Origin of the sequence: Roseovarius sp., assembly GCF_048262375.1 — a bacterium.
In the GTDB taxonomy this organism is placed as follows: Bacteria; Pseudomonadota; Alphaproteobacteria; order Rhodobacterales; family Rhodobacteraceae; genus Roseovarius.
Window position 1 is genome coordinate 115,344 of the sequence record NZ_JBLXFE010000003.1, and the last position, 113,776, is coordinate 229,119.

The 113,776-nt window shown below is 60.4% G+C and carries 110 protein-coding genes and 1 riboswitch (2 of these 111 only partly in view); of the genes, 57 read left to right on the plus strand and 53 right to left on the minus strand.

Annotation, left to right across the window (positions count from 1 at the left end):
• The 8 genes from ACN0SW_RS04765 to ACN0SW_RS04800 form a co-directional block, all read right to left on the minus strand.
• A protein-coding gene (locus ACN0SW_RS04765) for a histone deacetylase family protein (protein WP_417726765.1) crosses the window boundary here: on the minus strand, window positions 1-39 show its 5' end (the start). 984 nt of this gene lie to the left of the window's left edge; the window shows 39 of its 1,023 coding nt (coding positions 1-39); it begins with the start codon at window positions 37-39; its stop codon lies beyond the left edge, outside the window.
• The gene (locus tag ACN0SW_RS04770; RefSeq protein WP_417726766.1) at window positions 36-515 is read right to left on the minus strand and encodes a GNAT family N-acetyltransferase; all 480 of its coding nucleotides are present in this window, start codon (window positions 513-515) and stop codon (window positions 36-38) included. The genes ACN0SW_RS04765 and ACN0SW_RS04770 overlap by 4 nt, the downstream gene beginning before the upstream one ends.
• 3 nt (window positions 516-518) lie before the next feature.
• Window positions 519-1,445 (minus strand): 3-keto-5-aminohexanoate cleavage protein, encoded by a 927-nt coding sequence (locus tag ACN0SW_RS04775; RefSeq protein ID WP_417726767.1) that lies wholly within the window; start codon window positions 1,443-1,445, stop codon window positions 519-521.
• A 5-nt stretch (window positions 1,446-1,450) separates the two neighbouring features.
• Window positions 1,451-2,803 carry an aspartate aminotransferase family protein gene (locus ACN0SW_RS04780; RefSeq protein ID WP_417726768.1) on the minus strand — a complete coding sequence of 451 codons (1,353 nt, stop codon included), beginning with the start codon at window positions 2,801-2,803 and terminating at the stop codon, window positions 1,451-1,453.
• A gap of 4 nt (window positions 2,804-2,807) precedes the next feature.
• Complete coding sequence (locus ACN0SW_RS04785; RefSeq protein ID WP_417726769.1) at window positions 2,808-3,878, minus strand: ABC transporter ATP-binding protein; 1,071 nt, start codon at window positions 3,876-3,878, stop codon at window positions 2,808-2,810.
• Between the two features lie 63 nt (window positions 3,879-3,941).
• Entirely contained in the window at window positions 3,942-5,084 is a 1,143-nt protein-coding gene (locus ACN0SW_RS04790) for an ABC transporter substrate-binding protein (protein ID WP_417726770.1), read from the minus strand.
• Between the two features lie 35 nt (window positions 5,085-5,119).
• Window positions 5,120-5,905: an ABC transporter permease gene (locus ACN0SW_RS04795; RefSeq protein ID WP_417726771.1), complete on the minus strand. Its 786-nt coding sequence runs from the start codon at window positions 5,903-5,905 to the stop codon at window positions 5,120-5,122.
• Entirely contained in the window at window positions 5,905-6,771 is an 867-nt protein-coding gene (locus ACN0SW_RS04800; protein WP_417726772.1) for an ABC transporter permease, read from the minus strand. Before ACN0SW_RS04800 ends, ACN0SW_RS04795 begins: the two co-directional genes overlap by 1 nt.
• Before the next feature lie 109 nt (window positions 6,772-6,880).
• Between ACN0SW_RS04800 and ACN0SW_RS04805 the strand changes: the two genes are divergently transcribed.
• The 7 genes from ACN0SW_RS04805 to ACN0SW_RS04835 all read left to right on the plus strand — a co-directional run bounded on the left by ACN0SW_RS04805 (window position 6,881) and on the right by ACN0SW_RS04835 (window position 12,321).
• Window positions 6,881-7,840, plus strand: a complete 960-nt coding sequence (locus tag ACN0SW_RS04805; protein ID WP_417726773.1) for a LysR family transcriptional regulator — start codon at window positions 6,881-6,883, stop codon at window positions 7,838-7,840.
• Window positions 7,841-8,164: 324 nt separating this feature from the next.
• Window positions 8,165-8,728, plus strand: a complete 564-nt coding sequence (locus tag ACN0SW_RS04810; protein ID WP_417726774.1) for a NifU family protein — start codon at window positions 8,165-8,167, stop codon at window positions 8,726-8,728.
• Window positions 8,718-9,296 (plus strand): tRNA (adenosine(37)-N6)-threonylcarbamoyltransferase complex dimerization subunit type 1 TsaB, encoded by a 579-nt coding sequence (gene tsaB / locus ACN0SW_RS04815; protein WP_417726775.1) that lies wholly within the window; start codon window positions 8,718-8,720, stop codon window positions 9,294-9,296. Before ACN0SW_RS04810 ends, tsaB begins: the two co-directional genes overlap by 11 nt.
• Complete coding sequence (locus ACN0SW_RS04820; RefSeq protein ID WP_417726776.1) at window positions 9,286-9,702, plus strand: GNAT family N-acetyltransferase; 417 nt, start codon at window positions 9,286-9,288, stop codon at window positions 9,700-9,702. The genes tsaB and ACN0SW_RS04820 overlap by 11 nt, the downstream gene beginning before the upstream one ends.
• A 107-nt stretch (window positions 9,703-9,809) precedes the next feature.
• On the plus strand, window positions 9,810-10,724 hold the full coding sequence (locus tag ACN0SW_RS04825; protein WP_417726777.1) for a sulfite exporter TauE/SafE family protein: 915 nt from the start codon (window positions 9,810-9,812) through the stop codon (window positions 10,722-10,724).
• Window positions 10,724-11,482: a TIGR02186 family protein gene (locus ACN0SW_RS04830; RefSeq protein ID WP_417726920.1), complete on the plus strand. Its 759-nt coding sequence runs from the start codon at window positions 10,724-10,726 to the stop codon at window positions 11,480-11,482. The genes ACN0SW_RS04825 and ACN0SW_RS04830 overlap by 1 nt, the downstream gene beginning before the upstream one ends.
• Before the next feature lie 62 nt (window positions 11,483-11,544).
• A complete protein-coding gene (locus ACN0SW_RS04835; RefSeq protein WP_417726778.1) occupies window positions 11,545-12,321 on the plus strand; it encodes a transglutaminase-like domain-containing protein in 777 nt (258 codons plus the stop codon).
• Between the two features lie 70 nt (window positions 12,322-12,391).
• Here ACN0SW_RS04835 and ACN0SW_RS04840 read toward each other — a convergent pair whose 3' ends face one another.
• Window positions 12,392-13,111: an SDR family oxidoreductase gene (locus ACN0SW_RS04840; protein ID WP_417726779.1), complete on the minus strand. Its 720-nt coding sequence runs from the start codon at window positions 13,109-13,111 to the stop codon at window positions 12,392-12,394.
• The gene (locus ACN0SW_RS04845) at window positions 13,108-14,637 is read right to left on the minus strand and encodes an ATP-dependent DNA helicase (RefSeq protein WP_417726780.1); all 1,530 of its coding nucleotides are present in this window, start codon (window positions 14,635-14,637) and stop codon (window positions 13,108-13,110) included. Before ACN0SW_RS04845 ends, ACN0SW_RS04840 begins: the two co-directional genes overlap by 4 nt.
• A gap of 155 nt (window positions 14,638-14,792) precedes the next feature.
• Here ACN0SW_RS04845 and ACN0SW_RS04850 point away from each other — a divergent pair, with 155 nt between their 5' ends.
• Window positions 14,793-15,602 carry a division plane positioning ATPase MipZ gene (locus ACN0SW_RS04850; RefSeq protein WP_417726781.1) on the plus strand — a complete coding sequence of 270 codons (810 nt, stop codon included), beginning with the start codon at window positions 14,793-14,795 and terminating at the stop codon, window positions 15,600-15,602.
• Window positions 15,603-15,617: 15 nt separating this feature from the next.
• Here ACN0SW_RS04850 and ACN0SW_RS04855 read toward each other — a convergent pair whose 3' ends face one another.
• On the minus strand, window positions 15,618-16,517 hold the full coding sequence (locus ACN0SW_RS04855) for a DMT family transporter (protein ID WP_417726782.1): 900 nt from the start codon (window positions 16,515-16,517) through the stop codon (window positions 15,618-15,620).
• A 108-nt stretch (window positions 16,518-16,625) separates the two neighbouring features.
• Between ACN0SW_RS04855 and ACN0SW_RS04860 the strand changes: the two genes are divergently transcribed.
• The 3 genes from ACN0SW_RS04860 (at window position 16,626) to parE (ending at window position 20,376) form a co-directional block, all read left to right on the plus strand.
• A complete protein-coding gene (locus tag ACN0SW_RS04860; protein WP_417726783.1) occupies window positions 16,626-17,396 on the plus strand; it encodes an aldolase/citrate lyase family protein in 771 nt (256 codons plus the stop codon).
• The gene (locus tag ACN0SW_RS04865) at window positions 17,389-18,324 is read left to right on the plus strand and encodes a glucokinase (protein WP_417726784.1); all 936 of its coding nucleotides are present in this window, start codon (window positions 17,389-17,391) and stop codon (window positions 18,322-18,324) included. The genes ACN0SW_RS04860 and ACN0SW_RS04865 overlap by 8 nt, the downstream gene beginning before the upstream one ends.
• 96 nt (window positions 18,325-18,420) lie before the next feature.
• On the plus strand, window positions 18,421-20,376 hold the full coding sequence (gene parE / locus ACN0SW_RS04870) for a DNA topoisomerase IV subunit B (protein ID WP_417726785.1): 1,956 nt from the start codon (window positions 18,421-18,423) through the stop codon (window positions 20,374-20,376).
• Window positions 20,377-20,381: 5 nt separating this feature from the next.
• Here parE and ACN0SW_RS04875 read toward each other — a convergent pair whose 3' ends face one another.
• Window positions 20,382-21,440, minus strand: a complete 1,059-nt coding sequence (locus ACN0SW_RS04875; protein ID WP_417726786.1) for a helix-turn-helix domain-containing protein — start codon at window positions 21,438-21,440, stop codon at window positions 20,382-20,384.
• A gap of 417 nt (window positions 21,441-21,857) precedes the next feature.
• On the opposite strand from ACN0SW_RS04875, the gene ACN0SW_RS04880 reads away from it, so the two are divergent.
• Window positions 21,858-21,989 carry a hypothetical protein gene (locus tag ACN0SW_RS04880; RefSeq protein ID WP_008281428.1) on the plus strand — a complete coding sequence of 44 codons (132 nt, stop codon included), beginning with the start codon at window positions 21,858-21,860 and terminating at the stop codon, window positions 21,987-21,989.
• A gap of 64 nt (window positions 21,990-22,053) precedes the next feature.
• On the opposite strand, the gene ACN0SW_RS04885 is transcribed toward ACN0SW_RS04880, so the two are convergent.
• The 4 genes from ACN0SW_RS04885 to ACN0SW_RS04900 all read right to left on the minus strand — a co-directional run bounded on the left by ACN0SW_RS04885 (window position 22,054) and on the right by ACN0SW_RS04900 (window position 26,436).
• Window positions 22,054-22,299 (minus strand): type II toxin-antitoxin system Phd/YefM family antitoxin, encoded by a 246-nt coding sequence (locus ACN0SW_RS04885; protein ID WP_417726787.1) that lies wholly within the window; start codon window positions 22,297-22,299, stop codon window positions 22,054-22,056.
• A gap of 145 nt (window positions 22,300-22,444) precedes the next feature.
• Complete coding sequence (locus tag ACN0SW_RS04890; RefSeq protein WP_417726788.1) at window positions 22,445-22,891, minus strand: YtoQ family protein; 447 nt, start codon at window positions 22,889-22,891, stop codon at window positions 22,445-22,447.
• A 17-nt stretch (window positions 22,892-22,908) separates the two neighbouring features.
• The gene (pheT, locus tag ACN0SW_RS04895) at window positions 22,909-25,308 is read right to left on the minus strand and encodes a phenylalanine--tRNA ligase subunit beta (protein WP_417726789.1); all 2,400 of its coding nucleotides are present in this window, start codon (window positions 25,306-25,308) and stop codon (window positions 22,909-22,911) included.
• Window positions 25,309-25,419: 111 nt separating this feature from the next.
• Window positions 25,420-26,436, minus strand: a complete 1,017-nt coding sequence (locus ACN0SW_RS04900) for a D-cysteine desulfhydrase (RefSeq protein ID WP_417726790.1) — start codon at window positions 26,434-26,436, stop codon at window positions 25,420-25,422.
• Between the two features lie 96 nt (window positions 26,437-26,532).
• On the opposite strand from ACN0SW_RS04900, the gene ACN0SW_RS04905 reads away from it, so the two are divergent.
• Entirely contained in the window at window positions 26,533-27,405 is an 873-nt protein-coding gene (locus ACN0SW_RS04905) for a LysR family transcriptional regulator (protein ID WP_417726791.1), read from the plus strand.
• A gap of 6 nt (window positions 27,406-27,411) precedes the next feature.
• Here the strand turns inward: ACN0SW_RS04905 and ACN0SW_RS04910 are convergent, their stop codons facing one another.
• Both ACN0SW_RS04910 and ACN0SW_RS04915 read right to left on the minus strand, forming a co-directional pair.
• Window positions 27,412-28,116, minus strand: coding sequence for a winged helix-turn-helix domain-containing protein (locus ACN0SW_RS04910; protein ID WP_417726792.1), 705 nt, complete (start codon window positions 28,114-28,116; stop codon window positions 27,412-27,414).
• Window positions 28,117-28,140: 24 nt separating this feature from the next.
• The gene (locus ACN0SW_RS04915) at window positions 28,141-28,374 is read right to left on the minus strand and encodes a hypothetical protein (protein ID WP_417726793.1); all 234 of its coding nucleotides are present in this window, start codon (window positions 28,372-28,374) and stop codon (window positions 28,141-28,143) included.
• A 187-nt stretch (window positions 28,375-28,561) separates the two neighbouring features.
• Here ACN0SW_RS04915 and ACN0SW_RS04920 point away from each other — a divergent pair, with 187 nt between their 5' ends.
• The 4 genes from ACN0SW_RS04920 to ACN0SW_RS04935 all read left to right on the plus strand — a co-directional run bounded on the left by ACN0SW_RS04920 (window position 28,562) and on the right by ACN0SW_RS04935 (window position 31,458).
• Window positions 28,562-29,032, plus strand: a complete 471-nt coding sequence (locus tag ACN0SW_RS04920; RefSeq protein ID WP_417726794.1) for a hypothetical protein — start codon at window positions 28,562-28,564, stop codon at window positions 29,030-29,032.
• A gap of 27 nt (window positions 29,033-29,059) precedes the next feature.
• Window positions 29,060-29,542 carry a hypothetical protein gene (locus ACN0SW_RS04925; protein ID WP_417726795.1) on the plus strand — a complete coding sequence of 161 codons (483 nt, stop codon included), beginning with the start codon at window positions 29,060-29,062 and terminating at the stop codon, window positions 29,540-29,542.
• Between the two features lie 79 nt (window positions 29,543-29,621).
• Window positions 29,622-30,242, plus strand: a complete 621-nt coding sequence (locus ACN0SW_RS04930; RefSeq protein ID WP_417726796.1) for a ribonuclease HII — start codon at window positions 29,622-29,624, stop codon at window positions 30,240-30,242.
• Window positions 30,243-30,342: 100 nt separating this feature from the next.
• Window positions 30,343-31,458, plus strand: coding sequence for a site-specific DNA-methyltransferase (locus ACN0SW_RS04935; RefSeq protein ID WP_417726797.1), 1,116 nt, complete (start codon window positions 30,343-30,345; stop codon window positions 31,456-31,458).
• Window positions 31,459-31,542: 84 nt separating this feature from the next.
• Here the strand turns inward: ACN0SW_RS04935 and ACN0SW_RS04940 are convergent, their stop codons facing one another.
• Entirely contained in the window at window positions 31,543-32,907 is a 1,365-nt protein-coding gene (locus ACN0SW_RS04940; protein WP_417726798.1) for an MmgE/PrpD family protein, read from the minus strand.
• 130 nt (window positions 32,908-33,037) lie between these two features.
• Window positions 33,038-33,140: riboswitch (TPP riboswitch) on the plus strand.
• Window positions 33,141-33,186: 46 nt separating this feature from the next.
• Here ACN0SW_RS04940 and thiD point away from each other — a divergent pair.
• From thiD to tenA, 8 genes are read left to right on the plus strand one after another with little or no spacing between them, the layout of a single operon-like run.
• Complete coding sequence (thiD, locus tag ACN0SW_RS04945; RefSeq protein ID WP_417726799.1) at window positions 33,187-33,981, plus strand: bifunctional hydroxymethylpyrimidine kinase/phosphomethylpyrimidine kinase; 795 nt, start codon at window positions 33,187-33,189, stop codon at window positions 33,979-33,981.
• Window positions 33,978-34,964, plus strand: a complete 987-nt coding sequence (locus tag ACN0SW_RS04950; RefSeq protein WP_417726800.1) for an FAD-dependent oxidoreductase — start codon at window positions 33,978-33,980, stop codon at window positions 34,962-34,964. The genes thiD and ACN0SW_RS04950 overlap by 4 nt, the downstream gene beginning before the upstream one ends.
• On the plus strand, window positions 34,948-35,145 hold the full coding sequence (gene thiS / locus ACN0SW_RS04955; protein WP_417726801.1) for a sulfur carrier protein ThiS: 198 nt from the start codon (window positions 34,948-34,950) through the stop codon (window positions 35,143-35,145). Before ACN0SW_RS04950 ends, thiS begins: the two co-directional genes overlap by 17 nt.
• 1 nt (window position 35,146) lies before the next feature.
• Window positions 35,147-35,917, plus strand: coding sequence for a thiazole synthase (locus ACN0SW_RS04960; protein ID WP_417726802.1), 771 nt, complete (start codon window positions 35,147-35,149; stop codon window positions 35,915-35,917).
• Window positions 35,917-36,513 carry a thiamine phosphate synthase gene (locus tag ACN0SW_RS04965; RefSeq protein ID WP_417726803.1) on the plus strand — a complete coding sequence of 199 codons (597 nt, stop codon included), beginning with the start codon at window positions 35,917-35,919 and terminating at the stop codon, window positions 36,511-36,513. The genes ACN0SW_RS04960 and ACN0SW_RS04965 overlap by 1 nt, the downstream gene beginning before the upstream one ends.
• Window positions 36,510-37,493: a ThiF family adenylyltransferase gene (locus tag ACN0SW_RS04970; protein WP_417726921.1), complete on the plus strand. Its 984-nt coding sequence runs from the start codon at window positions 36,510-36,512 to the stop codon at window positions 37,491-37,493. Before ACN0SW_RS04965 ends, ACN0SW_RS04970 begins: the two co-directional genes overlap by 4 nt.
• Window positions 37,490-38,422: an ABC transporter substrate-binding protein gene (locus tag ACN0SW_RS04975; protein WP_417726804.1), complete on the plus strand. Its 933-nt coding sequence runs from the start codon at window positions 37,490-37,492 to the stop codon at window positions 38,420-38,422. Before ACN0SW_RS04970 ends, ACN0SW_RS04975 begins: the two co-directional genes overlap by 4 nt.
• On the plus strand, window positions 38,419-39,105 hold the full coding sequence (gene tenA, locus ACN0SW_RS04980; RefSeq protein ID WP_417726805.1) for a thiaminase II: 687 nt from the start codon (window positions 38,419-38,421) through the stop codon (window positions 39,103-39,105). Before ACN0SW_RS04975 ends, tenA begins: the two co-directional genes overlap by 4 nt.
• A gap of 27 nt (window positions 39,106-39,132) precedes the next feature.
• On the opposite strand, the gene ACN0SW_RS04985 is transcribed toward tenA, so the two are convergent.
• The 5 genes from ACN0SW_RS04985 to ACN0SW_RS05005 all read right to left on the minus strand — a co-directional run bounded on the left by ACN0SW_RS04985 (window position 39,133) and on the right by ACN0SW_RS05005 (window position 47,079).
• Window positions 39,133-39,519, minus strand: coding sequence for a DUF3307 domain-containing protein (locus ACN0SW_RS04985; RefSeq protein ID WP_417726806.1), 387 nt, complete (start codon window positions 39,517-39,519; stop codon window positions 39,133-39,135).
• Window positions 39,520-39,644: 125 nt separating this feature from the next.
• Window positions 39,645-41,423, minus strand: a complete 1,779-nt coding sequence (locus ACN0SW_RS04990) for an adenylate/guanylate cyclase domain-containing protein (RefSeq protein ID WP_417726807.1) — start codon at window positions 41,421-41,423, stop codon at window positions 39,645-39,647.
• Between the two features lie 41 nt (window positions 41,424-41,464).
• The gene (locus ACN0SW_RS04995; protein WP_417726808.1) at window positions 41,465-43,018 is read right to left on the minus strand and encodes an NAD(P)-binding protein; all 1,554 of its coding nucleotides are present in this window, start codon (window positions 43,016-43,018) and stop codon (window positions 41,465-41,467) included.
• A 638-nt stretch (window positions 43,019-43,656) separates the two neighbouring features.
• Window positions 43,657-46,053, minus strand: a complete 2,397-nt coding sequence (locus ACN0SW_RS05000; RefSeq protein ID WP_417726809.1) for a 1-deoxy-D-xylulose-5-phosphate synthase N-terminal domain-containing protein — start codon at window positions 46,051-46,053, stop codon at window positions 43,657-43,659.
• Between the two features lie 6 nt (window positions 46,054-46,059).
• Window positions 46,060-47,079, minus strand: coding sequence for a 1-aminocyclopropane-1-carboxylate deaminase (locus tag ACN0SW_RS05005; RefSeq protein ID WP_417726810.1), 1,020 nt, complete (start codon window positions 47,077-47,079; stop codon window positions 46,060-46,062).
• 141 nt (window positions 47,080-47,220) lie between these two features.
• Between ACN0SW_RS05005 and ACN0SW_RS05010 the strand changes: the two genes are divergently transcribed.
• Window positions 47,221-47,697 (plus strand): Lrp/AsnC family transcriptional regulator, encoded by a 477-nt coding sequence (locus ACN0SW_RS05010; protein WP_417726811.1) that lies wholly within the window; start codon window positions 47,221-47,223, stop codon window positions 47,695-47,697.
• Between the two features lie 277 nt (window positions 47,698-47,974).
• Here the strand turns inward: ACN0SW_RS05010 and ACN0SW_RS05015 are convergent, their stop codons facing one another.
• Window positions 47,975-48,760 (minus strand): IclR family transcriptional regulator, encoded by a 786-nt coding sequence (locus ACN0SW_RS05015; RefSeq protein WP_417726812.1) that lies wholly within the window; start codon window positions 48,758-48,760, stop codon window positions 47,975-47,977.
• A 180-nt stretch (window positions 48,761-48,940) separates the two neighbouring features.
• Between ACN0SW_RS05015 and ACN0SW_RS05020 the strand changes: the two genes are divergently transcribed.
• The 7 genes from ACN0SW_RS05020 to ACN0SW_RS05050 all read left to right on the plus strand — a co-directional run bounded on the left by ACN0SW_RS05020 (window position 48,941) and on the right by ACN0SW_RS05050 (window position 57,406).
• The gene (locus ACN0SW_RS05020) at window positions 48,941-50,458 is read left to right on the plus strand and encodes an ABC transporter substrate-binding protein (RefSeq protein WP_417726813.1); all 1,518 of its coding nucleotides are present in this window, start codon (window positions 48,941-48,943) and stop codon (window positions 50,456-50,458) included.
• Between the two features lie 128 nt (window positions 50,459-50,586).
• A complete protein-coding gene (locus ACN0SW_RS05025; protein ID WP_417726814.1) occupies window positions 50,587-51,504 on the plus strand; it encodes an ABC transporter permease in 918 nt (305 codons plus the stop codon).
• Window positions 51,505-51,511: 7 nt separating this feature from the next.
• Window positions 51,512-52,408 carry an ABC transporter permease gene (locus tag ACN0SW_RS05030; protein WP_417726815.1) on the plus strand — a complete coding sequence of 299 codons (897 nt, stop codon included), beginning with the start codon at window positions 51,512-51,514 and terminating at the stop codon, window positions 52,406-52,408.
• 3 nt (window positions 52,409-52,411) lie between these two features.
• Entirely contained in the window at window positions 52,412-53,407 is a 996-nt protein-coding gene (locus tag ACN0SW_RS05035) for an ABC transporter ATP-binding protein (RefSeq protein ID WP_417726816.1), read from the plus strand.
• Window positions 53,404-54,432, plus strand: coding sequence for an ABC transporter ATP-binding protein (locus ACN0SW_RS05040; protein ID WP_417726817.1), 1,029 nt, complete (start codon window positions 53,404-53,406; stop codon window positions 54,430-54,432). Before ACN0SW_RS05035 ends, ACN0SW_RS05040 begins: the two co-directional genes overlap by 4 nt.
• A 2-nt stretch (window positions 54,433-54,434) precedes the next feature.
• Window positions 54,435-56,021, plus strand: coding sequence for a gamma-glutamyltransferase (locus tag ACN0SW_RS05045; RefSeq protein WP_417726818.1), 1,587 nt, complete (start codon window positions 54,435-54,437; stop codon window positions 56,019-56,021).
• Window positions 56,018-57,406 (plus strand): M20 family metallopeptidase, encoded by a 1,389-nt coding sequence (locus tag ACN0SW_RS05050; protein WP_417726819.1) that lies wholly within the window; start codon window positions 56,018-56,020, stop codon window positions 57,404-57,406. Before ACN0SW_RS05045 ends, ACN0SW_RS05050 begins: the two co-directional genes overlap by 4 nt.
• Before the next feature lie 288 nt (window positions 57,407-57,694).
• On the opposite strand, the gene ACN0SW_RS05055 is transcribed toward ACN0SW_RS05050, so the two are convergent.
• From ACN0SW_RS05055 to greA, 3 genes are all read right to left on the minus strand, one after another.
• On the minus strand, window positions 57,695-58,150 hold the full coding sequence (locus ACN0SW_RS05055) for a universal stress protein (protein WP_417726820.1): 456 nt from the start codon (window positions 58,148-58,150) through the stop codon (window positions 57,695-57,697).
• A gap of 173 nt (window positions 58,151-58,323) precedes the next feature.
• Window positions 58,324-59,340: a hypothetical protein gene (locus ACN0SW_RS05060; protein WP_417726821.1), complete on the minus strand. Its 1,017-nt coding sequence runs from the start codon at window positions 59,338-59,340 to the stop codon at window positions 58,324-58,326.
• A 14-nt stretch (window positions 59,341-59,354) separates the two neighbouring features.
• Entirely contained in the window at window positions 59,355-59,825 is a 471-nt protein-coding gene (gene greA, locus ACN0SW_RS05065; protein WP_417726822.1) for a transcription elongation factor GreA, read from the minus strand.
• A gap of 276 nt (window positions 59,826-60,101) precedes the next feature.
• Here greA and ACN0SW_RS05070 point away from each other — a divergent pair, with 276 nt between their 5' ends.
• From ACN0SW_RS05070 to ACN0SW_RS05080, 3 genes are all read left to right on the plus strand, one after another.
• Window positions 60,102-61,751 (plus strand): electron transfer flavoprotein-ubiquinone oxidoreductase, encoded by a 1,650-nt coding sequence (locus ACN0SW_RS05070; RefSeq protein WP_417726823.1) that lies wholly within the window; start codon window positions 60,102-60,104, stop codon window positions 61,749-61,751.
• 124 nt (window positions 61,752-61,875) lie between these two features.
• Window positions 61,876-63,588 (plus strand): tetratricopeptide repeat protein, encoded by a 1,713-nt coding sequence (locus ACN0SW_RS05075; RefSeq protein WP_417726824.1) that lies wholly within the window; start codon window positions 61,876-61,878, stop codon window positions 63,586-63,588.
• Window positions 63,578-64,402, plus strand: coding sequence for a 4-(cytidine 5'-diphospho)-2-C-methyl-D-erythritol kinase (locus ACN0SW_RS05080; RefSeq protein WP_417726825.1), 825 nt, complete (start codon window positions 63,578-63,580; stop codon window positions 64,400-64,402). Before ACN0SW_RS05075 ends, ACN0SW_RS05080 begins: the two co-directional genes overlap by 11 nt.
• On the opposite strand, the gene ACN0SW_RS05085 is transcribed toward ACN0SW_RS05080, so the two are convergent.
• Window positions 64,395-65,396, minus strand: coding sequence for a polyprenyl synthetase family protein (locus ACN0SW_RS05085; protein ID WP_417726826.1), 1,002 nt, complete (start codon window positions 65,394-65,396; stop codon window positions 64,395-64,397). The genes ACN0SW_RS05080 and ACN0SW_RS05085 overlap by 8 nt on opposite strands.
• 56 nt (window positions 65,397-65,452) lie before the next feature.
• On the opposite strand from ACN0SW_RS05085, the gene ACN0SW_RS05090 reads away from it, so the two are divergent.
• From ACN0SW_RS05090 to ACN0SW_RS05100, 3 genes are all read left to right on the plus strand, one after another.
• Entirely contained in the window at window positions 65,453-65,668 is a 216-nt protein-coding gene (locus tag ACN0SW_RS05090) for a DUF2007 domain-containing protein (protein WP_417726827.1), read from the plus strand.
• Window positions 65,658-66,431 (plus strand): tRNA1(Val) (adenine(37)-N6)-methyltransferase, encoded by a 774-nt coding sequence (locus tag ACN0SW_RS05095; protein WP_417726828.1) that lies wholly within the window; start codon window positions 65,658-65,660, stop codon window positions 66,429-66,431. Before ACN0SW_RS05090 ends, ACN0SW_RS05095 begins: the two co-directional genes overlap by 11 nt.
• 122 nt (window positions 66,432-66,553) lie before the next feature.
• Window positions 66,554-66,724: a YdcH family protein gene (locus ACN0SW_RS05100; RefSeq protein WP_417726829.1), complete on the plus strand. Its 171-nt coding sequence runs from the start codon at window positions 66,554-66,556 to the stop codon at window positions 66,722-66,724.
• 116 nt (window positions 66,725-66,840) lie between these two features.
• On the opposite strand, the gene ACN0SW_RS05105 is transcribed toward ACN0SW_RS05100, so the two are convergent.
• Complete coding sequence (locus ACN0SW_RS05105; protein WP_417726830.1) at window positions 66,841-67,449, minus strand: alpha-ketoglutarate-dependent dioxygenase AlkB family protein; 609 nt, start codon at window positions 67,447-67,449, stop codon at window positions 66,841-66,843.
• A gap of 209 nt (window positions 67,450-67,658) precedes the next feature.
• Here ACN0SW_RS05105 and dnaK point away from each other — a divergent pair, with 209 nt between their 5' ends.
• The 3 genes from dnaK to radC all read left to right on the plus strand — a co-directional run bounded on the left by dnaK (window position 67,659) and on the right by radC (window position 71,623).
• Window positions 67,659-69,566, plus strand: coding sequence for a molecular chaperone DnaK (dnaK, locus tag ACN0SW_RS05110; RefSeq protein WP_417726831.1), 1,908 nt, complete (start codon window positions 67,659-67,661; stop codon window positions 69,564-69,566).
• Window positions 69,567-69,644: 78 nt separating this feature from the next.
• The gene (gene dnaJ, locus ACN0SW_RS05115; protein WP_417726832.1) at window positions 69,645-70,802 is read left to right on the plus strand and encodes a molecular chaperone DnaJ; all 1,158 of its coding nucleotides are present in this window, start codon (window positions 69,645-69,647) and stop codon (window positions 70,800-70,802) included.
• A gap of 65 nt (window positions 70,803-70,867) precedes the next feature.
• Window positions 70,868-71,623, plus strand: a complete 756-nt coding sequence (gene radC / locus ACN0SW_RS05120; protein WP_417726833.1) for a RadC family protein — start codon at window positions 70,868-70,870, stop codon at window positions 71,621-71,623.
• A gap of 6 nt (window positions 71,624-71,629) precedes the next feature.
• Here radC and ACN0SW_RS05125 read toward each other — a convergent pair whose 3' ends face one another.
• The 3 genes from ACN0SW_RS05125 to secA form a co-directional block, all read right to left on the minus strand.
• A complete protein-coding gene (locus tag ACN0SW_RS05125) occupies window positions 71,630-73,189 on the minus strand; it encodes a substrate-binding domain-containing protein (protein ID WP_417726922.1) in 1,560 nt (519 codons plus the stop codon).
• A 25-nt stretch (window positions 73,190-73,214) separates the two neighbouring features.
• A complete protein-coding gene (locus ACN0SW_RS05130) occupies window positions 73,215-74,192 on the minus strand; it encodes a hypothetical protein (protein WP_417726834.1) in 978 nt (325 codons plus the stop codon).
• A gap of 95 nt (window positions 74,193-74,287) precedes the next feature.
• Window positions 74,288-76,984 carry a preprotein translocase subunit SecA gene (secA, locus tag ACN0SW_RS05135; RefSeq protein WP_417726835.1) on the minus strand — a complete coding sequence of 899 codons (2,697 nt, stop codon included), beginning with the start codon at window positions 76,982-76,984 and terminating at the stop codon, window positions 74,288-74,290.
• A 190-nt stretch (window positions 76,985-77,174) separates the two neighbouring features.
• Between secA and ACN0SW_RS05140 the strand changes: the two genes are divergently transcribed.
• From ACN0SW_RS05140 to ACN0SW_RS05155, 4 genes are all read left to right on the plus strand, one after another.
• On the plus strand, window positions 77,175-78,026 hold the full coding sequence (locus ACN0SW_RS05140; protein WP_417726836.1) for a foldase protein PrsA: 852 nt from the start codon (window positions 77,175-77,177) through the stop codon (window positions 78,024-78,026).
• Between the two features lie 3 nt (window positions 78,027-78,029).
• Window positions 78,030-79,259: a bifunctional glutamate N-acetyltransferase/amino-acid acetyltransferase ArgJ gene (argJ, locus tag ACN0SW_RS05145; protein WP_417726837.1), complete on the plus strand. Its 1,230-nt coding sequence runs from the start codon at window positions 78,030-78,032 to the stop codon at window positions 79,257-79,259.
• The gene (mutT, locus tag ACN0SW_RS05150; RefSeq protein ID WP_417726838.1) at window positions 79,256-79,654 is read left to right on the plus strand and encodes an 8-oxo-dGTP diphosphatase MutT; all 399 of its coding nucleotides are present in this window, start codon (window positions 79,256-79,258) and stop codon (window positions 79,652-79,654) included. The genes argJ and mutT overlap by 4 nt, the downstream gene beginning before the upstream one ends.
• Window positions 79,655-79,842: 188 nt before the next feature.
• Complete coding sequence (locus tag ACN0SW_RS05155; protein ID WP_417726839.1) at window positions 79,843-79,977, plus strand: hypothetical protein; 135 nt, start codon at window positions 79,843-79,845, stop codon at window positions 79,975-79,977.
• Window positions 79,978-80,064: 87 nt separating this feature from the next.
• Here the strand turns inward: ACN0SW_RS05155 and infB are convergent, their stop codons facing one another.
• The 5 genes from infB to ACN0SW_RS05180 form a co-directional block, all read right to left on the minus strand.
• Entirely contained in the window at window positions 80,065-82,572 is a 2,508-nt protein-coding gene (gene infB, locus ACN0SW_RS05160; RefSeq protein ID WP_417726840.1) for a translation initiation factor IF-2, read from the minus strand.
• 6 nt (window positions 82,573-82,578) lie between these two features.
• Window positions 82,579-83,202: an RNA-binding protein gene (locus ACN0SW_RS05165; RefSeq protein WP_417726841.1), complete on the minus strand. Its 624-nt coding sequence runs from the start codon at window positions 83,200-83,202 to the stop codon at window positions 82,579-82,581.
• 24 nt (window positions 83,203-83,226) lie between these two features.
• Entirely contained in the window at window positions 83,227-84,846 is a 1,620-nt protein-coding gene (gene nusA / locus ACN0SW_RS05170; RefSeq protein ID WP_417726842.1) for a transcription termination factor NusA, read from the minus strand.
• Window positions 84,847-84,850: 4 nt separating this feature from the next.
• Entirely contained in the window at window positions 84,851-85,426 is a 576-nt protein-coding gene (gene rimP, locus ACN0SW_RS05175; protein ID WP_417726843.1) for a ribosome maturation factor RimP, read from the minus strand.
• A gap of 131 nt (window positions 85,427-85,557) precedes the next feature.
• Window positions 85,558-86,550, minus strand: a complete 993-nt coding sequence (locus tag ACN0SW_RS05180; RefSeq protein ID WP_417726844.1) for a P1 family peptidase — start codon at window positions 86,548-86,550, stop codon at window positions 85,558-85,560.
• Between the two features lie 150 nt (window positions 86,551-86,700).
• Between ACN0SW_RS05180 and ACN0SW_RS05185 the strand changes: the two genes are divergently transcribed.
• Window positions 86,701-87,909, plus strand: a complete 1,209-nt coding sequence (locus ACN0SW_RS05185) for an aminopeptidase P family protein (RefSeq protein WP_417726845.1) — start codon at window positions 86,701-86,703, stop codon at window positions 87,907-87,909.
• Window positions 87,910-87,931: 22 nt separating this feature from the next.
• Here ACN0SW_RS05185 and ACN0SW_RS05190 read toward each other — a convergent pair whose 3' ends face one another.
• The 6 genes from ACN0SW_RS05190 to ACN0SW_RS05215 form a co-directional block, all read right to left on the minus strand.
• A complete protein-coding gene (locus ACN0SW_RS05190) occupies window positions 87,932-88,345 on the minus strand; it encodes a BLUF domain-containing protein (protein ID WP_417726846.1) in 414 nt (137 codons plus the stop codon).
• A 548-nt stretch (window positions 88,346-88,893) separates the two neighbouring features.
• On the minus strand, window positions 88,894-89,967 hold the full coding sequence (pheS, locus tag ACN0SW_RS05195) for a phenylalanine--tRNA ligase subunit alpha (RefSeq protein ID WP_417726847.1): 1,074 nt from the start codon (window positions 89,965-89,967) through the stop codon (window positions 88,894-88,896).
• Between the two features lie 69 nt (window positions 89,968-90,036).
• Complete coding sequence (locus tag ACN0SW_RS05200; protein WP_417726848.1) at window positions 90,037-90,501, minus strand: DUF1203 domain-containing protein; 465 nt, start codon at window positions 90,499-90,501, stop codon at window positions 90,037-90,039.
• 81 nt (window positions 90,502-90,582) lie between these two features.
• A complete protein-coding gene (locus ACN0SW_RS05205; RefSeq protein ID WP_417726849.1) occupies window positions 90,583-91,377 on the minus strand; it encodes an ion transporter in 795 nt (264 codons plus the stop codon).
• Between the two features lie 79 nt (window positions 91,378-91,456).
• Window positions 91,457-91,840, minus strand: a complete 384-nt coding sequence (locus tag ACN0SW_RS05210; protein WP_417726850.1) for an HIT domain-containing protein — start codon at window positions 91,838-91,840, stop codon at window positions 91,457-91,459.
• Window positions 91,841-91,849: 9 nt separating this feature from the next.
• Window positions 91,850-93,427: a DUF5928 domain-containing protein gene (locus ACN0SW_RS05215; RefSeq protein ID WP_417726851.1), complete on the minus strand. Its 1,578-nt coding sequence runs from the start codon at window positions 93,425-93,427 to the stop codon at window positions 91,850-91,852.
• 150 nt (window positions 93,428-93,577) lie between these two features.
• On the opposite strand from ACN0SW_RS05215, the gene ACN0SW_RS05220 reads away from it, so the two are divergent.
• The 9 genes from ACN0SW_RS05220 (at window position 93,578) to gyrB (ending at window position 103,184) form a co-directional block, all read left to right on the plus strand.
• Window positions 93,578-94,396: a sulfotransferase family protein gene (locus ACN0SW_RS05220; protein WP_417726923.1), complete on the plus strand. Its 819-nt coding sequence runs from the start codon at window positions 93,578-93,580 to the stop codon at window positions 94,394-94,396.
• A gap of 177 nt (window positions 94,397-94,573) precedes the next feature.
• On the plus strand, window positions 94,574-94,837 hold the full coding sequence (rpsT, locus tag ACN0SW_RS05225) for a 30S ribosomal protein S20 (RefSeq protein ID WP_417726852.1): 264 nt from the start codon (window positions 94,574-94,576) through the stop codon (window positions 94,835-94,837).
• A gap of 488 nt (window positions 94,838-95,325) precedes the next feature.
• A complete protein-coding gene (gene dnaA / locus ACN0SW_RS05230) occupies window positions 95,326-96,672 on the plus strand; it encodes a chromosomal replication initiator protein DnaA (protein ID WP_417726853.1) in 1,347 nt (448 codons plus the stop codon).
• Between the two features lie 126 nt (window positions 96,673-96,798).
• Window positions 96,799-97,917 carry a DNA polymerase III subunit beta gene (gene dnaN, locus ACN0SW_RS05235; RefSeq protein WP_417726854.1) on the plus strand — a complete coding sequence of 373 codons (1,119 nt, stop codon included), beginning with the start codon at window positions 96,799-96,801 and terminating at the stop codon, window positions 97,915-97,917.
• Between the two features lie 9 nt (window positions 97,918-97,926).
• The gene (locus tag ACN0SW_RS05240; RefSeq protein ID WP_417726855.1) at window positions 97,927-98,352 is read left to right on the plus strand and encodes a type II toxin-antitoxin system PemK/MazF family toxin; all 426 of its coding nucleotides are present in this window, start codon (window positions 97,927-97,929) and stop codon (window positions 98,350-98,352) included.
• Window positions 98,353-98,522: 170 nt separating this feature from the next.
• The gene (gene recF / locus ACN0SW_RS05245; protein ID WP_417726856.1) at window positions 98,523-99,626 is read left to right on the plus strand and encodes a DNA replication/repair protein RecF; all 1,104 of its coding nucleotides are present in this window, start codon (window positions 98,523-98,525) and stop codon (window positions 99,624-99,626) included.
• Between the two features lie 2 nt (window positions 99,627-99,628).
• Window positions 99,629-100,060, plus strand: a complete 432-nt coding sequence (locus tag ACN0SW_RS05250) for a VOC family protein (protein ID WP_417726857.1) — start codon at window positions 99,629-99,631, stop codon at window positions 100,058-100,060.
• Window positions 100,057-100,677, plus strand: coding sequence for a LysE family translocator (locus ACN0SW_RS05255; RefSeq protein WP_417726858.1), 621 nt, complete (start codon window positions 100,057-100,059; stop codon window positions 100,675-100,677). The genes ACN0SW_RS05250 and ACN0SW_RS05255 overlap by 4 nt, the downstream gene beginning before the upstream one ends.
• Window positions 100,678-100,766: 89 nt before the next feature.
• Window positions 100,767-103,184, plus strand: coding sequence for a DNA topoisomerase (ATP-hydrolyzing) subunit B (gene gyrB, locus ACN0SW_RS05260; protein WP_417726859.1), 2,418 nt, complete (start codon window positions 100,767-100,769; stop codon window positions 103,182-103,184).
• Between the two features lie 125 nt (window positions 103,185-103,309).
• On the opposite strand, the gene ACN0SW_RS05265 is transcribed toward gyrB, so the two are convergent.
• From ACN0SW_RS05265 to dgcN, 5 genes are all read right to left on the minus strand, one after another.
• Window positions 103,310-104,170 (minus strand): branched-chain amino acid aminotransferase, encoded by an 861-nt coding sequence (locus ACN0SW_RS05265; RefSeq protein ID WP_417726860.1) that lies wholly within the window; start codon window positions 104,168-104,170, stop codon window positions 103,310-103,312.
• 55 nt (window positions 104,171-104,225) lie between these two features.
• Window positions 104,226-104,717 carry a VOC family protein gene (locus ACN0SW_RS05270; RefSeq protein WP_417726861.1) on the minus strand — a complete coding sequence of 164 codons (492 nt, stop codon included), beginning with the start codon at window positions 104,715-104,717 and terminating at the stop codon, window positions 104,226-104,228.
• A 96-nt stretch (window positions 104,718-104,813) separates the two neighbouring features.
• Window positions 104,814-105,674 (minus strand): D-amino-acid transaminase, encoded by an 861-nt coding sequence (locus tag ACN0SW_RS05275; RefSeq protein WP_417726862.1) that lies wholly within the window; start codon window positions 105,672-105,674, stop codon window positions 104,814-104,816.
• A gap of 4 nt (window positions 105,675-105,678) precedes the next feature.
• On the minus strand, window positions 105,679-106,644 hold the full coding sequence (gene dgcA, locus ACN0SW_RS05280) for an N-acetyl-D-Glu racemase DgcA (RefSeq protein ID WP_417726863.1): 966 nt from the start codon (window positions 106,642-106,644) through the stop codon (window positions 105,679-105,681).
• Between the two features lie 30 nt (window positions 106,645-106,674).
• Complete coding sequence (gene dgcN, locus ACN0SW_RS05285) at window positions 106,675-107,676, minus strand: N-acetyltransferase DgcN (protein WP_417726864.1); 1,002 nt, start codon at window positions 107,674-107,676, stop codon at window positions 106,675-106,677.
• A 255-nt stretch (window positions 107,677-107,931) separates the two neighbouring features.
• Here dgcN and ACN0SW_RS05290 point away from each other — a divergent pair, with 255 nt between their 5' ends.
• Entirely contained in the window at window positions 107,932-108,891 is a 960-nt protein-coding gene (locus ACN0SW_RS05290; protein ID WP_417726865.1) for an L-malyl-CoA/beta-methylmalyl-CoA lyase, read from the plus strand.
• Window positions 108,892-108,923: 32 nt separating this feature from the next.
• On the opposite strand, the gene ACN0SW_RS05295 is transcribed toward ACN0SW_RS05290, so the two are convergent.
• The 4 genes from ACN0SW_RS05295 to ald all read right to left on the minus strand — a co-directional run.
• Window positions 108,924-111,011 carry a dipeptide ABC transporter ATP-binding protein gene (locus ACN0SW_RS05295; RefSeq protein ID WP_417726866.1) on the minus strand — a complete coding sequence of 696 codons (2,088 nt, stop codon included), beginning with the start codon at window positions 111,009-111,011 and terminating at the stop codon, window positions 108,924-108,926.
• A 69-nt stretch (window positions 111,012-111,080) separates the two neighbouring features.
• The gene (locus ACN0SW_RS05300; RefSeq protein WP_417726867.1) at window positions 111,081-112,265 is read right to left on the minus strand and encodes an ABC transporter permease; all 1,185 of its coding nucleotides are present in this window, start codon (window positions 112,263-112,265) and stop codon (window positions 111,081-111,083) included.
• Between the two features lie 14 nt (window positions 112,266-112,279).
• Window positions 112,280-113,326, minus strand: a complete 1,047-nt coding sequence (locus ACN0SW_RS05305) for an ABC transporter permease (protein ID WP_417726868.1) — start codon at window positions 113,324-113,326, stop codon at window positions 112,280-112,282.
• 121 nt (window positions 113,327-113,447) lie between these two features.
• Window positions 113,448-113,776, minus strand: partial view of an alanine dehydrogenase gene (gene ald, locus ACN0SW_RS05310; RefSeq protein WP_417726869.1) — the 3' portion only. The gene runs 784 nt beyond the window's last position; the window shows 329 of its 1,113 coding nt (coding positions 785-1,113); its start codon lies off the right edge, out of view; the stop codon is at window positions 113,448-113,450.

The following is a 113,776-nucleotide window of genomic DNA, read 5'->3' on the forward strand; positions in this document are numbered from 1 at the left end:
GTCATGCCGCCATTGCCGGTCATCAAAAATCGCCTTCATCCGTCCTCTCCCCTCAATCGCCGCATCGCCGCCTGTGGCAGGCGCATTTGCGTCGCCTGCTCCTGCGCCTCGAACCCCAACCGTTCGTAGAACCGCCGCGAGGCGGGCGTGTGGGCATAGACCGCCAGCATCATCCATTCCGCGCGCCACAGCGCGCCCGCCCGCTGCGCAACCTCTGCCAATAACGCGCGCCCCAGCCCCTGACCGCGCGCCGTTTCTGCCACCCAGAGGTCCGAAACATAGACACCAGCGGCCCCGCGCACCGTGGAAAACATCGGCCCAAAGAGCGCGGCACCAATCAACCCGTCCTCCAGCGCAAGCAGGCCATGTGCCGCCGGAATCTCCCCTGTCAGACCGGCGCGCAGCGCGTCCGGTCCCGCCACATGCGTGTCACCCAGATCATGGCTGAGCGCGCGCAAGGCCCGGTCCAACAGCAGCAGATCTTCCTCTGTCTCAATCGCGCGAAACTCTGCCATGGTTCAGATCGCCACCCGGTCCGCACCCTTGAGCCCCAGCAGCGCGCGCGCCTCGTCGGCGCTCACCACCACCCGGCCCAGCGCCTCGACAATGCCGCGCACCTTGACGACCTGCTCGGCATTGGAACGCGCCAGCGTGCCGCGCCCGATGGTCAGACTGTCCTCTAACCCCACGCGCACATGCCCACCCATCGCCGCCGCTTGTGCCGCCATCGGCATTTGGTGGCGTCCGGCAGCCAGCACGGAAAACATATAATCACCGCCAAAGAGCTTGTCCGCGATGCGCACCATATGCGTGAGGTTTTCAGGGTCTGCCCCCATGCCACCCAAAACGCCAAAGACGAACTGAATGAAATATGGGGCCTTGATCAGCCCGCGATCCGCGAAATGGCGCAGCATGTAGAGGTGGCTCAGATCATAGCATTCAAACTCGAACCGCGCGCCGCGCTCTTGACCCAGCTCGGTCAGGATACGGGCGATGTCACGCGGCGTGTTCTTGAACACCAGATCGTCAGAGCCTTCGAGAAACGGTTTCTCCCAGTCGTGCCGCCAGTCGGTGATGCGCTCGGCCATCGGGTAGAGCGCAAAGTTCATCGTGCCCATGTTGAGCGAGGCCATTTCGGGGGCAGCCTCTTTGGGCGCGGCCAATCTCTCTTCGAGGGTCATCGTCGCACTGCCCCCGGTCGAGAGGTTGAGCACCGCATCGCAGCCCTGTTGCAACCGGGGCAAAAAGGCACGGAAATGCTCGGGGTTAGCAGAGGGCCGCCCGGTCTGAGGGTCCCGCGCATGCAGATGCAAAATGGCCGCCCCGGCCTCTGCCGCATTGATCCCGGCATGGGTAATTTCATCGGCCGAAACAGGCAGATGCGGCGACATGGACGGCGTGTGGATTGATCCCGTCAGCGCACAGGTGATGATGATTTCACGCATGCCGCTCACACCACCCGGTCGAGCGCTGGGCGGATTTCCTCGGTGAACTCAGCCAATGAGGCATCCAGCATTTCGGTGATCTCATCCAGATGGGTTTCAGTCACGATCATCGGCGGCGCGACGATGATATGATCCCCCTCAACGCCGTCACGGGTGCGCCGCGAATAGACGATCAGCCCCTTGTCATAGGCGATCTGCACAAAGCGGTCGAAGGCGCGCAAGCCCTTGGGCAAAGGTGCCTTGGTGCCGCGATCCGACATGAATTCGAACGCCGTCAACAGACCTTTGCCGCGCACATCGCCGATGATGGCATAGCGCTGCATCAGACCGCGCAGCCGCTCTTGCAGCTTGTCGCCCATCCGCGCGGCATTGCCCACCAGATCCATCCGCTCAATCTCGTCGATCACGGCGAGGCCAGCAGCACACGCAAGCGGATTGCCCGCATAGGTGAAGCCATGCAAGAAGCCGCCGGCATCCAGCACCGGCTCGACCAGACGCTCATGCGCAACCATCGCGCCAAGCGGTATGTACCCTGCAGCAAAGCCCTTGGACATGACGATAATATCCGGGGCAAGGTTCCAATGCTCCGAGGCGAGGAATTTACCGGTGCGCCCCGCCCCGGTCATCACCTCGTCCAGAATGAAGAGCACGCCGTATTTGCGGCAAATCTCCTGCACACGCTCCATATAGCCGCGCGGCGGCACCAGCGCGCCGGTCGAAGCGCCGCCAATAGGCTCTACCACAAACGCCAGCACGCTGTCGGGACCTTCCTCCAGTATCTTCGCCTCCAGCATGTCGGCGTAATGCTGGCCAGTGGCCTCATCCTCGGGGTCCAACCCATCGAGATAGGCGCGCGGCGCGGGGATTTTCGGCATCGCCTGCATCATCGGCGCAAAGGGTTCTGTGAGCGGCGCATAAGAGGTGATGGCAAGCGCACCAAGCGTGCAGCCATGATAGCCGGGCGCGCGGCTGATGATCTTCCAGCGGCTGCCCTCGCCGATTGCCAGCGCATATTGCCGGGCCAGTTTGATCGCGGATTCCACCGCCTCGGACCCGCCCGAGACAAAGAACACCCGGTTCAAACCTTCAGGGCAGAGTGCTGCGGTCTTGGCGGCCAGCTTCTCTGACGCTTCGGTCTCGAAATGCAGGCGATAGCCAAAGGTGGATTTCTCCATCTGGCGGCGCATCGCCTCCAGCACATTCTCATTGGAATGGCCGATATTGCAGACCATCGCACCGCTTGAGCCATCCAGATAGCGCTTGCCATCCACGTCCCACATATAGACGCCGCGCGCCTGATCGAGCACCGGCTTGCGGTCGCGCCCCTGATAGAAAAGGTGAGAGGGTTTCACGTTCATTGTCTTATCCCGGTAACGCCGCGCAATCCTGCGGACGCAAATGCAGATGGACCTCCGCTCCCACCGCGAACGGGTGATCGTCGATCATGTTGATGGCTTGTAGCTGCGCATTACCCGCGCGCACGAAATACCGCACCGCCTGTCCTTGATAATCTACTGTTTCCACCGTGGCGGGAACCGAAATCACCCCCTCAGGTGCGGGCGATTTTGCAAGGAGCAGCTTTTCCGCCCGCACCACCAGCTTGGCCTTGCCAGTGCCGGTCAGGTTGGGGGCCTTGGCCGCAGGCACCAACACCTTGCCAAAGATGGCATCCTCGACCACAACACTCTCGCCGTGTTCAATGCAACGCGCCTCGGTGATGTTCGACGCGCCCAGAAAATTAGCCACAAATTCGCTTGCCGGGGTGTTATAGACCTCTTCTGGCCTGCCCACCTGTTCGACCCGCCCCTCGGACATGACGACGATCAGATCAGACATCGCCAGCGCCTCGGATTGGTCATGGGTGACAAAAACCGTGGTCACGCCAATCCGTTCCTGAATGCGCTTCAACTCTACCCGCATATCCTCGCGCAGGTTGGCATCCAGCGCCGAGAGCGGTTCATCGAGCAACAGCACGTCCGGCTCGATCACGATGGCCCGCGCCAGCGCGATGCGCTGCTGCTGCCCGCCCGATAGGGCCTTGGGGTAGCGATCCCCGACATGGGGCAGTTGCACCAACTCCAGCGCCGCCTGCACCTTGGCCGGGATTTCGGATTTCGACACGTTGCGGTATCTGAGGCCAAAGGCCACGTTCTCTGCCACGGTTTTATGCGGGAATAGCGCGTAGTTCTGGAACACCAGCCCCAGATTACGCTTGTAGATCGGCACGTCATTGACCCGTCTCCCACCGATCAGGATCTCGCCCTCGGTCGGATCAAGCAAGCCCGCGATCATCCGCAGATTGGTTGTCTTGCCACAACCCGACGGGCCCAAGAGCGTGACAAATGCACCCTCGGGGATCTCCAGCGTCGTGCGATGCACGGCGGTGAAATTGCCGAACCGCTTGACGATATTCTTCAGGGTAACGGCGCTCATCGGCGGTCTCCTCTCGGGGGTCATGGACCCCGCCCCGGCACAAGGCCGAGGCGGGGCATGCCATCAATACCCGCGCTGCACGCGGCTAAAGGTTTCTGACCACTCGGCCTCGTTGCCATTCCAATAGGTGGGGTTGGCAAAGGTCAGCGACGACAGCGTGCCGGCCGGATCATAGGCTGGCAGGGTCGGGATTTTGCTTCCCAGATCAACCTTGGTGCCATCCAGAGCAGGCGGATAGTTCTGCCCCTCGGCCACCGCAATCGAGGTCTCAGGCGACAGCATGAAGTTCAGCAGTTCTTCGCAGGCCTCAACCGGGCTGCCCTTGAGCACATGCAGACATTCCTGCCAGGCAAAGCTGCCGGGCGCGTCATAATAGCCAATGTCGTGGCCTTCCTGTTGCAGGGCGGCGATGCGACCCGACCAGCCTTCGGTGACGTAAATCTCTTCCTCGGCCAGCAGGCTCATCAACTCGGCCCCCGACGACCAGTATTTCAGCGCCAGATCGCGGTGGCTGCGGATCGCATCCCAGACCGCTTCCATATCCTGAATGTTGTTCGGATCTTGACCCGTCTGCAAGGCGCCGTACCAGATGCGCGTGCGCCACTCGCCCCAGCCGCCAATCTTTCCCTTATAGGCTTCGTCGATCAGGATGCTGGCGCCTTTCTCCTTCATCTCCTCATCAGAGATATACTTGCGGTTATAGGCAAGGCCCGTTGTGCCATAGTCATAGGGCACAGCCGACAGGTAATCGGGCGTCACGCCCCGGAACGCATTGGTCAGCGCGTCCATCACCAGCGACATATTGGGAATATTGTCGAGATTAAGCTCAACCGTCAGGCCAAAATTTACATACCGGGCATAGTCGAACACACCCGACAGATGCGCGATATTATACTCGCCCTCTTGGCTCGAACGGACCTGCGCCAGATACTCGTCGCTCCCGGCAAATGTGCCATCGACCACGGCAATCCCGGTCTTGGCGGTGTAGGGATCGAACGCATGCTTGCGGAACGCCTCGGACACGACCCCGCCCCAGCCGTCAAAGCGCACCTGCTTGACGTCCTGCGCGCTCGCGAATTTGGCAAAGGGCGTTTGCACACCATACGCCAGACCGGCGGCCCCAATCAGGCCCAGAAAATTGCGCCGGTCCAGATCGCCGTTGCGGTAACGATCCAGAAGTCTTTCATATCTCTTGGTATTATCCATTTCTCAGGTCTCCTTGTTGAGGGTTGTCGCGGTTCTCATGCGCCGCGTTTCATGGCTAATCTTCGGGCCACCGCCGCACCCAGCAGCGGAAGACCCACGGTCATCACGATCATCACCGTACCCAGAGCATTGATTTCCGGGCTGATCGAATTGCGCAGCATTGAGAAAATCTGCGTCGGCACCGTCTCGACCCCACCGGGTTTCCAAAAGAGCGTGCCGGTGATGTCATCGAAACTGATGGTAAAGGCAAAGAGCGCACCCGCCGCCACAGCTGGCAGCATGAGCGGCAAGGTCACGGCAAAAAAGGTTTGCACCGGGCTGGCGCCAAGGCTCAGCGCCGCCTCTTCCACGTCGCGCTTGATACTGACCAGCCGCGCCTGCACCACGAGGATCACAAAGGGCAGGGTGAAAATCACATGACCCGCCAGCAAAAGTGCGAAACTCTTGCCAATGCCCAACCAGTTGAGAAAGAGCAGCAGCGCCACCGCCAGCACCACCTCGGGCACCAGAATGGGCGCAATCAGAAGCGTGGTGATCGCATTACGACCGGGAATGTTGTAGCGCACCAACGCGAGGCTCGCCAAAATCCCCAATGTGGTAGAGATTACCGCCGTCATCAGCCCCAGCACGAGCGAGGTACGAAACGCCCGCATCACCGCGTCATTGTTCCACAATTCCTCAAACCAGCGCAGCGAAACCCCGGTCATCGGAAAACTGCCGAACTGATTGGCGTTGAACGACAACAGCACCACCACCGCCACCGGCAGGAACATGAAACCATAGACCAGAACGGTCCAGATGCGGATGACTTGCCAGCCCATCAACCCAGCCCCTTGGCCAGTTGCGCCATACCGAGATAGCGGTTGTAGATCGCCACCAGCAGGCCCAGCACCGCCAGCAGCAAGAGCGAGAGCGCCGAACCGAGCGGCCAGTTCAATTGCGTGATGATGGCCTCGAACACCAGATTGGCGAACATCGCATCGCGTGGCCCGCCCAAAATGACTGGCGTGATATAGGTCCCGGCCCCGAGAACGAAACAAAGCAGCCCCCCAGCGGCAAGACCGGGCAGCGAGAGCGGCAAAGTCACTTGGGTAAATGCCTGCCAGCGGGTAGCCCCCAGCGACGTGGCGGCATCCTCAAGATTGGTATCGATTCCCTCAAGGCTGACATAGACATTGAGCACCATGAACGGCAGCAGGAAATGCACGAGGCCGAGGATCACGGTGGCCTCATTATAGAGCATCTGGATCGGCTCACCGATGAGTCCGAGGCTGAGCAACAGCGTATTTAGCGCCCCCGAGGTGCCTAGAATATTGATCCAGCTCATCGTGCGGATGATGTAGCTGATCCAGAATGGCAGCATCAGAAGCAGCAGCAAAACCATCTTGTTGCCCCGCGACCGCGCGATGAAATAGGCCGCAGGATAGCCCATCAGCGCACAGATCACCGTCGTGACCGCCGCAATCTTGAGAGTGTTGAGCAGGATGTCACGATAGAACCGATCGCTCAGCGCTTTTTGCCAGTTATCGAGAAAAAATCCCACCTGATCCGCGCCCATCGCCGAGCGGAGCCAGAATGAATAGACCACGATGAACATCAGCGGAACCAGCAAGAGCAGCGTCACCGCCCCCAAGGCGGGCGACAACAGAATCCACGGCTGCCTCGCTTCGCGGGCCTCGACCGACATGCATCTCCCTTTCACGTTCTGCCCTTGATCTGCGGGCTTGCGGTGAACGTGCAAATTGAGCAATCATAAATCAAATAGATAATAGGAATTGTGACAATAGATGCTGCCTATGAATGATCGCAACAGCCCCGAACGTATCATGCGCGAGATGGACTGGAACCTCTTGCGTACCTTCGTGACGCTGGCCCAATCGCACTCTGTCACCGACGCCGCCAATCGCCTGCGCCTGACACAACCCTCCGTCTCTACCGCATTGAAACGGCTGGAAAATCGGGTTGGAAAACGGCTTATTCATCGCTCTCCGGGGCACTTCGCGCTGACCGAGGCAGGCGAAGTGCTCTACCGGGAAGCGCTCGATATTCAAGGCTCCATCCTGCGTCTCTCGACCCTGATGCGCGACATGACGGATGAGGTGACAGGCCATGTGCGCCTGTCTCTGGCCTCGCATGTGGTCTGCCCGGTTTTTGATCAGGTGCTGGCCGAATTCCATGCGGAGAACCCGCGCGCCACCCTGGCGATCGAGGTGCATTCCTCTGCTCAGGCCATTGAAACAGTGTCGGCGCGCTCGGCCTCCTTTGCCATCTGCCTTGTGCATCAGCGCAACCCGAAACTCGAATATATGCGCCTTTATCGCGAATTCTTCGGCTTGTTTTGCGGCCCGCCGCATCCGCTTTTTGGTCAGCGTGACCTGACCCGCGCCGATCTTGCCGGACGCTCCGCGGTCAGCTTTGAAACCGACCGCTTGCAGGATGCGCTTAAACCCGTGACCCTGATGCGGGCGCAGGCAGAATTGGGCGACCAGATCATCGCCACCTCCAGCCATCTCGAAGAGGTGCGCCGCATGATTATCGCAGGTCTCGGTGTCGGGCCCTTGCCGTTACATGTGGTGGCACGCGATGTGCGTGACGGGCTCTTGTGGCAATTGCCGCCCTATGATCAGACAGCGGCGGTCGACGTGCACATGATCTGGAACCCCCGCGCCGTGCTCAATCGGGCCGAACAATGGCTGCTTGACCTGCTTTTGGCCCGGATCGAAGCCACCCCCATCGAGGACCGGACCTATCGCTAGACAGGGGGCTCGCTGCGCCCTCTGCCAGCGATGGCCAAGGGGGGGGGACCGCATCCAATCCGGGTATGAGAATTTGAGGAACATGCCAACGCACATCCCACCACGCCCGTTGCGATGCCCTTGCAGCCTCCGGTCCGGCCAAACCGCCGACATGAGCGCACGAACAAGATGCCCGCCAACCCGTGGTTCAACCCGAATAACTTGGCAATATCGTTTCAGGCTGACCGCTGTTGCGCAGGGCCTCTGACAGCTTAGAATAGTTCTAAACCTTGACAGTGCAGAAGGCCGGGCGCATATCTGAAGCAACCACAAGAGGGCGCTGCCATGTTCATTCAGACCGAATCCACACCGAACCCCGCGACATTGAAATTCCTGCCCGGTCAAACCGTGCTCGATGCAGGCACAGCAGATTTCCCAAGCGCCGAAGGGGCCGAGAAATCCCCGCTGGCCGAGCGGATCTTTCGCGTTCCGGGGGTCTCGGGCGTGTTTTTTGGCAATGATTTCGTAACGGTGACCAAGGCTGAGACGACCGAGTGGGACCATATCAAACCCGCAATTTTGGGCGCGATCATGGAGCATTACCAATCCGGTCAGCCGGTCATGCTGGGCGAAGGCGGCGGCGCGTCCGGCCATGCCGAGCACAGCGGCGAAGATTCGGAAATCGTCAACCAGATCAAGGAATTGCTCGACACCCGCGTGCGCCCTGCCGTGGCTCAGGATGGCGGCGACATCACCTTTCACGGATTTGATCGCGGCGTGGTCTATCTGCACATGCAGGGGGCCTGTGCCGGCTGCCCGTCCTCGACCATCACCCTCAAGATGGGGATCGAGAACCTGCTGCGCCACTACATCCCCGAGGTGACAGAGGTGCGCCCTGTTGGCCTCTGAGCCGCTGACGCTGGGATTTGACACATCGGCCGCGCATTGCGCGGCCGCTTTGCTGCGCGGCGCGCGGGTCATGGCCACACGCGCCGAGGATATGGGCCGCGGACAGGCCGAACGCCTGATGCCACTCTTGCAGGAAATGCTGGACGAGGCCGACGTCACATGGCGCGACCTTGACCGGATCGGTGTCGGCATCGGCCCCGGCAATTTCACCGGCATCCGAATTTCGGTGGCGGCAGCGCGGGGTCTGGCGCTGAGCCTTGGCATTCCCACAATCGGCATCAGCACGCTTGACGTGATCCGCGCGCAGGATCGTGACGGGACCCCTTGTGTGCCCGCCCCGCGCGACATGGCCTATGTCCAAAGCAAAAACAGCGCGCCGGAATTGCTCGGGATGGACGCGGTTTCCGATCCTGCCCTGCCGCCTGCCCCGGCCGTATTGGCCGAATTCATTGCGCGGCTGGCCGCTCAGGCGCCCGAGAATGCCGCGCCTCCGGCCCCGCTCTATGTGCGCCCCGCAGACGCCGCCCCCGCGCGCGATGTGCCTCCGGTGATTCTGGATGACGCCTGAGGCGCTGGCAGCCTGCCACGCCGCCGCCTTCGCGGGCCAGAGCCGCGCGTGGACCGCAGCCGAATTCGCGGCGCTGCTTCAGAGCGCTTTCGTATTCACCGTGGGCGATGCGCGCGCCTTTGCCATGGGCCGGGTGATCGCGGACGAGGCCGAAGTCCTGACCGTGGCCACCGCCCCCGCTCATCGCCGTCAAGGGCTGGCGCAGCAATGCCTTGCAGAGTTTGAGGGCGCGGCACGGGCGCGCGGGGCGGGCATGGTCTTTCTTGAGGTGGCCGAGGATAATCCGGCGGCGCTCACGCTCTACCGCAACGCCGGGTTTGCCGAGGCCGCGCGCCGGACCGGCTATTACCCGCGAAGCGACGGATCGCGGATTGATGCCCTGATCCTGCGCAAGACGCTGGACTGACACCAAACTTGGCCTCATAGGTCCAGATTCAAGAAATTCATCAGGCCTGCGCGGCGGCACGCGTGCCCACTCTTGCAATACGCAGGGACATGGGGCTAGGAATTGCCATGCAGATTTACCTCCCCATAGCCGAGGTGTCGGTCAACGCCTTTCTCCTTTTGGGGCTGGGTGGAATCGTTGGGATTCTGTCGGGCATGTTCGGTGTGGGCGGCGGGTTTATCCTGACGCCGCTGCTGTTTTTTATCGGCATCCCGCCTGCGGTCGCAGTGGCGACCGGCGCCAATCAGATCATGGCCGCGTCCTTTTCCGGTGTCCTCGCGCATTTCCGGCGCAAGACAGTTGATCTTGAGATGGGAACCGTGCTGCTGATCGGCGGCCTCATCGGCGCAGGAATCGGCGTCTTTGTATTCAACTACCTCAAGTCTCTCGGTCAGGTCGATCTGCTGGTCAAGCTGTGCTACGTTGTCTTTCTCGGTGTCATCGGCGGCATGATGTTCATCGAGAGCCTGAACGCCATTCGCAACACCCGGCGTGGCGTCGCGCCCAAACGCAAGAAACATGGCTGGGTGCATGGCCTGCCATTCAAAATGCGCTTTCGCACCAGTGGCCTTTATATCTCGGTCATTCCACCGCTTCTGGTAGGGGTCAGCGTCGGTGTTCTGGCGGCGATCATGGGGGTGGGCGGCGGTTTCATCATGGTGCCCGCGATGATCTATCTCTTGGGCATGCCGACCAAGGTGGTGGTGGGCACCTCTCTGTTTCAGATCATCTTTGTGACCGCCTTTACCACCCTGCTGCATGCCATGACCAATTACACGGTGGATATTGCACTCTCGGTGCTCTTGCTGGTCGGCGGCGTGATCGGCGCTCAGGTCGGCACCACAATCGGCACCAAGATGAAGGCCGAACAGTTGCGCATTCTGCTGGCGATGATGGTCCTCGCGGTATGCATCAAACTGGCGTTCGATCTCTTGCTGATGCCCTCCGAGCTTTATTCGCTCGGTACGGCGGGGGGGCAATGATGCTCTGGCGTCTGGCCCTGTTGTTCAGTCTGGCCGCGCTGCCGCTGCGGGCCGAAGAGGTGGTGCTGGGCCTCAGCAAGGACAAGGTGGCGATCACCGCCACCTTTGAAGGCTCCGAAATCCTGATCTTTGGCGCGGTCAAGCGCGAGACACCGATCCCGGACGTGCCACTGGAGGTGGTGATCACCGTGGCGGGCCCGTCAGAGCCGGTCACCGTGCGACGCAAGGATCGCCGCTTTGGCATCTGGGTGAATACTGAAATGGTCGTGCTCGATGCCGCGCCCAGCTTTTATGCGGTGGCCACAACCGGCCCGCTCGAAAAGGTTCTGTCAGATACCGAGGATTTGCGGCACCGGGTGTCGATCTCCCGCGCGATCCGCTCGGTCGGCGCGGCCAGCATGGCCGAGGATGCCGAGCGCTTTACCGATGCCCTGATCCGCATTCGCCGCGACCAAGGGGCCTATGCCATGCGCGACGGGGCGGTGGCGCTGGATCAGGAAACGCTGTTTCGCGGCGCGATCCAACTCCCGGCCAACCTGACGGAAGGTGCGTATCTCACCCGGATATTCCTCACCCGAGAGGGCCGGGTGGTGTCGCATTTCGAGACTGTGATCGACGTGCAGAAAGTGGGGCTCGAACGCTGGCTCTATACCCTGTCACGACAGGAACCGCTGCTCTATGGCCTGATGTCGCTGGCAATTGCCATCGGGGCGGGCTGGGGGGCTTCGGCGGCATTTCAGGCGGTGCGGCGCGGTTGATGCCGCATCACACGGCGCACGTTTCACCCCTACCATACCCTTTTGACCAGAACTGAGAGCCTATGCGCCTGCACATCGACGTGACCATGGATTATCAATTGACGGGGCATGACACCGTGCTTCTGACGCTTGAGGCGGCCCAGACCGACGGGCAAACCGTGATCGAGAGCACGCTCGATGTCGCGGGCGCGGATCTGCGCTGGATTGACGTCAAAGGGATGCCCGGCCGACGGGTCTGGGCGCATGTGACCAGTGACAGGATGCAGCTTCAATATCGCGCGCTGGTCGAGGTGACGCGGACAACCGCCGTGCTGGAATCGCTTGCCGCGACGCCGATGCGCGACCTGCCCGGCGATGTGGTCAGCTATCTGCGCCCCTCGCGGTTCTGCCAGTCCGATCTTTTGACCGAATTCGCAACGCAGCAGTTTCGCGGCCTCGAGGGCGGCGCGCGGATCGCGGCTATTCTGGACTGGGCCAGATCCGAGATCGCCTATGTGCCCGGCTCATCGACCGCCACCACCTCTGCGGTGGACAGTTTCATCGCCCGCAAGGGCGTGTGCCGCGACTATGCCCATCTGGTGTGCAGTTTGGCCCGCGCGGGCAATATCCCGGCGCGCTACACCTCTGCTTACGGTGCCGAGGTGAACCCGCCGGATTTTCACGCGGTGGCCGAGGTCTGGCTAGAGGGGGCGTGGCACCTTGTCGATGCCACCGGCATGTGCCGCGCCGCTGATCTGGTGGTGATCGGCTCTGGTCGGGATGCCAGCGATGTGGCCTTTATGGAAACCGAAGACTGGGCGCGCCCGCTCTGGCAAAAGGTCGATGTGCGGCGGGTCTAGAGCAATTTCAGCAACAGGTGATAGACTTTTTCAGTCCGAAACTGCGCCAAAGCGCTCTGACCCTCTGCGCTCAGCCGCGCCCGATATAGGGCATTTTCGTCGCCATCAGCGTCATGAACTGCACATTGGCCTCAAGCGGCAGATCCGCCATGTGCAGCACCGATGCGCCCACATGCTCGACGTCCATCGTGGGGGGCGGGGCATCAGGATTGGCGGCAATGATCCCTTCCAGCAATTCGGTCCGGGCATTGCCGATGTCGATCTGACTGCACGCGATGTCATAGGGGCGACCATCAAGGCTCAGCGTCTTGGTCAATCCGGTGATCGCGTGTTTGGTGGCGGTATAGGCCACCGATCCGGGGCGCGGCGCATACGCAGAGATCGAGCCGTTGTTGATGATCCGCCCGCCCATCGGGGATTGATTGCGCATCTGGGCGAATGCCGCGCGGGCGCACAGGAACATGCCATGCAGGTTTACATCGACCACCTGCCGCCATTCCTCATAGCTCAGCTCGTCGATCGTCGTGGCGCGACCAAAACTGCCCGCGTTGTTGAACAGCACATCCAGCCGCCCGGCGCGCGCAATGAAATCCTCGAACACCCGCACCACATCGCCGGGGTCGGTCACATCACCGGGCAGGATCACGGCATTGTCGTGCCCTTTGGCCACCTTCTCCAGCGCCTCGGCCCGCCGCGCCATCAGCCCCACATGCCAGCCCGCCTCTAGAAAGCTCCGCGCACAGGCGGCCCCGATACCGGCACTTGCACCGGTGATAAGTACGCTTCTCATATGCCTTCCTCCTGTTCCAACCGCAGGGGCACGGGCCCGCTGCGCAAATCATCCACAGTCAAGGGCGCGGTAGGCTTGGACAGCCGGTTGCGCACGATCCAGTGCAAACGCTCTTCGGCGCGGGTAATCGCCACATAGGCCAGCCGCTTCCAGAGCGGTTGCCCCGCCTCGGATCGCCCCATCCGGGCGGCGGCATAGATATCCGGGGCAAACACCTGCACATCCCGCCATTGGCTGCCTTGCGCCTTGTGAATGGTGACCGCCGCGCCATGCAGGAACGTCGCGCCCATGGTCGCGGCATAGGGGATGAACGGCTCTTCTTCATCCGGCTTCTCGATCTTGACGATCGAGGCTGCTGAAATCTGCGGGTCCTCCGCCCCGATCACATGCAAACGCGAAAAGCCGGGGCGCTTTCCCGGCCCGAGATACACCACCTGCGCACCCTTGATCAGCCCGCGCGCCTCCAGATCCAGCCGCTTTTTGCGATGCTTGAGCGGCAATTCAATCCCGTCACAGACCAGCGGCTCTCCGGGCAACAGCGCGGTTTCGGGCGCGCCATGCACCGCGCGAAACGCATTGATAAGCCGGATGCGCGTGGCATTGCGCCAGACAAGCACCGGCGAGCGCGCCATCAGATCGACCTCGACCCGTTCGGCCCAGCGCACGCGCGCGTCCCGCCGGGCGGCCTCCTCAATCATCCGCTCGAAATGATGGAACTCCACCGCAGGATCGGCCAGCGCATGCGCCAGATCAAGGATCGGGTTATCGGCGTCCTGCCGGTGAATTCGGTTCAGTTCCAGCCGCGCCGGCGCGGGCAGGGTTTCAAACACCATACCGCCGGTGGATTTCACCGGCGGCAACTGCGCCGGATCACCAAACAGCAGCAGGGTCGGGAAAATCTCTTGCAGGTCCTCGAATTGCTGCGCATCCAGCATGCTCGCTTCATCGACAAACCCGATATCGAGCGGCTCTTCGCGGCGCTTCCAGCCGGTGATGAAATCCGACCCGCGCAGGCCAGCCGCCGCGAGCGCGCCGGGAATGGATTTGTTGCTCTGGTAGAACGCAAACGCCCGGTCGAGCGCCAGATCGGTCAACCCTTCGATCTCTGGCCGCTCGCCTTGGCCCGCCAGCCATTCGGCGATCTTCTCATATTCCGGGTGATAGACGGGGGTATAGAGAATGCGGTGAATGGTGGTGGCGGGCACACCGCGCATGCGCAGCACGCTTGCCGCCTTGTTGGTCGGTGCAAGGATGGCCAGCGTGCGCTTGTCGCGGCGCTTGCGGCTTTCGTAATCGCCCGAGACGATATCGACGCCCGCCTCATCCAGCGCATGATAGAGCGCGGCCAGAAGCAGTGTCTTGCCGGATCCGGCCTTGCCGGTCACGGCCATCACGGCGCCCTTGCCCTCGCGCGGCGGGGTCAGCACCCCAGAGTCGAGATCAACCCCAACCCCGCGCAGAGCCTCGGCAATGCGGTCATGCGCCTCGGCCTGATCCGGCGAATATGTCAGTGCAGTTTGCGTCATGGCGCGACCCTAACGTCGCGACGAACGAGGTGCCAGCGCCAAAGGCGCTTGACCAGCCGGGGCACCCTTCCCTATTGCAGCGCAGGTGGTTACTGTCAGGCAAAAAGACCGGGGGCGGCAGCGATGCGCACCTCGCGACCAAGGGGAAATGGACAATGGCGCATATCATCGTCGTCGGCAACGAAAAGGGCGGCGCGGGCAAATCCACCGTGTCGATGCATGTGGCGACGGCTCTGGCTCGGATGGGCCATAAAACCAGCGCGCTGGATCTGGATTTGCGGCAAAAAACCTTTGGCCGCTACGCCGAAAACCGTGCAAAATTCATGGAAAAATCCGGCCTCGATCTGCCCAGCCCACGCTATCACGAATTGCCAGAGGTAGCGGCCGATCAGCTCAAGCCGGGCGAGAATGTCTATGACCGGCGGCTCTCGGCAGCTGTGGCAGAGCTTGAGGCAGACAGCGATTTCATCGTGATCGACTGCCCCGGATCGCACACACGCCTGAGCCAGGTGGCGCATAGCCTGGCCGATACGCTGATCACGCCGCTCAATGACAGCTTTATCGACTTTGACCTGCTGGCCCGGATCGACAGTGACGGCAAAAAGATCCTCGGCCCCTCGGTCTATTCCGAAATGGTCTGGAGCGCGCGACAATTGCGGGCACAGGCCGGGCTGCGGGCGATTGATTGGGTCGTGGTGCGCAACCGTCTGGGCGCACAGCAGATGGTCAACAAGAAAAAGATGGGCGATGCCGTCGACAACCTCGCCAAGCGGATCGGCTTTCGCGTCGCCCCCGGCTTTAACGAGCGGGTGATCTTTCGCGAACTGTTCCCGCGTGGCCTGACCTTGCTCGACCTCAAGGATATCGGGGTCAAGGGGCTCAATATCTCGAACATCGCCGCGCGTCAGGAATTGCGCGATCTGATCAAGGCGCTCAATCTGCCGGGGGTCACCGCCAGTTTCTGAGCTGCACCACGCCCGTCAGACCGGCGGCCCGGTGCGCGGCTGTGGCCGGTTGCGCAACCGTCTGTTGCGCGACAGCGCCCAGATATTCGACGCAAAAAGCGCACCAATCACCACCGCCCCGCCAATGATCGCCCACCCCCCCGGATTCTCGCCCACCACGGCCCAGACCAGCAGGGGCGCAAGCACGGATTCCAGCAAGATAAGCAGCGCCACCTCCGCCGAGGCGATATAGCGCGGCCCAAGCGTGAGCAGACAGGTCGACACACTGATAAACGCGCCATGCGCGAGGATCAGCGGCCAGTTGCCCTGCCAGACCGCCATGGGCTGCGCCACCGGCCAGATCGCCAGTGACGCCCCCAGAAACGCCAGCGGAATGGCCGGGATCATCGACACGGCGCGCAATTGCCGCGCCGTGGTCATAGCGCCCGCAAAACTCGCCGAAACCCCGAGCGCGATCAGATCGCCGTGCCAATGCGCGCCATGTGTCTCGCCTGATCCCCAAGCAATCACGCCCAGCCCTGCGAACACCCCCAGCATCGTCAGGATCATCCGCTGGCTGATCACCTCACCCAGAAAGACGCGGCTGAAAATCGCGGCAAAGACCGGCATGGAGGCAAGGATAAACACCACATTGGCCACGCTGGTCAGACTGACGGCAAAGACAAAGCCCGGCGCGGTAATGGCAATCAGAAAGGTATAGAGCCCGCCATGCCTGCCGGTCTGCACCACGTCGCGGACCCCGCGCAGCCCCTGAAACGCCAACACCCCGGTCAGGATCACAGACCCCGCCGTGATCCCGCGCCAAAACGCGATGCTCGCCGCATCCCCGTCGATCAGCCGCACAAAAAGCGAATCCGGCACGACGAAAAGCACACCGAACGCGGTAATGATCAAACCTTTGAGATGCTCATTCATCGTGCAATCTCTGCTGGGAACAGACGCCAAAGTAAACCCCTCACCCAGCCTCTCGCCAAAGGCGCCGGGCGCGGTCTATGGTGGCGCACCATGCCAGAGGAGAGAGCAATGCCAGCCCCCGAAAACCGTTTCAAATCCGCCCTGCGGCGCGGAACGCGCCTGATTGGCTGCTGGGCCGGGTTTGCCGATCCCTATGCCACCGAAATCCTCGCCAGCGCCGGCTTTGACTGGCTGGTGATTGACGGGGAACATGCGCCCAACGATCTGCGCACGATCTCGGCGCAACTGGCGATGCTGACCGGGCGCGAGAGCCAGCCAGTGGTGCGCCTGCCCATGGGCGAGGCTTGGGCGATCAAACAGGTTCTGGACGCAGGCGCCCAGAGCCTGATCATCCCCATGGTCGAGAGCGCCGATCAGGCCCGAAACCTTGTGCGTGCCACCCGCTACCCCCCTGAGGGAATCCGAGGCTCCGGCGCCGCCCTCGCGCGCGCGTCCGAGTTCTCGCGCATCCGCGATTACATCCCCACCGCCAATGCCCAGATCTGCCTGATCGTGCAGGTCGAGAGCATGGCCGGAATTGAGGCACTGGATGATATTTTGGCAGTCAAGGGCGTGGATGGTGTCTTTATCGGCCCCTCCGATCTGGCGGTCGATATGGGCTTTGTCGGCGATAGCCATGCCCCCGAGGTGCAAGAGGTCATTCGCGGCGCTCTGGCCCGCATCGCGGCGTCAGACAAGGCGGCGGGCATTCTGGCGCTCGATCACGACACGGCGCAACACTACGCGGACTGGGGCGCACAGTTTCTCGCCGTGGGCATCGACGTGGTGATGCTGGCGCAGACGGCGCGCGCCACGGTTGCGAAATGGCGCGATGGCTGATCTCTGGCTCATGGCCGATGTTGGCGGCACCTCTACGCGGGTCGGGCTGGCGCGCGGCGGGCAACTTGATCCGCTGAGCACGCAAAGCTTTCGCAATGCCGATTTCTCGGGGCTGGCCGATATTCTTGATACCTACCTGAACCGGCATCCATTCCTGCCAAGCGCGCTGTGCGCCGGGGTTGCGGGGCCGGTGCGGGACGGCACCGCGCAACTCACCAATCTCGACTGGTTCTTCGACAGCGCCGACCTGTCACGCGTCACCGGTGCGGCAGAGGTGCATCTGATCAACGATCTGGCGGCGCAGGGCTATGCGCTGGGTGATCTCGATCCGGCAAATATCACGCCTCTGATCAACGGGGCGACGCCACCACCTGAGGCCGCGCGCATGGTCATGGGCCTTGGCACCGGCAGCAATATCGCCGTGGTGCATCGCACGCCGCAGGGCCTGTTCGTGCCCCCCGCCGAGGCTGGCCACAGCAGCCTGCCGCAATGTGATGGCAGCATCGGTGTCCTGATCGCGGGCCTTGCGGGCAAGGATGCGCATCGCCCGCTAGAGGCGCTGCTTTCGGGGCCGGGCCTCACGCGGATCCATGCCCACCTGAGCGGTGACACCCTGACCCCGGCCCAGATCATCGCGGCGCATCTGGCAGGCGACGCCGGGGCCTGCGCCAGCCTCACGGCATTTGCGCGGCTCTTGGGTACCGTGCTTGGCAATCTGGCGCTCAATCACCTGCCGATGGGCGGGATTTACCTGATCGGCGGCACCGCACGGGCCGTCGCACCGTTCCTTCTGCCCTTGGGTTTTTACGAAAGCTTTACCGCCAAAGGGCCCTACAGCCATATCATGCAGGAAATACCAGTATCCCTCATTGCCGACGATAACGCCGCCTTACGAGGCTGCGCTCGCTATCTCAGGCAACAAGCATAGCAGTGACCGCCGCGCAGCCTCATTGCGCGCAGAGACTTCCCCCGCCCTGCTGGCTCTGCCATAATGCCCCCCAACCAACAAAAAAAGAGCAGCGGCATGAACGATCTTCTCTCGCCCACCCCGAAATCCGATTACGATGCCTCCTCCATTCAGGTGCTCGAGGATATGGAGCATGTCCGCCTGCGCCCCGGCATGTATATCGGCGGCAAGGATGATCGCGCCCTGCACCACATGGTGGCCGAGATCATCGACAACTCGATGGATGAGGCGGTCGCAGGCCATGCCACATGGATCGAAGTGGAACTGCACGCCAACGGCCATGTCAGCGTGCGCGACAACGGGCGCGGCATTCCGGTCGATCCCCACCCCAAAGACCCCAAGAAATCCGCGTTAGAGATCATCTTTTGCACCCTGAACGCAGGCGGCAAATTCTCAGGCGACAGCTATCAGACCTCGGGCGGTCTGCACGGCGTCGGCTCGTCGGTTGTCAACGCGCTCTCGGACCATCTCCGGGTCGAGGTGGCGCGCAACCGCGAGCTTTACATGATGGAGTTTTCGCGCGGCATCCCACAGGCCCCCTTGGCCAAGATCGGCGCCGCCCCCAACCGGCGCGGCACCTCCGTCACCTTTCACCCCGATCCCGAAATCTTTGGCTCTCTGACGCTGAAACCGGCCCGGCTGTTCAAGATGGCGCGCTCCAAGGCCTATCTCTTTTCCGGCGTCGAAATCCGCTGGAAAACCGAGATCACCGATGGCGACACCCCCACCGAGGCCACCTTCAAATTCCCCGGCGGTCTCGCGGATTATCTGGGCGAGACCTTGGGCGGCAGCACCACCTATGCCGAGCGTCCCTTTGCCGGCACGGTCGATTTCCGCGACAAATACAACGTGCCGGGCAAGGTGGAATGGGCGATCAACTGGACGCCCGCGCGCGACGGCTTCATCCAATCCTATTGCAACACCGTGCCCACCCCCGAGGGCGGCACCCATGAGGCCGGGTTCTGGGCTGCGATCCTCAAGGGGATCAAGGCCTACGGTGAGCTCGCCAACAACCGCAAGGCCGCGCAGATCACCCGCGAGGACCTGCTCGCAGGCGGTTGCGCGCTGGTATCATGCTTTATCCGAGAGCCGGAATTCGTCGGCCAGACCAAAGACCGCCTCGCCACCACCGACGCCGCGCGCATGGTCGAAGGCGCTGTGCGCGACCACTTCGACAACTGGCTGGCGGCCGATACCAAATCGGCGGGCGCGATCCTTGATTTTCTGGTGCTGCGCGCCGAAGAACGCCTGCGCCGCCGCCAGGAAAAAGAAACCCAGCGCAAGACCGCGACCAAGAAACTGCGCCTGCCCGGCAAGCTGGTGGATTGCTCCTCCTCCACCCGCGACGGCACCGAACTCTTCATCGTCGAAGGCGACTCTGCGGGCGGTTCGGCCAAGATGGGCCGGGACCGCAAGACGCAGGCGCTCTTGCCCCTGCGCGGCAAGATTTTGAACGTGCTGGGCGCCGCCTCGTCCAAGCTGGGCAGCAATCAGGAAATCAACGATCTGACACAGGCGCTGGGCGTCGCACTGGGCACGAAATTCAACCTCGACGACCTGCGCTATGACAAGGTCATCATCATGACCGACGCCGATGTTGACGGCGCGCATATCGCGGCGCTCCTGATGACGTTCTTCTTCACACAAATGCGCCCGATGATTGACGCGGGCCATCTCTATCTGGCCTGCCCGCCGCTCTATCGCCTGACCCAAGGGTCAAAACGCGTCTACTGTCTGGATGAGGCCGAGCGCGATGTCTGGCTGGCCAAGGGTCTGGGCGGCAAAGGCAAGATCGACGTCAGCCGGTTCAAGGGTCTGGGTGAAATGGACGCCAAGGACCTCAAAGAGACCACGATGGACCCGAAATCCCGCAAACTTATCCGCGTCACCATCGACGAGGACGAACCGGGCCAGACCGGCGATCTGGTCGAGCGCCTGATGGGCAAAAAGCCGGAACTGCGGTTCCAGTATATCTCCGAGAACGCGCGGTTCGTGGAGGAGTTGGATGTTTGAGGGGGCTAACTGATTAAAAGGGCATGCATCCCGGTTTCGAATATCCGGTTTTGTGCCTCCTTGTCAGTCTCCACGTCAAGCTGTTCTACATTCCAAAGTGTACGCACTGTAGTACTACTTAGGATTGGAAGATCAAAGTATCCTCGGCGGTTTGGCGACATTATGTGTTTTGAATAGTCGGTGCCATCACGTGTAGCCAAATGCTTTTGCATTGCTAAGCGCAGCGTATCTTCTTCGTAAAAATATACCCTGCCGCCTTTATATGGTGCCCAATCAGGCCGGATAGCGTGTTTTTTGCCATTGTCGAAGCTGGCGAAGTCAACGCTCCCGATCTTTGTGGAATAATAATGAAACGTGATTTCGCAGAACCAACTTCCGTCCGGCAAATAATGTCCGACCTCGCCCCTTAGCCATTCTTCATCAAGCCTGTCAGACTTATCCTTGAACTCGTAGGTGAATTCAGGAAATTGTTCATGAAATAATGTGTTCGCTTCTTGTGTTTGCCATCTCTCAGCCTCGGCCAATAAGAATGCCAGACGCTTATGGGGAGGTAAATTGAGACCAAATCTTTCTTGAAACATAACTTCTAATTCGTCAGAAGTCGCACTTCTATCAATCGGCGTGTTTACATCCTCACGCCTTGTGTAAATTGAAGGATAAACTGTCTTTCCCTTATGTTGATACTTCTCCAGCAAACGATACGGTTTGTGTGGCAAGTCTGCTATGGTTAGTATGTCGATATCTTTCCCGTTTAAATCAATCGATTGTATCTTAACATCTGGAGTCCTGTGGGCCTCAAATTTCCCCGCAATATCGCGGAGAAAAGACACTAAGTCAGCTTGAGTTCGCCTAGATTGCTCTTGAACGCCTACGACTTCAAAACTTCCATCTTGAATTCCATATATTAGGTACCGATCACCATCGAATTCTGCGTTCGCTAAACAGAGAATGTCATGAATAAGCAAAGCATTATTCTCATGATGCGTTCTCTTGAAGTCCCAATTAACGCCCTCGCGGAAACGAGACATGAACTCCACCACTAAATTTCTTAGTTGTTCAGTCATCTAAACCACGCAAATTACTCACTATCAGAATGACAATCGAAAGTTAGGTTGACAAGCTATCAAAGTATGGACCCCGCGCGAATAGCACCGAAGGTGCCGCGCGGATCGCCGGGCCGCCCCCCGGCCTGGCGATTTTGAGGGCTTGCACTCCGTCTCAGGGTCACACGGATTTTGCAGGCATAAACCGGCAGCCACCGCCGTAGCCTCGCCAGACCGCGGCCCAACGATCCGCGCTGCCCCATCACCCCTCTTGTCGCCACCCCTCGGCCCGCTTATCTTCCATGATGCAGCACCGGCCCCGCGCCGTGCCTGCTGCGCCCGAGGGTTCATCGCCCTGACCCTGTCAGGCCCCCTGATCCCCTGAGCACGACCCGGCCCGGCACCCCGCCCGACCGGGATCTTTCAGGAGACGATCCCATGTCCAAAGGCAAAAGCCAGAGTAACCGCGAGGCCAAGAAGCCCAAGAAGGAAAAGCCCAAGGTTCTCGCGACCGCGAATTCCAACAGCGGCAAGAATGCCACCGTGATTGCCGGCAAAGCCGTCAAGTGACGCCCTAGGGCTCGCCCAACAGCATTTGCAGGGTGGCGGCGTCCCGCCATCCGGCACCGGCTGCTCAGCCCGGCCGCATCCGCGCCTTCATCACCCTGAGGCGTTCCATTGCCTCTTGGTGGCGATGTTCCATCAGCCGCTCATTGCGCCCCGCCGCATCCTCCAGCGCGTTGAAATCCTCGCGGCACACCAGCGCCGCCACCTCTTTGCCGTGCCGATAGATCAGCACCCGCTCGCCCGTCGTCATGACGTGGTCCAGATAGCTGCGAAAATGCTCACGGAATTTTCGGGTATTGGCGGTGATGAACATCGGCGGTCTCCGAGGCATTGCGGGCTGGGATCACCCTGCCTCAGCCCCGGTTAACGCCCGGTTGACGCCCCGCACGCGGGTCTCTCGCGCCACCTTGGGGCCTGCGTACACAAACCGCGTACGCAGTGGACACTTTGTACACAAATCAGCCCGGCAGTTTACCGGTCAGAACATACTTCAGAATTTCGACAACCTGCGCCGGTTCGCGTGCCACGGCGAGGGCTGCGGCATCCACTTCCTTCAGGGCATGGTCATGTTCGGGCCTTTGCAGGATGATCAGCGATTTGCCCAGCGCCGCCGCATAGCCCGCATCGAATGCAGCATTCCACTGTTTGTAGTGTTCACCAAAGCGCACAACCACAACATCTGCGTCGGTAATCCCCTTGCGGGTGCGGATCGCATTGACCATGGCCCCCTTGTGATCGTGCCAATATTTGTTCGGCTCTTCCCCAAGGATCGCCACGCCGCAATCATCGCTCGCCGCATGGTCCGTCACCGGACCCGAAAACTTCACATCAAGCCCTTGAGATCCCTCAACAATCTGATCCCGCCAGTCGGTGTGAATTTCCCCCGACAGATATACCGTCAGCATGGTTCCCTCCTCTCGTCTCAGCCCCGCAGCACCCCGCCGGTGGCCTTGGTTACTTTCTCGATGATTTTGGCCGAAACAGTCTCTATATCGGCCTCAGTCAGAGTTTTATCGCGTGGCTGCAACCGCACCGTCAGGGCCAGAGATTTCTTGCCCTCACCCAGAGTCCCGCCGATAAACTCATCGAAGATCCGTACATCTTCGATCAGCACCTTATCCGCGCCTGCGGCCGCATTGATCAAGGTCAGCGCCTCGATCTGGCTATCAACGACAAAGGCAAAATCCCGTTCAACCGCCTGCAAGTCACTGATATTCAAGGCACCTCTGCTTGCCGAGGTCTTACGCGGCAAGGGGATTTCGGCAGGGTAAATGGTAAACCCGACTGCAGACCCCTTGACATCCAGCGCCTGCAAAATGCGCGGATGCACCTCGCCAAAAACCGCCAGTACCTTCTTCGGCCCCAGACAGATCCTCCCATGCCGCCCCGGATGAAACCACGCCGGACCGTCCCTCAGGATCTGCACCTTTGCGGGTGCACCAATCGCTGACAGGATCGCCTCGACATCGGCCTTGGCGTCAAACACATCGACCGCCCGCGCGGCGCCATGCACGTCCCGCGGTCCGGTCCGCCCAACCAGTAGACCCGCTACCTGTAGGTGCTGTTCACCCGGCTCACCCCCATGGAATGCGTGTCCTACCTCAAAAAGCGCCAGATCCATGATGCCCCGCGCCTGATTGCGCGCCGCCGCCTGCAACAGACCGGGCAGCAGATCGGGCCGCATATGGCTCATGTCCGAACTGATCGGATTGGCCAGCATGGTCGCGTCATCGCCACCGCCAAACAGCGCCGCCGCGGCATGGTCGATAAAGCTGTAGGTGACACATTCGTTATAGCCAAGCGCGGCCCCGGTGCGCCGCGCGATCTGTTCGCGCTTTTGCATCGGGCTGAGGATCGGCTTGGGCACCCCCGGCAGGGCACGCGCCATCGGGCGGCCTTTCAGCTTGGTCAGGGATGCGATCCGTGCCACCTCTTCCACCAGATCAGCCTCGCCCAGAATATCCGGACGCCAGCTTGGGACATAGGCCATATTGCCTTCGAGCTTAAAACCAAGCGCCGTAAGCGTCTGACGCTGCTCACTTTCTGGAATATCCATACCGACCAGCGATTGCACCCGCGCCGGGTCAAGCCGATAGGCGCGGCTCACATCCGGCACCTTGCCCGCAACCACGCGGTTAGAGGGAACACCACCGCAGAGGTCAAGGATCATCTGCGTCGCCAGATCCAGCGCTTCCATGTTGAATGCGGGATCAATGCCACGTTCATTGCGATAGCGTGCATCGGAATTGATGCGCAGGGCGCGCCCCGTCGTGGCGATTTGCACCGTGTCCCAGATCGCCGCCTCTAAAAAGACATTCACGGTTTCTTCGGTGCATCCGGTGGCAAGCCCACCCATGATGCCGCCAATGCTCTCAATGCCCGCGTCATCCGAGATCACCACCTGACCGGGGCCAAAGGTATATTCCTTGTCGTCTAGCCCCATCAGGGTCTCGCCACCTTGGGTGCGATGCACCCGCAAATCGCCGCTCACCTTATCGGCGTCGAACACATGCAGGGGACGGTTGCGGTCATAGGTAAAGAAATTGGTAATATCGACGAGAGTCGAAATCGGACGCAGCCCGATTGCCCGCAGCCGCTGCTGCAACCACTCGGGCGAGGGGCCGTTCTTGACGCCCCGGATCAGCCGCCCAGCAAAGACTTCACAGCCATCAATGGCTGTATCCTCATCAATCGTCACGCCGATGGGACAGGAGAATTGCCCTTCAACATCAACGGTCTTGGCAGGTTTCATGGTGCCTATTCCACGCGCCGCCAGATCCAGCGCCGCGCCACGCACCCCCAAGGCATCGGGGCGGTTCGGGGTAATCGCGATCTCGATAACCGGGTCGACCTTGGCCGGGTCATTCTTGGCCAACCAGTCGGTGAACCGCTCTCCTACCTCGCCAGAGGGCAGTTCAATAATGCCGTCATGCTCTTCGCTGAGCTCCATCTCGCGCTCAGAGCACATCATGCCATAGCTCTCGATGCCGCGGATCTTGCCCACGCCAATGGTTGTGTCGATACCCGGCACATAGACGCCCGGCTTGGCGATCACCACGGTGATGCCCTCGCGCGCATTCGGCGCACCGCAGATAATCTGAGTCTCACCATCCGCCGTGGCCACCTGACAGACCCGCAGCCGGTCCGCATCGGGGTGCGGCTCTGCCTTGAGCACCTTGCCGATGGTAAACTCGCGCAGCCGCGCGGATGGGTCGGTGATACCTTCGACCTCCAGCCCGAGATCGGTCAGGGTCTCGGCGATCTCGTCAACCGATGCGGTGGTCTCCAGATGCTCTTTCAGCCAGGACAATGTGAATTTCATGCGTGCTCTTCCGCCTGCAAATATGGGTTACAGAGCGCTTTAACGGATATGTCGCGCATGGAAAACCCCGCATTGCTGCGGGGTTCCGTGTCATTCGAGATTTGAGGCCCTTCAGCTCTTCCAGCGACCCGAGAAATCAAACGCATTGTCATAACCAAAGAGCGCGACAGAGCCGCCGGTGTGCAGGAACACAACGCGCTCACCTTTCTTGAAATGGCCCTTGCGGATCAGGTCGATAAAGCCCGCAGCCCCTTTGGCCGAATAGACCGGATCAAGCAGGATCGCCTCCAATTCGGCAAACATCTGAATGGCCTCGATGCCCGATTCAGTTGGGATACCATAACCTTCGCCGACGTAATCGGTATTGGCGACAACATCCTCACGCTTGACAACACCGGCGCAACCCAGCTTTTCAGCGGTGGCACAGGCGAGGTTATAGACGTTTTCCTCTTGCTTGGGTTTGGGCGCACGCACGCCAATGCCCAACAACGGGATCTGCGCATTCATCGCCTTGAGGCCAGTGATCAACCCTGCCTGCGTTCCGGCGCTGCCCGTGGCATGGACGATGTGATCCACCTTGAGGCCACGATCATTGAACTGCGACAGCATTTCAAAGGCGCAATTCACATAGCCAAGCGCGCCCGTCGGATTCGATCCGCCACCGGGGATGGTATAGACATTGCGCCCCTCAGCGCGAAACTTGTCCGCGACCTTTTCCATTTCCGCATTCATGTCGCCGCCGCCGGGACGTTTTTCGGTCGTGGCACCGTGCATGTGATCCAAAAGGACGTTGCCGCCGTTGTTGTAATTGGCGTTGTTCGATCCGGTTCGGTCCTCAAGCAACAGATGACAATCCATCCCCAGCTTGGCGGCAAAGGCAGCGGTTTGGCGGGCGTGATTGGATTGTGTGGCCCCTTGGGTCATGACCATATCCGCGCCCTGCAATTCGGCCTCAGCCATCAGGAATTCAAGCTTGCGGGTCTTGTTGCCACCGGTGCTGAGGCCCGTGCAATCGTCCCGCTTGATCCAGATTTCGGGTCCGTTCAGCTCTTTGGTCAGGCGGTCCAGACGCTCCAACGGGGTGGGCAGGTGGGCGATAAAGCGACGGGGATAGCGGGCCAGATGCATGGGGATCCTCCATTAACATGCGTTTTTTGCAGGCTAAGGCGGGACATTGTCGCCGTCTAATGCTATTATTGTCATCTATAATGCAAGGATTGCAATATGCGGCTAGAATGGTTGGATGATATTCTTGCGGTGGCTGATGCGGGATCTTTGGCGCGCGCGTCCGAGATTCGGCACGTCAGCCAATCCGCCTTTACCCGCCGCCTGCGCGCGATTGAAGAGGCGCTTGGCGTGCCGCTCTTTGACCGGCGCCGCAAGCCCGTAGTGCTCTTGCCCGAGATCGAGGCTCAGGCCGGGGAAATGCGCGCTTTGGCCACGCAATTGCGTCACCTGCGCGAAACACTCACGCAGAGCGCCGGGGCCCGTGGTCTGACCCTCGCCTGTCAACATGCCATTACCACCACTCATTCTCCCGCAATCGTCAGTATTCTGACCGCACAGGGCGGGCGGCCGGTCCGGGTGCGATCTGACAACCGCGAGGAATGCCTGCTCCGGCTTTTATCCGGCGAGGCCGATCTGGCGGTGGTCTATGCCGTGCCCGAAATTGCCCCGCTCACACTCAACCGCAGCTTTGAGCAGGTGCTCTTGGGACGCGAGCGGTTGTTGCCGGTGGCGGCGCCACGTCTGGTGCAGGGCGAGGATTTGCCGTTCATCGGCTATCCGGCAGATGTGTTTCTGGGTCAGATCATGGCGCGCACGATCCTGCCGCGCATTCCTGCCAGCCGCATCCTGCGCCGCAGGGCTGAGACCGCTTTGACATTGGCGGCGCATGAATATGCGCGCCGTGGGATCGGGGTGGCATGGTTGCCCGAAGGTATGGTTCAACGCGATCTGGACGAAGGGCGTCTTGCCCCGCTTGATCACATCCTGCCGGGACAGGACATGGAGCTGTGGATGATCCGGTTGAGCGAAAGCGCCGATGACGGCTGGGCGCATGACTGGTCCCGGCTGGTGGCGGCGCTTGGGGTTTGAGGTGGCTCAGACCACCTGAATCACATCCTTATCGATGGCCAACATATAGCCCCGTCGCGCGATGTTTTTGACCAAGAGTTCACTGACCAATTGATTGCCAAGCGTATCCCGCAGGCGTTTGATACGTGTAGCCCCTGCCGCCTCCTCGCAATCCTCTGGTTTGCGGCCCGAGATCACCGCCTCGATCTCTGCCCCGGTCATCACGTCATCATCCAACCGTGCCTCTGCCAGAACACTGAGCGTTTCCATCGCCGCCTCGGTGAGCTTGAAACCCATATCGTTCAGATAGACGGTCTTTTCCTCCCGACTGATAAGCAGCGAACTGACCTGAATCCCCGACCTCTCGATTTGCGCCATGCGGCGATTGAGAGTGATCAGCATCACCAGAAATACCAGTGAGGCGACAAGGAGTGCCGTGGCAAACACCAGCAACACAAAGATCACCATCCTGTAACTGACCAGTGTTTCCGAGAATGCCGTACCCGAGAGCGCGAGGATTTCCAGCAGCTTGATCTCGCCCTCACCGGTCAAGGCATCGTTTTCGACAAAGATCCTCTCGACCCGCGCATTAAAGGCATTGGCATCGGGCAGGGAAAGAAACAGGAACACGGCGGCAATCGTTAGAATCCCGACGATTGCACCAAGCCCGACAATGACCACCCGGTTGCCGGAACGGCGCGCATCGGCGGCGGTTGTGGTTATCCCGCGCATCTGTGCGCCCTCGCAACGGTCAAATTAGTTTTCCTTCTTCGACAGCACCTTGAGCAAGGTAAGCCCGCGTTGTGCCAGTTTTGCCCGCAACGCGGCCTCAGCCGAGGCACAGGGCGCGTTGACAGTTGTTACATCGTAAAAGAGCTCAAGCGGTTTGTCGCGCTTGGCCTTGTACTCCACCTGACAGGCCGCCTGTGCCGAGGTTGCGGCAAGGACAAGGCCAAAGGCAAGAATGAGGGGGCGTGTGATCTGTATCATGCGGCCAAGATGCGCCAAGCACCACGGCTATTCAATAACTTGTGCGACGGAGTGACCGTGAAACGGCGTGTTATCTGATATCATCAGGGCGTTATTGCCTGTCTTGGCGGACCGACCCCAGTTTGAGGTCATGGCGACCGGTCACGCGGACCGACGCATAGAAATTACCGAAGACAACCCGAAAGGAATGACCATGCATCGCAAGTTCATCGCGCTTATCGTCGGCACGGCTCTGGCCGTCACCAGCCTGACCACGACACCGGCGCAGGCACAGAGCCGGGGCGAGACCACCGCCATCATCGCCGGCGTGGCCGCACTGGCCATTCTTGGCGCTGCGGTTGCCGATGACCGTGATCGCAATCGAGACCGTGATCGCCGCCGGGACTATGCTGCGCGCGACTACGGCTACCAGCAGCAGTATCGCTACGCGCCCAAAAACCACCACAAGCATCATCCTCAGAACTTCCGCAACCACGGCCACGCGCAGCACCATTACAAGCCACATCGCCAGAGCCAGAACCGCTATCAGTACGACAATCACCAGCAGTACCGCTCGCAGCATGAGTACCATGAAACCCGACGTCCAGAGACCAGCCCGATCCCGCGGCGCGCGCGGGCCAATACCATCCCCTACAACCGCGACGATCACCGCAACTAATCCCAACGCCTGTGAAGGGAGACATCCATGTTCAGCAAAATCACCTCCGCCCTCATGGCTGGCGCACTCGCGCTGACCGCTGTCACCGCTACACCCGCAGTTGCCCGCGATCGCAGCGACAATCGCAACCTCATCGCCGGGCTCGCCCTTGGGGCGATCGTGGGGGCGGCAATTGCCAATAACGGCAACAATCGACGCGACGACGATCCTTACCGGGGCAATGTCTCGTCGCGTGATTACCGCGATTACGATCACGACAGATATCGTGATGATCATGACCGCTACCACGGATCCCGGCATGATGACCGCCGCCGTTTTGGCCATGAGCGGCGGGTCAATCTTCCGGGAGCCTGTCGGGTCTATGCGGGCAATCGCGCCGGTTACTCAGGCCGCTGTCTCAGCCATCGCTACGGCTACAATGGCCTGCCATCGGCCTGTGAGGTTCACGTGGGCGGGCAGCATCGGGTCATTTACCGGGATCGCTGTTTGAACCAATACGGCTATTACTGATCCAGATCTCAGAGGAATGAACGGTAGGGGCACGCGCCCCTCCCTTTGCATTTGCCCGCCGTTCATGCGACGACAGATCATGCCCGGTCCCGATTTCAGCCACGAACGCGCCGCCCTGTCCGAGGGTTTCCTCCGCATCGCCGGTGTGGATGAGGTCGGGCGCGGCCCGCTGGCCGGTCCCGTAACGGCCGCTGCTGTGATACTTGACCCTCGCAACATTCCCGAAGGGCTGAACGACTCTAAAAAGCTGAGCGCCGCGCGCCGTGCCGCACTCTGTGAGGTGATACTTGCGTCTGCGCAGGTCAGTGTTGCGCATGCCAGCGTCGAAGAGATTGACCGGCTCAATATCCTGCGCGCGTCACATCTGGCAATGGAACGGGCGCTTGCGGGTCTCGATCCGGCACCTGATCTGGCTCTGATCGATGGCAATCTGATCCCGCGCGATCTGATCCTCCCTGCCCGAGCCATTGTGCGTGGCGATGCGGTCTCTGTCTCGATTGCGGCGGCCTCAATTGTGGCAAAAATCAGGCGCGATCAGATCATGTGGGATTTAGCGCAACAGTTCCCCGGCTACGGGTGGGAGCGAAACGCCGGATACCCGTCCAAAAGCCACAAAGAGGCGCTTCTAAATATTGGGGTAACCCCACACCATAGACGTTCGTTCAAACCAGTGCACAATATATTGTATCAAGAAGAATAACTAACCCCCTGATTCAAAAAAGAAATTGACGGCGAATCAGCTTTGACTCATCTTGGTGCTCAACCATCAGAGCGCACAAGCGCCGGGACAGAGGCAGAAGATGACAACAATGACCAAAGCCAAGAGCGCGCCTGCGCTCCCTCTTAACACGATTATTGCCGGTGATTGCATCGAGGTGATGAACAGCTTGCCAGAGGCAAGCGTTGATCTCATCTTTGCCGATCCGCCCTATAACCTCCAGCTCAAGGGTGATCTGCATCGCCCCGACAACAGCCAGGTGGATGCGGTCGATGATGCTTGGGATCAGTTCGCAAGTTTCGCCGCCTACGACAAGTTCACCCAAGACTGGCTCAAGGCGGCACGCCGATTGCTCAAGCCCAACGGGGCAATCTGGGTAATCGGCTCTTATCACAACATCTTTCGGGTAGGTGCGGCGTTGCAGGACGCGGGCTATTGGATCCTGAACGATGTCATCTGGCGCAAATCCAACCCGATGCCGAATTTTCGCGGCAAGCGCCTGACCAATGCGCATGAGACGATGATCTGGGCCTCGAAGTCAGAAGGCGCGAAATACACCTTCAACTATGAGGCATTGAAATCGCTCAATGACGGGGTGCAAATGCGCTCGGATTGGGTGCTCCCGCTCTGCACCGGGCATGAACGCCTCAAGGATGACAAAGGCGATAAGGCGCATCCGACCCAGAAACCCGAGAGCTTGCTGCACCGCGTTCTGGTCGGATCGACCAATCCCGGAGATGTGATTTTAGACCCGTTCTTTGGCACCGGCACCACCGGGGCCGTGGCCAAGATGCTGGGCCGCGATTACATCGGGATCGAGCGCGAGGCAGCCTATCGCAAGGTGGCTGAAAAGCGACTGGCGAACATTCGCAAATTTGACCGCGACGCGCTTCAGGTCACGACCTCTAAACGCGCAGAGCCGCGCGTGCCCTTTGGACAGTTGATCGAACGTGGGATGCTGCGACCCGGTGAAATGCTCACCTCAATGAACGGGAAATGCGCCGCCAAGGTGCGCGCCGATGGTACTTTGGTTGCGGATAGCATCAAAGGCTCGATCCATCAGGTCGGTGCCCATCTTGAGGGAGCGCCGTCCTGCAACGGCTGGACCTACTGGTGCTTCAAACGCGAAGGTAAAGTGGTGCCCATTGACATATTGCGTCAGCAAATCCGCTCGGAAATGGAAGAGCGCCCCAACTGATCCCCCGAGACACCGCCGGTGCCCAAGGCCTGACTTTCTCGGGCACCATTCACCTGCCCCGCCATCACGGCGGGGCCTTTTTCGCTATCTGTCACAGGCAGGTGTGACCAGTTCGGCAAGCTCAGAAAATAAAGTTTTGGGCCGTAACAGTCTCTGTTTCATATCCCAGAGTGCGTCGATGCGCCCATCAGACAATACATGACCCGCCATCGCTGTTAGCTTGGCGCGAATATCGGCTTCGGGCATCGGTGCCTCGGGGCCGCCGCGAGCGTTGACATCGCCCGATCTGATGACGCGCCCATCCCGCAAATGCGCGGTTACGTCCGACCAACGCCCCGCCGGGAATTTGGCGGAATGGCGCGGTTCCTCACGGACACAAATACGTGCGTGCAATTCTGCGACCTGTGGGTCTCTTAGACCCGCACCCGTGATATGCTCCGGGCCGATCCGGCCATGCACCAGCAATGTTGCCAGCGCAAAGCCAAGCGAATACTGCGCCTCGCTCGTTGTCGTCGGAAGTCCGGGATAGAGCGCGGCAGACTCGGCAAAGGTTGCAACCTCCAGCCTCTCGATATCGGAGGCAATGACCCCATGTTCGACCATGAGCACACGAACCCCTTCGAGCGCGCCATGCGCCCAACGGCAGATTGGATAGGGTTTGATGTAATTGCGCGGGATCGTCCAATCATGCCCCAGATCCGCCCAGATATGTGTCACATTCTCGCCCTCGATCGTAATCGCGGGCGCACCGGTAAAACCACGTTCGGCAAGGATCAGAGACGAAACTCCGACCAGTGCGCCCATGCCGGAACCATCATGCAGCATCGTCGGACTGGCAATTTCGCGCATCATCTGGCTGCGCGGCCCGTGGTACTCGGCAATGCCCATGGCCTGTCGCAATACCTCGGGTGTTTGCCCACGAAGACGCGCCCCAAGAGCCGCGACACCCAAGGCGTTCCACGCGCCGGAGGTGTGATAGTCGCTGGCGGTGGCATGCAGAGCAACGCCTGCCCGCGCAGCCACCTCATACCCCATAGCAAGCGCCGTCAGCGCCTGCCGTCCCGTCAGGTTTGGCAATTGTTCGGCAAAGCTGAAAAGGGCGGGGACAAGTGCGCATCCAATATGCCCCTTGGTGGGGTTATATCCATCATGCCCGTCAAGATTGTCAATCTGCGTGGCCAAGGCCCAAGCGGCGCCAGGCATCGCGCAGCGCCGCCCGTCAAAGAGCAAGGTTGCGCTGTGCCTGGCGCTGTTCGCAGCATGAAACTCGACTGCAAAGTCACGCGCGATCTGGCCCACCTCCAACACGGCCGCCCCCGCTGTAACCCCGAGCGTGTCAACGAGCAGGACAGCCATTTGTTCGAGCACGAACTCAGGAATCGAGAGCAAAGGATCGAGAGCAAATCGCGCGACCGGATCAAACTGGTGCGGGACAGGAGTAAAGGACATCGGGAAAGCCTTCTGCAAAGGGAATGTATTCACCCTGACGCGATTACACGCCGGTTTGAGTGCTGTTTGCGACATTTTCTGTCTCGCAATCTTCCTCTTGCAGCATTGGAAATCGGCTGTTAGCTATTTGGCATATCCGTTGGGGTGCCCGTGCTGTGGGCTGAGAGACACCTTGTCAACCCATCGAACCTGATCTGGTTGATACCGGCGTAGGGAACGGACCTCAGCACGCAGCGCGCGCCCTCCGTCCTTTCCCCTTGAAATTAAGAGGACTGTCAGATGGTGGCGACCGCATTGACAATAGCAGGCTCCGATAGCGGCGGAGGGGCCGGCATTCAGGCAGATCTCAAGACCTTCTCGGCACTTGGTGTTTATGGCACGAGTGTGATTACCGCCGTGACAGCCCAAAACACCTGCGCGGTCACAGACGTACACCCTATCCCGAATGCAACGGTTGCGGCCCAAATAGCGGCAGTTTTGGGCGATATCAGGGTCGATTGCATCAAGATTGGCATGTTGGGTGACGCCAGCCTGATCGAAACGGTGGCAGAGGCTCTGGCGGACTATTCTGGCCCTATTGTGTTGGATCCCGTGATGGTTGCCAAATCCGGGGCAAAGCTGCTCCCGGACACGGCGCGAGAGGCCTTGATTGCGCTGCTGCTGCCGCGCGCAGAACTCTTGACCCCCAATCTGCCTGAGGCTGCCAGCCTTTTGAGGATGCCCGAGGCCAAGAATGACGCCGACATGCAAAGCCAAGGTCAAAGGCTGCGAGATATGGGTGTCAAGGCGGTGCTGATGAAAGGTGGACACGCGCAAGGCGACGTCTGTACCGACTGGCTGATTGCGGAGGAAGTGACCCGCCATGATGCGCCTCGAATTTCGACACGCAACACCCATGGCACGGGGTGCACCCTGTCCTCGGCGATAGCGGCGAAGCTTGCACAGGGACAAATCCTGCGCAAAGCCGTTGAAAGCGCACATGGCTGGCTGCATCAGGCAATCACGGGTGCCGATCAGCTCGAGATCGGCAAGGGGCATGGGCCAGTACATCATTTTCACGAGGTCTGGAGATGAGCAAAGCAATCACCATTCGGGGCGCTGGCATCGTGGGCCTCTGCGTCGCCACAGAGCTGACAGCACGTGGCGTGCCGGTCATTCTGCGTGACCCCGCGCCTGTACCGGGACCAACTGCGTGCTCGTGGTGGGCAGGCGGCATGCTGGCGCCGTTTTGTGAGGGCTTCAGCGCAGAAGAACCCGTTGTACGCTTGGGCCAAGAGGCCGCGGATTGGTGGGCGGCGCAGGGCGTAAAGGTCGAGCGGCGGGGGTCACTCGTCGTGACCTTGCAACGGGACCGACGCGAGCTTGATCAATTCGCCCGACGGACCAAAGGGCATCGGTTCGTCTCAGGCACAAATTTAGCCGAGTTAGAGCCATTCTTGGCAGAGCGACACGACCGCGCGCTGTACTTCGAAGGTGAGGCGCATATCAACCCGCGCGCGGCACTTGCACATCTGAGGGCGCGGTTGGAACAGGCGGGCGTGGTGTTTGAGCAGAACGCGGATGCCCCACATGGTTCTGTGATCGATTGCCGAGGATTGGCCGCGCGGGACAGCCTGCCCGAGTTGCGTGGCGTCAAGGGAGAGATGGTGATCCTGAACGCACCGGATGTGACCCTAAACCGGCCTATTCGGCTACTGCACCCACGCTTTCCGCTCTATATCGTACCGCGTGGCGATGGTATCTTTATGTTGGGTGCCACGCAGATCGAGAGCGAACAGCGTGGCCGCGCCTCGGTGCGCTCCGTGATGGAACTGCTCTCTGCCGCCTATGCGCTGCATCCGGCCTTTGGTGAGGCGGAGGTGCTGGAAATCGGCGCCGATGCCCGGCCTGCCTTTCCCGACAACCTGCCGCGCATCACCCGCACGGGCGATTCCCTTCATGTGAATGGCCTCTTTCGGCACGGATTTTTGTTGTCGCCAGCAGTGGCCAAAATGACAGCAGCGCTTGTGCAGGGCTGCAACGAAACTCCGGAGTTTTACCATGAAGATTACAGTTAACGGCGTCGCGCAGGATACAGAGGTGACAACGCTCGGCGCTCTGTTGGTCGCGTTGGGATACGGGGACTCCAAGATTGCAACCGCGATTAATGAGGTCTTTGTGCCTGCAACTCTGCGCGAAAAACAGCCTCTAAACAGTGGCGACCGGATCGAAATCGTCGCACCGCGCCAAGGAGGATAAGATGCCACGGTTTTACGGTACAGAGGTCACATCGCGCCTCATGCTCGGCACGGCGCAGTATCCTTCGCCCGCGATACTCGCTGAGGCGTTTCGTCGTTCTGGTGCAGGGATCGCTACAGTTTCCGTGCGCCGCGAGGCGGGTGGCGAACGTGCGGGTCAGGCATTTTGGGACATGATCCGGGATTTGGGCGTGCATGTCTTGCCCAACACTGCCGGGTGCCATTCGGTGCGAGAGGCGGTGACAACGGCGCAGATGGCACGGGAACTGTTTGACACCAACTGGATCAAGCTTGAGGTGATTGGCCATGCCGATACGTTGCAGCCGGATCCGTTTGGGCTTGTCGAGGCGGCACGCATCCTGACCGATGACGGGTTTCAGGTGTTTCCCTATTGCACCGAGGACCTTGTGCTTTGTGAACGGCTGATCGAGGCGGGATGTCAGGTGCTGATGCCTTGGGGGGCACCGATTGGAACCGGGCTTGGCCTCAACAATATATACGGCTTACGTTCGCTTCGCGCGCATTTTCCCGATCTGCCACTGGTGATTGATGCAGGCCTTGGTCTGCCATCGCAAGCGGCGCATGCGATGGAACTGGGCTATGATGCAATCCTGCTCAACACTGCCGTCGCCAAGGCAGGCGATCCGGTCATGATGGCCGAGGGTTTTGCCCGGGCACTACAAGCAGGACGACTGGCCTTTGAGGCCGACCCGATGGAACCGCGCGATATGGCGGCGCCCTCCACCCCCATTCTGGGCAAGGCGTTTCTGTGATGCAACTCCCGCGCTTTTATCCGATTTTCGACAGTGTTGGATGGCTCAGCCGGGCGCTTCCGCTTGGGGTGAGGCTGGTCCAACTGCGAATCAAGGATCTGCCCCACAATCTACTCAGGAACGAAATCGAGCGGGCTCAGAGCCTGTGTCGCGCGCGGGGTGCGATGCTCGTGATCAATGACCATTGGCAATTGGCGATTGATGCGGGCTGTGATTGGGTTCACCTCGGGCAAGAGGATCTGGATGTGGCTGACATTCCCGCGATCCGACGCGCAGGGATACGTTTGGGGCTGAGCACTCATGACCACGCCGAGTTGGACCGCGCGTTGACGTTCGGCCCTGACTACCTGGCACTTGGCCCGGTTTACCCAACAATTCTGAAAAAGATGCAATGGCACGAGCAAGGGCTGGATAAGCTGACCGAGTGGAAACGGCTGAGCGGCGATATTCCGTTGATCGCCATTGGCGGCATGTCGGTGGAGCGTGCGGCGGGCGCGTTTGAGGCCGGGGCGGATGTGGTTTCCGCCGTGACCGATATCACCCTCAATCCCGATCCCGAGGGGCGCATGCGCCAGTGGATGGAGGCATGTCGATGAGCAGGTATGCCCGCCAGATTGCCTTGTCTGAATTCGGCGCAGCCGCACAGGACAGGCTGGGATCTGCGCATATTCTGGTTGTCGGCGCGGGCGGGCTGGCGGCACCGGTGTTGCAATACCTCGTGGGTGCGGGTGTGGGGCGGATCACGCTGATGGATGGCGACCGGGTAAGCCTCAGCAACCTGCACCGACAAACCCTGTTCCGCATGACCGATATCGGCTTGCCCAAGGCAGAGATCGCCGCCACGCACATGGCCGCGCTCAACCCAGATTGTACGATCTTCCCCGTGTTAGAGCCGCTTGACCCATTGAATGCGCCGGATCAGGTAGGCGAGGTCGATCTTGTGCTTGATTGCGCCGATAGCTTTGCCGCGAGCTATATCTTGTCAGATATCTGTTCCACTCTGAACGTACCGCTGATCAGCGCCTCTATCGTCGGCACCTCTGGCTATTGCGGTGGGTTTTGTGGCCACGCGCCGTCTTTGCGTGCGGTCTTTCCCGACCTCCCGGATCGCCTTGGAAGCTGTGACGCCGATGGTGTTTTGGGGCCCGCCGTAGGCGTGATGGGCGCGCTACAGGCGCAGATGGCATTGGCAGTTTTGGCCGGAATAGAGCCTGACCCGTTGGGGCAACTCGTCACATTCGAGGCGATTGGCAATCGCTTTGGTGGCTTTCGCTTTGATGGCGCGCCCGAACCAGAGGATGGCTTTGGTTTTATGGCTGCGGCCCAGATTGCGCCGGATGACTGGGTTGTTGATCTGCGTGCGGCGCAAGAGGCTGGACCCGCCTTGCCAAACGCACATCGCCTTGGCGTGGCCGATTTCGATCACCCTCATACCCGCCCCCAAACGGGTCGTGCCGTCCTTGCCTGTCGGTCCGGTCTTCGGTCTTGGCAGGCCGCGTGCCGACTACGTCGGCACTGGGGCGGCGAAATTGCATTAATCGCCCTTGGCGATGTTCAAAAGGAGACTGCCCGATGAAATACTTCGCCCTGTTCCTTGCCCTGATGGCCAACCCGGCCATGGCGCAAGATAGGATGACCCTGATGCTTGATTGGTTCGTGAACCCGGATCACGGTCCGATCATCGTTGCCGAAGAGCTGGGTTATTTCAAAGACGCCGGGCTTGAGGTCGAGGTGATTGCCCCCGCCGATCCGTCGGACCCGCCCAAAATGGTCGCGGCCGGTCAGGCCGATTTGGCGATTTCCTATCAACCGCAATTGCATATGCAGATAGAAAACGGGCTGCCTTTGCGGCGCGTTGGCACACTGGTTGCCACCCCGCTCAATTGCTTGCTGGTACTGGAGGATGGACCAATCAAATCCACCGCTGACCTCAAGGGGCGCAAAGTGGGGTTCTCTGTGGCCGGTGTGGAAGAGGTGCTTTTATCCACCATCCTCGCACAACACGGCCACAGTCTGAGCGATATCGAACTGGTTAGCGTGAATTGGTCACTCTCGCCCTCGCTCATGTCCGGTCAGGTGGATGCGGTGATCGGGGCCTATCGCAATTTCGAACTGAACCAGATGGAAATTGAAGGCGTAGCGGGGCGCTGTTTCTACATCGAGGAAGAGGGTATTCCTGCCTATGATGAGTTGATCTATGTCGCCAATCCCGAGATGATGGATTCAGATATGATCCGTCGCTTCCTCTTCGCCACGGAACGCGCGACGCAGTACATCATGAACCACCCCCAAGAAAGCTGGGAGATTTTCGCAGGCACCTCACCCGAGTTGCAGGATGAGCTGAATGAAAAAGCATGGGCTGACACCTTTCCCCGCTTTGCCACTCGCCCCGCGGCGCTGGATCACGCACGCTACAAGCGGTTCGAGCAGTTCCTGATCGACACCGGGATGATCGAGAACCCGACACCCGTCTCGGGCCTTGCCATGGACCTGAACGCAGAATGACCCATGATTACGGAGTGACCTTTCCCCGTCTGCGTGATGCGGCGGGGACAATCTGGCAGGACTACACCCACCACGCCTTTGTCGAAGGGCTGCGCGAGGGCACGCTGCCGCGCACGGCGTTTCTGGGCTATCTGGTGCAGGATTATGTTTTTCTCATCCATTTCGCCCGGGCGTGGGCTCTGGCCGTGACCAAGGCGGATGCGCTCGAAGAGATGCGCGCCTGCGCGAGCACGGTCGATGCGCTGGTCAATCATGAACTCAGCCTGCATGTAAAAACCTGCGCCAAGGCGGGGCTGAGCGAACATGACCTTTACAGCGCCGAGGAACATCCCGCCAATCTTGCCTATACGCGCTATGTGCTTGATGCCGGGCATTCGGGTAACTTTCTCGACTTGATTGCGGCGCTTGCCCCATGCGTGATGGGCTATGGCGAAATCGGATCACGGCTTGGGCCGCATGTGGCATCAGAGCATCCCTATGCCGATTGGATCAACACCTATGCCGGGGACGGGTATCAACAGGTTTGTCGCGATGCGGGCACCCTGTTTGATGGTGCGGTTGCGCGGCGCCTTGGGGATACACCGGACACCACTCCGGCTTGGTCGCGGCTCTGCCAGCGGTTTACCACGGCAACCCGTCTTGAGGTCGCATTCTGGGATATGGGTTTGTCGTTCGGGCAATGATCCTCGTGGCCACAACTCTCAATCTGATCAGGGCGCGTTTCCAGCAGCCACCGCAAAAAGCGCGATATAGGTTAGCTGATGCGCGGCCTGATCAAGGCCGAGATAGTGCCAAAAGCGAGGTGCAGCCTCGTTGACGCCACGTTGGCGCACCCGGCGCGCCTTGGCCCAGTCGATGTGATAATGCACCAGCGTTTCCATCAGAGCGAGGCCAAGGGCAAATTCCCATGGCAAGACGAACCAGAGCAGGATGGGCAAGCTCAGCGCACCGTGCAGCCCGGCGTGCATGATCCCGGACGGATGCCCATATCGGCCCTTGTTGTTGGCCATCCATCCCGTCTGGAGCTGAAAATCGCCAAGATAGTGTTTGATTTGAAACAGAATCAAAAAGAGACTGAAATCGAAAATGCTCGTCATGAAACACCTCGGGCAATGTGCGTGACGGTGGGCCTTGAAATCGAGGGGCTCCGCGAAAGATGTGCTGATCCAATTGGGGGCGAACAGTAATCTACATAGGGTATCACATCACGCGAGCCTTTGCATCACCGACGCGGTAGCCCCATCGAAACAAGCGTTTCCAGATCGTCCTTTATGCCGGCCACCAAAACGGGCCACTTCGGGAAGTGGAACCCATATTTGATCACCTCAAGTGAGAAATCAGGTCGAACGGCCAAGGCTTGGTCCAGGGCGCGTCGGGCGGTGTCGATGTCTTGTGCACGCAGCGACAGGACCGCATAGGCGGAGTGCACAAAGGCCTCTGCCCCGGGATTGCGCGCCGCCGGTTCCAGATATTTGCGCGTGTTTTCGCTCAGATGCATGTCGCGCATCCAGATTGCAACGACGAGCATCCAGTTGAACGACCACAGCATGGGGTCTTGCGGGCTGAGGCGAATGGCCTCCAGACCAGCTTCTTCCATCTCGTGGGTGTCGGGGTTCTTTTGAAATAGGTTGATGAATGTTTGGGCGTTGTAAATCAGCGCGTCATTGTGATTAAGAGCCCGAGCACGCGCCAGCGCCTCGCGCGCATCCGTCTCTTGGCCTTGCAGAGTCAAAAGCTGCGCCAGCGTGATATGGCCCAGTTCAAGACGGTCATCGAGTTCGATAGCCCGGTTGGCGTGGTGCATGCCTTTGATCACATCCTCGCGGGGATTGCGGCTGCGACCTGAATAGATGCGGACGGCATGCACCCGACCGATCAGCGCGTGGGGCAGCGCATAGGTCGGATCGGCCTCGGCAGCCGCGTGAAAGAGCGCGGTCGCGCTGCGAATCCCACCGGTGGTCCGCATGTCGATTTCCGTCAAACCACGCTGGCACATCTCCCATGCCGAGAGGCTCTCGGTTGGTTTGGCCCGGGACATGGCGCGTTCATGTGCTCCGATTTCCGGGGTGAGCCCGGTTACAATGCTGCGCGTGATGTCATCCTGAAGCTCAAAGAGATCAGCCATGTCGCGGTCATATCGATCTGACCAGATTTGATGACCGGTTTCTGCTTCGATGAGTTGCGCCGTGACGCGAAGGCGGGTACCGGCGCGGCGCACCGAGCCTTTCACAACATACCGCACACGCATATCCTGCGCAATCTGGCGCATATCTTGCGCCCGGTCCTTATAGGCAAAGGACGAACCACGCGCGATGACAAAGAGTGAGCGAAAGCGCGAAAGTTCGTTGATCAGATCCTCAGCGATGCCGTCTGCCAGAAAGCCGTCCTCGACCGCCGAAGACAGATTATCAAACGGCAGCACAATCACCGAGGGGCGATCGGCACTCTGGGTAACGGTGCTGCGGCTCTCGGCCTCGACCCCGGTGGCAACGTGCCAGACCTCAACCGGTGCGGGAATATTGCGCACATATTGCATGCCCTGCCCTGTGATGGTCAGGCTGACATCTTGCGCCAGCATATCGCGCACGGTGCGCGAAATACATATCCCGCCGGGGGCCGACAGCGTTTCGAGACGTGCCGCGATATTCACCACATCGCCCAAAACATCCGAGCCGTCGATCAATACGCTGCCGTGATTGATGCCCACCCGAAGACGAATTCGCAGGTGTTCAGGCTGGTGCAACTCATGCGCTGCAATAGCACGTTGTGCCGCAAGAGAGGCATAGATGGCGGCGGCGGGCCCCGGAAATTCAACGAGTAGCCCGTCGCCCATGGTTTTGACAACACGTCCGCCGTGTGTGGCGATAGCCGGATTGATGACAGTCTCACGCAAGCTTCGCAAGCGGTCAAAGACCACGTCCTCGTCAAATGCAACGAGGCGAGAAAACCCAACCACATCCGCGGCGGCGATGGTTGTCGCCTTACGCTCCAGCGCCTTCACCTTTGTCCCCTTCGTCGCGGTGCCCTGTCCGCAGCCTATCTTTAGGACATGCGGGTGATCTTTGTCACCTGAGCATTTCGCGAGATGTTTAGCGTGGGCGCCATTTGCGTCCATATATCCAGCCAACCTTTTGAGAGGACAGTAACAGCGGGCTTGTCGCTAAAGATCAGGCCTAGCGTCAAAGGCAGGGAAATCCAGATCATGCCGTAATAGGCGGGGATCTGTTTCAACGGGCCATACCCCTGCACCGAATAGGCATATTCCAGCATTCCCGTCAGAATCAGCAAGTCGTTCTTGGCGAGGAAATCGTAAAAGCTATCGTATTGCAGCAATTTTGTCGGAGCGCTTAGTGGCATCGGCAAGGTCAGACCACGATAGAGAGCCAGCAACACATCATATTCCGCCAATCGGACAAAAATCTCGGCCTTCACCTTGTCCGCATCGAACCCGGCAAGCCAGTTTTGCGGATCGGCAAAGGGCTGATTTGCCTCGTAATAACCCTTTAGCAGCGTATATTCGTCATAATCCATCAGCGTGGCCGGGGCGGGCACGCCGGGAAACTGCCCGGTTGTCACCATGGCGCGGATGGTTTTGCCCGCCGGATCCTGATGATCCTTGGTCAGATACATGCCCTCACGAATATTACCCGTCATGAACCCGGAGGCCGCGAAATGCTCTGCCATATGGTTATAGGCAGGGGACAAATAGCAGGTGCCTAGCTCGCACGCGGTAGGCTGGCCGTTGGGCGAAGGCAGATCATAGGTGACGGTGTGGGTCTTGCCGCCAAAACGGTCGGTGGATTCGAGAATCTCGACATTGGTATAGCCCAACCCTTGCAGCCGATGGGCGAACATCATGCCTGAGGGACCTGCCCCCAGGACGACAATCGGGGCGGCCTTATCTGCGGGCAGAGACCAGACCAATTTCTGCTCCTGATCAAGCAAGAGGCCGCCGTATTGCCAGCATTGCAGCACGGATTCAAAGCAGGTCGAGCCGTGGACAAACAGCGTGTTGTTCTTGCCCTGAAGATCCAGATAATTCCACGGCCCGCCCGCCCGTAGCCCGTCATTGTCAAAATGGTCGAAATAGGGCGTGCACAGATCGACCGGCGCCCCGGTTGTGTCGGTGACGATCTCGTAATCAGGATAGGGCCACCACTCTAGGTTAGGCAGGGTTTGTTCGAGATTTGCCAGAAATTCGGCCTCGGTCATTGGCGGATCAGCGGGGCCTTGCAATTGATAGACGGTTACAAGGTTTTCGGTCATTCCATTGGCCGTCTCGAGCGAGAATTGCTTGGCAGTTTCATTGCGGTAGCCGCTGACATGGCCCGCCATAGTGGTAATTTCCGTGGGCGCAAGGATGATGCCGTATTGGGGTGCTGGTGTAGGCACCTGCACGCGTACCAGCGTGGTGTGAAAGGTATAGTTGGTCAATTTGCCAAAGACCGCCTGTTCGGCGGCTGTATAGTCGCAGATGCCCGCAAGTTTGCGCGGCTCGCAGGCGATTACCAACAAATCGCAGGTCTTGGTGATGGGCGTGGCCCCGTCGAAGGACACGGTCAGCGTAACGGGCGGGTTGGATGCAATGTTTTTCAAAATGGATCCCCTTTAATTTATCATGGAAAACAGCCCGGCAATGGGGCAGTTCCGAGGGTACACCGATTTTGCAAATGGTTGAATCAATTTTGTTGTCTGCACGTCCACCGTCCGGACACCTTCAGGACTTTTCTTGGTAGACGTTATTGCCAAATTATTTGGGTTAAACCACGAACTGGTGGACCGTCCTGCACAAACGCCCATTTCTGCGATGTCGTCGGCCCGGAGGCCGAGGAGCCATCCAAGCGGGCGAGGCGGTATGGGGTTGCGGTGCGTTATTCAGACCCTTGTGCACGCGGTGGGCGGCGTCCGGGGTCAATGTTTTGATCTGTTTGATGTGGCTCAACAATTTGTCGGTGGTCACGGTCCTCGGTTCGCCAAACTTGGCATCCAGTTTCTTGAAAACCGCTTTGCAGTCTTCGCGCTTTGACGGGATTACACGCGAATACCGCGGATGTCGCCAGCCGCGTCGATTGCGCGCCACGGTCAGTGCTACTTGCTACAGATCGAGACCACAACGTCGTCTAGGGGTCTCTTGTCGCTCGGCCCTCGTCAATCCCGGCGGGAACGGATTTAAGGCGCGCAATCCTTGGTCAAGGGCATGTATCATGGTCGCAAGCACATTTGACGGGAATGGATCATGATGGCAGCAGGCTGCGCAATGCGGCAAGCGCAGAGCGGTCCCCCTGCGACAGGGCCAGCACCGCATGCGCCAAGGAATTGCGATCCAGCCCGAAATGCCGATAAAGGTCACCGATGGTGCCGGTCTGGCCGAAATGTTCGACCCCGTGCGACACGGTCCGGTGCCCGCCGACCGACCCCAGCCAGGCCAGCGTGGCGGGATGGCCGTCGATCACGGTGATAAAGAGACAGTCGCGGGGCAGATCGGCCAGGAGCGTCTCAATGTGGCTGCGGGCTTGGGTATTGCCCCGCGCGCGGGCGCGCTGAGCCGCCGCCCAGCCCGCATTCAGCCGATCAGATGAGGTGACGGCCAGCACGCCGATATCGCGGCGGTGTTCGCCGATGATCCCGGCGGCGGCGATGGCCTCGGGGGCGACGGCCCCCTGATAGGCAATCACGACCTCGCAATTCGGCCCCGGCTTGCGCAGCCAGTAGGCCCCGTCGATGGCGCCCTGCCTGAAAGCTTCGTCGTGGCGCTTGCCGGGCTGTTCCAATGGGTTGGTGGTCAAGCGCAGGTAGACCGAGCCGCCGGTTTCATCCCGCAGCCAAGTGCGTTCGTCCGGATTGCTGTCGCCATCGCGCTGCAGGTAATCAAAAGCCCATTCCATAATCACCGCCAACTCATCGGCAAAGGCTGGCTCGAACGCAGCCAATCCGTCCTGCGACATGCCGGTCAGGGGCGTGCCGATGGACTGGTGCGCGCCGCCTTCCGGTGCCAGCGTCACGCCCGAGGGGGTGCCGACGATGATAAAGCGCGCGTCCTGATAGCAGGCGTAGTTCAAGGCATCCAAACCCCGATGCACGAAGGGATCGTAAACCGTGCCGATGGGGAAAAGCCGCTTGCCGAACAGGCTGTGCGACAGGCCCGCCGCGCCGAGGAGCAGGAACAGGTTCATCTCGGCGATGCCCAGTTCGATATGCTGGCCTTCGGGCGCAAAATCCCACTTGGCGGTCGATGGGATGCGGTGTTCGATAAAGGCATCGGCCTGGGGCTTGCGGGCAAAAAGCTTGCGCCGGTTGACCCAGGGGCCAAGGTTGGTTGTGCCGGTGACATCAGGCGAGGTGGTGACGATCCGCGCGGCCAAGTCACTGTCACCCTTCGACAATTGGTCGAGGATTTTGCCAAAGGCGGCTTGGGTGGAAATCTCGCGGTCGGTGTCCAGCGCAATGGACGGCACGACGATGCGGTCATCGTTATAGCGGCGACGGCCCTTGGCGAAGAAGGGAACCTTGGACAGGAATTCCTGAAGGCCGCGGACATCGGGGACAGCAACGAAAGGCTCCCATTCCTGGCCCTTTGGCACGCCCATGTGGGTTTGCCACGCAGCGAATTGGGTCGGGTTCATCAGCCCGCCGTGGTTGTCCTTGTGCCCAGCGATCGGCGTGCCCCAGCCCTTGATCGTATAGGCTAGGAAACAGGTTGGGCGGTCATGTGTTACAGAGGCGAAAATCTCGGCCATAGTCTCAACGCAGTTGCCGCCGAGGTTCTCCATCAGCGCGGCAAGCTCGGCGTCGGTGCGCCGGTCGATTAGCGCGCTGACATCGCCCTGATCGCCCAGATCCTCCATCAGTCGCTTGCGCCAGACGGCACCGCCCATAAAGGTCAGAGCGGCGTATTGTTGGTTCGGGCAATGGTCGATCCAGTCACGCAAGGCGCTGCCCCCCGGTTCTGCAAAGGCGGCGCGTTGCAGGGCACCGTATTTCACCCGCACCACATCCCAGCCGAAGGCATCAAAGATCTTCTCGATCCGGGCGAAGAGGCCTTCGCGCACGATGCCATCCAAGGACTGCCGGTTGTAGTCGATGATCCACCATGTGTTGCGAAGGTCGTTCTTCCAGCCCTCCTGCAGGGCCTCGTAGATGTTACCCTCGTCCAGTTCGGCATCGCCGACCAGCGCAACCATCCGGCCCAACGAAAGACCTTTGCCCCAGTTTTTGGCGGCGATATAATCCTGCACCAGCGAGGCGAAGGAGGTGATCGCCACTCCGAGCCCCACGGACCCGGTTGAGAAATCCACATCGTCCACATCCTTGGTCCGGCTGGGGTAGCTTTGCACCCCGCCGTAGCCCCGGAAGTTCTGCATCTTCTCACGGGTCTGCTGACCCATCAGATACTGGATCGCATGAAAGACCGGCGAGGCATGGGGCTTGACCGCCACCCGGTCCTCGGGCCGCAACGTGTGGAAATAGAGCGCCGTCAGGATTGACACCATCGACGCCGAAGACGCCTGATGCCCGCCGATTTTGATCCCGTCCACCTTGGGTTGGATGTGGTTGGCGTGGTGGATCATCCAGTGAGACAGCCACAAAAGCCGCTGTTCGATGGTCTTCAGATGTGGGAAATCGGCGGGCATGGGACCTCAGCCTTCCTTGTAATAATAGCTGTAGCCGTTGATCGCGGGCGCACCACCCAGATGGGCGTAAAGCACGCGCGAGCCTTCGGGGAAGAAGCCGTTGCGGGTCAGGTCGATCATGCCCTGCATCGACTTGCCCTCATAAACCGGGTCGGTGATCATCGCCTCAGTCCGCGCGGCGAGGCGAATGGCGTCGTTCGTTTCATCTGAGGGAACGCCATAGGCCGGATAGGCATAGTCGGGGTTGATGACGATCTCATCTTCGCGCACCTTGCGGCCAAGGCTCACCAACTCGGCCGAATTGTCGACAATCTGGCGCACCTGCGCACGGGTCTGCTCGGGGGTGCCGGAGGCGTCGATACCGATCACGGTCTGGGCGCGGTCCTGCGCCGCAAAACCCACGATCATGCCGGCTTGCGTTGACCCGGTGACCACGCAGACCACAATGTAGTCGAAGGTGAACCCCAGCGCCTTTTCCTGCTCGGCCACTTCCTCGGCAAAGCCGATATAGCCAAGCGCGCCGTATTTGTGCACGCTCGCCCCCGCCGGAATGGCATAGGGCACACCGCCCGCGTCGCGCACCGACTGGATTGCGTTTTCCCAGCTTTGCCGGATGCCGATGTCAAAGCCATCGTCCACCAGCCGCGAATCCGCGCCCATCAGGCGGGTCATCAGGATGTTGCCGACCCGGTCATAGACGGCGTCAAAATGGGGCACCCATTTTTCTTGCACGACCACGCATTTCATGCCGATCTTCGCCGCCGTCGCCGCCACCATCCGCGTGTGGTTCGACTGCACGCCGCCGATGGAAACCAGCGTATCCGCGCCCGACTTGATGGCATCCGGCACGATGTATTCCAGTTTGCGCAGCTTGTTGCCGCCCATCGCAAGGCCCGAATTGCAGTCATCGCGCTTGGCATAGATCTGCACCTTGCCGCCGAGTGCCTCAGTCAGGCGGGGAAGATGTTCGATCGGCGTGGGGCCGTAGGTCAGCGGGTAGCGTTCGAATTTCGTAAGAAGCGACATGCGGGTTTCTCCTAAGGTTCCAATTGCAGAAACTGTAACAGGAATGTTCAGGATTTATGTTTCATAGTTTGGCTAATTTTTTGCTGTTATGATGATTGAAGTTTACTTAAGTTGCCAATTCTCACAGTTTATGAGGAAAAAATGAAAGAACCTTCCACACAAGAGCTGGACCGAATCGACCGCAACATACTTCGGGCGCTGCAGAAGGACGGGCGGATCGCCAATGCCGATCTGGCGAAACTGGTCAATGTCAGCGCCGCGACCTGCCACCGCCGCACGCAGCGGTTGATGGAAGAAGGCTTCATCACCGCCGTCCGCGCGCAGGTGGCTCCCGTCGCTGTGGGTCTTGGCGCACTGGTCATGGTGGGTGTGGTGCTGGATCGGTCCACGCCGGAAAGTTTTGCCGAATTTGAAAAGGCGGTGGGCGCAATGAAAGAGGTGCTGGATTGCAATCTGGTCGCGGGCGACTTCGATTACCTGCTGAAACTCCGTGTCCGCGATATGGCCGGGTTCAACCTGCTGCACGGGCGGCAACTGATCACCTTGCCGGGGGTACGCCAGATCCGGACGTTCTTTGTCCTGAAAGAAGTCAAGGACAATGCGCCGCTGTCGTTCTGAAAAAAGGGGGCAGGTCCGTGCCGTATAGCGGGGAATTGGGTAAACGCCGATAGCGGCTCAGCCAGAACGGCTTGCGGTTTGATCTTCTAAGGGCAGCGGCGAATGTACGGCGCCTTGACACGGAACCGCCCGAACGGCGTATCAAGAACCCCAAGCCGATCATCATGGATGGCTCGCTGCAATTGGCCAAGGATCATTCTGGAGTTCCCCAATCAGTGAAACCATCAGTATAGACGGCCTCCCCCGGGTTTTGCCCATTCTCGCAAGAACCGCCCGCCTAAAGCGCGCGCTGCGACTGGAATGATGGCGAAATCGCGTTGGCAGTGTCCTGAAGCTTGGGCAGAATCTCTGCCACGATCTTTTCCTTGGTCCAAGTATGCGCCGAAACCGAGCATTGCACCGCCGCAAGGGCGCGCCCGTCGGGGCCGATGATCGGCGTCGCGACTGCCATCTCATTCAGAATCATCTGACCTTGCGAAATGGCATAGCCATCATGCACCGCATCTTCGACACTGGCGCGGATATTTTCGCGGTCCAGCGTGGTATTCGGGGTAAAGACCCGAATCGGCCAGTCATCGACCGCCGCGCGCCGCTCTTCCTCGGGATAGGTCGCAAGAATAACGCGCCCCGCCGATGTCGAAAGCGCCGGCAAACGCCGCCCGATCACCGTCGCGGCAAAATATGTCCGCTTGCACGGCAGGCGACTCACATAAATGATGTGATCGCCCGACATTTCCGCAAGATTCACGGTTTCCATCAACTCCTGACTAAGGCTGATGAGCTTGGGCATCGCCTGCCCGACAAGCGGATCGGACCAGTAATAGGCATAGGCCATTTCAAGCCAGGCATGCGAGGGGCGAAACCGCCGTGTACCGGGGTCCTTGTTCAGCATCCCTTCGATATGAAGCGTGTTGGCAAGACGCTGCGTGGCGCTTTTATCAAGGCCGGTTCGCGCGGCCAGTTCCGATAGGGAAAGCTCACTATGGCTTTCGTCGAATGCCCGCAAAAGCCGCAGCCCCTTGGCAAGTGACCCAACGTAAAGCGTATTTTGCTTTGTTTTCATGCGCCTCTCACAAATCCTCGGGCCTACCCTATGCAGGGGGTTGACGGATGGCTTTAATGTGATCTTAATGGATCATATGACAACATCAAGTATTATTATAAGATACCTGATGAACTGGCCAAAAAAATGCGCGGGGCCATAATCGCGCAGACCAACGCAAGACCAACAAGGGAGAAACCTATGAAGAAATCTTGGTTCAAAACCTCCATCGCCAGTGTAGCACTCATCGCGGCAAGCGGTGCGGCATGGGCGGAAAAGGCGAATGACACGCTGCGCGTGGGCTTTACCAAAGAGCTTGAGAACGTTGACAGCTATTTCAATTCTTCACGCGAAGGCGTGGTGCTTCAACGCGCGATTTGGGATGGCCTGACTTACCGCGATCCGATCACCAACGAATACTCCGGCAATCTGGCCACCTCTTGGGAATGGATCGACGACCTGACGCTTGAATTCAAACTGCGCGAGGGTGTGACCTTTCACAACGGCGAGGCATTCAACGCCGATGACGTGGTCTATACCGTCAATTTCATCTCCAAGGAAGAAAACGGCGTCAAGACACAGCGCAACGTGAACTGGATGAAATCCGCCGAGAAGATCGACGATTACACCGTCCGCATTCACCTGAAAGAGGCCTTTCCCGCCGCGATCGAATTCCTGTCCGGTCCGGTCTCGATGTACCCCAATGAATATTACGCCGAAGTCGGCCCGAGCGGCATGGGCCTCAACCCCGTCGGCACCGGCCCCTACAAAGTGGTTTCGGTGGTTCCCGGCCAGCATTTCGTGCTGCAAAAGAACGACAGCTATCACGATAGCCCCAAGGGCAAGGCCAGCATCGCCAATGTCGATATCCGCACCATCCCGGATGTGAACACCCAGATGGCCGAACTGTTCAGCGGCTCGCTTGATCTGATCTGGCAGGTGCCCGCCGATCAGGCCGAAAAGCTGGCCCAGATGGACCAGTTTACCGTGACCAACGAATCGACCATGCGGGTCGGGTATCTCTCGATGGATGCCGCCGGTCGTTCGGGCGACACGCCCTTCACTGATCTGCGCGTGCGCCGTGCCGTCAACCACGCCATCAACCGCGAAGAACTGGTGGGTGCGCTGCTCAAGGGTAAATCCAAAGTGGTCTGGACCCCCTGCTTCCCAAGCCAGTTCGGCTGTGTTCAGGATGCCGCCACCGAGTACGAATACAATCCGGAAAAGGCCAAAGCCCTGCTGGCCGAAGCAGGTTATCCCGATGGCTTCACCACCGAGTTCTATGCCTATCGCGACCGCGAATATGCCGAGGCGATCCTGAGCTATCTCAACGCCGTGGGCATCAAGGCCGATTTCAAATACCTGCAATATTCGGCCCTGCGCGAACTCAACATGACCGGCGATGTGCCGCTGGCCTTCCTCACCTGGGGTAGCTTCTCGATCAACGATGCCTCCGCCATGGTCAGCCAGTTCTTCAAGCACGGCTCACTTGACGACGCACGCGACGATCAGGTGCTTGCCGACCTTACCATCGCCGATAGCGCGACAGACGATGCAACCCGGATCGATCATTACGGCAAGGCCATCGCCCGGATCACCGATCAGGCCTATTGGGCGCCGATGTTCTCGTACAACACCAACTATGTCTCCACCAAAGAGGTAGAGTACACGCCCACCGCCGACGAGGTGCTGCGCTTTACCACGATGACCTGGAACTGATCCAGGTCATTGCGGGGGCGGCCTCCCTGCCCCCGCATCCTCAGACGCCTTGATCTGGGTGCCGTCATGGCACCAAATCCCGCCGCCCGCGCGCCTTCCTGCCCGCGCTAACAAAAGGGGCTGCCGCCGTGCTCAATTTCATCCTGAAACGTCTGGGCCTCGCCATTCTGGTGGCCTTTACCGTCTCTTTCATAAGTTTCAGCCTGCTGTTCATGGCTGGTGATCCCGCCGTGGCCCTCGCCGGTGAAACCGCCAGCGGCGAAGACATCGAGGCCCTGCGTACGCTCTATGGCTTTGACCGCCCGATGCTGGTGCAATACGGCGAATGGTTGTTTTCCGCCCTGCGCGGCGATTTCGGCGAAAGCTATTATTTCCGCCTTCCGGTCGCCTCGCTGATCGCCGAGCGCCTGAGCGTGACCATGACCCTCGGGGTCTGCGGCATCACCTTCGCCTTGCTCACCGCCGTTCCCCTCGGCGTCGCCGCCGCGATCCGCCCGAATTCGATCATCGATCGGGTGGCACTGTTCCTGTCGGTCGCGGGGCAAGCGATGCCAAGCTTCTGGTTCGGCCTGATCTTGATCGTCCTCTTCGCGATCAAACTCGGCTGGCTACCGCCTTCGGGTGCCTCGACGCCGGTGCATTTCATCATGCCAACAATCGTTCTTGGCTATTACGCCATGCCCGCCATTATGCGCCTGACGCGGGCGGGCATGCTTGACGTGCTGTCGTCCGACTACATCCGCACCGCTCGCGCCAAGGGCGCGCCCGAAATGCGCGTTCTCTTCCGCCACGCCCTGCGAAACGCCATCATCCCGGTGGTGTCGCTGGCAGCGGTCCAGATGGGCTTCATGCTCGGTGGCTCGATCGTGGTTGAATCGATCTTTGCCTTGCATGGTGCCGGTTACCTCGCTTGGGAAAGCATCGCGCGCAATGACCTGCCTACGGTTCAGGCCCTGATCCTTGTCTTTTCGATGTTCTACATCGTCTTCACCTTTCTCGCCGATGTGCTGAACGCCTGGCTTGACCCCCGCATGCGGAGCAGCTGAGATGACCATGAGCGATACCCCAGATCCCCTATTGCAAGAGATCACAGGACCCACACCGGGCCAGATGCTGCGCAAACGCGTCTTTGGCCACCAGGGCCTTTTGATCGGCGCCATTGTGGTTGGCCTTCTGCTGCTGGTCGCGATCTTTGCGCCGCTGCTAGCCCCGCATGATCCCTACGCCCAGAGCCTGATGACTCGGATGCAACCGCCCGTCTTTCTTGGCGGCTCTTGGGAACATCCCCTTGGCACGGACCATTTGGGCCGTGACTACCTCTCTCGACTGATCTATGGCGCGCGCGTTTCCTTGATGATCGGCCTGATCGCCGCCCTGATTTCCGGCGTGATCGGTACAGCAATGGGTGTCGCAGCGGGCTATTTCGGCGGGCGTGTCGATATGGTGGTGACCTTCCTGATCAACGTGCGCCTCGCCATGCCAGTGGTGCTTGTTGCACTCGCAGTGGTGGCCATCCTCGGCGGCTCGCTTCAGGTGGTGATCATGGTGCTTGGCTTCCTGCTCTGGGATCGCTTTGCCGTGGTCATGCGCGCCTCGACGCTTCAGGTGCGTGGCCGCGAATATGTCGCTGCCGCCCGCGCGATTGGTGCCTCGACCCCTCGGGTAATCCTGTCGGAAATCATGCCCAATATCGCCAATAACCTGATCGTTGTGGTCACCCTTGAAATGGCCCATGCCATCCTGCTTGAGGCAGCGCTTTCCTTCCTTGGCCTTGGGGTTCAGCCCCCAACACCCAGCTGGGGCCTGATGGTCTCGGAAGGCAAGAACATGATGCTGTTTGAGCCGTGGATGGTGCTTATTCCCGGCGCAGTCCTCTTTGTGCTGGTGCTGGCTATCAACCTGATGGGCGACGGGCTTCGCGATGTCACCGCCCCCGAAAACCGGAGCTGAGCCATGGATACGCCCCTTCTAAGCGTCCGCAACCTGACCCTTGATATCCCCGTTGGTGGTGGCACACTCCACGCCGTGCGCGGTATTGATTTCGACCTCAAGCGCGGGGAAACCCTGTGTATCGTCGGCGAAAGCGGTTCGGGCAAATCGCTGACCTCGCTGGCGCTGATGGGCCTTTTGGGCAAATCCATCAAACGATCCGCCGACGAGATGAGCTTTGACGGCATCGACCTCACCCGCGCCAATGCCCGCACCATGCGATCCCTGCGCGGCGGGCGCATGTCGATGATCTTTCAGGAACCGATGACCTCTCTCAATCCTGCCTATACCATCGGCGATCAGCTGACCGAGGCTCTGTTACTGCACAAACCCGTTGGAAAAGAGGCTGCGCGCGCCCGCGCCATCGAGCTTTTGGAAAAGGTCGGCATCACCGCCGCCGCAAGCCGCCTCTCGCAATATCCGCACCAGCTTTCGGGCGGTCTGCGCCAGCGGGTGATGATCGCCATGGCGCTGATGTGCGAGCCGGAACTGATCATCGCCGATGAACCCACGACCGCGCTTGACGTCACCATTCAGGCCCAGATCCTGCGCCTGCTCTATGATCTTGGCCGCGAGATGAACATGGCGATGATCCTGATCACCCATGATCTCGGCGTTGTGGCCCGTGTCGCCGACAAGGTCGCGGTGATGTATGCTGGCGAGTTGGTAGAAACCGGATCAGCCAAAGAGGTGTTCAACACCCCTTCACATCCCTACACCCGCGGGCTGTTGCGCTGCATCCCCCTGCCCGGCAAGACCGAACGTGGCAGCACCCTTGGCACCATTCCCGGCATCGTGCCCTCGCTGATCGGCGAAGTGGCGGGCTGTGCCTTTCGCACCCGTTGTCCACATGCCACGCCCGCCTGTCGCGGCGATATCCCGCGCCATACCACCGACGGCCATGCCTTTCGCTGTGTTCACCCCGACGGCAAGCGCCACGCAGAGGAGGCCACCGCATGACCACCGCCCCCGCCAAGGCCAAGGCGACCCAAGCCGACACCGCCGCGCCCGTTCTGGAACTGCGCGGCGTGACCAAAACCTACCGCGTGAAACAGGGCCTCTTTGGTACGCCGCGCCCATTGACGGCGGTCAACGATGTGTCACTGTCGTTACCGCGTGGCGAGGTGCTTGGCCTGGTCGGTGAATCCGGTTGCGGCAAATCCACCCTCGCCAAGATCCTGCTCGGGCTTGAAAGCCCAACAGCGGGTCAGGTTCTGGTCGATGGTCAGGAAATCGGCGCTCAGGATCGCATGACCTTGGCGCGCCGGATTCAGCCGATCTTTCAGGACCCCTATTCGTCACTGAACCCGCGCAAAAGCATCTTTGACATCGTGTCGCTGCCGCTTCGGGTACATCGCATCGGTGACCACGCCAGCTGGGAAAAAGAAGTCCGCAAGATCCTCGATATCGTTGGCCTTCCGGCGCGCGTGATGAATACGTTCCCAAGCCAGATGTCGGGCGGTCAGCGCCAGCGTGTCGCCATCGCCCGCGCCCTGATCATGAAGCCCGAAATCGTGATTTGCGACGAACCCACCTCGGCGCTCGATGTCTCTGTTCAAAGCCAGATTCTCAACCTCTTGGGCGATCTGCGCCGCGAGTTCGGCCTGACCTACCTCTTCATCAGCCACGATCTGGCGGTGGTCGAACATCTCGCGACCCGCGTCGCGGTGATGTACTTGGGCCGCATCGTCGAAGAGGCCGAGGTCGGCGGATTGTTTGATCACGCTCGCCACCCCTATACGCAAGCGCTCCTGAAGTCCGTCCTAACGCCGGAACCGGGCCTTGGCGTGCCCGATACCCAGCTTGGCATGGCCTATCCCAACCCGATTGATCCGCCCTCGGGCTGTCATTTTCACCCGCGTTGCCCCATGGCCACCGAGTTCTGCAAGAAACAGGCTCCACGTGCGCTTCCCACCCCCTTGGGCCATGTCGAATGTCACCAGCATGACCCGAACGGACCGATGTATATAGCCAAGGAGGGTTGAGGATGTCAGACAATCTGTCTCGCACGATGGTCACCCGCAAGACCGTCATTGAAACCGAATTCGGCGTCGTCGCGGCCCAGCATCGCCTCGCCGCTCAGGCCGGGGCCGATGTTCTGGCGGCCGGGGGCGATGCGGTCGATGCCGCTGTCGCGGTGTCCTTTGCCATCGGCGTGCTCGAGCCCTGGATGAGCGGCCCCGCAGGCGGTGGCGCCCTCATGCTCTGGCGGGCCGATAGCGGCACCGCGCAGGCGCTCAATTACGGCATGCGCTCGCCTGCCTCGCTTGATCCCGCCAATTATCCGCTGACCGGCAAGGGCATCGCCGGTGATCTCTTCCCTTGGGAAGAGGTGGTCGAGGATCGCAACGTCCAAGGTGCCACGGCCGTCGCCGTACCCGGCCTTGTCGATGGCATGGGACAAATGCACGACCGCTTTGGTCGCCTGCCCTGGGCCGATCTTCTGGCCCCCGCTGTCGCCTTCGCCAAACAGGGGTTACTGGTCGACTGGTACGCCGCCCTCGTCATCGCCTCAAGCACCCGCGCGCTTGCCCAAGACCGCGACGCCGCCGCGCTATTTCTTGAGGACGGTCAATGGCCCACCATCAGCGGCTGGACCGCCTTGGCTGAAAAAAGGCTGGATCAGAGCCGCATGGCCGACAGCCTTGACCAGATCGCACGCTACGGTGCCCGAACTTTTTATGATGGCGATCTCGGCGCGGCTATGGCCGGTGACATTCAAACCAAGGGTGGCTGCCTCTCGGTCGACGATCTGAAGGCCTATCGCGCCCGCATGCTCGATCCGCTCAGCTTTGACTATCGCAATACCCGCTTTCATGTCACCCCGGGCCTGACCGCCGGGCCGACCTTCCAACAGGCCCTCGCCCGGATGGAAACCCGGCCCTTGGGTGACACACCCGGCCCCGAGGCCTTTGCCGCCTATGCCGACGGCCTAAAATCTGCCTATGCCGCGCGGCTGGGGGCGATGGGGGACACCGGCGAGACCGAAAAGGCCCCCGGATGCACCACGCATTTCTCGGTGGTCGACCGTTCGGGCAATATGGTCTCGCAAACCCAAACCCTTCTGTCGATCTTCGGCTCTCGCGTGGTCTCGCCTTCGACGGGATTCCTGATGAACAACGGCATCATGTGGTTCGACCCGGTTCAGGGGCGTCCCAACTCTCTTGGGCCCGACAAGGCCTGCCTGATGAATGTCTGCCCGATTCTTGGCGAAACCGGCGAGACCCGCTTTGGCTTTGGTGCCTCGGGTGGGCGAAAAATAGTCTCTGCCATGGCCCAGATGGCCTCTTTCGTTGCCGATTTTGGCATGGATATCGCCGACACGTTCCATCATCCGCGGATTGATGTTTCGGGTGGTGAAACCATCGTGGCCGATGACACCCTATCACCCGAAGTGATTGAACGCCTGCGCGCCGATCACCCGGTCCACACCACACGGCGCAGCCCCTTCCCTTATGCCTTCGCCTGCCCCGCCGGCGTGATGCGCAGAGGCAAGATCAACTCCGGCTGCACTGAAATCATGTCGCCTTGGGGCGATGCCATCAGCGAACAGACAGGCCAGACGAACCAATGACACGACACACTGCAATAGACACTATTTCCGCCTATTTCGACGATAAACGTTTCCAGACAGAGCTTGCCGATCTGGTCAGCTACGAGACCGAAAGTCAAAATCCCAATCAGGCCTCCGAACTTGACCGCTATCTGGCGGAGGCCATGACACCCCGTCTCTCGGCCATGGGCTTTACCTGCGAAACCTATCCCAATCCCATCGCCAATGCCGGTCCCTTCCTGATCGCAGAGCGGCATGAGGGCGACGACCTTCCGACGATCCTGAGTTATGGTCATGGCGACGTGATCCGCGCTCAGACCGATCAATGGCGCGAAGGCCTGCACCCGTTCAGGATTGTCGAAGAAGGCGACCGGCTCTACGGACGGGGCACCGCCGACAACAAGGGCCAGCACCTGATCAACATTGCCGCCCTCGATGCCGTGCTGCAAACCCGAGGCGCGCTTGGCTTCAACTGCCGCATCGTTATCGAAACCGGCGAGGAAACCGGCTCTCCGGGGCTTGCGGAATTTTTCGCCGCGCACAAAGACAAACTGACCGCCGATGTCCTCATTGCCTCTGACGGACCACGTCTTCAGCCGGAAACGCCGACCATGTTCATGGGCTCGCGCGGCGGGGTCACTTTTGACCTTGTCGTCGATCTTCGCGAGGGGGCGCATCACTCGGGCAACTGGGGCGGTCTGCTCGCCGATCCAGCGATGATCCTGGCACAGGCGCTATCCTCCATCACCGACGCTCGTGGCCAGATCAGGATTCCCGAATGGCGCCCCGATAGCTTGACCGATGACGTGCGTGCCGCCCTGCATGGTCTGCCGATCGAAGGTGGGGATGGCCCTGCCATCAACCTCGATTGGGGCGAAGAGACCCTGACCCCGGCCGAACGCGCCTATGGCTGGAACAGCTTTGCCATCCTCGCCATGAAAAGCGGCGTCCCCGAGGCGCCGGTCAATGCCATTTCCGCCCATGCCCGCGCCACCTGTCAATTGCGCTATGTGGTCGGCACAACGCCCGAAGACATTTTGCCCGCACTGCGCCGTCACCTTGACGCGCACGGCTTTGACACGGTGCGCATTGAACCGCATGAACGCGGCTTGTTCCGGGCCACGCGGCTTGATCCCGGTCACCCTTGGGTCAAATTCGTTGCTCACTCGCTCGAACAAACCTCGGGACGGGCACCGCATATCCTGCCCAATCTGGCCGGATCGCTGCCCAACGATTGCTTCACCGACATTCTGGGCTTGCCCACCGTCTGGGTTCCGCATTCCTATCGCGGCTGTTCGCAACATGCGCCCGACGAGCATGTGCTCAAACCGGTCTGCCGCGATGCGCTTTGCCTGATGGCGGGCCTGTTCTGGGACATAGGCGAGGGGAACACGCCCGCAGGCTAGCGCAGGCTGGCAGATACATCATTGCCAGAGCCCTTGCCCGCGCCGACATGCTGCGACGCTGGGGCGTGGCTCTGCGCAAGCTGGCGTTAGAGCCTGGGGGAGCCAAGGGCTTTCTGAAGTTGTTACAGGACGCAGTGGTTCAGGATCAAAACGCCAAAGCCGAACCGGGCCTGTGGCAACTGCAGAAACTTGCACCCGGTCCACGACGATCAAGGCCGCATCTGTTCTGGGTATGGGAACCTGATGAACATTCCAGCTCACATGCCGCATCAAGCCGGCGACTGCTGATCAGGTAATCTTTTCCAGACGTTCCTTGGTGAGATCGCCGGGCACGATGGTGATCGGGATCGGCAGGGTGCCCGCTGTCTTGGTCAATTGCGTGACCAGAGGGCCGGGGCCCTTCTTGCCGGTAGCAGCCCCCAACACGAGCACCCCGATGGCGGGATCATCCTGCACCTGTGCGATGATCTCGACCGCCGGATCACCCTCGCGGATCACCAGTTCCGGGTCAATTCCCTGCTTGTCGCGCATCCATTTGGCAAAAACCTCGAAATGCGCCTCGATCCGCTCGCGCTGTTCTTCACGCATCAGATCACCCACCCCGATCCAGTGGTTGAATTCCTCGGGTGAAATCACGGCGAGGATTTCCACCCCGGCCCCGGTATGGGCGGCACGCATCGCGGCAAAGCGCATGGCGTTGAGACATTCGCGGCTGTCATCCAGCACGACGAGAAACTTGCGCATGGGTCATATCTCCTCAGGCGCGCATCATGCCGTGGTTTTTGAGCGGGAGCAACAGGCCAGTCAGAGCGCGCGGAACCGGCCCGGACAGCGCAGATTTCGAGGAAATCGGGGGGCGCTGCCCCCCGGACCCCCCCGAGGTATTTGAGGCCAGATGAAACCCGGGTCGGGGGGGGTTAGTCGAAGGTGCCAGCCACCCGCCCCAAAAGCATGAAGGCGCGGGCGGTGCGGGTCTCGGACAGTTCGGAGATCTCCGCATCCGTGGCGGCTTGCGCGAATTGGGTGAACATTTTGTCAAACCGACGCAGAAAATGATGCGCCGCATCACGAAAGATCGTGTCCTGTTTCATCCGCGCCGCAGTCAGCGCCAGAGATGAGCGGTCCCGAATCCCCCCCAAGGCGGCGATGGTGCGGCCACGCTCGCCACCGGCAAAGCGGCGCCAGACCTCGGGGCGGGCCATATCGGGGCGCAGGTCGTCCATATAGATGCCGTCATGCGACATCAGGGTCAGGATATCCTGCGAGGCGCGGATCAGTTGTGCGGTGGATCGGTCCTTGAGCGCGCGACGCAGCGCGGCAAAGCCTGCCTTGTCCTCGGGGTTGTCCGGGAAATTCAGCGCCCGGATGAAATCGGCGCTTTCGAGCGGGGCCTGCATATCCTCGGCGGAGGTGCCAAGCGGCAGCGACACCTGATCGCCGGGATCGGCGGGCGACGGTGCCGGAGCCAGCACCGGGCGCGGTTCCGGTTGGCCCACGCGGATCGAGGAAAAGGTGGCCAGCGCGGTTTCGGTCTTGCGCTGAGCGGCGGCGATCTCGTCGAGTTTCTGACTGACCGTCTTGTCAACAGTCTGGCCCAAGGTCTGGCTTTGGGTGACATACGCGTTGCGAATGGCGTCGATGGCCGCGCGCAACCGGCGGCTCTCGTCGCGCATCACCCGGCTGGTGCGGGCGGCTGTGGCCCCGACCCAGATCATCGCCACCGGCATGAAAACCGCGATCAGCACGATCACGAAATGCAGCGCGCCACCGGCGCTCTCGGTTTTCGGGGCCAGAACGAGAAAGAACACCGCCGCACCCAGCAGCCACAGCACCGAGAGCGCCACGGCGATCAGTTCGATCGAAGTAACGCCTTCGGTTTCAGAATTCGTGTCAAACCCCTTGGCGGGGCCGGTCTCGTTTCGTGGTGGGCGCATGTGGGGCCGCCTGATCAAATATAGATGACCTTTAACACTTCATAGGCGCGATCACCACCGGGCGTGCGTACTTCGACACTATCGCCCTCTTCTTTGCCGATGAGCGCACGCGCAATCGGCGATTTGATGTTCAAGAGACCCTTTTCGATGCTGGCCTCATGCTCACCTACGATCTGATAAGTACGCTCTTCGTCCGTGTCCTCGTCCACCAGCGTTACGGTCGCGCCAAATTTGATCGGGCCGGACAGCTTGGCAGGGTCAATGACTTCGGCAAGGCTCAGGATGCCTTCGAGTTCCTTGACACGGCCTTCGATGAAGGACTGCTTTTCCTTGGCGGAATGGTATTCGGCATTCTCGCTCAGGTCGCCATGTTCGCGGGCCTCGGCAATGGCCCGGATAATCGCGGGTCGCTCAACCGACTTGAGCTGTTTCAGCTCGACCTCAAGCGCAGCATGACCGCCAGCCGTCATCGGGATCTTTTCCATATCATTCGTCCATTGTCAGAAGCGGGGCCGCTGGTGAGCTGGCCCCGTCATATCACGCGTTAATTTCGACGCAGCTTGCCCGAAGCGTCAGGCCGATTGCAAGAGCGGATCGCGAGGGTAAAAGGATTCGGGCGGCACTGCGTGACAAATTGCCGTTTTCCAAACGGTTTTACGTCGTGTTTCAATTGACGCTTGACGCGCGGGCAGGCTAGTCACACTCGCAACTTTGTTACGCGACAGGCCATGTTTGCTGCGCCCGGGAAAAGGATGAAGACGATGACCGAGACAACACGCGAGACGATGGAATATGACGTTGTGATCGTGGGGGCCGGACCGGCCGGCCTGTCGGCGGCCATCCGCCTCAAGCAGCTTGATCCCGAGTGCGCCGTTGTGGTGCTGGAAAAGGGCTCTGAGGTTGGCGCGCATATTCTATCGGGTGCGGTGCTTGATCCGTGTGGCCTGACCGCGCTGATCCCTGACTGGAAGGAAAAAGGCGCACCGCTCAATACGCCCGTGACCGAGGACAACTTTTACATGCTGGGCGAGGCGGGCAAGATTCGCGTGCCGAATTTCCCGATGCCGCCGCTGATGAACAACCACGGAAATTACATCGTGTCGATGGGCAACGTCTGTCGCTGGATGGCAGAACAGGCCGAAGAGCTTGGCGTTGAAATCTTTCCGGGCATGTCATGCTCCGAACTGGTCTATGACGAGAATGGCGGCGTCAAGGGCGTGGTGGCCGGTGAGTTTGGCAAGAACCCCGATGGCACCGAAGGCCCGAACTATGAGCCGGGCATGGAATTGCACGGCAAATATGTTTTCCTCTCCGAGGGTGTACGCGGGTCGCTCGCCAAGGAAGTGATCGCCAAATACGACCTGTCCCAAGGCAAGGAACCGCAGAAATTCGGCCTTGGCATGAAGGAAATCTGGGAAATCGATCCCGAAAAACACCGCGAGGGCACGGTCACCCACACCATGGGCTGGCCTCTGGGCAAGAACGCGGGCGGTGGGTCCTTTATCTATCACCTCGAGAACAATCAGGTTTATGTCGGTTTCGTGGTTCACCTGAACTACAAGAACCCGCATCTGTTCCCGTATATGGAATTCCAGCGCTTCAAGCATCACCCAATGGTCGCGGACCTGCTCAAGGGTGGCAAGCGTGTGGCCTACGGCGCGCGCGCGATTTCCGAGGGCGGATTTCAGTCTATGCCGAAAATGGTGGCACCCGGTGTCGCGCTCTTGGGGTGTTCGGTGGGTATGGTCAACGTGCCGCGCATCAAGGGCAATCACAACGCGATGCTGTCGGGCAAGGCAGCGGCAGAGGCGGCGCATGCCGCGCTGGCCGCAGGCCGTGCCAGTGATGAGCTGAGCGATTACGAGGTCGAAGTGAGAACCGGCGCGATTGGCAAGGATCTCAAGAAGGTGCGCAACGTCAAGCCGCTCTGGTCGAAATACGGCCTGCTCACCTCGCTTGGTCTGGGCGGGTTCGACATGTGGACCAACACCTTTGGGTTTTCGCTTTTGGGCACGTTGGGGCATGGCAAGACCGACGCCGCTGCGACCGAACCGGCGGCCAATCACAAGCCGATCGACTATCCGAAACCCGATGGCAAGCTCAGCTTTGACCGGCTGACCAATGTCAGCTTCTCAATGACCAATCACGAGGAAAGCCAGCCTGCGCATCTACAGTTGAAGGATGCATCGGTGCCGATTGGCGTGAACCTGCCGAAATACGACGAGCCGGCGCAGCGCTATTGCCCGGCGGGCGTCTATGAGGTGGTGCGCGAAGAGGGCAAGGACCCGCGTTTCGTGATCAACTTTCAGAACTGCGTGCATTGCAAGACCTGCGACATCAAGGACCCGAGCCAGAATATCAACTGGGTCACCCCGCAGGGCGGCGACGGGCCAAACTATCCCAATATGTAAGACCCGACAGGTAAGGACTGCGTGATCCTTGCGGCGCGGCGTGGCAAATACGCCGCGCCGCATTGCCTTGGGGGGACGGGCATATTACCTTCGCGTCAAATCAGACGATAAGAGGCAGGACAGCGTGACCAATCGAACCCTCTCGGCGCTAGTATTCTACGCCCTTTTGCAGGTCATTCCCCTGCCCGTGATGGCCGATGTGCCATCGGGTGCCTATCTTGCGGCGCGACAGGCGCGCGCCACCGGCGATTTCACGGCCGCGGCGCAGTATTATGCGCAGGCGCTGACGCGCGATCCCTCGAACCCGGCACTGCTTGAGAATGCCGCCGTCGCTTATCTGGCGCTTGGCCGACTGGATCCTGCTGTCGCCGTTGCCCGCAAGATCGAGGCGGATGGGCTGCGCAGTCAGGTGAGCCAGATGGCGCTGGTCGCGCAAGAGACCCGCGACGGGCAGTGGGATGCCCTGTTGGCACGGATCGCGGATGATCGCGGGGTTGGTGATCTGGCGGACGGGATGATCTCGGCTTGGGCCGATCTTGGCAAGGGCGACATGACCTCCGCACTGGCACGCTTTGATGCGGTCGCACAGGAACGCGGGCTGCGCAGTTTTGCCATTTATCACAAGGCGCTGGCCCTGGCCTCGGTCGGGGATTTCGAGGGCGCGGACAAAGTGTTCAGCGGCGAGGGGGATGGCCCTGTTCAACGCACGCGACGCGGTGTGATCGGCTGGATCCAAGTGCTGAGCCAATTGGGCGAGCAGGCCCGCGCCATCAGCATCATAGACGATACGTTCGGGGCCGATCTTGATACCGAGATCAAGACCCTGCGCGCCCGGCTGGACGCGGGCGAGAGCCTGCCATTCGATTTGGTCAACAGCCCTTCGGACGGGATTGCAGAGGTCTTCTTTTCCCTTGGTCGCGCGCTCATGCAAGAGGCCGATAACGAATATATCCTGATCTATGCCCGTACCGCCGAAATGATCAAACCGACGCATGTCGATGCAATCTTGCTGGCGGCACAGCTGCTGGAGGGGCTCGAACGCTATGATCTGGCCATCGAGGCCTTTAAGAAAGTGCCGCGCGATCACCCGTCCTATCATCTGGCAGAACTGGGTCGCAGCGATGTGTTGCGCCGCGCCGACAAGCCGGACGCGGCGATCGAGGTGCTGGAGCAATTGGCAACTGCCTATCCGGACCTGCCAGAGGTGCATGCCGCAGTTGGCGATCTGTATCGCGCGCAAGAGGATTTCGCCGCCGCTGTGCCCGCCTATGACCGGGCGCTTGACCTCTATCAGGCGCGGGGCAACGATCAGTGGTTTGTGCACTATGCCCGCGCCATCAGCCACGAGCGGCTGGACAACTGGCCCGAGGCCGAGGCCGATTTTCGCCGGGCGCTGGAACTGAATCCCGATCATCCGCAGGTCCTGAACTATCTTGGCTACACCATGGTCGAGAAGCATATCAATCTGGATGAAGCGCTGAGCATGATCGAGCGCGCGGTCGCGGCCCAACCCGACAGCGGCTATATCGTCGATAGTCTTGGCTGGGTGCTCTACCGCTTGGGGCGCTATGACGAAGCCATCGTGCATATGGAACGTGCCGCCGAATTGATGGCGACCGATCCTGTGGTCAATGACCATCTGGGCGATGTGCTCTGGGCCGTGGGGCGGCGGGTTGAAGCAAAGTTTCAGTGGAAACGTGCGCTGTCCCTGAACGAAAGCCAGCCCTCGACCGATCTGAACCCCGAGCGCGTGCGCCGCAAACTGGATGTTGGGCTGGACAAGGTGCTGGAGGACGAGGGATCAGCGCCGCTCAAGCTTGTCAAAGATGACAACTGACGGGTTCGCCCCCGCCAAGATCAACCTGACACTGCATGTCACGGGGCAACGGGCAGATGGGTATCATCTGCTCGATTCGCTTGTGGTCTTTGCCGACATGGGGGATCACCTGAGCCTGCGCCCTGCGGCCAGGGCCCGGCTATGCGTGACCGGGCCGATGGCCATGGGCGTGCCGGTTGGCCCCGACAATCTGGTGCTGCGCGCGGCGGCGCTGATCGGAGTTACTGCCGACATCACTCTGGACAAGCATCTCCCCGCAGCGGCGGGGATTGGCGGCGGATCAAGCGATGCGGCGGCCTGTCTGCGCGCCCTGTCCATAATCAGTGGTCTGCCGGTGCCCGAAAATGTGTTGTCGTTGGGGGCCGATGTGCCCGTCTGCCTGCTGGCACGGGCCGCGCGGATGCAGGGGATCGGAGAGAGGGTCACACCAGTAGCAGGGCTGCCGCCGCTTGATGCGGTATTGGTCAACCCCGGCGTGCCGGTGTCCACGCCCGCGATTTTTCGCAGGCTCACCCGGCGCGACAATCCCGCCATGCCCGAGACCCTGCCCGCATGGTCAGACGCCTCTGAGCTGATTAGGTGGCTGGGGGCGCAGCGCAACGACCTGCAAGCCCCGGCATTGGCCGAAGCGCCGGTGATTGGCGATGTCCTGCACACGATTGACGCGACGCGCGGCTGTGCGCTGGCGCGGATGTCAGGATCAGGAGCGACGTGTTTCGGTCTCTATCCAGAGGCCGCCGACGCGGCCGAGGCCGCGCAGGCGCTGCGCGCGGCGCACCCGGGTTGGTGGGTGTGCGCTGTGCGGCTCAGTTGATCCGCGCCACCACATAACCTGCAAGATTGTCCAACATGGTGCGCACCGGATGATCCGGCAATCGGGCAATTGCCGCCCGCGCTCGTGCTGCCCAATCAAGCGCCTCGATGCGGGTCTGTTCCAGCGTGCCATGGGTTTGCATCAGGTGCAGCGCCATTTCCAGATCGCCGTCACGCTGATCGCCCTTGGCGATGGTACGTTTCCAAAAGGCGCGCTCTTCGTCATTCGCGGCCGCCACGGCCTTGATCACCGGCAGCGTCAGTTTCCGCTCGCGGAAATCGTCGCCCACGTTCTTGCCGGTGGCCTTGACGTCGCCCTGATAGTCGAGCAGATCGTCGACGATCTGAAACGCGATACCAAGCGCGTCGCCATAATCAAACAGCGCCTTGACCTGATCCTCGGGTGCCCCTGCGATGACGCCTCCCACCTCGGTCGCGGCAGAAAAGAGCGCCGCCGTCTTGCCGCGCACCACTTGCAGATAAATTTCTTCGGTCGTCGCCAGGTCCTGCGCCGCACTGAGTTGCAGCACCTCACCCTCGGCGATGGTGGCCGAGGCGTTGGACAGGATGTCGAGCACCCGAAGCGATCCCGGTTCGACCATCAACTGAAATGCGCGGGCAAAGAGGTAATCGCCCACCAAAACGCTGGATTTATTATCCCAGAGCAGATTGGCGGTGGGCCGTCCGCGCCGCTGCGCGCTCTCGTCCACCACATCATCATGCAGCAGGGTGGCAGTATGGATGAATTCCACCGTTGCAGCCAGATGCACATCAAAAGGGCCGGTATAGCCACACAGATCCGCCGCCGCCAGAACCAGCATCGGGCGCAGCCGCTTGCCGCCCGCCTCGACCAGATGCGCAGTCACTTGCGGGATGCGCGGCGCGTGGCGCGAGGCCATCCGCTCGCGTATGAGAACATTAACCGCCTCCATTCTGGTCGCCAGATGCGCGGCCAGTTGTTCATGCGGCTTGGTAGCGATTTCGTCCAATCCCATATTTCCCTCGTCAACACGGCTCGACATATCGCGCACGCTGCTCTTATCTATGGCCCATGAAACAGCTTTTGCGAACCAATGACATCGCGTCCATCGCCTTTGCTCAGGCGCTTCTTCAGGGCGAGGGTATAGACTGCTTTGAAATGGACGTAAACATGAGCATCCTCGAAGGCTCTATCGGGATTTTTCCCCGTCGCCTGATGGTGGCGAATGAAGATTACGAAGAGGCGCGGATTGCCCTTATCGACAATGGTTTTTCGCTTGAGGACTGAACCCTTTGCCGAAGAGGACCTGAGCGACAACGCTTTTTTGGGCGGGCGCTTGCGGATTGCGCAACCGCGGGCGGGATACCGGGCCGGGGTCGATCCGGTTTTATTGGCGGCAAGCGTACCGATACGAGCAGGCCAGAGCCTGCTTGATCTGGGGTGCGGGTCGGGGATTGCCGGGCTCTGTGTAGCGGCGCGTGTGCCGGGACTCGCGCTGGCAGGGCTAGAGATTCAACCCGCCTACGCCGCGCTGGCGCAAAGAAATGCTGTGGCCAATGGTGTGCCGCTTGAGGTGACCGTGGGCGACATTGCGGCAATGCCACCGGCACTGCGCGCGCGCCAGTTCGATCATGTGATCGCCAACCCGCCTTACTTCGACCGTGACCGCAGCACCGCAGCCCAGGATCCGGGGCGAGAACAGGCGATGGGCGAGGCGCTGCCGCTGGCGGATTGGGTCAGCGCCGCCGCCCGCCGCACGCTGTCCGGGGGTAGCGTCACCATGATTCAAAGGGCCGAGCGATTGCCGGATCTGCTGTCTGCCATGGGGGCATATCTGGGCAGCATCGAGATCTTGCCGTTGATTCCGCGCCGGGGCCGTGCCGCGCGACTGATTCTCATCCGGGGCCGCAAGGGCGGGCGCGCCGCGCTCCGGCTCTGCGACGGCTGGCTGCTCCATGCCGGACAAGACCATGGACAGGATGGCGAAGATTACACGTCAGAAACCTCTGATGTGCTCAGGAATGCAGCCCCGCTGCCCTTTCCCTGCTGATTATTCTAAAATGCCGCAGGCAAAGCGCCGCTCTGTTTGCAGCTGCAGCGTGACAGTATTGTAAAAATGTGCTGCACTTCCCATGTCGGATAGACACACCAACACCACAGAGGAGACTGCCCATGAGCTTGAGTTCGCATATTGAAGAACTGAAGAAAAAACATCACGCGCTCTCGGAACAAGTGGAACAGGCGCAGCGCGCGCCGGGCAGCAGCACGTTGCAAATCGCTGAGCTCAAGAAACAAAAACTCAAGATCAAGGAAGAAATCGAGCGGCTGTCCATCGACGCCTGACACGCCCTCGAATCTCAAGTCGGGTCTTGTCCGCTACGCTGCGGACAAGGCCTTTTTATTTAAGGCCTGTTTACTTGCGGATCATTTACGGCTTTGCGCTGCGGTCCCCCTTGGGGTCACTCTACCACCCGGCAGGTCAGGTTGATCCGCCCGCCCTCGCGCAACAGACTGGAACTGCCTGCCCTGATCCGGTCCACCCCGTGGTAGGCGAGCCGCGCGGCACCGCCCATCACCACCACGTCCCCCGAATTGAGCCAGAGCGACTCGGTCTTGCCGCCGCGCGTAAGATTGCCAATCCGAAACAACGCATCATCACCCAATGAGATTGACAGCACCGGCCAATCGAAATCTGCTTCGTCGCGGTCCTGATGCATCCCCATCCGCGCGTCTGGCGAATAGAAATTGATCAGACAGCAATCTGGCAGGCGCTCTGCGCTGACCAGCCTCTGCCAGATCGCCAGAACCGGCGCGGGGATCGGGGGCCATGCCATGCCTTTGGGGTGGTGGCGCTCGTACCGATAGCCGCGCCGGTCACTGACCCAGCCATAACGCCCCGCCGAAGTCATGCGCACGCTCATCTCCTTGCCAGAGCCGGTGACCGGCGCAAAAAGCGGTGCCTGCGCCACGAGATCACGCAAATCCGCAACCAGATCCGCCTGCATCTGTGGGCCAAGCCAGCCTTTGTAGATCGCGAATTCCCGCAAGATCAGCGTGGGCTCTGTCATCGCGCGCCTCCTTTTGCGCAGATCAAGTCGAATTTGGACCAAATTCGAGAAATAGCCGGTCCGCCAGTGCTTGCAGGGGCACATTCCCCTGCCTATATACGCCCGGAAACACAGGTTATGCCACTAGCGTGCCTGTTACTCACCGGGGGCCAGATGCCGGAACGGGTCGGGCCTCTGCAACATCGCCTAAGTAGAAGGGATCGGAAAACATGGCCAAAGTTATTGGTATTGACCTCGGCACCACCAACAGCTGCGTCGCAATCATGGATGGCTCTCAGGCTCGCGTGATTGAAAACTCTGAGGGCGCGCGCACCACCCCCTCGATCGTCGCATTCACCGAGACAGAGCGTCTCGTCGGTCAGCCCGCCAAGCGGCAGGCCGTGACCAACCCGGAAAACACCATCTTTGGCGTCAAGCGCCTGATCGGGCGTCGCGCAGATGATACCGATCTGGCCAAGGACAAAAAGAACATGCCGTTCTCCGTCATCGACGGCGGCAATGGCGATGCTTGGGTCAAGGCACGCGACGAAAAATATTCGCCCTCGCAGATTTCCGCCTTTATTCTGGGCAAGATGAAAGAAACCGCCGAGAGCTATCTTGGCGAAGAGGTGACGCAGGCCGTCATCACTGTGCCCGCCTATTTCAACGACGCTCAACGTCAGGCCACCAAGGACGCGGGCAAGATTGCCGGCCTCGAAGTGCTGCGCATCATCAACGAACCGACCGCTGCGGCCCTTGCCTATGGTCTGGACAAACAAGAAACCCACACCATCGCGGTCTATGACCTTGGTGGCGGGACATTCGACGTGACCATCCTCGAGATTGACGATGGCCTGTTCGAAGTGAAATCGACCAACGGCGACACGTTCCTCGGCGGTGAAGACTTTGACATGCGCATCGTCAATTACCTTGCCGACGAGTTCAAGAAAGAGCACGGCGTCGACCTGACCAAGGACAAGATGGCGCTGCAGCGCCTCAAGGAAGCGGCTGAGAAGGCCAAGATCGAACTCAGCTCCAGCAGCCAAACCGAGATCAACCAGCCGTTCATTTCGATGGGCTCCAACGGTCAGCCGCTGCACATGGTCGTCAAACTGACCCGTGCCAAACTCGAAAGCCTTGTGGGCGATCTCATCACTGCCTCGCTCAAGCCGTGCAAGGCCGCGCTCAAGGATGCGGGCCTGACCGCTGCCGACATTGACGAAGTGGTTCTGGTGGGCGGTATGACCCGCATGCCCCGCGTCGTCGAAGAAGTGACCAAGTTCTTTGGCAAAGAGCCGCACAAGGGTGTGAACCCGGACGAGGTTGTTGCCATGGGGGCCGCCATTCAGGCCGGCGTGCTTCAGGGCGATGTCAAGGATGTGGTGCTGCTCGACGTGACCCCGCTGTCGCTCGGGATTGAAACGCTGGGGGGTGTGTTTACCCGCCTGATCGACCGTAATACCACAATCCCAACCAACAAGAGCCAGATCTTCTCGACCGCCGAGGACAATCAGAGCGCGGTAACAATCCGCGTGTTCCAGGGTGAGCGCGAAATGGCGGCAGACAACAAGATGCTGGGCCAGTTCAATCTGGAACACATTCCGCCCGCCCCGCGCGGCATGCCCCAGATCGAAGTGACCTTCGACATCGACGCCAACGGCATCGTGTCTGTCTCGGCCAAGGACAAGGGCACCAACAAAGAGCAGAAGATCACCATTCAGGCCTCGGGTGGCCTCTCGGATGATGACATCGAAAAGATGATCAAGGACGCCGAAGAGAATGCCGAATCCGACAAGGCCCGTCGCGAACTGGTCGAGGCCCGCAATCAGGCCGAGAGCCTGATCAACTCGACCGAAAAGTCGATCGAGGAACATGGCGACAAGGTCGATCCGACCACCGTCGAGGCAATCGAGCTGGCCATCGCCGCGCTGAAAGACGAGCTTGAGACCGACAATGTCGGCAAGATCAAGTCCGGCATCCAGAACGTGTCAGAGGCGTCGATGAAGCTGGGCGAGGCGATCTACAAGGCCAGCCAGAGCGACCCCGAAGACGAGCCGCGCGCGGCGGATCATGGCGGTAACGAGGATGATATCCTTGACGCCGACTTTGAGGATCTCGACGACAACAAGCGCGCCTGAGGCCCGTTTTGAACCTGCGGGGCCGGTTCGGCAGATTTGCCGACCGGCCCTTGCCGGATCACACCAAGGAGATCCCCGATGGCCAAACGTGACTATTACGAAGTGCTCGGGCTGTCCAAGGGCGCCTCAGCCGATGACATCAAGAAGGCCTATCGCAAGAAGGCCAAGGAACTTCACCCCGACCGCAACTCCGACAACCCCGATTCTGAACGCCAGTTCAAAGAGGCCGGAGAAGCGTATGATGTGCTCAAGGACCCTGAGAAAAAGGCGGCCTATGACCGCTTTGGCCATGCCGCCTTTGAAGGGGGCATGGGCGGCGGCGGACGCCCCGGTGGCTATGGCGGCGGCGCAGGGCAGGGCGATTTCGCCTCTGCCTTCTCGGATGTGTTCGACGACCTCTTTGGCGATTTCATGGGCGGCGGCCGTGGCGGCGGCGGGAGGCAACGCGCGGCACGCGGTGCCGACCTGCGCTATAACCTGCGCGTGACGCTGGAAGAGGCCTATTCCGGGTTGCAAAAGACCATCAAGGTGCCCTCTGCCGTGCCCTGTGACGCCTGCGACGGATCCGGCGCCGAAGGTGGCGCACAGCCCACCACCTGCCCGACTTGCTCGGGCATGGGCAAAGTGCGCGCGCAACAGGGCTTTTTCACCGTAGAGCGGACCTGTCCGACCTGCGGCGGTCTGGGTCAGATCATCAAGAACCCCTGCAAAAGCTGTCAGGGTCAGGGCCGGGTTCAAAAGGACCGCGCGCTTGCCGTGAACATTCCGGCCGGGGTCGAAACCGGCACCCGTATTCGCCTAGGTGGTGAGGGTGAGGCTGGCATGCGCGGCGGCCCCGCAGGTGATCTTTACATCTTTATCGAGGTGGCCAAGCACGACCTATTTGAGCGCGATGACACCAATCTGTTTTGCCGCGTGCCTGTCTCGATGACCAAGGCCGCACTTGGCGGTGATATCGAGGTGCCGACGATCGACGGCGGTCGCAGCCGGGTCAAAATCCCGCCCGGCTCTCAATCGGGCCGGCAGATGCGCCTGCGCGCCAAGGGCATGCCAGCGCTGCGTGGCGGTGCGCATGGCGACATGTTCATCGAAATGGCGGTGGAAACCCCCGTCAACCTCACCGCGCGGCAAACCGAACTTTTGCGCGAATTCGAAGCGCTGAGCGAGGATAACAACCCCGAGAGCAAAAGCTTTTTCTCATCGGTCCGCAGTTTCTGGGATTCGATGAAGAGCTAAGGTGATCCCGGCCCGAAAAGGCCGGGATTAACCACTTGCTAACGCTCCTGCGCCAAACTCTGCGCATGAGCAAAGCCCGCGCCTTTTCCGATATGCCCCTGCCCCTCTTTGACTGCGACGCGGCAGAGGCGGCGACGCCTGCACAACAACCCTCTTATATCCGCGATCACCGCACCCGGCTGCGCACCCGTTTTCGGGACGGCGGCGCGGCGGCAATGCCCGATTACGAACTTTTGGAACTCGTGCTCTTTCGTGCGATCCCGCGCCGCGATGTCAAACCGCTGGCGCATGCCCTTCTCCTGCAATTCGGGGATTTCAACGGTGTCATCTCTGCGCCGCTGGAACGGCTAATCGCCCTGCCCGGCATGGGCGAGGCGGTGGCGACCGAACTCAAGATCGTCGAGGCGGCGGCGCATCGTCTGGCCCGCGCACGCGTGCTGCGGCGTCAGGTAATATCCTCTTGGGATGTCCTGCTCGACTATTGCCACACCACCATGGCGCATGCCGAAATCGAACAGTTCCGCGTCTTCTACCTTGATCGCAAGAACATCCTCATCGCTGACGAAGAACAGGCGCGCGGCACCGTCGATCATGTGCCCGTCTATCCGCGTGAAGTGGTCAAACGCGCCCTCGCCCTGAATGCCAGCGCGCTTATTCTGGTGCACAATCACCCCTCGGGCGATCCGACCCCGTCAAGCGCCGATATCGACATGACACGACAGATCCAGACCGCCGCAGAAGCACTTGGCCTGACCCTGCACGACCACATCGTTATCGGCAAATCATCCGAGGTCAGTTTTCGCGCCGCGGGTTATCTATGAGCGGGTTCAGCGCACCCAGACCTCAACGCGCCGGTTCACCTGCCGCCCCCAGGCGGTGTCGTCGCAGGCCATCGGCATCGCCTCGCCAAAGGCGTCAGTCTCAAGCCCGATCCGGTCCAGATTGGCGGTCTCGGCGGCGCGCATCACGGCGCGCTGCACGGTCTCGGCCCGGCGCAAGGCGATGTCACGATTGGTGCCCGCCGGACCATCGCCATCGGAAAAGCCGACAAACATCAGCCGCCGCGCATCGTAATGCCCCAGTTCCATTGCCCGCGCCAATTGCTCGGCGTTGGATCGCGATTGCGCATCGAGCCGCACCGATCCTGCCTCGAACCGAAAGGTGGTGGTCAACCGCTTGAGCGGTCCCAGCACCCGCACCATACGCTGCAACTCTTCCAGCCCCAATTCCGCGCCCGCCTGCGCAATCGCATTGGCAAACCGGTCGCCTTGGGCATTGATCTCAATCTCTTCGGGGGTCTGGTCCACGAACCCGGCGCGCCGGATTACCAGTTGCGCGGACGGGTCCCGCAGATAGCTGAGAAATTCACGCGCCAGCTTGGGCAGCCGCCGCGCGGGCAGGTAAATGAACAGCGGCGCGGTCAGCGGATAATCCTCGGTCTTGACCGCGCGGCGGGTGGCGCTGAGGGCAAATCCACATTCGCCTGTCAGCGCCAACTCCCATGTATTGCCCTGTTCGGACCGCGTCGTCAGGCCAAGGGCAAAGGGATCGCGCGCCACAACCTCGGCAAAGGCCATGCCATTGGCGTGCCGCACCACCTGCGCCAGCGGCTCTTTGCCTTCGGGCCGCAGCACCTGATCCACGCTGGCCTGTCCGATCCCGGTAGAGGCATCCCAGAGATGCACGTCAATCGGCGCATCCGGCCCGCCCAGATCGGTCCAGTTCGTGATCTCGCCTGCCAGCACCTGCGCCAACTGACGCAGGCTGATGCCCTGCACCGGGTTGCTCGGGGCCACCACCGGAATCAACGCATCAAGCGCCAGCACCCGCACCTGCCCTTGGGCCGCGAGATTACCCAAACCCGCCTCACGCGCGCGCGTTATCTCATCCTGTCGCGCCTCGCGCAGGGTCATGGCGACATCGGCCTCATCGGCCAGGAGGTCTGCAAACCCCTCGTCGGTATTGGTCATGCGAAAGATGAACTCGCCGATCAGCACCGCCTCCGCGCCCTGATGCAGCGCATAACGCACCTCTTGCGGGCTCAGTTCCTCACGCGTCACGCCATAGTCGCCGCGAATGGCAAAGGCCTCAATCAACGCGGGCATCAACACCCGGCCAATCGTGGGCGCACCGGAAAACACCAGCCGCGCGACATAATGCTCCAGATCGGGACAGCCAGGCCCCTCGCACCCCACCCCAGAGCCATCAACCGTCAGTTCACCGTAAATCGTGTCAACGCGGTAGAATTCCCCGTCGAACCCCAGCAGATTACCGGAAATCTCGACCGAGCCATCATGCGAGCGCAGCATGACATCCTGCGCCAGAGCAAGGCCCGGGACCATCAGAAATGAAAGTGCGGCGAGGATCGCCGCACGCAGTAATGCCATCATCCGCTCTCCGAAAGACTCCGCCTCAGTTGGCGGCGATCTTCAGGTCATTGAACAGGTTTTTCAACACAAGAAAGTCGCCGACCCCCTCACAATCAGGCATCGCCAGCACAATATCCTGCACGTCAAGCCCGGTCTCGCCTGTGGCAATGGATTGCGCCTCCAGATCGCGGCCGCAATTCGCAGCGGTCACCTCGGCTTCGACCTGCACGTGCACTGCCCCCCGGCGCGTCGCTGTGCCGCTCGGAAAAGTATAGACCTCTGCGCGCAGCGCCTGATCCATGTCACGCTCACCCAACTGGGTCAGGAACCCACCCTCGCCGGTGGCGGCGCGGGTCATATCATGACTGGCCTGCGCCCAGACATGGCCTGCCTCGCCAAAATCCGCGTCATACTCCAGCGCATGCACATGCAACGCCTCGCCGCCGCGCCACTGCACGACATAGCGATCATAGAGCACCAGCGTATCCACCGATGCAGTGGCAATCGCCCCCTCGGCATTATCGAACGAGGCGATAAATACAGCCGCCTGCGCCAAGGCGGGCACCTTCAGCGTGCTTTGACCCTGATCATCTGTCACGGCGGTAAACATCATCCCGTTATGATGCAGCGTATAGCGCGCGTTCACCTGACAGGGCGCGCTCAGCGTCACCTCTACCATCGCGGCGGCCAGAGGGCGCGCCTGCATGGTATAGTCGCAGGCAAAGCTTGGCGCCGCCTCTTCCTTGGGCAGGGGCGCGCTCTGCCGCGGATCTTCGGCAACCGCCAGTGTCACCGGCACAGCGGGCAGGGCAGCAGGCTCTGGCACGGTCATCGGCGGCACCACCTGGGCCGAGGTCAGCTCGATCTGGGTGATCTCAACAGGTGATTCCATGACGGGGACGGGCGATGCAACACTTGCGTTTTGCACAGATGCCGACGCGACCATCTGCATAAAGTAACCGATCCCCAGCGCACAGACGAGCGTTCCGCCTGCGGTGATATAACGTCGATACTTGGACATGGCACTCTCCCTGACACGTCAATTGTCACGGGAAAGGCTAGTATCGAAAAATGGCCCCGGTATGGCAGGGGCTAGGTGTCAATCGGGCGGGTGAACTAGGCCAGCCGCCCGTGACAATGCTTGAATTTCTTGCCCGATCCACAGGGGCAGATATCGTTGCGACCGGGATTGCCCCATGTCGTGGGGTCATTCTCATCGAAACCGGGCGCGGCGTTTTCGCTGACCTCTGCTGGTTCGCTGGTATCCGCCGCCGCCATCATCGCCGCGCGCTGTGCCGCCATTTCCTGCATCAACTGCTGCTGTTCGGCCTCGGTCATAGGTCGGATCTGCGCCAGCTTCTGCGTCACATCCATCCGCAGACTGTCGAGCATGTTCTCGAACAACTGGAACGCCTCGTTCTTGTATTCATTCAGCGGATCGCGCTGCGCATAGCCTCGGAATCCGACAACGCTGCGCAGATGCTCCAATGTCAGCAGATGCTCGCGCCATTTGCCGTCGATGGTCTGAAGCAGTACCTGCTTTTCGATCATCCGCATGCTCTCGGGGCCAAACTGCGCCGCCTTGGCTGCCATCATCTCGTCAGCGGCCTTTTCCAGCCGCGCGACGATATCTTCGTCATCCACGCCCTCTTCTGCGGCCCAGTCGATCACCGGCAGGTCGAGATTCAGCTTCTCGATCACCGCCGCATAGAGCCCTTGGGTATCCCACTGATCGGCATAGGTCTTGGGCGGCATGTATTGATCAACCAGATCGTCGATCACCTCGCCGCGCATATCCTTGATGATCTCACTCAAATCCTCGGCCTTCATGATGTCCAGACGTTGCTTAAAGATCACCTTGCGCTGTTCGTTCATCACATCGTCGAACTTCAAGAGCTGCTTGCGGATGTCAAAGTTGCGCCCTTCGACCTTGGCCTGTGCCCGCTCCAGCGACTTGTTCACCCAAGGGTGAATGATCGCCTCGCCTTCTTTCATACCCAGAGTCGCCAGCACCTTTTCCAAGCGCTCCGAGCCGAAAATCCGCATCAGATCATCCTCAAGACTGAGGAAGAACGCCGATTTTCCCGGATCGCCCTGACGGCCAGAGCGACCGCGCAGCTGATTGTCGATCCGTCGGCTTTCGTGCCGCTCGGTCGCCAGAACAAAGAGCCCGCCAGCGGCCTTGACCGCCTCTTCATCGGCGGCATGCTCGGATTCGATCCGCTTGCGGATCTCTTCGGGGTCGGCCTCTGGATCGGCGGCAATCGCCTCCATGATCTTAAAATCGACGTTGCCGCCCAGTTTGATGTCGGTGCCGCGGCCAGCCATGTTGGTGGCGATTGTCACCGCCCCCAGCTTACCCGCGTCGGCGACGATCTGCGCCTCTTTCTCATGCTGGCGCGCGTTAAGCACGTTATGCGCAATCCCTGCCTCGGTCAGCAGCTTGCTCAGGCTTTCGGACTTTTCGATCGACGTGGTGCCGACCAGCGTCGGCTGACCCTTTTCGCTCGCTTTGCGAATGGCCTCGACAATGGCCTCATACTTTTCGCGCGCGGTGCGGTACACGGCATCGTCTTTGTCGATTCTCGCAATCGGGCGATTGGTCGGAACCTCAACCACACCCAGACCATAAATCTCGCCAAATTCCTCGGCTTCGGTCAGCGCGGTGCCGGTCATGCCCGACAGCCGCTCATACAGGCGGAAATAATTCTGGAACGTCACCTGTGCCAGCGTCACGTTCTCGGGTTGAATATTACAGCCTTCCTTGGCCTCGATCGCCTGATGCAGCCCGTCCGACAGACGCCGTCCGGCCATCATCCGCCCGGTAAACTCGTCAATCAGCACCACATCGCCGCCGCGCACGATATAGTCCTTATCCTTGGTAAACAGCTTGTGCGCCCGCAGCGCCTGATTGACATGGTGCACAATGGTCGTGCTCTCGGGATCATAGAGCGATTGTCCCTCGGGCAGCACACCGCGCGCGCTGAGCAACTGTTCGAGAAACTCGTTACCTTCTTCGGTAAAGGTGACGTTGCGGGTCTTTTCATCCAGCTTGTAGTGATCGTCCTGCAATTCCGGAATCAACACATTGATCGCCTGATAGAGACCACTGCGGTCCTGACTGGGACCAGAGATAATCAGCGGCGTGCGCGCCTCGTCGATCAGAATGCTGTCCACCTCGTCGACCACGGCAAAATTATGCCCGCGCTGGTTCATATCCTCGAGAGAGGATTTCATGTTGTCGCGCAGATAGTCGAATCCCAGCTCGTTGTTGGTGGCATAGGTCACATCGGCGGCATAGGCCGCCTTTTTCTCGGCCTCGGGCTGTTGCGGATAAACCACCCCGGTGGTCATGCCCAATGCGGCAAACACCTTGCCCATCCACTCGGCATCGCGGCGAGCGAGGTAATCATTGACCGTGACGATATGCACGCCCTTGCCCGACAGCGCATTCAGATAGGCCGGAAAAGTTGCCACCAGCGTCTTACCCTCGCCGGTCTTCATCTCGGCAATGTTACCCTGATGCAGGAATATCCCGCCCTTGAGCTGAACATCGAACGCCCGAAGCCCCAAAGCACGGCGCGCACCTTCACGACAATTTGCAAATGCTTCCGGCAGGATCGCATCAAGGGTTTCGCCCCCGGCGATCCGACTGCGGAATTCTGCGGTCTTTTCGATCAGCGCCTGATCGCTCAGCGCCTGAAACTCGGGTTCCAGCGCGTTGATCTTTGCGATCAACGGCCGTGTCGCCTTGATCTTGCGGTCATTCGGGGTGCCGAAGATCTTTTTGACGACCGTTCCAATACCCAACATATTCTATCCGTTCCGGTGTTTTGACTATCCGTGACAGGCAACCGCTTGCCCCTCTTGTCGCACCGCCCTAAAACGGGCGCAAGACGGCGGTTCTGCCTTGGTCTTAAGGCGATGTAAGGGCCAGCCGGTTGAGTGTCAACGTCGCGCTCCAGCGCACCCCGCGCCGCGCGCCACGCCAAAGGATGATTCTATGCTCCGCCCCCTGCTCTCGACTGCCGCGCTCGTCACCGGTCTGACGCTGTGCACCCCTGTTCTGGCACAGGACACCCCCAGTGCCGATATGGTGATGGCCACCGTCGGCGGCACAGATATCACCTTGGGGCACATGCTCGTGCTGCGCGCGGCCCTGCCAAAACAATATGATCAGGTCGCCCCCGAGGTGCTGTTCAGCGGCGTTCTGAACCAGCTTATCCAGCAAGAGCTGCTCAAGCAGGCGCATGACGGCGAGATGTCTCTTGCCGCCACCCTGCGGCTGGAAAACGAGCGTCGTGCCGTATTGGCCGCCGATGTAGCCGAGACCGTGGTCAACGCCAACATCAGCGATGAACGCCTGCAGACAGCTTATGACGCGGAATATGCCGGAGTAGAGGCCGAAACCGAATACAAGGCCGCGCATATCCTTGTCGAAACCGAAGAAGAAGCGCAGAAACTGGTGACCGAACTGGAGGGCGGCGCGAATTTCGCGGCGCTCGCCCAAGAGCATTCCACCGGCCCGTCTGGCCCCTCGGGCGGCGATCTGGGCTGGTTCGGCGAGGGCGTCATGGTGCCGGAATTCTTTGTTGCGGTGGCTGGACTTGAAGTGGGGGCGATCTCGGCCCCGGTTCAGACACAGTTCGGCTGGCATGTGATCAAGCTCAACGAGACCCGCATCAAGGAACGCCCCACCCTCGACGCTGTTCGCGAAGACCTGTTGGTCGGCCTGCGCCAACGGGCGTTTGACGACTTTATCATCGGGCTTGAGGATGCGACCGACGTAACCCGAACCGACACCAGCACCCTTGATCCGGCGCTGATCAACCAAACCGACCTGCTGGAGAACTGAGCCATGGGTGCCAAACCACCACTTTCCCCGCTTGCCCCGGCGGGCTTTCCCAAACTGCCGGTGATCGGCGGCGTCAGCTTTGCCACCACCGAGGCCGGCGTGCGCTACAAGAACCGCACAGACCTGCTCTTGGTCAAGCTTGCACCCGGCACCGCCATGGCGGGGGCCTTCACCCGCTCGGCCACCCGTTCGGCCGCCGTGCTGGATTGTCAGGACAAGATCGGCGGCGATCCGGTCTCCGGTGCTGCCATCGTGGTCAACTCGGGCAATGCCAATGCCTTTACCGGGCGGCGTGGCGCGGAATCGGTACAGGCCGTCACCGCGGCCGCGGCCAGGACGCTGGACATTCCGGCGACCCGTGTCTTTTCCTCATCGACCGGGGTGATCGGTGAACCGCTGCCGCACGAGCGCATCATCGACAAGCTGGACGATCTGGCCGCTTCCCTGTCGCCCCACGCGATAGAAACCGCAGCCCGCGCCATCATGACCACCGACACCTTTCCCAAAGGGGCATCAGAGGTGGTGATGATCGACGGGCAGGCGGTGCATATCGCGGGCATTGCCAAGGGATCGGGGATGATTGCCCCCGACATGGCCACGATGCTGGTCTATATCTTTACCGATGCCGCGGTTGATCAGGCCATCTTGCAGGACATGGTCAGCGCCCTCAATCGCACGACCTTTAACTGCATCACCGTTGACAGCGATACCTCAACCTCTGACACGCTGCTTGTGGCCGCGACCGGGGCCTCTGGCATCCGCGTGACCGAAAACAGCATGGGCTTTATGGAGGGCCTGCGCCGGGTCATGCTTGATCTGGCGCATCAGGTGGTGCGCGATGGCGAGGGGGCGACAAAATTTGTCGAAATCTCTGTCACCGGTGCCGCCTCGGACGCAGAGGCGCATACCCACGCCAAGGCAATCGCCAATTCGCCGCTGATCAAGACCGCCATCGCGGGCGAAGACCCAAATTGGGGCCGTGTTGTCATGGCGATCGGTAAATCTGGCGCGCGCGCTGACCGCGATCTCTTGGCGATCTGGTTTGGCGACATGCAGGTCGCGCGCGACGGTTTCGTAAGCCCAAGCTATGACGAGGCCACCGCCGCCGCCTATATGAAACAGCAAGATATCGTCATTCACGTCGATCTGGGCCTTGGCGGCGGCACCGCCCGCGTCTGGACCTGTGACCTGACCCATGGCTATATCGACATCAACGCGGATTATCGGTCTTGAAAACCGTATTGGTCTCGGCGGTCGCCCTCATCGACGTGGACGGCCGCATCCTTTTAACCCAGAGACCGGAAGGCAAATCCTTGGCCGGTCTCTGGGAATTTCCCGGCGGCAAGGTCGAGCCGGGCGAGACCCCCGAAGTGGCGCTGATCCGTGAACTTGAAGAGGAACTTGGCATCAACACTTGGGCCAGTTGTCTCGCGCCGCTGACCTTTGCCAGCCACTCCTATCCCGATTTTCATCTGCTCATGCCGCTCTTTGCCTGCCGCAAGTGGGAGGGGATCGTGCAGGGGCGCGAAGGACAGGCGCTCAAATGGGTGCGCGCGGCGGATCTGCGGTCCTACCCAATGCCCCCGGCCGATATTCCGCTGATTCCCATCCTTCGCGATTGGCTCTGAGCCGATTCGCTCTGCGAATGGCGGCCTGCGGGTACGGCTCTGGGACAAAACTCAAGATAATTCCCAAGGTTTTCCGCGCTGTCGCAAAATAATTGTTCACTATTAGGAAATCTTAGTTTCCTTTTTCCCAATTGTGGCAATAATTAGGCAACCTTTAAAGGTCTGTCATACTCTGGGGGGATAATGACATGCTACGCACTGTTCAACTTGGGTCCTGTGTCTGGATTCAGGGAATATTTGTCCAGCTTCTCAGCAATGGTCTGATGCAGGTGCGCGTGGGGGATCGTCTCTATTCCGGTCGCCCGATATCTCGCGCCGCCTGATACGGCACAATCAGCACACGACACCGGACAAGAAAAAGGGCAACCCAGCGGGCTGCCCTTTTTCTGTTACTCATCTGAACGCCCGGCTTATGCCAGTGTGCGCACAACTTCTTCGCGCTCAAAGATCTCGATCACATCATTGGGGCGAATATCGTCGTAGTTCTCGAATGCCATACCGCATTCCTGACCCGACTGCACCTCGTTGACCTCGTCCTTGAACCGCTTGAGCGTCTTGAGCGTGCCTTCATGCACCACCACATCGTCGCGCAACAGGCGCACCCCGGCAGAGCGGCGTGCCACGCCTTCGGTTACCAGACAGCCCGCAACGCGGCCCACACCCGTAACCTTAAAGACTTCCTTGATCTTGGCGTAGCCAATGAACTTCTCGCGAATTTCATTGCCCAAGAGACCGCTTGCGGCTGCTTTCACATCATCGACCAGATCATAGATCACCGAATAATACCGGATCTCCACACCCTTCTGGTTGGCGCTGTTGCGCGCGGGCGCATTGGCCCGCACGTTAAACCCGAACACCGGCGCACCAGAGGCCTCGGCCAGACCGATATCGGATTCGGTGATGGCGCCCACACCCGAATGCAGCACGCGCACGCGCACCTCGTCGTTGCCGATCTTTTCCATCGCCTGCACGATGGCCTCGGCAGAGCCCTGCACGTCCGCCTTGACGACGATCGGCATTTCCTTGACGTTCTCGTCTTCTTTGGCCTTGGCCAAAAGCTGCTCCAGCGTGGTGCCCGCACCGACTGCGGCGCGCTTTTCCTTCGAGGCATTCGCGCGATATTCCGCGATTTCACGCGCCTGCGCCTCGGTCTCGACGACGTTGAGCACATCACCGGCCTCTGGCGTGCCATTCAGGCCCAGAACCTCGACCGGCACCGATGGGCCAGCTTCCTTGATCCGCTCGCCCCGGTCATTGATCAGTGCACGCACCTTACCGTATTGCTCGCCCACAACAAAGATATCGCCCTGACGCAACGTGCCCTTCTTGATCAGCACGGTCGCAACCGGACCCCGACCCACGTCAAGCTGCGCCTCGATCACGGCACCTTCAGCCGCGCGATTCGGGTTGGCCTTGAGTTCAAGGATTTCAGCCTGAAGCGCGATGGCCTCCAACAGCTCGTCCAGACCCTGCCCTGTGACAGCCGACACTTCGACATCCTGCACATCGCCAGACATCTTTTCGACGATCACCTCATGCTGCAAGAGATCGGTCCGCACCTTGTCCGGGTTGGCCTCGTATTTGTCGATCTTGTTGATCGCCACGATCATCGGCACCTTGGCAGCCTTGGCGTGATTGATCGCCTCGATGGTCTGCGGCATCACCGCATCATCCGCCGCCACAACCAGAACCACGATATCCGTCACCTGTGCGCCACGGGCCCGCATGCTGGTAAAGGCGGCGTGACCCGGCGTGTCGAGGAACGTCAACAGCGCACCACTGTCGGTCTTGACCTGATAGGCGCCGATATGCTGCGTGATGCCCCCGGCCTCGCCCGCGACAACCTTGGCATGGCGGATCGCATCCAACAGCGAGGTTTTGCCGTGGTCGACGTGCCCCATGATGGTGATGACCGGCGAACGCGGGATCAGGTTCTCGGGCGTGTCATCGATCTGGTCGATCACGTCCTCAACATCCGAATCGCTGACGCGCACCACACGGTGCCCGAATTCCTCGATGATCAGTTCCGCCGTATCCGCATCAATCGACTGGTTCTGCGTGACCATCATGCCGCTTTGCATCAGCGCCTTGACCACATCGCCGACGCGCTCGGCCATACGATTGGCCAGCTCTGACACGACAATGGTCTCGGGCAGTTGCACATCACGCACGATCTTCTCGCGCTCTTGCATGCCGCCCATCGCCTTTTGCCGCGCGCGCTCTTGCTTGCGCTTCATTGCGGCCATGGATTTCTGGCGGCCACCCTCACCACCCGAGAGCGCCTGATTGAGGGTCAGTTTGCCGGACCGGCGCGCATCGTCCGAGCCACGCGCCTTGCCCCGGCGGGACTGCTGGTCATCTTCCTCGCGCTTGCGTGCAACGGGAACCGCCTTGGCGACGGGCGCCCGAGAAGGTGCCGCTGCGGGGACCGCATCCGGCTCTGCCGCCGAGGCAGCAGCCTTGAGGGCGGCTTGCTCGACCGCGCGCTTCTCGCGTTCTTCTTCTTCGGCTTTGGCACGGGCCTTTTCTTCGGCCTCGCGTGCCTCGCGTTCCTTGGCCTCGGCCTCTTCGCGGCGGCGCATGCGCTCTTCCTCGCGGGCCTTTTCATCGGCCTCACGCTGGGCGGCGTCATCGGCCTCGCGCGCTCTGGCTGCGGCGAGCGCCTTCATCCGGCGCTCAAGCTCTGCATCAGAAATCCCGGCGGGACGCTTGGACGCGCTGGTAATTCCCGAAGACGCACCACCTGCACCTGCGGCCCCACCTGCACCCGCTGCGGGCTTGGGCACGACGACACGCTTGCGCTTGGTTTCCACCACGACGTTCTTGGTGCGGCCATGGCTAAAGCTCTGCTTCACGTTCCCCGGCCGGGAACCTGCGCCACGTACACCCAAAGGTTTCTTTCCGTCGTTGTCGCTCATAGTCTTCTACTTTCCTTTCCGGCGCGCTGTCTCGCCGTCCGAGACGCGCAGACCTTTCAGTCTTGCCGCCTCCTCTACAACACGTTGCAACAAACCTCCAGCGCCCAGTGCCGCGTGGATTGTGGTTTGTCGACCAAAGGCCTGGCCCAGCTCATCCGCCGTCAGCCACCCTATGAATGAGCCGCCATAAGGCGTGCTCAGCTTTGATTTTCCGCGCTCAGAGCCATCACTGGCCTGAATGAGAACACGCGCATCCTCGCGCATGAGCATGTCCTTGACCTTTTCATAGCCCGACACCGCGCGCCCGCCCTTGCGGGCAAGGCTGATGAGGTCGATCACCCGCCGCACCAAGAGGGCCTCGACCAGATCAACCAGACCCTCAGGCACCTGCACGGGCTGCTTGGCGGCACGAGAGAATAGCCCCTTGCTCACCGCCTTTTCCAGGGCTGCCCGATCCGCCGCAACCCAGATGCCGCGGCCCGGCAGTTTCTCGGCCAGATCCGGGGCAATCTGGCCCTCAGGGCCGATCACAAAGCGGATAAGCCCATATTTCGGTTGCACTTCGCCCGTGGCGATGCATTTCCGCTCTGGACCGTCGCTCCGGTCTTTGGGTTCACCACCGCGCCCCATGATGTGCACTCGAGGCCTGAACGATCAGGCCTCGGCCTCCTCGTCATCGCCGTCGATGTCGCTCTCGTCCACTTCGGGCTCGAGTTCCGTCGGATCGACCCAGCCCAGCATGACGCGAGCGGTCATCACCATATTCTGCGCCTCTTCCAACGAGACGTCAAATTTCTCCAGAATACCCTCGTCCTTGACCCGCTCGCCCTTGACCGTGGTCCAGCCGCCAGCCAGTTCCCAATCGGCGCAGGTGGCGAAATCTTCAAGCGATTTCACATCGTCCTCGGCCAGCGCCAGCACCATTTGCGGCGTCAGACCCTCAAAGGCGATCAGACTGTCCTCGACCCCCAGTTCCCGCGCCTTGTCCAGCGCTGCCTTGGCCTGCGCTTCGATCACATCACGGGCACGCGCCTGCAGCTCTTGGGCGGTATCCTCATCCACACCGTCGATCACCAACAGTTCGTCCACATCGACATAAGCCACCTCTTCGAGATTGGTGAACCCTTCGGAAACCAGCAACTGCGCAAAGAATTCGTCCAGATCGAGCGTATCGACAAACAGCTTGGTGCGCTCTTCGAATTCCTTCTGACGGCGCTCGCTATCCTCGGCCTCGGTCATGATGTCGATATCAAGCCCGGTCAACTGGCTGGCCAGACGCACGTTCTGACCGCGACGGCCGATGGCAAGGCTCAACTGCTCTTCGGGAACCACGACCTCGATTCGCTGCGCATCCTCGTCAATCACCACCTTGCTGACCTCAGCAGGCTGAAGCGCGTTAACAAGGAAGGTCGCCTGATCCTCATTCCACGGAATGATGTCGATCTTCTCACCCTGCAATTCGTTAACCACCGCCTGAACCCGGCTGCCACGCATACCCACGCAGGCACCGACCGGATCAATCGAACTATCATAGCTGATCACGGCAATCTTGGCCCGGCTGCCCGGATCGCGCGCCACGGCCTTGATCTCGATGATGCCGTCGTAAATCTCGGGCACTTCCATCTTGAACAGCTCCGCCATGAACTGCGGATCGGTGCGGCTCAGGAAAATCTGCGGCCCGCGCTGCTCGCGGCGCACATCCTTGATGTAGCAACGCACGCGGTCGTTGGGGCGATAGGCTTCGCGACCGATCTTTTCGTTGCGGCGCAGGATCGCTTCGCCCCGGCCCACATCGACGATGACGTTGCCATATTCCTCGCGCTTGACCACACCGTTGATGATTGTGCCCACGCGGTCCTTGAATTCTTCGAACTGCCGATCCCGCTCGGCCTCACGCACCTTTTGCAGAATGACCTGCTTGGCGCTCTGCGCGGCGATCCGGCCCATTTCCACGGGCGGCACTTCTTCGACATAGGTGTCGCCGACCTTCGGATCGTCCAGATACGGCTTGGCCTGCTCGACTGTCATTTCGGCCTGATAGTTTTCCACCGCGTCATCCTCGACCACGGTGCGGACGCGGGTAAACTTGGCGCGGCCCGTCTTGCGGTCGATATTGACGCGAATATCCATCTCGCTGCCGTAGCGGCTCTTGGCGGCGCGGGCGAGGCTCTCTTCCATCGCCTCGACAACCAGCGCCGGGTCGATCATCTTTTCGCGCGCGACCGCCTCTGCGGTCTGCAACAGCTCCAGCTGGTTGGCGGATGTGATTGCCATGGTCTCAGTCCTCCTCAGAACCGCTCTCGGTTTCGATCTCGTCAAATTGCTCTTCGTTGATCACGCCCGCCGCCTTGCGTTGACGCAGCATTTCCTTGATCAACTCATCGGTCAGCACCAGCTTGGCGTCAGACAGCCAGTCGAATTCCAGTCCAATCGTGCCTTCTTCGACATTGATCAGCACCTCTGTGCCCTCAACGCCCGCCAGCACACCCTTAAAGCGGCGGCGCCCGTCGATCAGCTCGGTGGTCTCGATCTTGGCCTCATAGCCCTCGAACATCTCAAAGTCCTTGAGCCGCGTCAGAGGCCGGTCGATGCCGGGGCTCGACACTTCCAGCGTATAGGCTTCGACCAACGGGTCCTCGACATCCAGCACCGCGCTCACCGCCGTGCTGATCAGGGCGCAGTCATCTACCTCGATGCCACCCTCGGGCTTGTCCGCCATGATCTGCAAGGTATGGTATTGCCCGCCCATCAAACGCACGCGCACCAGCTCATACCCCAAGTCCTCGATGACGGGGGTGATGATCTCGGCCATCCGGCGATCAATCGCTGCTTTTGCAATCAGGTCGTTCGTCATCTTTTCCAAGCACAAAAAAACGGGCGCGCGGCCCGTTACACTCTCCGGTGGTGCATTCGAGTGGACCCGAAAGCGCCGCTGTTGAGGGGCATATACGCCCCTCTCCCTGAGTCTGCAAGGGGGATTCCGCCTCAGCCGAATCTGTCCTGCCACGCGGGCAGCGTATCACCCGCACGCGATTGCGCCGCATGCACCGCCCGCGCAATCGCCCGCGCCATGACGCAGGCCGCCGCATGACCCAGCATCACCTGTGCGCTCAAATCCGGCGCAGGCCGCGCGCCGGTCGCGGCGGCAAAGATCAGGTCCCCGTCCATCAAGGTATGCGATGGCACCAGCCCGCGCGCAAAGCCATCATGCGCCGCCGTGGCCAGCCGGGTGCATTGCGCCTGAGTGAGCGTGGCGTCAGTGGCGATGATCCCGATGGTGGTATTGCCATGCTGCGCCATCTTGGTGCGGACCAGCGCCGGATCAGCATAGTCCCGCGCCACACCGCGCCCGCCAAACTCCGCCCCCATCTCGAACGGCGCAGCCCAAAACTCTGGCCCGTCCCCCACCGTGGCCGACCCCAGCGCATTGACCGCCACCAACGCACCCACGGTGACGCCCCCCGGCAACACAGCCGAGGCCGATCCAAGCCCGCCGCGCAGATTGACCGTAGTCGCCCCCGTCCCGGCCCCCGCGCTGCCGATCTCAAAATCCTCAGACGCCGCCGCCAACGCCGCCCGGCCCAGCCCTTTATACGGGTTCTCGCGCCAGTCCTTGTTCCCGCCGTTCAAAAGGTCAAACAGAATCGCCCCCGGCACGATTGGCACCCGCACATCGCCTACGGCAAACCCACGCCCCCTGTCGCGCAGCCCATCCGCCACCCCCGATGCGGCATCAAGACCAAAGGCCGATCCCCCTGAGAGAACCAGCGCATCCACCTGCTCTACCACCCGGTCCGGGGCGAGCAAATCGGTCTCCCGCGTGCCGGGCGCGCCGCCCATCACATGCACGCCTGCCGTGAATGGCACATCGCCCACCAGCACCGTCACGCCCGAGCGCAGGTGCATATCCTGCGCATTGCCCACCCGCAGCCCCGCCACATCCGTGATCAGATTTCGCGCACCGATTTTCGTCCCCATGCCGCAATCCCTCTATCCCTGTCGCAAACCCGCTTGCCAGACCGCGCCCAATCGCTAAAACCACCGCAGGCCCGGGCGATGGCGTCGCCCCCTTTCGGCCTTTCCCCACAGTCCTGAACGCCGGGACCTTCTTTTGCAAGGAGGGTCACTATGACTGCACGTCCTGAATTCTATCGTTTCCACAATGGCGAAAAGGCCCCGCTGCCCTTTGCCGTATCCGAGTATGAGGCCCGGCTTGCCGGGCTACGCGCCATCATGGCCGAAAACGGCACCACCGCCGTTGTCCTCACGTCGATGCATAACATCGCCTATTACTCGGGCTTTCTCTATTGCTCGTTTGGCCGCCCCTACGCCCTTGTTGTCACCGACACCGATTGCGTGACGATTTCGGCGGGTATCGACGCCGGTCAACCGTGGCGCCGGTGCTTTTGCGACAACATCACCTATACCGACTGGCAGCGCGACAATTTCTGGCGCGCGATTCTGTCGGTCACGGGCGCGGGGCGCGTGGTGGGCTATGAGGGCGATCACCTCACGCTGATGCAGCGCGACAAGCTGGAGAATTTCCTCAAGCCCGCCGCGATGATCGACATTGCCCCCGCCACCATGCGCCAGCGCATGCGCAAATCGGTGGCAGAAATCACCCTCATCCGCTCCTGCGCGCAGGTGGCTGATGTGGGCGGCTATGCCATCCGTGACGCGGTCAAGATCGGCACCCGCGAGATTGACGTAGCCATGGCGGGCCGCGATGCGATGGAGGCCGAGATCGCCAAACGCTTCCCCGACGCCGAATACCGCGATAGCTGGGTCTGGTTCCAGTCCGGCATCAATACCGACGGCGCGCATAATCCCGTGACCGCCCGCGCAATCGAGCGCGGCGATATCCTGTCACTCAACACCTTCCCAATGGTGTCAGGCTATTATGTGGCGCTGGAACGCACCATGTTCGCGGGCGAAGTGGATGACGCCAGCCTGAAGATCTGGGAGGCCAACGTCGCCGCCCATGAATATGGCATGTCGCTGCTGAAACCCGGCGTCAGCTGCGCCGAGGTCACGCACAAGATCAACACCTTCTTTGAAGAACGCCAATTGTTGCAATACCGCACCTTTGGCTATGGCCACAGCTTTGGCATTCTCAGCCATTATTATGGCCGCGAGGCAGGGTTGGAACTGCGCGAGGATATCGACACAGTGCTGGAACCCGGCATGGTCATCTCGATGGAACCGATGCTGACGCTGGCCAATGATCAGCCCGGTGCCGGTGGCTATCGCGAACATGACATTCTGGTCATCACCGAGGACGGCAACGAGAATATAACGGGCTACCCCTACGGCCCCGATTTCAACGTCGTCGGCTGATCTTGAACGATATGGCGGTGGGTCACCCCGCCATATCACACCGGGCAGCGGCCAGACGTTGAAAAAATTTCAACGCCTCCTGCCCGGCAGAAAACCGCTCCACCGCGCCGCCGCGCACCTCGGCAATGCTCCAGACCCAACTTGGTGCGCGCTCTTCCAGCATCGACCACTCAGGAAACAACCGCACATCAATCTCACGCTGCATCAGACGCACCGGATTGACATGCCGGTCGTCCTTGACGATCCGATCATAGGCCGCCTCCACCATGAGCTTTGGACCTTCCAGCAATTGAAGATACAAATCCCCGCGCACGATCAATGCCCCGGTGATGCCGTCGCGCTCATTACAGCGCCGCGCATCCAGAAAAATCCCCGCCAGATTCGCATCATCATAGCCGAATGGCTGAGAGGCATATATTATCTGCGTCAGCGGCATGGGGTGGCTCCTTAAAACGTCATATTAGGCGACGCGGATCGCGCCGTCGATAGGAGAGTACCGTCGAACCCCGCATGAAGATCAATTGATCGCGACCCCACACCGGGCCGTACAACCATGGATCATTCACTTTAAGGCCCGTGCCACCTAAATACGAAACCGCCCAGCCCGCTTCAACCCACCCACAGGTATACGCCATACGTTAGCATAGCGTTAAACGGTGATACTGATAGGAGAGAATCGTCCGCTGAGAGACGATGAACCGTGCTGTCGCTAGGCCGCGGGACGGCCCAGCGATCACGCGGCGGCGCCTGCCGCGCCTTGAGTCCGCGCGAAAGAGGTCAACTATAGGGTGGAAAAACCGATCATTTGATTACATCGCGCTGAAAGGTCAGCCGGGATCAAGGACCAGCGCATCCTGCTTGATTTTCGCCGGCTTGGTACGTGCGCCCAAGCCTCGACTAAGCCATTATACTGCATCCCGTCGATGCCTGCCTCAGCGACAACCGATAAAGCCTGAGCCATAAGGTTGCTGCTGTAGACAAACATCACCTGCTCAACCCACCGTGCAGCGTCGGCTGATCGAGGCTGGCAAAGCCGTAATGCCGCAGCCAGCGCAGGTCTGAATCAAAGAACGCCCGCAAATCTGGGATGCCATATTTCAGCATCGCGATCCGGTCGATCCCCATGCCAAAGGCAAAACCCTGCCATTCATTAGGGTCAATATTCCCCGCCTGCAAAACCTTGGGATGCACCATCCCGGACCCGAGAATTTCGAGCCAGTCGTTGCCCTCGCCCACCTTGAGCGTGCCACCTTCCCAGCTACAGCGGATATCCACCTCGGCCGACGGCTCGGTAAACGGGAAATGCGAGGCCCGGAACCGCAGCTCGACATCATCCACCTCAAAGAACGCCTTGACGAACTCCTCCAGCACCCATTTCAGGTTGGCCATGGAAATATCGCGGTCAATCGCCAGCCCCTCGACCTGATGGAACATCGGCGTATGGGTCTGATCGTAATCGGCGCGATAGACACGACCGGGCGCAATGATCCGAATAGGCGCACCCTCGGCCTGCATCGTGCGGATCTGCACCGGGCTGGTATGCGTGCGCAAAACATGCGGCGGGCGCGCGTCGCCCTCAGCGCGATGCGTGTAAAACGTATCCATCTCGGCGCGCGCCGGATGGTGGCCGGGAATGTTCAGCGCATCGAAATTGAACCAGTCGGATTCGATCTGCGGCCCCTCAGCCACGGCAAAGCCCATATCGGCAAAAATTGCGGTCACTTCCTCGGTGACCTGACTGACCGGATGGATCGTGCCCAACCGCCGCCCGCGCGCAGGCAGCGTCACATCAAGCCACTCACCCCGCAACCGCTCATCAAGCGCGGCATCGCCCAGCGCCTGTTTCTTGGCGGCCAGCGCGCTGGTGATCTCATCCTTGAGCGCATTCAGACGCGGCCCGGCCTCTTGCCGCTCTTCGGGGCTCATCCGGCCCAATTCGCGCATCGCAAGGCTGATCTCGCCCTTTTTACCCACGGCCTGCAGACGCAAGTCCTCCAGTGTGGCCTCGTCACCGGCATTGACAATCGCCGTCAGATATTTTTCCCGCAGATCACTCATCGTATCCATCCCGCTGGTATCCCCGGCGAGTTACCGCGCCCCGCGTCCCAGTGCAAGCGATTGCGCCGTTCAACCCCGGTCGATCCGCGCCTGGTAGCAATTGTTGCGGGCAGACCGGACATGAAGATAGGCGACCTCGGGCCGCTCCAGCACCGCCTGCGCATAGCCTGCAACCTCTGCCGCCGCCACGACCCGGCCAGTGCCGTATACGATCCGGTCCTGCGTGTCATACCCTTTGAGCAGATAATCAGGACTGTCACACAGGACCTCTGGCATCGCCCCGCCCTCATGCCGCGCGCACGGCGCCGCACACAGGAAAATCGGCCCTGTTTCGGCATAGGGATGCAGCCCCGCAAACGGCCGATAGGCGAGGATCAGCATCTCTGCCCCCTCCGCGATGAACGTCAGACAATGGCGGCAGGGATTGCCGCTGCCCTGCGCCACATGGCGCTCAGGCGGGGCTCCATAGGCATCCGCCGCGCCAGCTTGCAGGGCGCGAACAGTCTCGGTGGGCAGGGCAGTGATCGTAATCATTCTTGGCTCTCCGGGCTGAGTTTCCTCAGAGTCTGCTCTCAAAACATCACAGACTCGACCCGATTCCTGCGCAAACGCCCCTCAGCCTTTGGGGGTCTTGTCCTGCCCCTCGCGGATCATCGCCTCTAGCTGCGTCAGCCGCGCCAACACCTCATCACGGTAATTGTCGGTCCTTTCCACATCCTCGGCATGATGCGCGTCCTGCATCGAGTTGACGATAAGACCAACCAAAAGGTTCACCACCGCAAAGGTCGTGACCATGATAAACGGCACAAAAAACGCCCAGGCATAGGGGAATTCCTCCATCACCGGGCGCACGATCCCCATCGACCACGATTCCAGCGTCATGACCTGAAACAGCGAATAGGCGGACCGCCCCAGATCGCCGAACCACTCGGGATAGGCCGCACCAAAGAGCTTGGTCGCCATCACTGAGCCGATATAGAACAGCATCCCCATCAGCAGAAAAACCGATCCCATCCCCGGCAGCGCTGTCACCAGCCCCTCAACCACCCGGCGCAACGAGGGCGCAACCGAGACCACCCGCAACAGGCGCAGAATCCGCAGCGCCCGCAGCACCGACAGCCCCTGCGTGGCCGGGATCAGCGAAATCCCTACAATCACAAAGTCAAAGATATTCCAGCCACGACGGAAAAACCCGCCGATCCCGCGCGCAAAGAGCTTGGCGACGATCTCAACCACAAACACCGCAAGGCACAGCTTGTCCAAGAGCGTGATCAGAGTCCCGGCCCGCACCATGATAGCGTCAGAGGTTTCCATGCCCAGAATGACGGCGTTGAAAAGAATGACGCCCAGAATGGCGTTCTGCACTCCGGGCGTGTCGATGAATGCGCCTGTACGGCTGCGAAATGTCATGGGCCTGCCTGCCAAATCCTGTCTCTGACCAATGCGCCCCATATGGGCGCACCGCCACGCTTGCACAAGCAGGGCACCCTCAGCTTTCGCTGCGCGCCAGCATCCGGCCCAGCGGACGACCGCCGAGGATATGCAGATGGTAATGCGGCACCTCCTGCACGCCATGGGCACCCGCGTTGGTGATGGCGCGAAAGCCCTCACCAGACCCCAGATGCACCCCAGTCATGCGGCAGACCTCAGCCACGGTACGGTTGAAATCAACAATCTCGGCATCCGTGGCCTCTGACGCGAAATGGTCATAGCTCACATAGGCGCCCTTGGGGATCACCAGCACATGCACCGGCGCCTGTGGCTGAATATCGTGAAACGCCAATGTGTGTGCGGTCTCCAGCACCGTCTTGTTGGGGATCTCACCCCGCAGGATACGGGCAAAGATGTTCTGGGCGTCATAGGCATAGGGCATCGGGCGTCCTCAATCTGCAAAAAGGTGTTCAGGTTCGGCGATCTCCTGCGCTTTTTCGCGCGGGATATCAAGGAACCGCGCCAAAAGATCAGCCCGCAGCCCACGGTCATCCGATTGGCGCAGGATCATATGATTCTCAAACTCGGAATCGCGAATCCGGTCGCTCTCATAGGTCATGTCGCCCCGGATCGTCGGCAACAGGCGCTCCAGCGTCTCCGGCGGGGTCTGCTCTCCGGCCAGCCCCACACGCATGGCGTGACCGGTCAGATAGTCATCGGTGAATTGACACTGAATCTCCAAAAGCTTGGTCACGGCCCGGTCGCCGCAAAAGTCCTGCAACAGATCAATGCTGCCGGGGTCCATGCACACCAACAGACGGTCGGTCTCATAATAATCGAACAGCATCCGCATCAGCGCGCGGCGGTGCCGCGTCCGCTTGGCCAGCGTCGCCTGCAACCCGCCCAGATCAGGCAGCGCGGTGCCCTCTTCATTAAAGAGGTACTCAATCGCGGGCACATTGGTCACTTGCCGGATACGCTCCAGCAGCCGCTTGGCCACATGCCATTTCTTGCAGACCACGATCATCAATTCCCGCTCGCGGCCCAGCGTGCTCTCGGTTTCCCAGAACCGCTGCGCAAACCGCCGCCCCTCGCGCCCCCGCGCGGTGAGGAACTGAAACAGACTCCGCCCCTCGTTGGAAATCTGGAATTGCGTCACCTCATCGGAATAGAGCGTGCCCAACCGCCGCTTCAGTTCCAGCGCCTCGGGGCTGATCTTGCGCGCAAAGAGATAATCCTGACTGAGCAACAGATCGTAATGGTCGTTATAGAATGTCACCGGCATGCCGTAATCGGTGAACATCAGAAACGTCAGCGTACGCGTCTCGATCTCGCGCTCAGGCACCAAATGGCGCACGAGGGTCTGAAAGAATGTCTCATCGGGAATCCATGTGGTCCGAAAGAACCGCATCACATCACGCCGCTTGCGGGTGAAATCTAGGATCCATTCCACCGTGCGTCGGCGCAGACACCACCACTGGCTGCCGATCTGAATCTGAATGTCATGCGGAATGGGGCGCTTCAGCCCCAGTTTGCGCTGCATGTTATATGTGGCATAGAACCGCTTCGGCTGAGAGCGCTCATTAAAGAAATGGCGATAGATCAGCCGCTCTTCCTTCATCCCGGTCTTGATCCAGTCACTGTCGAAATAATCAAAGCTTTCGACATAATCGACATCGCGATTGTCCAGAAACTGATGCGCGAACCGCGCCGACTTGATCGGTGCGCAATCCCCAGACAGCATATAGAAATGCGTGGCACGCGGAAATGACTCAACCGCCGCCTCCACAGCATAGAGCGTGGCTTGCACCAACGACCATGCGCCCCAGCCGCATTTGATCCGCTTTTTCGCAAAGGCGACATTGGGATTTTGCGCCAGCGCCGCCCTGATCTGACGAAACGCCTCCGGCTTGGCGCGGGCATCGAAATGAATCGCTATATAATCACCCGCCGCGGTCAGCATCTCTGCCTGACGGATGATCGCCTCAGGGTCTTTGTGACACAGCAGAATGAACGCGATTTTAGCCATTGCCGAAACGGTTTAACTCTCAATTTACCGACTGCTTACAGCAATAGACGTGAACAGCGCCTGAATAAACAGACTTTCTTTGGTTTTTTGAACAGGTTAGACAAGACGAAACCCGCAGCAAGCGGGAAAATGATGGTGGAGGCAGAGATCATGGGATTTCCCGGAACCTGGATGACCGAGAGCGAGAGCGTGGTGTATCGCGTGGTGCCGAAATGCGCCTGCTCGACCATTGGCCAGGTTCTTTATTACTCCGATCACGGTGTTTTCTTTGACGGAGATATCCATGACGCGACCGAAGGGCTGCACAAATGGGCGCGCGAGGACAGCCAAAAGCTGATCAATGCCAATGTCAAAACCCACACCTCCTATGCCTTTTCCTGTGTGCGCAATCCCTACACCCGCATCCTGTCCTCCTTCTTTGACAAGATCTGCGGCATTCAGCGCAACGGCAGCCGCTATCGCGGCAAGATGGTCCCGATGCTGATTCAGAAGTACGGCATCGAGGTGGGCGGCGACGACGGCAAGCAAGAGTTCGACCAGATCCAGAGCTTTCGGCGCTTCTTGCTCTTTGCCCGCGACACCATCCGCTGGAAACGCCCGATGGAGCCGGATATTCATTGGTCCGCCATGTCGGGCCATATCTCGACCTTCATCGTCAACGGTGGCCGCTACGACAAGATTTTCTGGACCGAAAAATTCAACGAGGGCATGGGCGAGGTGCTGGATGCGATCCAGACCAGACACGAACTCGACCTCAAGACGATTCCGCGCTTCAACGAATCCGAAGGTCACGGCCCCAAACGCGCCCACCCGGTCGAGGATTATTTCGACGATCTGTCAATGCATCTGGTTTATGAAATCTACAAACGCGATTTCGATCTCTTCAAATACGACTTTGAGAACCCCGCCAACAAAATGCCGGTGGCCGAGATTGACCTCGACGAGGTGCACGCCAAGCTGGGCGAGTGAACAACATCTAAACAACGTCGCCGCGGCAAGGGGTTGCATTCCGGGCAAACTGGCGTATACGGCACGCCAGACATGCGCGTGATGCCCGCTCAGGCAAGAATCACCTCGTTCGGCGGGGGCCCCGGTTGGGTATGACGTGCGTTTACACATATCGAACCTTGAAAGGGTCACTGTCACATGGCCAATACGCCTCAGTCCAAAAAACGCGCCAAGCAGAACGAAAAGCGTTTCGCTGTCAACAAAGCTCGCCGTTCGCGCATCCGTACCTTCCTGCGCAAAGTAGAAGAGGCGATTGCATCGGGTGATCAAGATGCAGCTGTAACCGCGCTGCGCAATGCTCAGCCCGAACTGATGCGCGGCGTCACCAAAGGTGTTGTGCACAAGAACACAGCAGCGCGTAAGATTTCCCGCCTGTCGTCGCGCGTCAAGTCGCTCGGCTAAGGTTTTCGTCCAAGTCTTTGAAGATAAAGGCACTGCGTCCCGCGGTGCCTTTTTTCGTGACCAAGCTTCAAAACGACCCAAGAGATTCTTTTCAGCGAAAGCCTCTGTCAAGCGCATTGATAAGTTGCCGCCGCGCCCCGGAGGTTGCTAGTTTCAGACCTGCGATTCACGCTTGGGGGGACGGGCTGCATCGGCGCTGGGCAAACGGGGGAAACCCCCCGATTCAGGGCCGTTAATGAGCATTTTTGCTCTGGCCATGTCCATTGCGAACGTATTTTGGGGTCAAAAACCGCGTAGCTATGGGGCAGGCTGCGCAACACCGTATTTGACCTCGGAATGCGCGCTTATTGACCAGAGGTCATGCGACCGTTGCATCTGTCAACGGCATGCAGGGCTTTTGCCAATCCACGGCTGTATCGCATGAGATCAGACCTGTGTTTGCCGATCACGGCAATGCAGTAGGGCAGAGTCGCGGAAACGGGGACAGAATGACACAAGAACAATGGGGCCAGTTGAAGCAGAAACTTCAGCAGTCAGTCGGGCAGAGCAATTTCAAAAACTGGATTGAACCGCTCGAATTCGCCCGGGTCGATGATGGCGTCGCGACCTTTCACGTCCCCACCAGCTTTCTCGGCAACTATGTCTCGCAGCATTTTGGCGATCTGATCCTTTATCAGATGACCACGCTCACTCCGGGTGTCCGGCGTGTGCAGTTCCGCGTCGCCGCCAACAGTGGCGCGCGCCCCACGCGGCCCGTCGCCCCGCCGCCGGTTGAACCTCAGGCCGATAGCATCGTGCCCTCGGCCCCTCTGGACGACCGCTTTACATTTGACAGCTTCGTTGTCGGCAAACCCAACGAACTGGCCCATGCCGCCGCACGCCGGGTGGCCGAATGTGGCCCCGTCACCTTTAACCCGCTCTTTCTCTATGGTGGCGTTGGCCTGGGTAAAACCCACCTGATGCACGCCATTGCGTGGGAATTGAAAACCACCCGCCCCGATCTCAACGTGGTCTATCTTTCGGCGGAACAGTTCATGTACCGCTTTGTGCAGGCGCTGCGCGACCGCAAGATGCTGGATTTCAAATCGGTGTTCCGTTCGGTCGATGTGCTGATGGTGGACGATGTGCAGTTCATCGCTGGCAAGGACAGCACCCAAGAGGAATTCTTTCACACCTTCAACGCGCTTGTGGACCAAAACAAACAGATCGTGATTTCCGCAGACCGCGCCCCCGGCGAGATTGCCAATCTTGAGGAACGCATCAAATCGCGCCTGCAATGCGGCCTCGTGGTCGATCTGCACCCGACTGATTACGAATTGCGTTTGGGCATCCTGCAATCCAAGGTCGACCGCTACCGCGCGCAATATCCCGACCTCGTGCTCAATGACGGTGTGCTTGAATTCCTTGCGCATCGGATCAGCACCAATGTCCGCGTGCTCGAAGGTGCGATGACCCGGCTGTTCGCCTTTGCCTCACTGGTGCGCAAACCGATCACACTTGAACTGACCCAGGATTGTCTCGCCGACGTGCTGCGCGCCTCTGAGCGCAAGGTTTCGATCGAGGAAATCCAGCGCAAGGTTTCGGACCATTACAACATCCGCCTCAGCGATATGATCGGCCCCAAGCGCACCCGCTGCTACGCGCGGCCCCGACAGGTGGCAATGTATCTGTGCAAACAGATGACCTCACGCTCACTGCCCGAGATCGGCCGCCGCTTTGGCGGACGCGATCACACCACCATCATGCACGGCGTGCGCCGCATCGAGGAACTCTGCCTTCTGGACGGGCAAATCGCCGAAGACCTGGAGCTTCTGCGCCGCACTCTTGAGGGCTAAGAGGCGGCAGCCCTTGACGCTACCGGAATTCCAGCCGAAAACACCAAGAAAACACTTGAGGTGCGGGGTAGAGTTGCTACCTTGCCCCTCCCGGGCATTGGACCGGCACCTGACAGGAGCGAGGGTATGAAACTCAGCATCGAACGCGGCGCATTGCTCAAGGCCGTGTCCCAGGCCCAATCCGTGGTGGAACGGCGCAATACGATCCCGATCCTCGCCAATGTTCTGATCGAGGCTGAAGGCAGCAACGTACAGTTCCGCGCCACCGATCTTGACATCGAGGTGGTGGACAAGGCTCCGGCTCAGGTTGAGCGCGCTGGCGCCACCACCGTTTCGGCGGTCATGCTGCATGAGATTGTGCGCAAACTGCCCGATGGATCGCTGGTCACGCTCAGCGACGATGGCGCCTCGGGTCGCCTCACCGTGCAGGCCGGGCGCTCCAATTTCAATCTCGCCACCCTGCCGAAAGAGGACTTTCCGGTGATGGCGTCATCGGAATATGCCAGCAATTTCTCGGCCCCTGCGCCGGTGCTGCGCCGCCTCTTTGACAAATCGAAATTCGCCATTTCCACCGAGGAAACCCGCTATTACCTCAACGGCGTCTACATGCATGTCGCGGATGCCGATGGCGGCAAGGTCCTGCGCTGCGTGGCCACCGATGGCCACCGCCTTGCCCGGATCGACGCCGATCTGCCCGAAGGGGCAACCGACATGCCCGGCGTAATCGTCCCGCGCAAGACCGTGGGCGAATTGCGCAAACTTCTCGAAGACGATGAGATGAAGATCGCGGTGTCGGTCTCGGAAACCAAAATCCGTTTTGCCACTCCCGACATCACCCTCACCTCCAAGGTGATTGACGGCACCTTTCCTGACTACACCCGCGTCATCCCGCAAGGGAACACCCGCCGGATGGAAGTGGACGCCGCCGAGTTCGCACAAGCCGTCGACCGGGTGGCAACCGTCAGCTCCGAGCGCTCGCGCGCCGTGAAACTCTCGCTCGACGAGGACCGCTTGATCCTCTCGGTCAACGCCCCCGACAGCGGCGCCGCCGAAGAAGAACTGGCCGTGGCTTATGGCGACGAGCGGCTAGAGATCGGTTTCAACGCCAAATACCTGCTGGAAATCGCCAGTCAGGTCGACCGCGAGAACGCCGTTTTCCTGTTCAATTCCTCAGGCGACCCGACCCTGATGCGCGAAGGCAATGACACGACGGCAGTCTATGTCGTGATGCCGATGCGGGTGTAAGGGCAGCACTTGGCGCTCAGGTATCACCCCAAACAGGGGACCATTTTGCGCGTCCAGTTCGACGCTGCCTTCAAGGAACCTGAAATGGTAAAGCCGCGTTTATGCGTGGTAATCTCGAAGCCAATACAGGCACGCGTGGGCCTTTGTACGGTGGTGCCGCTGAGTACAACACCGCCAAAAAACCCGATGCCCTATCATTGTGAGATCGACATTCCGTTTCGCTTGCCCGATCAGTGGGGTAAAAGAATCCGGTGGCTCAAGGGAGATATGGTTTATTCGGCGGGCTTTCACAGAATGGATCTGCTCTTACTCGGCAAGGACCGAACCGGCAAACGGAATTACCAGACCCAGACCCTTGCGATTGCCGATATGACACGTGTTCAGGCCTGCGTTCTACATGGATTGAGCCTGTCCTCGTTGACAAAGCACCTCTGAGCGCACATATTCTCTCTGTCGCGGCTCTGGAAACATCCGCATTAAGACCCCAACCGGGGCCATCAGACCCTCCGGCGATATCAAGCCGTGGTCTGATGCTGAAAAGCCCCGCCTCGTGGTGGGGCTTTTTGCTTCTGGTGCCTTAAGAGGACGCAGGCTAGTCATATCCAATGTCCCTCTATCTTTCATCCCTGACGCTTTCGCATTTCCGCTCGCATAAATCCGGGCAGCTGTCGCTTGATCCGCGCCCAGTCGCCATTCATGGCCCCAACGGCGCGGGCAAAACCAACCTGATCGAGGCGGTCTCGCTTCTGTCGCCCGGCCGTGGCCTCCGGCGGGCTGCGGCACAGGATATGGCGCGACGACCGGAATCTCTGGGTTGGAAAATCACCGCGATCCTGCACTCGCTGCACAGCGTCCACGAAGTCGAGACCTTTGCCGAAGGCACCGCCGCCCGGCAGGTCCGCATCGACGGCAAAACCGCCACCCAGCTTGCGTTGGGCCGCATCGCCCGCGTGCTCTGGCTCATCCCCGCCATGGACCGGCTCTGGATCGAGGGCGCAGAGGGCCGACGCCGCTTTCTCGATCGCATGACCATGAGCTTTGTTCCCGCCCATGCCGAGTCAACGCTTGCCTATGACAAGGCGATGCGCGAACGCAACAGATTGCTCAAGGATCAGGTGCGGGACGCCCATTGGTATCTGGCGCTGGAACGCCAGATGGCCGAGTCGGGTGCCGAAATCCACGCCAACCGCCAACATGCCCTCGCCCTTATCATGGGCGCGCAGATGCAGGCCGAAACCGCCTTTCCGACGGCCGAACTGGATCTGACCCAGACCGAAGGCGATATGCCCGACACCGCCCAAGACCTGCGCGACGCACTGGCCGAGAGCCGGTTTCGCGATCTCATGGCCGGGCGCACCCTGATTGGCCCGCACCGCGCTGATCTCTACGGGGTCTATGCCGCCAAGGGCGTACCCGCCGCCGATTGTTCCACCGGCGAGCAAAAGGCGCTCTTGGTCTCGCTCATTCTCGCCAATGCCCGTGCCCTCGCGCGCGATTTCGGCGCGCCGCCGCTTTTGTTGCTGGATGAGGTCGCAGCCCATCTTGACGCCACCCGCCGCGCCGCGCTCTATGACGAAATCTGCGCACTGGGCGCTCAGGCGTGGATGACCGGCACCGGACCCGAGCTTTTCTCCGAACTGGGCGCACGCGCACAACATATCCACGTCACCGACATCGACAGCATCAGCCAGATTTCACAAGAGACCTAACCATGACTCCGCAACGCGTCACTTTGATCACCCTTGGCGTCGATGATCTCGACCGGTCGCGTGCCTTTTACGCGGCCCTTGGCTGGGCCCCGGCAGAGGCGCTGGATGAGGTCGTGTTCTACCAGATGAACGGGCTGGTCCTCGGCCTCTTTGGCAAGGCGCATCTCGCCGTCGATCAGGGGCGCCCGGATGCTACCCTCGGCACCGGCGCAATCACGCTGGCGCAGAACTATTCGACCGAAGCAGAGGTGGACACCGCCTTTGCCACCGCCCTCGCGGCCGGGGCCACCGCGCTCAAACACCCCGAAAAGGTGTTTTGGGGCGGTTACTCCGGCTATTTCGCCGATCCCGACGGCCATGTCTGGGAACTGGCGATGAATCCCTTCTGGCCGCTCTCCGAGGATGGCAGCCTGACCTTACCAGAGGCCCCATGACCATCGCCCCTTTCGATCTATTGCTTTATGCCGCCGCCATGGCCGGGCTCTGGGCCGTACCGGGCCCGGTCTGGGTCGCCCTCACTGCGCGCTCCCTCTCTGGGGGCATGCGCGGCGCGTGGCCCTTGGCCGTGGGCGTGGCATTGGGCGATCTGATCTGGCCGCTCTGCGCCATCCTTGGCCTTGCATGGGTGCTGTCGGTCTATGGGGATGCGCTCTCGATGCTGCGCTGGATCGCAGCGGGGGTGTTTATCGTGATGGGATTGCTTCTGATCCGAGCGCCCGCGCGCGTACCCGGCGCCGACAGCCGCATGACCCGCCCCGGCATCTGGGCCGGATTTTCCGTCGGCGTCGCGGCGGTGATCGGCAACCCCAAGGCGATCTTGTTCTACATGGGCTTTCTGCCGGGCTTCTTTGATCTCTCTGCCGTCACCGTGCCCGACATCGCCGCAATCCTCGCGGTATCCGCCATCGTGCCGATGCTGGGCAACCTTGCGCTGGCGTTCTTTTTGGACCGCGCGCGCCGCCTCCTGCAGAACCCCAAGGCCATCGCACGGCTCAATCTCTGCTCGGGTCTGCTGCTGGTTCTTGTCGGGCTTGTCATCCCCTTTACCTGAAGTCGCGAAGCCGCAAAATATGGGGGAATGACGTGACATTCCCCCCCATACTTCGTATACAATGACAAAACTTCCGAAGGAAAATCCGTATGTCCGAACCCGCCGCCGCACCCGAAGAATATGGTGCTGATTCCATCAAGGTTCTCAAAGGGTTAGAGGCAGTCCGCAAGCGTCCTGGCATGTATATCGGTGACACCGATGATGGCTCGGGCCTGCACCATATGGTTTACGAGGTCGTGGACAACGGCATCGACGAGGCGCTGGCCGGTCATGCCGATGCCGTCAACGTCACCATCCATGCGGATTCTTCAGTTTCCGTGAGCGACAACGGGCGTGGAATCCCCGTCGACATGCACGAAGGCGAAGGCGTTTCCGCGGCAGAGGTCATCATGACCCAACTGCACGCAGGCGGCAAATTCGACAGCAATTCCTACAAGGTGTCGGGCGGTCTGCACGGCGTCGGTGTTTCGGTGGTGAACGCGCTCTCGGAATGGCTAGAGCTTCGGGTCTGGCGCAATGGCAAGGAACACTACGCCAAGTTCGCCGGTGGCTTTACCGTGGAGCCGCTGCGCGTGGTTGGCGATGCCAATGGCCGCAAGGGCACCGAGGTCCGCTTTCTCGCCTCGACGGAAACCTTCTCCAATCTCGAATACAGCTTTGAGACGCTTGAAAAGCGCCTGCGCGAACTGGCCTTTCTCAATTCCGGCGTGCGGATCATCCTGACGGATGAGCGCCCGACAGAGCCGCTGCGCACGGAATTGTTCTACGAGGGCGGCGTCAAGGAATTCGTCAAATATCTCGACCGCCACAAAACCCCCGCCATGCCGGAACCGATCTTTATCACCGGCGAGCGCGACGACATCGGCGTCGAGGTGGCGATGTGGTGGAACGACAGCTATCACGAAACCGTCCTGCCCTTTACCAACAACATCCCGCAGCGCGACGGCGGCACCCATATGGCGGGCTTTCGCGGCGCGCTGACCCGCACCATCAACAACTACGCCCAGACCACCGGCATCGCCAAAAAGGAAAAGGTCAGCTTTACCGGCGATGACGCCCGCGAGGGGCTGACTTGCGTGCTCTCGGTCAAGGTGCCCGATCCCAAATTCTCCTCTCAGACCAAGGACAAACTGGTCAGCTCCGAGGTGCGCCCGGCGGTTGAGGGACTCGTCAACGAGAAACTCGCCGAATGGTTCGAGGAAAATCCTCAGATCGCCCGCATCATTGTGAGCAAGATCATCGAGGCCGCACATGCCCGCGAAGCGGCGCGCAAGGCGCGCGACCTCACCCGCCGCAAGAACCCGATGGATGTCAATTTCCTAGCGGGCAAGCTCAAGGATTGCTCGTCCAAGGACCCCTCCAAAACCGAACTCTTTCTCGTCGAGGGTGACAGCGCCGGCGGCTCTGCTCAAACCGGTCGCGATCGTGGGACTCAGGCGGTGCTGCCTCTGCGCGGCAAGATCCTGAACGTAGAACGTGCCCGCTTTGACCGGATGCTCGGCTCTCAGGAAATCGGTAACCTCGTCATGGCGCTTGGCACTGGCATTGGCCGCGACGAATTCGACATCAAGAAACTGCGCTACCATAAGATCGTGATCATGACCGACGCCGATGTCGACGGCGCGCATATCCGCACCCTTCTGCTCACCTTCTTCTACCGGCAGATGCCAGAGCTGATCGAGGGCGGCTATCTCTACATCGCGCAACCGCCCCTCTACAAGGTGATGCGCGGCAAGTCTGAGGTCTATATCAAGGACCAGATGGGGCTTGAGGATTACCTGATCGCCCAAGGCACCACCGATGCGGCCCTGCGTCTTGGCAATGGCGAGGAAATCGCCGGACCAGACCTTGTGCGCGTGGTCGAAGAGGCACGGCAGGCCAAACGCATCCTTGAGGCGTTCCCAACCCACTATCCGCGCCACATTCTCGAACAGGCAGCGATTGCCGAGGCGTTTTTGGCCGGTCGCGTCGATGCTGACCTGCAAGGCGTGGCCGATACCATCGCCCAGCGCCTTGATATGATCTCCAACGAATACGAACGCGGCTGGCAAGGCCGCCCAACACAGGACAACGGCATCCGCCTGACCCGCACCGTGCGCGGGGTCGAGGAAATGCGCACGCTTGACGGCCCCGTCCTGCGCGGCGGCGAGGCCCGTAAGCTCTCGCAGATGACCACCCCTCTGCGCGAGATTTACCGCGAACGTGCCACCTTGATCCGCAAAGATCGCGTGCAGCCGATCTTTGGCCCGCTCGACCTGCTCGATGCGATTCTCAAAGAGGGCGAAAAGGGTCTCAGCCTGCAACGCTACAAAGGTCTGGGCGAAATGAACCCCGGCCAGCTCTGGGAAACCACCCTCGACCCCGAGGCGCGCACCCTCTTGCAGGTGAAGATCGACGACGTGGCCGAGGCCGACGATCTCTTTACCAAACTGATGGGCGATGTGGTCGAACCGCGCCGCGAGTTCATTCAGGAAAACGCCCTCAACGTCGCCAACCTCGATTTCTGATGAGATGTAGGGGCACCTTGCCCCCCGAAACGACCGGGCGATCTCCGCGCAAGCAGGGATCGCCCTTTGTGTTTCGAGCTGCGTACACAATCTGCGTCCACACTGGACACTTTGTACACATTACATCACGCGGAATACGCCCAATCCCAATACAACTGCCGCACCCGTTCGGTCACCGGGCCGATACCATATTTAGTATCCTCAAAGGCAGACACCGGCGTCACCTTCATCAGGTTGCCGGACAGAAACACCTCATCCGCCGCGTGGAAATCGTCAAAGCTCATCACGGTCTCATGCACCTGCATCCCCGCGCGGCGCATGTTCTCAATATGCCGCGCCCGCGTGATCCCCGCCAGAAACGTGCCATTGGGGATGGGCGTGAACACCGCGCCATCCTTGACGGCAAAGACATTGGCGGTCGCAGTCTCGGCCACGTTGCCCAGTGCATCGGCCACCAACGCATTGCCAAACCCCTTAAGACGCGCCTCTTTCAGCATGCGCGCGTTGTTGGGATACAGACATCCCGCCTTGGCATTGACCACCGCATCCTCCAACACCGGACGCCGAAACCGGGTCCGGCACAACGTCGTGCTGAACCCCTCTGGCGGCATTGGAATTTCCTCAAGACTGATGGCAAATCCGGTCGAACCTTCTTTCGGCACGATCCCCAGATCGCCACCATCCAGCGCCCAGTACATGGGCCGGATATAGATCGCGGCTTCCTTGGAATAGGCCTTCAGCCCCTCCCAGATAATCTCTACCATATTTTGTGGGTCAACCGTCGGCGTGATCATCAGGGCGCTGGCCGAGGCATTCACCCGCCCACAATGCTTGGCAAGGTCAGGGGCAATCCCGTCAACATATCGCGCCCCGTCAAACACCGTCGTACCCAGCCACGCGCCATGATCCGCCGCACGGATCACTGCCAGATCACCATCATGCCATAACCCATTGAAATATGTGCGAATATTTTTGCCAGTCGCCATCTGCTCTACTCTCCAATCCGATCAGATGCAGCCTATGCCGACCACGGCCGCACGTCTAGCCCTCAGCCGGGGCATGTGACAAAAGTTCTTTCAAATCAACGGGATCATTAACCATCGCCAGATGCCCCGCCGCATCCCGCGGCCACTCCGCCTCGGGTCGGTCACGGTATAGCTCAACCCCATTACCATCCGGGTCACTCACATAAATCGCTTCACTCACCCCATGATCCGCCGCTCCCTCAATAGGGATCCCTGCATTGATCACCCGGCGCAAGGCATCCGCCAACTGCGCCCGGTCGGGATAGAGAAACGCAGTATGATAGAGGCCGGTATGCCCCTTGGGCGCGGGCGTGCCACCCAGGCTCTCCCAGGTATTCAAACCCAGATGATGATGATATCCCCCCGCCGACAAAAACGCCGCGCGGGTGCCGAATTTCTGTTGTAATTCAAAACCCAAGACCCCCGAATAAAATTCGATGGCCCGGTCCAGATCGGCCACTTTCAGATGCACATGACCAATGCGCGTTGCGGGGTGAACGAGGGGCATTTGAGGCTCCATTCCTTGGTTTCCCAAACGATGACCGCACCTGCCCCCGCACTCAATTCCCCGATTTCGCCCAGCCTCTGTGCAAAAATATGCGGCTCAAACCGCCGTTTTCAGGCTCTCATCCAGATAGATTTCCCGCAACCGCGCCGTAACCATGCCCGGCACACCGCCCCCCAAGGCAACCCCGTCAATCTCGACCACCGGCATGACAAATGCACTGGCCGAAGTCACGAACGCCTCATCGGCGTCCTTGGCCTCTTCGATGGTAAAGGCGCGTTCCTCAACCTCCATCTGTGCCTCGCGGGCAAAGCGCAACACAGCGGCGCGGGTGATCCCGTGCAGAATGTCATTCGACAACTGCCGCGTGATGATCCGGTTGCCCTTGACGATATAGGCATTGTTGCTGGTGCCCTCGGTCACATGGCCATCCTCAACCATCCAAGCGTCATCACACCCGGCCTTCTTGGCCATCATCTTGCCCATAGACGGATAGAGAAGCTGCACCGTCTTGATATCGCGACGACCCCAGCGGATATCCTCTATACTGATGATCTTGATACCTTTTTTGGCAACCGGGTTATCCGCCAGGCCGGGCTTCGATTGAGTGAACAGTACCACTGTCGGCTCGGTGGTCTCCGCATCAGGGAAAACGAAATCACGATCCCCATCGCTGCCGCGCGTAATCTGAAGATACACCAGACCATCGACGATATCATTTGCGCGCACCAGCTCGCGGTGGATCTCCAGCAGATCGTCAAAGGCCGCCGGTTTCTTCATGTCCAGCTCGTTCAGCGACCGTTCCAACCGCGCCAGATGTCCGCCGAAATCAATCAGCTTGCCGCCCAGCACGCTCGTCACTTCGTAAACGCCATCGGCCATCAGAAACCCCCGGTCGAAAATCGAAACGGTGGCCTCGGTTTCCGGCAAATACTCGCCGCTTACATAGACAGTGCGCATGGTCTCATCCCCATAGATCTGGCCGCGGCGGGTGCACGCCCTCGGCATCGAAAATCAAAGCATTCTCCCGGTCTTCGGCCAGAAGCAGCGGCCCGTCAAGGTCTGTTACCATCGCACCCTGCGCCACCAACACCGCCGGCGCCATCGCCAGAGAGCTGCCGACCATGCAACCAACCATGATCCCATAGCCCTCGGCACGTGCGGCATCGCGCAGCGCCAGCGCCTCGGTCAATCCGCCAGTCTTGTCCAGCTTGATATTGACCACATCGTATTTGCCCTTCAATCCCGGCAGGCTGGCGCGATCATGGCAGGATTCATCGGCGCAGACCGGAACCGGGCGCTCCAGACCGATCAGCGCCTCGTCGTCCCCGGCGGGCAGCGGCTGTTCCACCAGCGCCACGCCAAGCCGCACCAGATGCGGCGCCAGATCAGCGTAGACCTCGGCACTCCACCCCTCATTGGCGTCAATGATGATCTTGGCCTGCGGCGCGCCGCGCCGCACCGCCTCCAGCCGTGGCATGTCATCAGGCGTGCCCAGCTTGATCTTGAGCATAGGCCGATGCGCATGCTTTTCCGCCTGCGCCTGCATCGCCGGCGCGCTATCGAGCGACAGTGTATAGGCCGTGATCTCGGGTCCCGGCGCGGGCAATCCAGCCAGTTCCCAAACGCGGCACCCCGCGCGCTTGGCCTCCAGATCCCAGAGCGCGCAATCCACCGCATTGCGCGCCGAGCCCGCAGGCAGCAGATCATAAAGACCCGCGCGCGTCACCTTCCCCGGCAACGCCTCAATCTCTGCCGTCACACTCTCCAGCGTCTCGCCATAGCGGGCATAGGGCACACATTCGCCCCAGCCCGTCACGCCTCCCTCGCTGATCCGCACCGTCAAAACCTTGGCCTCGGTCCGCGATCCCCGGCTGATGGTAAAGACCTGCGCCAGCCGAAACACATCCCGCGTCACATCAATCTGCAAAACCTTCGCCTTTCATCGTTCTCAAAATACTCAAATCGCCGCCAGGGCAGCCACCAGCGGTGCGGCTCCAAACCGATACGGATCGGTCGCAGGTAATCCCATCTCCGCCTCGACCTTGGCCAGATAGGCGCGCGCGTCGGCCTCAGTCATATGCTGCGTATTGACCGAAATGCCCACGATCTGACAGGCCGGATTGGCGATGCGCGCGATCGGCAGCACCATGTCGCGCAGCGCCTCCAGCGTCGGCGGCGTGTAATCGGGCAATCCGCGCATATGGGTGCGCGTCGGCTCATGACAGAGGATCAGCGCGTCGGGCTGACCGCCATGGATCAGCGCCATCGTGACCCCGGAAAAGGACACATGAAAAAGGCTGCCTTGCCCCTCAATCAGGTCCCAATGGTCAGGATCATTGTCCGGTGTCAGCCATTCCACCGACCCTGCCATGAAATCCGCAATCACCGCATCCAGCGGCACGCCATCGCCAGTGATCAAAATCCCCGTCTGCCCTGTCGCCCGGAACGTGGCCTTGATCCCCGCCGCGTGCATCTCGCGCTCCATCGCCATGGCGGTATACATCTTGCCCACAGAGCAATCCGTGCCCACCGCCAGACAGCGCTTGCCGCGCCGTTTTTTGCCATCCGCGATGGGATACTTGACCGACGGCACCCGCACATCATGCAGCGCGCGCCCCGTCGCCTCGGCCACCGCGCGCAGGTCGGGTTCGTCGCGCAAGAGGTTGTGCAGCCCCGCCGCCAGATCAAACCCCTCTTCCAGCGCCGTGACCAACACCTTTTTCCACTCTTGGCTGATCACGCCACCCCGATTGGCCACGCCGATGACCACGGTCTTGGCCCCTGCCGCCTTGGCCTCGGCCAGTGTCATGTCGGGCAGGCCAAGATCGGCTCCACACCCCGGCAGGCGAAGTTGACCCACGGCATTCTCGGGCCGCCAGTCGCGGATGCCGATGGCAACCTTGGCGGCCAGCATGTCGGGCGCATCGCCCAGAAACAACAGATAGGGGGTCTCGATCATGGCGCGTCCTCTTTCAGCAGCATCTTTGTGGAAATTTCTAACGAAACACCCGCTATTTTCTGTTTGATTTCACTTAATTTACATATATTCCACATGTTTCTTCGATGAAATCGAAATATCATAGAATTTTCTTCAATTGCCCATGCCTCCGCCCAATCGACAGGCCGGGAAAACCGTCTTGCAGAGCAGCACGCAATTTCATAACCACAGGCGCAATAATCCCGCAATTTCCTTATGTAACGGAGCCGCCCAATCATGAGCTTTCGCCTGCAACCGCCCGCCCCCGCCCGTCCCAACCGCTGCCAGCTCTTCGGCCCCGGCTCCAACACCAAACTGTTCGAGAAAATGGCGGCAAGCGCGGCTGATGTGGTGAATCTGGACCTCGAAGATTCGGTCGCACCCTCTGACAAAGATATCGCCCGCAAGAACATTATCGAGGCGATCAATACCGTCGATTGGGGCAAGAAAACCCTCTCGGTCCGCATCAACAGCCTCGATTCCCCTTTCTGGTATCGCGATGTCGTGGATTTGCTCGAACAGGCGGGCGACCGGCTTGATCAGATCATGATCCCCAAGGTCGGCTGCGCCGGTGATATCTACGCCGTTGACGCGCTCGTCACCGCCGTCGAGGCCGCCAAGGGCCGCCGGAAACGTATCTCCTTCGAGGTGATCATCGAATCCGCCGCAGGCATCGCCCATGTCGAGGAAATCGCCGCCGCCTCCCCCCGGCTTGAGGCGATGAGTCTCGGCGCCGCCGATTTCGCCGCCTCCATGGGCATGCAGACCACCGGCATCGGCGGCACCCAAGAGGATTATTATATGCTGCGCGAAGGTCAGCGCTATTGGTCCGACCCTTGGCATTGGGCACAGACCGCCATCGTGGCCGCCTGCCGCACCCATGGCCTCTTGCCGGTCGATGGCCCGTTTGGTGATTTCTCCGATGACGAGGGTTTCCGCGCGCAGGCCCGCCGCTCCGCCACCCTCGGCATGGTCGGCAAATGGGCGATCCACCCCAAACAGATTGCCATCGCCAACGAGATTTTCACCCCCTCCGACGCCGCCGTGCAAGAGGCCCGCGAAATTCTGAAAGCAATGGAAGAGGCCAAAGCCCGCGGCGAAGGGGCAACCACCTACAAAGGCCGCCTCGTTGACATCGCATCGATCAAACAGGCCGAAGTGATCGTGAAGCAGTCCGAGATGATTGCGTCACGATAAATCGAATGGCGGCGGCACTCGTTGCCGCCCCCTCACTCTGCCGCCACCGTGATCACCGGCTCCATCCGTTCGAACATCTCTTGCGACAGGTGGCATTTCACCTGATGCCCCGGCACCAACTCGCGCACTGGCGGCACCTCGCGCTCACACAGCCCCCCCGGCACCTGCGCCTTCCACCGGCACCGCGTCTGGAACGGGCAGCCGGGCGGCGGATTCATGGCCGAAGGCACGTCGCCCTCCAACACGATATGTTTCTTGGTGATCCGTGTGTCGGCAATTGGCACCGCCGACAACAGCGCCTCGGTATAGGGGTGATAGGGCGGGGCAAAGACCTGATCGGTGGTGCCCAGCTCCACCACATGCCCCAGATACATCACCATCACCCGATCGCTCAGATAGCGTACGATGCTCAGATCGTGGCTGATGAACAACAATGTCGTCTTCTGCTTTCGTTGAATCTCCATCAAGAGATCGGTCACCGCCGCCTGAACACTGACATCGAGTGCTGAAACCGGCTCATCCGCCACCACGATCCGCGCGCCACCAGCAAAGGCGCGGGCGATGCCCACCCGCTGCTTCTGCCCGCCCGACAACTGTCGCGGCATCCGTTCAGCAAACTCGCGCGGCAGCTTGACCAGATCCAAGAGCCGCAGCATCTCGTCGCGCCGCTCTTGATCCGTGGTCCCAATCCCGAACACTTCGAGCGCACGAATAATCTGACGGCCCACCGTCATCGACGGGTTGAGCGTATCAAACGGGTTCTGAAACACCATTTGCACATCGGCCACGGTCTGCGTATCGCGCCGCTCTATCGGCACCTGTTCGATATTGCGATTATCGAGCAGGATTTGTCCCTCGGTCGCGGTCTCCAACCCCATCAGCACCTTGGCGAAGGTCGATTTGCCACAGCCCGATTCACCGACAATGGCCAGTGTCTCACTCTCGCGCGCCTCGAAACTCAGGGTTTCATTGGCCTTGACCACCTTTTTGCCGCTGCTCCCCCCAAACAGCGCATTGGCCGCCACCTCATAATATTTCTTGAGGTTCTCCATCTTGAGCACGACCTTGCCCGGCGCGGTCGCGGCGTGCTGCGACATAGCCGCGATAGGCGCGTTCCAATCAATCTCGGCAAACCGCAGACAACGGGTAAAATGCCGGTCGTCACCAGCAATCCCCGCCATGCGAATATCACCCGCATCGCACAGCCCCGCCTGAAAATAATCGCAGCGCGGCCCGAAATTACAGCCCTCAGGGCGCTCGTGCGGCAGGGGGAAATTACCCGGAATGGCCTTGAGCGGGCGCGTGTTCTTATCCGCCCCAGGCAGGGGTATCGACCGAAACAGCGCCTGCGTATAGGGATGCTGCATCTTGTCAAACACGTCCTTGATGCTGCCGGTCTCAACCGCTTCACCGGAATACATCACGCAAATCCGGTCGCAGGTTTCCAGCACCAGACCCAGATTGTGACTGATGAACAGCATCGAGGTGCCGTATTTCTTGCCCAGATCCTTGACCAGTTCCACCACTGCCGCCTCAACCGTCACATCAAGCGCGGTCGTCGGCTCATCAAGGATCAAGAGCGACGGCTTGGACATCAGCGCCATGGCAATCACGATCCGCTGCTGCTGCCCGCCGCTCAACTGATGCGGATAGCTGCGCATGATCCGTTCGGGGTCAGGCAATTTCACATCGCGCACCACCTCCAGCGCCCGCGCCCAGGCCTCTTGCTCGGAAATCCCTTCATGGATCATCGGCACTTCGATCAGCTGCTTGCCGATCCGCATCGCCGGGTTCAGGCTCGCCATCGGTTCCTGATAGATCATCGCGATTTCATTACCGCGAATGTCGCGCAGTTCGGCGGCACTCATCTCGCCCAGATCACGGCCCTTGAACCGCACCGATCCACCGACGATCCGACCGTTGACGCCCAGATCCTGCATCACGCCCAACGCCACCGTGGATTTGCCACAGCCGGATTCCCCCACAAGGCCCACGGCCTCACCGGGCTGCACCGTCACGGAAAAATCCATCACTGCCGGAATTTCGCGCAACCGGGTAAAAAAGGAAATCGACAGGTTTTCGATCTCGAGGATCGGCCCGTCATAGTCCAGCTTGGCCATGGTGATCTCCCTTGTCGCGGGGCGCGCCCGCCCTCTTTCATCGTTCTTCAAATACTCATCTTCGACTCTTCAATCGCGCAGGCTTTCTTCGCGCAGACCATCGGCCAATAGGTTAAGCCCAAGGACGAGCGACAAGAGCGCAAAGGCAGGCGGCAGCGCAGGATGCAGATACATCGTCAGCAATTTGCGCCCGTCATTGATCGTGCTGCCCCAATCCGGGCTCTCGGGGCTCAGCCCCAGACCAAAGAAACCGAGCGTGCCCAAAAGGATCGTGGTATAGCCAATGCGCAGGCAGAAATCGACCAAGAGCGGCCCGCGCGCATTGGGCAAAATCTCCCACAGCATGATATACCACGGCCGCTCGCCCCGGGTCTGCGCGGCAGCCACATAATCGCGCGTCTTGATGTCCATGGTCAGGCCCCGCACGATCCGGAACACGGTGGGCGAGTTGACAAAAACCACGGCCACGAACACCACCAACAGGTTGGGCGGAAAGCTGACCAGCCCAAGCGGATCGGCATCCCAGGCGATCCCCGAATAGAGCCAGAGTCCAATCACCAGCGTCACACCAACATAGGCATTCCGCCGCGCGGGCTGCGTGTGATAGCGCGAGTTCCACAGCAGCACCAGAAACACGATCGGAAAAACGAAAAGCACCGCCGCCATATAGACCGGAATCCCCGTCAGCACGATCTCGGGTGTGACCAGCAGATAGAACAACAGGATCACCGGGAACGCCAGAATGAGGTTGGCCAGAAACGACAGCAACGTATCCAGTTTGCCCCCGTAATAGCCCGCTGGAAGGCCCAGTGTGATCCCCACCATAAAGGCAAAGAGACTGGCAAAAGGTGCAATCTTGATCACCTCCCAAGCGCCCGCGACCATCCGACTAAATACATCCCGCCCCAGGTTATCTCCACCAAGCAAGTAATAGGGATAGGCATTCGGATCCGGCGTCCCCATCAATTGGGTGAATGGCGTGCCCGGCACCTTGTTTTTCATCGGGGCGGATTGCGCCAGAACGTCATGCGTCACGATCAGATCGAACGCTCCGCCAAAAATTCCGGTAAAGACCCAAAACATCACCATCGCGAACCCGACCATACCAATCGGGCTGTCAAACAGCTTGCCATAGAGGCCCAACCGCCGCTTGAACACAAAGGACAGCGCAAAGGTCACGATGAGCGCGATCCAAACCGGCGCAAGCTGCCCCAATATGCGCAGGATGATGTCGTTCCAGCTCAGTGCTTCCATGGCCCCGAACTCCCCTAGCGAACGCTGATGCGCGGATTGAGATAGACGTAACCGATATCGGAAATCAGCTGCGTCACCAGAACCACCACAACAGAGATCACCGAAACCCCCAGCAGCAATTCAATGTCGTTATTCCCGGCGGCCTGCACCAGCGTCCAGCCAAAGCCCTTGTAGTTGAACAGCGTCTCAACGATGACAACCCCGTTCAAGAGCCATGGAAATTGCAGCATGATCACCGTAAACGGTGCGATCAGCGCGTTGCGCAGCGCGTGCTTCATCACCACATTCGGAAAACTCACACCCTTGAGGCGTGCGGTGCGGATATATTGCGCGGTCATCACCTCGGCCATGCTCGCTCGTGTCATCCGTGCGATATAGCCCATTCCGTACAGCGCGATGGTCAGCACCGGCAAAAAGAAATTCTCAAAATTGGCCCCGTCCATGGCGCTTGTCGCCGTGCCCTTGAACCATTTAAGCCCAACCGCCGTGCTGGCAAACACCGCAATAAAAAGCACCCCCGAGACGTATTCCGGCGTTGCAGTCGTGGTGATCGCAACCGTCGACAGCGTCCGGTCGGTGCGTGACCCCTCGCGCATCCCCGCCAAAATCCCAAGGACCAGTGCAGACGGCACCATCAGCAGCATCACCCAAAACATGAGCTTGCCGGTCAGCGCCAGCTTGTCACTCAGAATGACACCCACATCCTCTCGGAACACGGTGGAATAGCCCCAATCCCCCTGCAGGATACCGCAGAACCGCGGCGCATCCTCAGGGGCTGTATCGGGCGGGATGCACTGTCCGCGTGTCACACCGTCGCGATCATCGATCACGAATCCCGGCACGACACCCAGCCATTGCCCGTATTTGACCGCCATCGGCTGCAAATATCCGTTGCGGCCCAGATAGCTGGCCACTTCCTCATCGCTCATGCGGAAATCGCCCTGCGTCTTGGCGAGCTTTTCCAGATTGGGATAGAGGTTGGTCAGAAAGAAAACGATAAACGTCAGACAGAGCGCCGTCAGGATCATGATCCCGACGCGGCGCAGGATGAACATGGCCATAGTCGCCCCCTGTTGGCGTTTTTAGCAACGCTAGTCGAGAGGCGGCAAGCGGTCCAGCATCATTTGCGACATTGGCTTGTCAAAAAACGCCCCCGGCGGATTGGACCGGGGGCACCTTGTGTTAGACCAGCGATTTGGGATCGACTGTCGCAATCCCCAGCGCTTCGCCCACAGCGGCATAGGTCAATTGACCCGCATGCACATTCAGACCGTTGAGCAGATGCGCATCATCGGCACAGGCCTGTTTCCAGCCCTTGTTGGCCAGCGCCAGCATGAACGGCATGGTCGCATTGCCTAAGGCCAGCGTCGAAGTCCGCGCCACAGCGCCCGGCATATTGGCCACACAATAATGCATGATGCCGTCAACCTCATAGATCGGGTCTTGGTGCGTCGTGGCGCGCGAGGTCTCAAAGCATCCGCCTTGGTCAATCGCCACATCCACCAGAACCG

Coding starts and splice junctions, on each gene's coding strand:
- dnaN (WP_417726854.1), top strand. CDS start 96,799: ATGAAACTCAGCATCGAACGCGGCGCATTGCTCAAGGCCGTGTCCCAG.
- ACN0SW_RS05305 (WP_417726868.1), bottom strand. CDS start 113,326: ATGGCCATGTTCATCCTGCGCCGCGTCGGGATCATGATCCTGACGGCG.
- ACN0SW_RS04950 (WP_417726800.1), top strand. CDS start 33,978: ATGAGCAAAGCAATCACCATTCGGGGCGCTGGCATCGTGGGCCTCTGC.
- ACN0SW_RS05165 (WP_417726841.1), bottom strand. CDS start 83,202: ATGGGGCGCGGTGGTGAACCCAAAGACCGGAGCGACGGTCCAGAGCGG.
- ACN0SW_RS04940 (WP_417726798.1), bottom strand. CDS start 32,907: ATGTCCTTTACTCCTGTCCCGCACCAGTTTGATCCGGTCGCGCGATTT.
- ACN0SW_RS05190 (WP_417726846.1), bottom strand. CDS start 88,345: ATGCCGCTGACGCAGATAATATATGCCTCTCAGCCATTCGGCTATGAT.
- ACN0SW_RS04855 (WP_417726782.1), bottom strand. CDS start 16,517: ATGAATGAGCATCTCAAAGGTTTGATCATTACCGCGTTCGGTGTGCTT.
- ACN0SW_RS05035 (WP_417726816.1), top strand. CDS start 52,412: ATGGATACGCCCCTTCTAAGCGTCCGCAACCTGACCCTTGATATCCCC.
- recF (WP_417726856.1), top strand. CDS start 98,523: ATGTCCCTCTATCTTTCATCCCTGACGCTTTCGCATTTCCGCTCGCAT.
- ACN0SW_RS04805 (WP_417726773.1), top strand. CDS start 6,881: ATGAATGATCGCAACAGCCCCGAACGTATCATGCGCGAGATGGACTGG.
- secA (WP_417726835.1), bottom strand. CDS start 76,984: ATGTTGGGTATTGGAACGGTCGTCAAAAAGATCTTCGGCACCCCGAAT.
- ACN0SW_RS04775 (WP_417726767.1), bottom strand. CDS start 1,445: ATGCGTGAAATCATCATCACCTGTGCGCTGACGGGATCAATCCACACG.
- ACN0SW_RS04835 (WP_417726778.1), top strand. CDS start 11,545: ATGCGCCTGCACATCGACGTGACCATGGATTATCAATTGACGGGGCAT.
- ACN0SW_RS04825 (WP_417726777.1), top strand. CDS start 9,810: ATGCAGATTTACCTCCCCATAGCCGAGGTGTCGGTCAACGCCTTTCTC.
- ACN0SW_RS04905 (WP_417726791.1), top strand. CDS start 26,533: ATGCGGCTAGAATGGTTGGATGATATTCTTGCGGTGGCTGATGCGGGA.
- ACN0SW_RS04770 (WP_417726766.1), bottom strand. CDS start 515: ATGGCAGAGTTTCGCGCGATTGAGACAGAGGAAGATCTGCTGCTGTTG.
- thiS (WP_417726801.1), top strand. CDS start 34,948: ATGAAGATTACAGTTAACGGCGTCGCGCAGGATACAGAGGTGACAACG.
- ACN0SW_RS04975 (WP_417726804.1), top strand. CDS start 37,490: ATGAAATACTTCGCCCTGTTCCTTGCCCTGATGGCCAACCCGGCCATG.
- ACN0SW_RS05045 (WP_417726818.1), top strand. CDS start 54,435: ATGTCAGACAATCTGTCTCGCACGATGGTCACCCGCAAGACCGTCATT.
- nusA (WP_417726842.1), bottom strand. CDS start 84,846: ATGGCAATCACATCCGCCAACCAGCTGGAGCTGTTGCAGACCGCAGAG.
- ACN0SW_RS05005 (WP_417726810.1), bottom strand. CDS start 47,079: ATGTCGCTTCTTACGAAATTCGAACGCTACCCGCTGACCTACGGCCCC.
- ACN0SW_RS05015 (WP_417726812.1), bottom strand. CDS start 48,760: ATGAAAACAAAGCAAAATACGCTTTACGTTGGGTCACTTGCCAAGGGG.
- ACN0SW_RS05125 (WP_417726922.1), bottom strand. CDS start 73,189: ATGGCATTACTGCGTGCGGCGATCCTCGCCGCACTTTCATTTCTGATG.
- ACN0SW_RS05090 (WP_417726827.1), top strand. CDS start 65,453: ATGAAACAGCTTTTGCGAACCAATGACATCGCGTCCATCGCCTTTGCT.
- ACN0SW_RS05295 (WP_417726866.1), bottom strand. CDS start 111,011: ATGGCCAAGCTGGACTATGACGGGCCGATCCTCGAGATCGAAAACCTG.
- ACN0SW_RS05210 (WP_417726850.1), bottom strand. CDS start 91,840: ATGCCCTATGCCTATGACGCCCAGAACATCTTTGCCCGTATCCTGCGG.
- ACN0SW_RS04795 (WP_417726771.1), bottom strand. CDS start 5,905: ATGGGCTGGCAAGTCATCCGCATCTGGACCGTTCTGGTCTATGGTTTC.
- ACN0SW_RS05080 (WP_417726825.1), top strand. CDS start 63,578: ATGACAACTGACGGGTTCGCCCCCGCCAAGATCAACCTGACACTGCAT.
- radC (WP_417726833.1), top strand. CDS start 70,868: ATGAGCAAAGCCCGCGCCTTTTCCGATATGCCCCTGCCCCTCTTTGAC.
- ACN0SW_RS05255 (WP_417726858.1), top strand. CDS start 100,057: ATGACCATCGCCCCTTTCGATCTATTGCTTTATGCCGCCGCCATGGCC.
- ACN0SW_RS05275 (WP_417726862.1), bottom strand. CDS start 105,674: ATGCGCACTGTCTATGTAAGCGGCGAGTATTTGCCGGAAACCGAGGCC.
- ACN0SW_RS04965 (WP_417726803.1), top strand. CDS start 35,917: ATGCAACTCCCGCGCTTTTATCCGATTTTCGACAGTGTTGGATGGCTC.
- ACN0SW_RS05200 (WP_417726848.1), bottom strand. CDS start 90,501: ATGATTACGATCACTGCCCTGCCCACCGAGACTGTTCGCGCCCTGCAA.
- argJ (WP_417726837.1), top strand. CDS start 78,030: ATGGGTGCCAAACCACCACTTTCCCCGCTTGCCCCGGCGGGCTTTCCC.
- ACN0SW_RS04960 (WP_417726802.1), top strand. CDS start 35,147: ATGCCACGGTTTTACGGTACAGAGGTCACATCGCGCCTCATGCTCGGC.
- pheS (WP_417726847.1), bottom strand. CDS start 89,967: ATGAGTGATCTGCGGGAAAAATATCTGACGGCGATTGTCAATGCCGGT.
- ACN0SW_RS04930 (WP_417726796.1), top strand. CDS start 29,622: ATGCCCGGTCCCGATTTCAGCCACGAACGCGCCGCCCTGTCCGAGGGT.
- ACN0SW_RS04810 (WP_417726774.1), top strand. CDS start 8,165: ATGTTCATTCAGACCGAATCCACACCGAACCCCGCGACATTGAAATTC.
- ACN0SW_RS05085 (WP_417726826.1), bottom strand. CDS start 65,396: ATGGGATTGGACGAAATCGCTACCAAGCCGCATGAACAACTGGCCGCG.
- rpsT (WP_417726852.1), top strand. CDS start 94,574: ATGGCCAATACGCCTCAGTCCAAAAAACGCGCCAAGCAGAACGAAAAG.
- ACN0SW_RS05130 (WP_417726834.1), bottom strand. CDS start 74,192: ATGTCCAAGTATCGACGTTATATCACCGCAGGCGGAACGCTCGTCTGT.
- ACN0SW_RS05070 (WP_417726823.1), top strand. CDS start 60,102: ATGACCGAGACAACACGCGAGACGATGGAATATGACGTTGTGATCGTG.
- ACN0SW_RS04780 (WP_417726768.1), bottom strand. CDS start 2,803: ATGAACGTGAAACCCTCTCACCTTTTCTATCAGGGGCGCGACCGCAAG.
- ACN0SW_RS04830 (WP_417726920.1), top strand. CDS start 10,724: ATGCTCTGGCGTCTGGCCCTGTTGTTCAGTCTGGCCGCGCTGCCGCTG.
- ACN0SW_RS05205 (WP_417726849.1), bottom strand. CDS start 91,377: ATGACATTTCGCAGCCGTACAGGCGCATTCATCGACACGCCCGGAGTG.
- ACN0SW_RS05185 (WP_417726845.1), top strand. CDS start 86,701: ATGACTGCACGTCCTGAATTCTATCGTTTCCACAATGGCGAAAAGGCC.
- ACN0SW_RS04790 (WP_417726770.1), bottom strand. CDS start 5,084: ATGGATAATACCAAGAGATATGAAAGACTTCTGGATCGTTACCGCAAC.
- pheT (WP_417726789.1), bottom strand. CDS start 25,308: ATGAAATTCACATTGTCCTGGCTGAAAGAGCATCTGGAGACCACCGCA.
- ACN0SW_RS05300 (WP_417726867.1), bottom strand. CDS start 112,265: ATGGAAGCACTGAGCTGGAACGACATCATCCTGCGCATATTGGGGCAG.
- dnaK (WP_417726831.1), top strand. CDS start 67,659: ATGGCCAAAGTTATTGGTATTGACCTCGGCACCACCAACAGCTGCGTC.
- ACN0SW_RS04845 (WP_417726780.1), bottom strand. CDS start 14,637: ATGACGCAAACTGCACTGACATATTCGCCGGATCAGGCCGAGGCGCAT.
- infB (WP_417726840.1), bottom strand. CDS start 82,572: ATGAGCGACAACGACGGAAAGAAACCTTTGGGTGTACGTGGCGCAGGT.
- ACN0SW_RS05105 (WP_417726830.1), bottom strand. CDS start 67,449: ATGACAGAGCCCACGCTGATCTTGCGGGAATTCGCGATCTACAAAGGC.
- ACN0SW_RS05180 (WP_417726844.1), bottom strand. CDS start 86,550: ATGGGGACGAAAATCGGTGCGCGAAATCTGATCACGGATGTGGCGGGG.
- thiD (WP_417726799.1), top strand. CDS start 33,187: ATGGTGGCGACCGCATTGACAATAGCAGGCTCCGATAGCGGCGGAGGG.
- ACN0SW_RS05215 (WP_417726851.1), bottom strand. CDS start 93,427: ATGGCTAAAATCGCGTTCATTCTGCTGTGTCACAAAGACCCTGAGGCG.
- ACN0SW_RS05040 (WP_417726817.1), top strand. CDS start 53,404: ATGACCACCGCCCCCGCCAAGGCCAAGGCGACCCAAGCCGACACCGCC.
- ACN0SW_RS05250 (WP_417726857.1), top strand. CDS start 99,629: ATGACTCCGCAACGCGTCACTTTGATCACCCTTGGCGTCGATGATCTC.
- ACN0SW_RS05265 (WP_417726860.1), bottom strand. CDS start 104,170: ATGGCGACTGGCAAAAATATTCGCACATATTTCAATGGGTTATGGCAT.
- ACN0SW_RS05220 (WP_417726923.1), top strand. CDS start 93,578: ATGGGATTTCCCGGAACCTGGATGACCGAGAGCGAGAGCGTGGTGTAT.
- ACN0SW_RS05060 (WP_417726821.1), bottom strand. CDS start 59,340: ATGCGCCCACCACGAAACGAGACCGGCCCCGCCAAGGGGTTTGACACG.
- dnaJ (WP_417726832.1), top strand. CDS start 69,645: ATGGCCAAACGTGACTATTACGAAGTGCTCGGGCTGTCCAAGGGCGCC.
- ACN0SW_RS04900 (WP_417726790.1), bottom strand. CDS start 26,436: ATGCATCTGGCCCGCTATCCCCGTCGCTTTATCGCCCACCTGCCCACC.
- ACN0SW_RS05050 (WP_417726819.1), top strand. CDS start 56,018: ATGACACGACACACTGCAATAGACACTATTTCCGCCTATTTCGACGAT.
- ACN0SW_RS05155 (WP_417726839.1), top strand. CDS start 79,843: ATGCTACGCACTGTTCAACTTGGGTCCTGTGTCTGGATTCAGGGAATA.
- ACN0SW_RS05010 (WP_417726811.1), top strand. CDS start 47,221: ATGAAAGAACCTTCCACACAAGAGCTGGACCGAATCGACCGCAACATA.
- ACN0SW_RS04840 (WP_417726779.1), bottom strand. CDS start 13,111: ATGAGAAGCGTACTTATCACCGGTGCAAGTGCCGGTATCGGGGCCGCC.
- ACN0SW_RS04935 (WP_417726797.1), top strand. CDS start 30,343: ATGACAACAATGACCAAAGCCAAGAGCGCGCCTGCGCTCCCTCTTAAC.
- ACN0SW_RS05030 (WP_417726815.1), top strand. CDS start 51,512: ATGAGCGATACCCCAGATCCCCTATTGCAAGAGATCACAGGACCCACA.
- ACN0SW_RS05140 (WP_417726836.1), top strand. CDS start 77,175: ATGCTCCGCCCCCTGCTCTCGACTGCCGCGCTCGTCACCGGTCTGACG.
- ACN0SW_RS04915 (WP_417726793.1), bottom strand. CDS start 28,374: ATGATACAGATCACACGCCCCCTCATTCTTGCCTTTGGCCTTGTCCTT.
- ACN0SW_RS05270 (WP_417726861.1), bottom strand. CDS start 104,717: ATGCCCCTCGTTCACCCCGCAACGCGCATTGGTCATGTGCATCTGAAA.
- ACN0SW_RS04800 (WP_417726772.1), bottom strand. CDS start 6,771: ATGTCGGTCGAGGCCCGCGAAGCGAGGCAGCCGTGGATTCTGTTGTCG.
- ACN0SW_RS04970 (WP_417726921.1), top strand. CDS start 36,510: ATGAGCAGGTATGCCCGCCAGATTGCCTTGTCTGAATTCGGCGCAGCC.
- ACN0SW_RS04850 (WP_417726781.1), top strand. CDS start 14,793: ATGGCGCATATCATCGTCGTCGGCAACGAAAAGGGCGGCGCGGGCAAA.
- ACN0SW_RS05100 (WP_417726829.1), top strand. CDS start 66,554: ATGAGCTTGAGTTCGCATATTGAAGAACTGAAGAAAAAACATCACGCG.
- ACN0SW_RS04910 (WP_417726792.1), bottom strand. CDS start 28,116: ATGCGCGGGATAACCACAACCGCCGCCGATGCGCGCCGTTCCGGCAAC.
- ACN0SW_RS04865 (WP_417726784.1), top strand. CDS start 17,389: ATGGCTGATCTCTGGCTCATGGCCGATGTTGGCGGCACCTCTACGCGG.
- ACN0SW_RS04785 (WP_417726769.1), bottom strand. CDS start 3,878: ATGAGCGCCGTTACCCTGAAGAATATCGTCAAGCGGTTCGGCAATTTC.
- ACN0SW_RS04985 (WP_417726806.1), bottom strand. CDS start 39,519: ATGACGAGCATTTTCGATTTCAGTCTCTTTTTGATTCTGTTTCAAATC.
- ACN0SW_RS04920 (WP_417726794.1), top strand. CDS start 28,562: ATGACCATGCATCGCAAGTTCATCGCGCTTATCGTCGGCACGGCTCTG.
- dgcN (WP_417726864.1), bottom strand. CDS start 107,676: ATGATCGAGACCCCCTATCTGTTGTTTCTGGGCGATGCGCCCGACATG.
- ACN0SW_RS05290 (WP_417726865.1), top strand. CDS start 107,932: ATGAGCTTTCGCCTGCAACCGCCCGCCCCCGCCCGTCCCAACCGCTGC.
- ACN0SW_RS04885 (WP_417726787.1), bottom strand. CDS start 22,299: ATGTTCATCACCGCCAATACCCGAAAATTCCGTGAGCATTTTCGCAGC.
- parE (WP_417726785.1), top strand. CDS start 18,421: ATGAACGATCTTCTCTCGCCCACCCCGAAATCCGATTACGATGCCTCC.
- ACN0SW_RS05055 (WP_417726820.1), bottom strand. CDS start 58,150: ATGCGCAAGTTTCTCGTCGTGCTGGATGACAGCCGCGAATGTCTCAAC.
- ACN0SW_RS04820 (WP_417726776.1), top strand. CDS start 9,286: ATGACGCCTGAGGCGCTGGCAGCCTGCCACGCCGCCGCCTTCGCGGGC.
- ACN0SW_RS04925 (WP_417726795.1), top strand. CDS start 29,060: ATGTTCAGCAAAATCACCTCCGCCCTCATGGCTGGCGCACTCGCGCTG.
- gyrB (WP_417726859.1), top strand. CDS start 100,767: ATGTCCGAACCCGCCGCCGCACCCGAAGAATATGGTGCTGATTCCATC.
- ACN0SW_RS05000 (WP_417726809.1), bottom strand. CDS start 46,053: ATGCCCGCCGATTTCCCACATCTGAAGACCATCGAACAGCGGCTTTTG.
- ACN0SW_RS04860 (WP_417726783.1), top strand. CDS start 16,626: ATGCCAGCCCCCGAAAACCGTTTCAAATCCGCCCTGCGGCGCGGAACG.
- tenA (WP_417726805.1), top strand. CDS start 38,419: ATGACCCATGATTACGGAGTGACCTTTCCCCGTCTGCGTGATGCGGCG.
- greA (WP_417726822.1), bottom strand. CDS start 59,825: ATGGAAAAGATCCCGATGACGGCTGGCGGTCATGCTGCGCTTGAGGTC.
- ACN0SW_RS04875 (WP_417726786.1), bottom strand. CDS start 21,440: ATGACTGAACAACTAAGAAATTTAGTGGTGGAGTTCATGTCTCGTTTC.
- ACN0SW_RS04890 (WP_417726788.1), bottom strand. CDS start 22,891: ATGCTGACGGTATATCTGTCGGGGGAAATTCACACCGACTGGCGGGAT.
- rimP (WP_417726843.1), bottom strand. CDS start 85,426: ATGACGAACGACCTGATTGCAAAAGCAGCGATTGATCGCCGGATGGCC.
- ACN0SW_RS05020 (WP_417726813.1), top strand. CDS start 48,941: ATGAAGAAATCTTGGTTCAAAACCTCCATCGCCAGTGTAGCACTCATC.
- ACN0SW_RS04880 (WP_008281428.1), top strand. CDS start 21,858: ATGTCCAAAGGCAAAAGCCAGAGTAACCGCGAGGCCAAGAAGCCCAAG.
- dnaA (WP_417726853.1), top strand. CDS start 95,326: ATGACACAAGAACAATGGGGCCAGTTGAAGCAGAAACTTCAGCAGTCA.